The sequence below is a fragment of the Synechocystis salina LEGE 00031 genome (assembly GCF_015207985.1).
Classification (GTDB): domain Bacteria; phylum Cyanobacteriota; class Cyanobacteriia; order Cyanobacteriales; family Microcystaceae; genus Synechocystis; species Synechocystis salina.
The window spans coordinates 1-115343 of sequence record NZ_JADEVV010000004.1; the positions used below are offsets into that span (position 1 = coordinate 1).

General features: G+C 46.9%; 87 protein-coding genes, 1 tRNA gene and 2 pseudogenes (1 of these 90 running past the window's edge). 37 read left to right on the forward strand and 53 right to left on the reverse strand.

Going from position 1 to position 115343, the window contains the following annotated elements; genetic code table 11:
- Window positions 1-60: 60 nt before the first annotated feature.
- From ppk1 to minC, 5 genes are all read right to left on the reverse strand, one after another.
- Window positions 61-2241 (reverse strand): polyphosphate kinase 1, encoded by a 2181-nt coding sequence (gene ppk1 / locus IQ217_RS01935; RefSeq protein WP_194018715.1) that lies wholly within the window; start codon window positions 2239-2241, stop codon window positions 61-63.
- 384 nt (window positions 2242-2625) lie between these two features.
- Window positions 2626-2838, reverse strand: coding sequence for a hypothetical protein (locus tag IQ217_RS01940; RefSeq protein ID WP_228023877.1), 213 nt, complete (start codon window positions 2836-2838; stop codon window positions 2626-2628).
- 9 nt (window positions 2839-2847) lie between these two features.
- On the reverse strand, window positions 2848-3141 hold the full coding sequence (gene minE, locus IQ217_RS01945) for a cell division topological specificity factor MinE (protein ID WP_190598689.1): 294 nt from the start codon (window positions 3139-3141) through the stop codon (window positions 2848-2850).
- Window positions 3142-3198: 57 nt separating this feature from the next.
- Window positions 3199-3999 (reverse strand): septum site-determining protein MinD, encoded by an 801-nt coding sequence (gene minD, locus IQ217_RS01950; protein ID WP_194018716.1) that lies wholly within the window; start codon window positions 3997-3999, stop codon window positions 3199-3201.
- Between the two features lie 65 nt (window positions 4000-4064).
- A complete protein-coding gene (gene minC / locus IQ217_RS01955) occupies window positions 4065-4808 on the reverse strand; it encodes a septum site-determining protein MinC (RefSeq protein ID WP_190598687.1) in 744 nt (247 codons plus the stop codon).
- A gap of 212 nt (window positions 4809-5020) precedes the next feature.
- Between minC and IQ217_RS01960 the strand changes: the two genes are divergently transcribed.
- The 9 genes and pseudogenes from IQ217_RS01960 to IQ217_RS01995 all read left to right on the forward strand — a co-directional run bounded on the left by IQ217_RS01960 (window position 5021) and on the right by IQ217_RS01995 (window position 15870).
- Window positions 5021-5653, forward strand: a complete 633-nt coding sequence (locus IQ217_RS01960; RefSeq protein ID WP_194018717.1) for an FHA domain-containing protein — start codon at window positions 5021-5023, stop codon at window positions 5651-5653.
- A gap of 60 nt (window positions 5654-5713) precedes the next feature.
- The gene (locus IQ217_RS01965) at window positions 5714-6391 is read left to right on the forward strand and encodes a CatA-like O-acetyltransferase (protein WP_194018718.1); all 678 of its coding nucleotides are present in this window, start codon (window positions 5714-5716) and stop codon (window positions 6389-6391) included.
- Between the two features lie 276 nt (window positions 6392-6667).
- Window positions 6668-7996 (forward strand): annotated as a pseudogene (gene ppsA / locus IQ217_RS19350) (phosphoenolpyruvate synthase); the annotation flags it as partial.
- A 1173-nt stretch (window positions 7997-9169) separates the two neighbouring features.
- A pseudogene (ppsA, locus tag IQ217_RS19355) lies at window positions 9170-10309 on the forward strand (phosphoenolpyruvate synthase); the annotation flags it as partial.
- Window positions 10310-10574: 265 nt separating this feature from the next.
- On the forward strand, window positions 10575-11279 hold the full coding sequence (locus IQ217_RS01975; RefSeq protein ID WP_228023878.1) for a TVP38/TMEM64 family protein: 705 nt from the start codon (window positions 10575-10577) through the stop codon (window positions 11277-11279).
- Between the two features lie 49 nt (window positions 11280-11328).
- The gene (gene arsM / locus IQ217_RS01980; RefSeq protein ID WP_194018720.1) at window positions 11329-12297 is read left to right on the forward strand and encodes an arsenosugar biosynthesis arsenite methyltransferase ArsM; all 969 of its coding nucleotides are present in this window, start codon (window positions 11329-11331) and stop codon (window positions 12295-12297) included.
- Window positions 12298-12363: 66 nt separating this feature from the next.
- Window positions 12364-13374, forward strand: coding sequence for an arsenosugar biosynthesis radical SAM (seleno)protein ArsS (gene arsS / locus IQ217_RS01985; RefSeq protein ID WP_194018721.1), 1011 nt, complete (start codon window positions 12364-12366; stop codon window positions 13372-13374).
- 99 nt (window positions 13375-13473) lie between these two features.
- Window positions 13474-14187, forward strand: a complete 714-nt coding sequence (locus IQ217_RS01990) for a TVP38/TMEM64 family protein (RefSeq protein WP_338117486.1) — start codon at window positions 13474-13476, stop codon at window positions 14185-14187.
- Window positions 14188-14313: 126 nt separating this feature from the next.
- On the forward strand, window positions 14314-15870 hold the full coding sequence (locus IQ217_RS01995; RefSeq protein WP_194018722.1) for a mercuric reductase: 1557 nt from the start codon (window positions 14314-14316) through the stop codon (window positions 15868-15870).
- Between the two features lie 66 nt (window positions 15871-15936).
- On the opposite strand, the gene IQ217_RS02000 is transcribed toward IQ217_RS01995, so the two are convergent.
- From IQ217_RS02000 to IQ217_RS02020, 5 genes are all read right to left on the reverse strand, one after another.
- Complete coding sequence (locus IQ217_RS02000) at window positions 15937-16272, reverse strand: hypothetical protein (RefSeq protein WP_190598678.1); 336 nt, start codon at window positions 16270-16272, stop codon at window positions 15937-15939.
- A 110-nt stretch (window positions 16273-16382) separates the two neighbouring features.
- Window positions 16383-18092, reverse strand: coding sequence for an urease subunit alpha (gene ureC / locus IQ217_RS02005; RefSeq protein ID WP_194018723.1), 1710 nt, complete (start codon window positions 18090-18092; stop codon window positions 16383-16385).
- 17 nt (window positions 18093-18109) lie between these two features.
- Window positions 18110-18580: a DUF29 domain-containing protein gene (locus IQ217_RS02010; protein WP_194018724.1), complete on the reverse strand. Its 471-nt coding sequence runs from the start codon at window positions 18578-18580 to the stop codon at window positions 18110-18112.
- A 50-nt stretch (window positions 18581-18630) separates the two neighbouring features.
- On the reverse strand, window positions 18631-18885 hold the full coding sequence (locus tag IQ217_RS02015) for a 2TM domain-containing protein (protein WP_010871713.1): 255 nt from the start codon (window positions 18883-18885) through the stop codon (window positions 18631-18633).
- A gap of 123 nt (window positions 18886-19008) precedes the next feature.
- Entirely contained in the window at window positions 19009-21486 is a 2478-nt protein-coding gene (locus IQ217_RS02020) for a phospholipid carrier-dependent glycosyltransferase (RefSeq protein ID WP_194018725.1), read from the reverse strand.
- A 130-nt stretch (window positions 21487-21616) separates the two neighbouring features.
- Here IQ217_RS02020 and IQ217_RS02025 point away from each other — a divergent pair, with 130 nt between their 5' ends.
- Window positions 21617-22363 (forward strand): DUF561 domain-containing protein, encoded by a 747-nt coding sequence (locus tag IQ217_RS02025; RefSeq protein WP_194018726.1) that lies wholly within the window; start codon window positions 21617-21619, stop codon window positions 22361-22363.
- A 187-nt stretch (window positions 22364-22550) separates the two neighbouring features.
- Here IQ217_RS02025 and dxs read toward each other — a convergent pair whose 3' ends face one another.
- Window positions 22551-24467 (reverse strand): 1-deoxy-D-xylulose-5-phosphate synthase, encoded by a 1917-nt coding sequence (gene dxs / locus IQ217_RS02030; RefSeq protein ID WP_194018727.1) that lies wholly within the window; start codon window positions 24465-24467, stop codon window positions 22551-22553.
- Between the two features lie 235 nt (window positions 24468-24702).
- Here dxs and IQ217_RS02035 point away from each other — a divergent pair, with 235 nt between their 5' ends.
- The 12 genes from IQ217_RS02035 to IQ217_RS02090 all read left to right on the forward strand — a co-directional run bounded on the left by IQ217_RS02035 (window position 24703) and on the right by IQ217_RS02090 (window position 34859).
- Window positions 24703-25050 (forward strand): rubredoxin, encoded by a 348-nt coding sequence (locus IQ217_RS02035; protein WP_190598672.1) that lies wholly within the window; start codon window positions 24703-24705, stop codon window positions 25048-25050.
- Window positions 25051-25105: 55 nt separating this feature from the next.
- Window positions 25106-26134, forward strand: coding sequence for a photosynthesis system II assembly factor Ycf48 (locus IQ217_RS02040; protein WP_190598671.1), 1029 nt, complete (start codon window positions 25106-25108; stop codon window positions 26132-26134).
- 84 nt (window positions 26135-26218) lie between these two features.
- Window positions 26219-26464, forward strand: a complete 246-nt coding sequence (gene psbE, locus IQ217_RS02045; protein WP_010871721.1) for a cytochrome b559 subunit alpha — start codon at window positions 26219-26221, stop codon at window positions 26462-26464.
- A gap of 37 nt (window positions 26465-26501) precedes the next feature.
- Complete coding sequence (gene psbF / locus IQ217_RS02050; protein WP_010871722.1) at window positions 26502-26636, forward strand: cytochrome b559 subunit beta; 135 nt, start codon at window positions 26502-26504, stop codon at window positions 26634-26636.
- A 9-nt stretch (window positions 26637-26645) separates the two neighbouring features.
- Window positions 26646-26765 (forward strand): photosystem II reaction center protein PsbL, encoded by a 120-nt coding sequence (locus IQ217_RS02055; RefSeq protein ID WP_010871723.1) that lies wholly within the window; start codon window positions 26646-26648, stop codon window positions 26763-26765.
- Window positions 26766-26797: 32 nt separating this feature from the next.
- On the forward strand, window positions 26798-26917 hold the full coding sequence (locus IQ217_RS02060) for a photosystem II reaction center protein J (protein ID WP_010871724.1): 120 nt from the start codon (window positions 26798-26800) through the stop codon (window positions 26915-26917).
- Window positions 26918-27002: 85 nt separating this feature from the next.
- Window positions 27003-28130 carry a glutamate 5-kinase gene (gene proB, locus IQ217_RS02065; protein ID WP_194018787.1) on the forward strand — a complete coding sequence of 376 codons (1128 nt, stop codon included), beginning with the start codon at window positions 27003-27005 and terminating at the stop codon, window positions 28128-28130.
- Between the two features lie 6 nt (window positions 28131-28136).
- Window positions 28137-29015 carry a DUF2887 domain-containing protein gene (locus IQ217_RS02070; protein WP_194018728.1) on the forward strand — a complete coding sequence of 293 codons (879 nt, stop codon included), beginning with the start codon at window positions 28137-28139 and terminating at the stop codon, window positions 29013-29015.
- Window positions 29016-29425: 410 nt separating this feature from the next.
- On the forward strand, window positions 29426-31456 hold the full coding sequence (locus tag IQ217_RS02075) for a sensor histidine kinase (protein WP_194018729.1): 2031 nt from the start codon (window positions 29426-29428) through the stop codon (window positions 31454-31456).
- A gap of 35 nt (window positions 31457-31491) precedes the next feature.
- Window positions 31492-32676: a 2'-O-glycosyltransferase CruG gene (cruG, locus tag IQ217_RS02080; protein WP_194018730.1), complete on the forward strand. Its 1185-nt coding sequence runs from the start codon at window positions 31492-31494 to the stop codon at window positions 32674-32676.
- Window positions 32677-32807: 131 nt separating this feature from the next.
- Window positions 32808-33617 (forward strand): nucleoside triphosphate pyrophosphohydrolase, encoded by an 810-nt coding sequence (gene mazG / locus IQ217_RS02085; RefSeq protein WP_194018731.1) that lies wholly within the window; start codon window positions 32808-32810, stop codon window positions 33615-33617.
- Window positions 33618-33779: 162 nt separating this feature from the next.
- Complete coding sequence (locus IQ217_RS02090) at window positions 33780-34859, forward strand: DUF2157 domain-containing protein (RefSeq protein ID WP_228023881.1); 1080 nt, start codon at window positions 33780-33782, stop codon at window positions 34857-34859.
- Between the two features lie 239 nt (window positions 34860-35098).
- Here IQ217_RS02090 and IQ217_RS02095 read toward each other — a convergent pair whose 3' ends face one another.
- The 5 genes from IQ217_RS02095 to ftsH1 form a co-directional block, all read right to left on the reverse strand.
- The gene (locus IQ217_RS02095; RefSeq protein ID WP_194018733.1) at window positions 35099-36187 is read right to left on the reverse strand and encodes a calcium/sodium antiporter; all 1089 of its coding nucleotides are present in this window, start codon (window positions 36185-36187) and stop codon (window positions 35099-35101) included.
- A gap of 379 nt (window positions 36188-36566) precedes the next feature.
- Entirely contained in the window at window positions 36567-38417 is a 1851-nt protein-coding gene (gene feoB, locus IQ217_RS02100) for a ferrous iron transport protein B (protein WP_194018734.1), read from the reverse strand.
- Between the two features lie 7 nt (window positions 38418-38424).
- Window positions 38425-38664 (reverse strand): FeoA family protein, encoded by a 240-nt coding sequence (locus IQ217_RS02105; RefSeq protein ID WP_190598665.1) that lies wholly within the window; start codon window positions 38662-38664, stop codon window positions 38425-38427.
- 244 nt (window positions 38665-38908) lie between these two features.
- On the reverse strand, window positions 38909-39379 hold the full coding sequence (locus IQ217_RS02110) for a hypothetical protein (RefSeq protein WP_194018735.1): 471 nt from the start codon (window positions 39377-39379) through the stop codon (window positions 38909-38911).
- A gap of 14 nt (window positions 39380-39393) precedes the next feature.
- A complete protein-coding gene (gene ftsH1, locus IQ217_RS02115) occupies window positions 39394-41391 on the reverse strand; it encodes an ATP-dependent zinc metalloprotease FtsH1 (RefSeq protein WP_190598662.1) in 1998 nt (665 codons plus the stop codon).
- Between the two features lie 99 nt (window positions 41392-41490).
- On the opposite strand from ftsH1, the gene IQ217_RS02120 reads away from it, so the two are divergent.
- The 9 genes from IQ217_RS02120 to IQ217_RS02160 all read left to right on the forward strand — a co-directional run bounded on the left by IQ217_RS02120 (window position 41491) and on the right by IQ217_RS02160 (window position 53891).
- Window positions 41491-42075 carry a thioredoxin family protein gene (locus tag IQ217_RS02120; protein WP_194018736.1) on the forward strand — a complete coding sequence of 195 codons (585 nt, stop codon included), beginning with the start codon at window positions 41491-41493 and terminating at the stop codon, window positions 42073-42075.
- Window positions 42076-42153: 78 nt separating this feature from the next.
- A complete protein-coding gene (locus tag IQ217_RS02125; protein WP_194018737.1) occupies window positions 42154-44154 on the forward strand; it encodes an RNB domain-containing ribonuclease in 2001 nt (666 codons plus the stop codon).
- 501 nt (window positions 44155-44655) lie between these two features.
- The gene (locus tag IQ217_RS02130; protein WP_190598659.1) at window positions 44656-45870 is read left to right on the forward strand and encodes a response regulator; all 1215 of its coding nucleotides are present in this window, start codon (window positions 44656-44658) and stop codon (window positions 45868-45870) included.
- 153 nt (window positions 45871-46023) lie between these two features.
- Complete coding sequence (locus tag IQ217_RS02135) at window positions 46024-46389, forward strand: response regulator (protein WP_190598658.1); 366 nt, start codon at window positions 46024-46026, stop codon at window positions 46387-46389.
- A gap of 32 nt (window positions 46390-46421) precedes the next feature.
- Complete coding sequence (locus IQ217_RS02140) at window positions 46422-46892, forward strand: CheW domain-containing protein (protein ID WP_194018738.1); 471 nt, start codon at window positions 46422-46424, stop codon at window positions 46890-46892.
- 119 nt (window positions 46893-47011) lie between these two features.
- Window positions 47012-49465 (forward strand): methyl-accepting chemotaxis protein, encoded by a 2454-nt coding sequence (locus tag IQ217_RS02145; protein ID WP_194018739.1) that lies wholly within the window; start codon window positions 47012-47014, stop codon window positions 49463-49465.
- Window positions 49466-49520: 55 nt separating this feature from the next.
- On the forward strand, window positions 49521-52289 hold the full coding sequence (locus IQ217_RS02150; RefSeq protein WP_194018740.1) for a hybrid sensor histidine kinase/response regulator: 2769 nt from the start codon (window positions 49521-49523) through the stop codon (window positions 52287-52289).
- A gap of 302 nt (window positions 52290-52591) precedes the next feature.
- Window positions 52592-52888, forward strand: a complete 297-nt coding sequence (locus IQ217_RS02155; protein ID WP_194018741.1) for a 2Fe-2S iron-sulfur cluster-binding protein — start codon at window positions 52592-52594, stop codon at window positions 52886-52888.
- Window positions 52878-53891, forward strand: coding sequence for an aromatic ring-hydroxylating dioxygenase subunit alpha (locus IQ217_RS02160; protein ID WP_194018742.1), 1014 nt, complete (start codon window positions 52878-52880; stop codon window positions 53889-53891). The genes IQ217_RS02155 and IQ217_RS02160 overlap by 11 nt, the downstream gene beginning before the upstream one ends.
- Before the next feature lie 11 nt (window positions 53892-53902).
- Here IQ217_RS02160 and IQ217_RS02165 read toward each other — a convergent pair whose 3' ends face one another.
- From IQ217_RS02165 to IQ217_RS02270, 22 genes are all read right to left on the reverse strand, one after another.
- On the reverse strand, window positions 53903-54151 hold the full coding sequence (locus IQ217_RS02165) for a hypothetical protein (RefSeq protein WP_194018743.1): 249 nt from the start codon (window positions 54149-54151) through the stop codon (window positions 53903-53905).
- Between the two features lie 173 nt (window positions 54152-54324).
- Entirely contained in the window at window positions 54325-55293 is a 969-nt protein-coding gene (locus IQ217_RS02170; RefSeq protein ID WP_194018744.1) for a GAF domain-containing protein, read from the reverse strand.
- A 134-nt stretch (window positions 55294-55427) separates the two neighbouring features.
- Complete coding sequence (locus tag IQ217_RS02175; RefSeq protein ID WP_265583604.1) at window positions 55428-56612, reverse strand: lipid-A-disaccharide synthase-related protein; 1185 nt, start codon at window positions 56610-56612, stop codon at window positions 55428-55430.
- A 208-nt stretch (window positions 56613-56820) separates the two neighbouring features.
- Entirely contained in the window at window positions 56821-57312 is a 492-nt protein-coding gene (locus IQ217_RS02180) for a type II toxin-antitoxin system VapC family toxin (protein WP_194018746.1), read from the reverse strand.
- Window positions 57313-57329: 17 nt separating this feature from the next.
- Window positions 57330-57467 carry a hypothetical protein gene (locus IQ217_RS02185; RefSeq protein WP_194018789.1) on the reverse strand — a complete coding sequence of 46 codons (138 nt, stop codon included), beginning with the start codon at window positions 57465-57467 and terminating at the stop codon, window positions 57330-57332.
- 24 nt (window positions 57468-57491) lie between these two features.
- Window positions 57492-57713 carry a hypothetical protein gene (locus IQ217_RS02190; protein WP_194018747.1) on the reverse strand — a complete coding sequence of 74 codons (222 nt, stop codon included), beginning with the start codon at window positions 57711-57713 and terminating at the stop codon, window positions 57492-57494.
- Between the two features lie 74 nt (window positions 57714-57787).
- Window positions 57788-59650: a fatty acid biosynthesis serine/threonine-protein kinase SpkG gene (gene spkG / locus IQ217_RS02195; RefSeq protein ID WP_228023882.1), complete on the reverse strand. Its 1863-nt coding sequence runs from the start codon at window positions 59648-59650 to the stop codon at window positions 57788-57790.
- A gap of 120 nt (window positions 59651-59770) precedes the next feature.
- A complete protein-coding gene (locus IQ217_RS02200) occupies window positions 59771-60697 on the reverse strand; it encodes a slr0151 family photosystem II repair protein (RefSeq protein WP_194018748.1) in 927 nt (308 codons plus the stop codon).
- A 120-nt stretch (window positions 60698-60817) separates the two neighbouring features.
- A complete protein-coding gene (locus IQ217_RS02205; protein ID WP_194018749.1) occupies window positions 60818-61129 on the reverse strand; it encodes a 2Fe-2S iron-sulfur cluster-binding protein in 312 nt (103 codons plus the stop codon).
- Between the two features lie 34 nt (window positions 61130-61163).
- The gene (locus tag IQ217_RS02210) at window positions 61164-61634 is read right to left on the reverse strand and encodes a globin family protein (RefSeq protein WP_194018750.1); all 471 of its coding nucleotides are present in this window, start codon (window positions 61632-61634) and stop codon (window positions 61164-61166) included.
- Window positions 61635-61686: 52 nt separating this feature from the next.
- Window positions 61687-62169 (reverse strand): 2Fe-2S iron-sulfur cluster-binding protein, encoded by a 483-nt coding sequence (locus IQ217_RS02215; protein WP_194018751.1) that lies wholly within the window; start codon window positions 62167-62169, stop codon window positions 61687-61689.
- Window positions 62170-62199: 30 nt separating this feature from the next.
- Window positions 62200-62865: a V4R domain-containing protein gene (locus tag IQ217_RS02220; RefSeq protein WP_194018752.1), complete on the reverse strand. Its 666-nt coding sequence runs from the start codon at window positions 62863-62865 to the stop codon at window positions 62200-62202.
- 2 nt (window positions 62866-62867) lie between these two features.
- Complete coding sequence (locus tag IQ217_RS02225; protein WP_194018753.1) at window positions 62868-63380, reverse strand: globin family protein; 513 nt, start codon at window positions 63378-63380, stop codon at window positions 62868-62870.
- A 14-nt stretch (window positions 63381-63394) separates the two neighbouring features.
- Window positions 63395-63820, reverse strand: coding sequence for a hypothetical protein (locus IQ217_RS02230; protein WP_194018754.1), 426 nt, complete (start codon window positions 63818-63820; stop codon window positions 63395-63397).
- Window positions 63817-64605 (reverse strand): V4R domain-containing protein, encoded by a 789-nt coding sequence (locus IQ217_RS02235; protein WP_194018755.1) that lies wholly within the window; start codon window positions 64603-64605, stop codon window positions 63817-63819. The genes IQ217_RS02230 and IQ217_RS02235 overlap by 4 nt, the downstream gene beginning before the upstream one ends.
- Window positions 64606-64935: 330 nt before the next feature.
- The gene (locus IQ217_RS02240) at window positions 64936-68532 is read right to left on the reverse strand and encodes an AAA-like domain-containing protein (RefSeq protein WP_194018756.1); all 3597 of its coding nucleotides are present in this window, start codon (window positions 68530-68532) and stop codon (window positions 64936-64938) included.
- 319 nt (window positions 68533-68851) lie between these two features.
- Window positions 68852-69586 carry a YoaK family protein gene (locus tag IQ217_RS02245; RefSeq protein WP_190598638.1) on the reverse strand — a complete coding sequence of 245 codons (735 nt, stop codon included), beginning with the start codon at window positions 69584-69586 and terminating at the stop codon, window positions 68852-68854.
- Window positions 69587-69824: 238 nt separating this feature from the next.
- Entirely contained in the window at window positions 69825-81014 is an 11190-nt protein-coding gene (locus IQ217_RS02250; RefSeq protein WP_194018757.1) for a Calx-beta domain-containing protein, read from the reverse strand.
- A gap of 454 nt (window positions 81015-81468) precedes the next feature.
- A complete protein-coding gene (locus IQ217_RS02255) occupies window positions 81469-93957 on the reverse strand; it encodes a SwmB domain-containing protein (RefSeq protein WP_194018758.1) in 12489 nt (4162 codons plus the stop codon).
- Between the two features lie 264 nt (window positions 93958-94221).
- Complete coding sequence (locus IQ217_RS02260; protein WP_194018759.1) at window positions 94222-95034, reverse strand: class I SAM-dependent methyltransferase; 813 nt, start codon at window positions 95032-95034, stop codon at window positions 94222-94224.
- 75 nt (window positions 95035-95109) lie between these two features.
- Entirely contained in the window at window positions 95110-96138 is a 1029-nt protein-coding gene (pyrC, locus tag IQ217_RS02265) for a dihydroorotase (protein ID WP_194018760.1), read from the reverse strand.
- 51 nt (window positions 96139-96189) lie between these two features.
- A complete protein-coding gene (locus tag IQ217_RS02270; RefSeq protein ID WP_194018761.1) occupies window positions 96190-96465 on the reverse strand; it encodes a DUF2442 domain-containing protein in 276 nt (91 codons plus the stop codon).
- A gap of 241 nt (window positions 96466-96706) precedes the next feature.
- On the opposite strand from IQ217_RS02270, the gene IQ217_RS19450 reads away from it, so the two are divergent.
- Window positions 96707-96793 (forward strand): DUF433 domain-containing protein, encoded by an 87-nt coding sequence (locus tag IQ217_RS19450; RefSeq protein ID WP_420826661.1) that lies wholly within the window; start codon window positions 96707-96709, stop codon window positions 96791-96793.
- A gap of 14 nt (window positions 96794-96807) precedes the next feature.
- Here the strand turns inward: IQ217_RS19450 and IQ217_RS02280 are convergent, their stop codons facing one another.
- On the reverse strand, window positions 96808-98067 hold the full coding sequence (locus IQ217_RS02280) for a hypothetical protein (RefSeq protein WP_194018762.1): 1260 nt from the start codon (window positions 98065-98067) through the stop codon (window positions 96808-96810).
- A 203-nt stretch (window positions 98068-98270) separates the two neighbouring features.
- Here IQ217_RS02280 and IQ217_RS02285 point away from each other — a divergent pair, with 203 nt between their 5' ends.
- Entirely contained in the window at window positions 98271-100802 is a 2532-nt protein-coding gene (locus IQ217_RS02285) for a dynamin family protein (protein ID WP_194018763.1), read from the forward strand.
- On the opposite strand, the gene IQ217_RS02290 is transcribed toward IQ217_RS02285, so the two are convergent.
- A complete protein-coding gene (locus IQ217_RS02290; RefSeq protein ID WP_194018764.1) occupies window positions 100799-101401 on the reverse strand; it encodes a hypothetical protein in 603 nt (200 codons plus the stop codon). The two genes, IQ217_RS02285 and IQ217_RS02290, sit on opposite strands and share 4 nt — an antisense overlap.
- Before the next feature lie 67 nt (window positions 101402-101468).
- Between IQ217_RS02290 and IQ217_RS02295 the strand changes: the two genes are divergently transcribed.
- Window positions 101469-101825: a hypothetical protein gene (locus IQ217_RS02295; protein WP_194018765.1), complete on the forward strand. Its 357-nt coding sequence runs from the start codon at window positions 101469-101471 to the stop codon at window positions 101823-101825.
- Here IQ217_RS02295 and IQ217_RS02300 read toward each other — a convergent pair.
- Both IQ217_RS02300 and IQ217_RS02305 read right to left on the reverse strand, forming a co-directional pair.
- The gene (locus tag IQ217_RS02300) at window positions 101806-103092 is read right to left on the reverse strand and encodes an FGGY-family carbohydrate kinase (RefSeq protein WP_194018766.1); all 1287 of its coding nucleotides are present in this window, start codon (window positions 103090-103092) and stop codon (window positions 101806-101808) included. The genes IQ217_RS02295 and IQ217_RS02300 overlap by 20 nt on opposite strands.
- Window positions 103079-103522 (reverse strand): SufE family protein, encoded by a 444-nt coding sequence (locus IQ217_RS02305; RefSeq protein ID WP_190599683.1) that lies wholly within the window; start codon window positions 103520-103522, stop codon window positions 103079-103081. Before IQ217_RS02305 ends, IQ217_RS02300 begins: the two co-directional genes overlap by 14 nt.
- 299 nt (window positions 103523-103821) lie before the next feature.
- On the opposite strand from IQ217_RS02305, the gene dmeF reads away from it, so the two are divergent.
- Both dmeF and IQ217_RS02315 read left to right on the forward strand, forming a co-directional pair.
- The gene (gene dmeF / locus IQ217_RS02310; RefSeq protein ID WP_194018767.1) at window positions 103822-104820 is read left to right on the forward strand and encodes a CDF family Co(II)/Ni(II) efflux transporter DmeF; all 999 of its coding nucleotides are present in this window, start codon (window positions 103822-103824) and stop codon (window positions 104818-104820) included.
- 122 nt (window positions 104821-104942) lie between these two features.
- Window positions 104943-107228: an APC family permease gene (locus IQ217_RS02315; RefSeq protein WP_194018768.1), complete on the forward strand. Its 2286-nt coding sequence runs from the start codon at window positions 104943-104945 to the stop codon at window positions 107226-107228.
- 391 nt (window positions 107229-107619) lie between these two features.
- On the opposite strand, the gene IQ217_RS02320 is transcribed toward IQ217_RS02315, so the two are convergent.
- From IQ217_RS02320 to IQ217_RS02350, 7 genes are all read right to left on the reverse strand, one after another.
- Window positions 107620-110166 carry a hypothetical protein gene (locus tag IQ217_RS02320; RefSeq protein ID WP_194018769.1) on the reverse strand — a complete coding sequence of 849 codons (2547 nt, stop codon included), beginning with the start codon at window positions 110164-110166 and terminating at the stop codon, window positions 107620-107622.
- 166 nt (window positions 110167-110332) lie between these two features.
- Window positions 110333-110503, reverse strand: coding sequence for a protein NO VEIN domain-containing protein (locus IQ217_RS19455; protein ID WP_228023883.1), 171 nt, complete (start codon window positions 110501-110503; stop codon window positions 110333-110335).
- A gap of 8 nt (window positions 110504-110511) precedes the next feature.
- Window positions 110512-110694: a hypothetical protein gene (locus IQ217_RS02330; protein ID WP_194018771.1), complete on the reverse strand. Its 183-nt coding sequence runs from the start codon at window positions 110692-110694 to the stop codon at window positions 110512-110514.
- 125 nt (window positions 110695-110819) lie between these two features.
- On the reverse strand, window positions 110820-111038 hold the full coding sequence (locus IQ217_RS02335) for a YgiT-type zinc finger protein (RefSeq protein WP_194018772.1): 219 nt from the start codon (window positions 111036-111038) through the stop codon (window positions 110820-110822).
- Window positions 111039-111318: 280 nt separating this feature from the next.
- Window positions 111319-111678: a HepT-like ribonuclease domain-containing protein gene (locus IQ217_RS02340; protein WP_194018773.1), complete on the reverse strand. Its 360-nt coding sequence runs from the start codon at window positions 111676-111678 to the stop codon at window positions 111319-111321.
- Window positions 111671-111961 (reverse strand): nucleotidyltransferase family protein, encoded by a 291-nt coding sequence (locus IQ217_RS02345; RefSeq protein WP_190599677.1) that lies wholly within the window; start codon window positions 111959-111961, stop codon window positions 111671-111673. The genes IQ217_RS02340 and IQ217_RS02345 overlap by 8 nt, the downstream gene beginning before the upstream one ends.
- A gap of 30 nt (window positions 111962-111991) precedes the next feature.
- Window positions 111992-113470 (reverse strand): leucyl aminopeptidase, encoded by a 1479-nt coding sequence (locus IQ217_RS02350; protein WP_194018774.1) that lies wholly within the window; start codon window positions 113468-113470, stop codon window positions 111992-111994.
- 157 nt (window positions 113471-113627) lie between these two features.
- Between IQ217_RS02350 and IQ217_RS02355 the strand changes: the two genes are divergently transcribed.
- A tRNA-Phe gene (locus tag IQ217_RS02355) sits at window positions 113628-113700 on the forward strand.
- 102 nt (window positions 113701-113802) lie between these two features.
- Here the strand turns inward: IQ217_RS02355 and IQ217_RS02360 are convergent.
- The 4 genes in view from IQ217_RS02360 to IQ217_RS02375 are tightly spaced (at most 2 nt apart) and all read right to left on the reverse strand, a layout consistent with a single transcriptional unit that may run on beyond the window.
- Window positions 113803-113997, reverse strand: coding sequence for a hypothetical protein (locus IQ217_RS02360; RefSeq protein ID WP_194018775.1), 195 nt, complete (start codon window positions 113995-113997; stop codon window positions 113803-113805).
- A complete protein-coding gene (locus IQ217_RS02365; RefSeq protein WP_194018776.1) occupies window positions 113994-114740 on the reverse strand; it encodes a glycoside hydrolase family 19 protein in 747 nt (248 codons plus the stop codon). Before IQ217_RS02365 ends, IQ217_RS02360 begins: the two co-directional genes overlap by 4 nt.
- On the reverse strand, window positions 114737-114952 hold the full coding sequence (locus IQ217_RS02370) for a hypothetical protein (RefSeq protein ID WP_194018777.1): 216 nt from the start codon (window positions 114950-114952) through the stop codon (window positions 114737-114739). The genes IQ217_RS02365 and IQ217_RS02370 overlap by 4 nt, the downstream gene beginning before the upstream one ends.
- 2 nt (window positions 114953-114954) lie before the next feature.
- Window positions 114955-115343, reverse strand: the 3' end of a protein-coding gene (locus tag IQ217_RS02375; protein WP_194018778.1) for a hypothetical protein. Its footprint extends 394 nt past the window's final position; the window shows 389 of its 783 coding nt (coding positions 395-783); its start codon lies off the right edge, out of view — the gene reads right to left on this strand; its stop codon occupies window positions 114955-114957.

Below are 115343 nucleotides of genomic sequence, written 5' to 3' on the forward strand. Positions count from 1 at the left end.
CCCCCCGCTAAGAAAGAAACTCCCCCAGGGCCCCCGGCGGCTCAGAGCAATTAATCATCCCTAACGTATTTCTGGGTCTTCCGTACTTTCGGCGATCGCCTGGGCCGTGAAAATTGCCTGGGCACTCTGGCTTTGCTCCGGGGAAGCGGGACGACGCTGGACGTAGGTGCCATCGGGTTGTAGCTCCCAAGCTTGGCGATTATCGGCCAAAAGAATGCCCAAAATAGACTGTAATTCCTGTTTGAGATCCGGCTGTTCCACGGGCACCACCGCCTCCACCCGTCGAGTTAGATTACGACTCATCCAATCAGCACTACCAATGTAAATTTCTTCTTCACCGCCATTGTGGAAATAGAAAATGCGGGAGTGCTCCAACAAACGACCAATCACACTGATTACCCGAATATTTTCACTGACATTTTCCACCCCTGGTCGCAGGCAACAAATGCCCCGCACAATTAGATCAATCTGCACCCCGGCCTGGGAAGCGGCGTAGAGGGCACGGATAATCTGGGTATCCACCAAGGAATTCATTTTGGCCACAATGCGACCAGTGCCTCCATTTAGACAGTGGTCTGCTTCCCGCTCAATCATGGCCACCATTCTTTCCCGCATATTAACGGGGGCCACCAGTAGTTTTTGGTAATCCTTTTGGCGGGAGTAGCCAGTCAGAAAATTAAACAAATTGGTCAGGTCATTGCCCAATTCTGGACGACAGGTAATTAGCCCCAAATCGGTGTAGAGCTTAGCAGTTTTGGGATTGTAATTACCAGTACCAATGTGAACATAACGACGGATATCGGGGCCTTCTTGGCGCACTACTAGTACTGTCTTAGTGTGGGTTTTTAGCCCCACCAATCCATAAACCACATGGACACCGTACTGTTCTAATTTTCTGGCCCAGTTAATGTTATTTTCTTCGTCAAAGCGGGCCTTTAGTTCCACCAACACCGCCACCTGTTTGCCATTTTCCGCTGCTGCAATGAGAGCATTAACAATGGGAGAATCTCCCGAAGTGCGGTACAGGGTCATTTTAATGGTCAATACATGGGGATCGTAGGCCGCTTGGGTAATAAATTGTTGCACCGAAGCGCTGAAGGATTGATAGGGATGGTGAACTAAAATGTCCCCCTGGCGAATCAGGCTGAAAATATCTACCCCTTCCTGCTGGACTCGGCCATTTTCATCTCCGTCGACCAATTCATAGACATTTTTCAAGCGAGGAGGGATCACGGAAGCCCAGGGTTCATCCTTGAGATGGGGAGCCGGCAGAGAAAGGAAAAAGAACAGATCCTTTAATCCCAACAGGCCGTCAATGTCATAAACGTCAATTTCCTCTAGCCCCAAGTCCGTCATCAGGCGATCGCGAATATTTTTGGGAGTCGAAGCATTAATTTCCAGGCGCACAGCGGATTTACCCACCCTACGTTTCCGTAATTCCTCTTCGATCGCCAAGAGTAGATCGTCAGCCTCATCTTCTTCCACTGCAATATCAGCGTTACGGGTCACCCGAAACAAATGACACTCCTGGATGATCATGCCGGGGAAAAGGGAAGCCAAATTGTGGGCAATGACTTGCTCCAAGGGCACACCAGTCCAGATCCATGGCTTGTTGGGATCGGGCTGGCACACATCCTCCGGCAGGGCCACAAAGCGAGGCAGAGTGGGGGGCACTTTCACCCGAGCAAATAATTCTTCGTCCGTGTCGGGATCCCGTACCACCACGCCTAGATTGAGACTGAGGTTGGAAATGTAGGGAAAAGGATGGCTGGGGTCCACCGCCAAGGGGGTTAAAACCGGGAAAATATGGTCATCGTAAAAGCGGTGCAGATAATGCCGTTCTTCCTGACTAAGGTCCACATAATCATTGAGAAAAATCCCCTCCTCGGTCAATTTTTCCTTGAGCACATATTCAAAGACCTGGTTTTGCTGATACACCAAGGGCCGCAGACTTTTGCTAATTTCCTTCAGCTGTTGAGAAGGGGTACGACCATCCGCCGTCAACTTAGTGACATTCGCTTCTACCTGTTGCTTGAGCCCCGCCACCCTCACCATAAAAAATTCGTCCAGGTTGGAGCAAAAAATCGCCAAAAACTTGAGTCTTTCCAACAGGGGAGTGCGGTCGTCCAAACCTTCATGGAGCACCCGTTGATTAAAGGCTAACCAACTTAATTCCCGATTGAAATAGTAATCAGGATCTTTAAAGTTAACGGTGGAGACAGAGGGCATAGCTTGGATCATGGGGGCAAGATGCCAATGGCAGGGGAGAAGACAATGGGGACAATCAGGTTGATCTTACCCCAGCTTAACCTGGTGAAAATTATGGCCAGTTTAAGGTCAGCAGAAATGCACTCACAGTTTTTACCAATATCGGCGTAGGCTTAGCCGGGGATGAATTAGTTACAAAATACCAATAAATGCCATGACCATCGCTCTTGGAATAGCACTCCTACGACCTCCGGTTACATTCGCTATAATAAATCTCGGAGAAATGAAGGTTCTAATCTAGTAAAAAATCGCCTTAGAAAAGTTTATTGCAGTTATTGTCCAAGGAGATTTTTCTACATTAAGTTCGGAAGTTACTCTACCCTTAATAACTATTTGACTTTGATGAATTGGGAAAAATTATCTTGAAACCTTCTTGAGCAAAATAGCTGCTACCAAAGCGGGAGTACCCCCAATTAAACCGATCGCCAGCCAACGAGGGAAATTGCGGCCTTTCCCATAGGCGATCGCCGTGGCGGTGAGCCCCAGTAAGCAATGGGCAGTGCCAAGAATAATAACCTGGGTGGCAATGGGTAAATTGGTCAAGGCTGTTAGGGCATCAATATTTAGCAAGACTAACCCCTATCCTTCCTGGGCTTCTGACCGGGCCTTGGTTCGACGCACCCGACGCACCGGCAAATTGGCAATTAAAGCGGTCATCCGTTGGTCACTTTCCAAGGAAAACTCCATCTCCCCAGGGTCAATTTCCACATAGCGACTTACCACTTCCACAATTTCCCGTCGCATTTCCTCCATCATTTCTGGACTGAGTCCCGATCGATCATTGGCGATGACCAGTTTGAGCCTCCGACGGGCATCTTCGCCGCTATTTTTGCCACTCCGGCTAAAGAGCCTTTCAATCAATTCCAAAATCATGCTGGTTTTCGCTCACTGGCTGTTGGGTCATAACGGAAAAAGGGCAAATCCATGGGATTAACCCCCCAAGAGACGACGGCGGATACGGTTGAGTAGGCTATTGTGGGCGGCCATGAAATCCAGAAAGGGAATGTCTTGGCCTTCTAGGCGGCGGGCAATATTTTGGAATGCTAGCCCCGGCACGGATAGCTTTTCTTCCATTACTAAAGGTTCCCCTTTGTTGGTGGAAATAATAATTTTTTGATCGTCCGGCAGAATACCGATGAGGGGCACTGCTAGCAGGTCTAAGATATCCTCCACACTGATCATTTGATTAAGCTGTACCATTTCTGGCCGCAGACGGTTGACAATCAAACTAATTTTGCCAATGTCCTCCGCTTCCAAAAGACCGATTACCCGGTCCGCATCTCGCACCGCCGACATTTCTGGAGTAGTGACGATAATTGCCTCCTGGGCTGGAGCCACCGCATTGCGAAAACCAGCTTCAATGCCAGCGGGACAGTCGATGATGATGTAGTCAAATTTGTCCTTGAGTTGTTCCACCAGGGACTGCATTTGTTCGGCGTTGATCGCATCCTTTGACCGGTTTTGGGCGGCGGGGAGGAGGACTAAATTGGGCAAACGTTTATCTTTTACCAGGGCTTTATCGATGGTACATTCATCGGCTAAAACGTCGATGGCGGTGTAAACAATGCGTTGTTCTAACCCCAGCAATAAATCCAGATTTCGCAGGCCAAAGTCCGCATCAATCAGGACAACCTTTTTTCCCAATCGAGCTAGGGCCGCTCCCAAATTGGCGGTGGTGGTGGTTTTTCCGACTCCACCTTTGCCCGAAGTGACAACAATAATCCGATTCATAGTTGGCTGATAACGTGCGGTGATAACTTGGACTCGAAACTGTTAGTGGGCAAGGGGTAAAGATTTTAAAAAAGGGCAGAACGCTGAAACTGACGCACCGGGGTCAGACGGATACCTTCTGAAGTAATATAAGCGATTTCGGGCTCGCGACGATCAACGGCATCGGCCCCCACCCTAGCTAGGCGATCGCCAATGCGGATCTGACAGGCGGCCAACCGCAGGATCATAATAACAGCCTGGTCATTGCCTTTCGCACCAGCATGGGCCATGCCCCGCAAACAGCCCCAAATAAGGATGTCACCGTCGGCCACAATGCTACTGCCAGGGTTAACGTCACCGATAATGACCACATCTCCACTGTGGCGAATTTCCCCCCCAGAACGGAGAGTATGGCGCACCACCAAAGGTTTGGGAGGCAAGGGAACCTCAGATGGGTCTACCAAGGGCTTGTCGGCCATGGTTTGATCCACGGAAAGGCCCGCACTAGCGGCGGCCACAGCGGTTTGACGACGGTTGGTTTCTACCCATTGCAACGTCAGGTTCTGTTCCTTCAGACCAGCGGCGATCGCCTGGAGTTGTCTGGTGTCCAACAGTTGATTATTCACTGCCAACCGCACCAGGGTCTGGTCTTGCCACCGCCCCGCCATAATACGCAGATAATTGGTCAAACTTTGTTGCAGTTGTTGATGGGAAAACACCAAACTGGGGGAATCGGGGGCCGTCGTTACCGTCGGTAGGGTCAGGGATAATCGGATAAGGTTTTCCTGGGGAGCTAATTGCCACTCAGGGTGGGGGGTGTCGTCACTCATCAAAAAAACTCAGAATTTCACCGTAGGATCGCCCTTTACCTTAGCACTTCACTTTCCCCGACCGTCCTCCCCCCACGGGGGCAATTCAGACTATAGTGGCGGTTTTGTTCACCGGGAGCAAGAACGATGGGAAATACAACTTTTTCGCTAGGATTGATAGAGAATCCTGCCATACCTTGCTTTGGCATCTAATCATTAATCCCCAATTATCTATGGCTGTCTGTCCCACCTGTAACCACACCAATCCAGAAGGGGCCATCCAGTGTGAGGCCTGCTTTACGCCCTTGCCCACCCTGATGCCTTGCCCCCATTGTGGTAGCCCCGTGCAAAGTGATGCTACCTTTTGCGGCAACTGTGGACAGACCATTGACCCCCAGCAATTGGCGGTAACGGCCCCGGAGGAGGAAGAGACCCCCACCCCGATCGCCGTGGCTCCGGAAAATAGCGAACCCATTCCGGCCATTCCCGAAGTTTCTTCCACGCCAGCCCCATTCCCCGTGGGCACCCAACTCCAACCCCAGGGTGCTTCTCTTGTCCATGTGCAGACCCAAACCACGTTGGAAATTCCTGTGGGCATGGCTGTTATCCACGTGGGAAAACCCAACGATAAGGTGCCGCCAGATATTGATGTATCGGGTTTTGCTAATTCCGATGTGGTGTCTAGGATCCATGCCGATATCCGTCTGGAAGATAATGAGTATTTCCTGGAAGATGTAGGCAGTGCCAATGGCACCTACGTCAATCACACAGCCCTCCCCCCTGGCAATCGTCATTTACTCCGCCCCGGCGATCGCCTTTCTTTGGGCAAAGGGGATTTGGTCACGTTTATCTTCCAGTTGCATTAGGTTGTACCCAACTTTTTTCAGGAATTAAATCCACCATTAAAATCGCAATCCGCTAGGCGCATGGAAATTCCCGTTCGCTATCAGCCTCGTCTTTTAACTCCCGAGGAAAGGGAAGGTTATCTCGATTGGTCTTTAGATTTTTTCACCGACGATCACCTATTGCAAATTCCCTATATTGACTTGACCCTACAGTTGGATGTGACCAATGCCTATGGGGTTTACCAGCGGCACAAGAGCGGCAGGGGCAGTTTTTTTGCCTTTCTCCTCTGGCATTGGATGCAGTGTTTGCAAAACCATTGGGAATTTCGGCTCCGCTATGACAACCAACAATGGTATGTGCTCGATAATCCGCCGGCCATGGTCAGCGTGGCGATCGGGGGCAAACAACGCTTTTCGGAAATGTTGCTGGAAAATGTAGTGCAACTTAATTACAAGGAGTTTAGCGAACTTTATAGTGAAAAATTAGCCCAAATTCGGGCTGGGCATTACCAGCGGGCTGAATATGACACCTTTTGTTTAGCTTGTATTTTTGGCAACTTGCCCAACTTGAGATTTACGGCCTTGAGCGTGCACTATCGCCGGGAAACAATCCAAGGGCAACCCTGGCTTTACTTCGGGCAACGCTATCAGAACAATGAGCGGTTATTTATTCCTCTTTGTTTTAAAATCCACCACGCCAATACGGATCCCTTGGTACTGGACCAGGCCATCAATCAATTTAAAGCTCGCTTCATTTAACCTATCTAATCCAAACCTTAAACTGTCTCAAATATCTTTGGCGATCGCCTTCTCACTGGAATTGAAAGCCAACTCTGACGTAGAAAAGCTAAAATCAATGACCACAAACAAGCAACTATTATCAGTTTACCGTAGATCTTGCTCTTACAATGATTTTTTAATAATTAATTAACACTATATTTAAGAAACCTATCAATTTATAAATAATTACCAACAAAATAAAGTTTATTATATCAGCCTCGATAAACTGAAGGTATCGATTAGGGGTAAATAGATATGGTAAGTTCAGTCGTCGAAAAAACCTCTGTGGCCCATAAAGAAACTGCTTTAATCCTCTGGTTTGAAGAGGTGGGCACCCATGACGTTGGCTTGGTGGGGGGTAAGAATTCTTCCCTGGGGGAAATGATTCAACAGTTGACCAGCAAGGGAGTAAATGTGCCTTCTGGTTTTGCCACCACTGCCTATGCTTACCGCTATTTTATCCAAGAGGCTGGCTTAGAGCAAAAACTTCGGGATCTCTTTGCCGACCTGGACGTAAATAACATGGTCAATTTGCAGGAGAGGGGTCATCTAGCCCGGCAATTAATATTAGACACACCCTTCCCCCAAAATCTACAAGCGGCGATCGCCGAAGCCTATGGAGTCATGTGTGAGCGCTACGGTTGCAAGGTTGATTGTACTGGAGTGGATGTGGCGGTGCGCTCCAGTGCCACAGCAGAAGATTTACCGGAGGCTAGTTTTGCGGGGCAACAGGAAACCTACCTCAATGTCCACAGTCTTTCCTGTGTTTTGGAATCCTGCCATAAATGCTTTGCTTCCCTGTTCACTGACCGGGCCATTTCCTATCGGCATCACAATGGCTTTGACCATTTTGCGGTGGCTTTATCGGTGGGTGTACAAAAAATGGTGCGCTCTGATCTGGCCACTTCTGGGGTGATGTTTTCCATTGATACGGAAACTGGCTTTAAAAATGCCGCCCTAATTACCGCCGCCTATGGGTTGGGGGAAAATGTAGTCCAGGGCGCGGTGAACCCCGATGAATATTTTGTTTTTAAACCCACTTTGAAGGAAGGTTTTAAGCCAATTTTGGAGAAACGTTTAGGCAGTAAGGCCATTAAAATGGTCTACGATGTGGGCGGTTCTAAACTGACTAAAAATGTGGAAGTGGCGGAACCGGAACGGGAAAAATATTGCATTAATGATGAAGAAATTCTCCAATTAGCCCGTTGGGCCTGCATCATCGAAGACCACTATTCTGAAGTGCGGGGAATTTACACTCCCATGGATATTGAGTGGGCTAAGGATGGACAAACGGGGGAATTATTCATTGTTCAGGCCCGACCAGAAACGGTGCAATCCCAAAAGTCCGCCAATGTGATTAAAACCTACGAGTTAAAGGATCACAGCCAAGTGTTAGCCACGGGGCGCAGTGTGGGGGCGGCGATCGGCCAGGGCAAAGCCCAGGTAATTCGCAATGTTTCTGAAATTAACCAGTTTCGTCCCGGCGAGGTCTTGATCACCAACCGCACCGACCCGGATTGGGAACCGATTATGAAACAGGCTTCGGCGATCGTTACTAATCAGGGGGGCCGAACCTGTTTTGCTGGAGCAACTAATATCCTGACCAATCAAGGCTTTATGAGCTTAAAGCAAATTCATACCCAGGGTTATGATGGTTTATCAACTTTGTCTTTAAATACTGAAACTCAAAAAATGGAATGGAAACCCATTTTAGACAGTATGAAACGTTCTGGAAAAATAATTGGAGTCAGTGTTTCCCAAACCGGCAAAACAGTTAATAACACCCTGCGCCTTACTCCGGATCACAAAATGGTTAATCTCCGTCAGGGGAAATATGTGAAAACTGAAATCCAGGAGATGTTAGAAAAGCGAGAAATGGTCTTGGTATCTCAAAATATACCAATGCTGGGGGATGGAAAAAATAAAGAAGCAGATTTAGCTTATTTCCTCGGCGGCATTATCACCGATGGCTCTATCTACACCAGTCGTACCCATGGTGAAGTGCAGTTTATCCAAAAAGATGTTCCCGAAAAAGAAGCTTTCATTGCAACCATGCAAGAAAAGGCTACGGCCCTCTTTGGTAAATCTTTTACCCCCTATCCCAAAGCGGTGTCCTCTGGCTATATTCGAGGAGAAAAGGTAACAGGACAAGCCACAGCCTATCGTCTTTACTCCAAGGCGATCGCCTATGAAGTGCAAGCAAAAGAGCAAAAGATTAGCCAAATCCTCCTAGAAAATGATGCAGAAGTTGCTTATCAATTTTTAGCAGGGGTAATTGATGGGGATGGATGCTATGGCAATAATCGCATTAACATTTACATCTCTGAAGAAAATTTATTACAGGCAGTAATTATTGCTTGTTTGAAAATTAACACCGTTCCCCAGGTAACTAATAATCGCCATATCCATAACGTCCAAATTGTAGAAAAAATCCCCGAAATTCTTCTCTACACCCGAAGGGTGAAAGGGGAAGTAAAACCTCGCACTATCCAAACTCGTTTCTTTGCCACTAAACAACTGTTTGATGGAGAGGTTAAGGGACAAATTAAACTTCGTAAGGATAACAATTTCCTCATTTCTGATAAACAACTACAGGAAATCGGTCAATTTGAGTCTTTACTCAATAGTGATCTACGGATGCAACGGGTAATACAGATGGAAGATGCCCAAACAGGGGATGTTTATAACATTACGGTTGCGGATCACCATAACTATGTGGTCTTTACCGAAAAATATACCCCAGTGGTGGTTTGCAATTGCCATGCTGCAATTATTGCCAGGGAAATGGGCATTCCGGCGATCGTGGGTTGTGGGGATGCTACCGACAGCATTAAAACCGGCGAAGACGTTACCATCTGTTGCTCTGAGGGAGATGAAGGCTCTGTTTACAGCGGCATTTTGAACTACGAAGTCCACGAAACGGAATTATCTAATATTCCCCGCACCAAAACTCAAATTTTGATGAATGTGGGCAACCCAGAACAGGCCTTTGGTTTTGCCAGTTATCCCGCCGATGGTGTAGGCTTAGCCCGGTTGGAATTTATTATTGCTAATCACATTAAGGCCCATCCCCTCGCCCTGATGAAATTTGACGAGTTGGAAGATCCCGTTGCCAAGGCAGAAATTGCCCAGTTGACCAAACTCTACGCTGGCGATCGCCCGCAGTTCTTTGTCGATAAATTGGCCCATGGCATTGCCATGATTGCAGCGGCGTTCTATCCCAAACCTGTGGTGGTGCGGATGTCAGACTTCAAATCCAATGAGTACGCCAATCTCCTTGGTGGTCGTCAGTTTGAACCGAAGGAAGAAAACCCCATGATCGGCTGGCGGGGGGCCTCCCGTTACTATGACCCCAATTACCGAGAAGCCTACGCGTTGGAATGCCAAGCCCTCAAACGGGTCCGGGACGATATGGGTTTAACCAATGTTATTCCGATGATTCCTTTCTGTCGTACCCCCGACGAAGGTCGCAAAGTCATTGCGGAAATGGCTAAACATGGCTTGAAGCAAGGGGAAAATGGCCTAGAAATTTACGTGATGTGCGAACTACCTAGCAATGTCATTCTCGCCGATGAGTTTAGCCAAGTATTTGATGGGTTCTCCATTGGCTCCAACGATTTAACCCAATTAACCCTGGGTCTGGACCGGGATTCTTCCCTCGTTGCCCATCTATTTGATGAGCGTAATCAGGGGGTTAAACGCATGGTCAAAATGGCGATCGAAACGGCCAAAGCCAACGGTCGTAAGATCGGTATTTGTGGTCAAGCCCCTTCAGATTATCCTGAGTTCGCCGAATTTTTAGTGGAATTGGGCATCGATTCCATCAGTCTTAATCCAGATTCCGTGCTGAAAACCGTTTTACGCATTGCGGAGGTGGAAAAAGCGAAACCTAGTTAATCAACATACCCTGAGTAGGTCTTAAATTGCTCCACTAGGCTATATTTGTACATCCTCAGTTGTTTTCACTCTGATAATTCAAATTGATTATCCTCCCCCATCTCTGATAGTGGGGGATAATTTTTAAAAACAAGGTGTGGTAGGGCTTTCTGGTATCCATTGACGGTTAATTTTTTGGCTAGGGAGTAGACTAATTATCAATCATTAGTTAACATGCAGAACTAATACCAGATGTCGATTGGTAATTCCACAGGAGAACTTAAGTTTGAAATTATTTGTCAAGTTGGCAATTACCACTCTTTTAATTGCTGGATTGATATTTATTGTCCATCATTTTCAGTTAGGAAATGCGCTTAATTTGTTACTAACTAAAATTGAAAACTTAGGTTGGTGGGCTCCTTTAATTTATATCGCTGTCTACAATCTAGCCACAATTTTACTGATACCCGGTTCCTTATTAACCATGAAAGGAGGCTGTTTATTTGGTTGGTGGTGGGGCAGCATTTACACTACCATTGCCGCTATGATTGGAGCGATTATTGCTTTTTTGATTGGCCGCCACCTCTCCAGAAATTGGGTAAGGCAAAAAATAGCAAAATATCCAAAATTTCAATTGCTCAATGTTGCGATTAAAAAAGATGGTTGGAAAATTGTTGCTTTAACTCGTCTTTCCCCCATTTTTCCGTTCAATTTACTTAATTACGCCTTTGGGGTCACTGATGTTTGTATAAGGGATTATATCACTGGTTCTTTCGCTATGATTCCAGCTACAATTATGTACACTTACATTGGCTCATTAGCTACGGATTTAACGACCATTGGTGACAACCTTAATGGTACACCCCAATTAATTCAGTGGTTCATGCGCATTTGTGGCTTGGGGGCAACAATATTTTTGTTTGTTTATCTCAAGCAATGGTCAGACAAAGTTTTCCACCAAAGTCTATCTAACTTAGAATCGAAAAAGTAAGTTAACACATCTAATTCAGTCATCAAGTTTTTGTCAGCTAAAATTAACAATGACCTATCTCCAAACCACTGCTGATTTTTACGCCGAAGTAGCCCAGACTCCAGAAGTGGGACTCTGTTGCGTTCAGAGTAGCCCTCTGCAACTGCCGGGCTTAGTGATTCCCCGCTCCATGCAGGAAATGAACTATGGCTGTGGTAGTACCGTTCATCCCAACGAGCTAGGTAATAATCCCAAAGTACTTTATGTCGGTGTTGGTGGTGGGCTAGAGGCACTACAATTTGCTTACTTTTGCCGTCAGCCAGGGGCCGTAATCGCAGTGGAGCCTGTAGAGGCTATGCGTCAGGCCGCTAATCGAAATTTACGGTTAGCCGCTGAAGAAAATGATTGGTTCAGTATCGATTTTGTGGATATTCGGGCAGGAGATGCCTTTGCGTTGCCGGTGGCGGATAATTCAGTAGACGTAGTTGCGCAAAATTGCTTATTTAATATTTTTGAGCCGGAAGATTTATCCCGAGCTTTGCAAGAAGCATATCGAGTTTTAAAACCCCATGGTCGTTTAATAATGAGTGATCCCATTGCTACTCGGCCTATTCCCCGACATCTGCGTCAGGATGAACGGCTCCGGGCCATGTGTTTATCCGGGGCATTGACCTATGAAGAATACACTCAGCATTTGATTGATGTCGGCTTTGGGCAAATTGAAATTCGGGCCCGTCGTCCCTACCGTTTACTTGATTCTGTTACTTATCAACTAGAGCAAAGTTTGTTGTTAGAAAGTCTTGATTCCGTTTCCTTTAAAGTCCCGATCCCCGATGACGGGGCCTGCATTTTTACTGGCAAAACTGCTATCTACGCTGGTTCAGAACCTCTATTTGATGACCAAGCTGGCCATATTCTTCAGCAGGGAGTTCCTAGTGCGGTATGTGATAAAACAGCCTTAAAATTAGGCTCTACTTATCCAGATAAAATTCTGATCACTGACTCAACTTGGCATTATGATGGCGGTGGTTGTTGTTAAAATTAGTCTAATTGATCTTTGGCGATCGCCAGATTTTGCCCTCTTGTGTAGTCAACTTTGAGTAACATGGTTCAACACCTAGAAATTTCTTCACAAAAATATCCCATAACTCCCTTTGCCTCTAAGCTAACTGCTCCTTTGGATAAGCAAAAAATTTCTACTCTCCAAATCAATTTAGGTAAACGCTGTAATCTAGCCTGTAGCCATTGCCATGTAGAAGCTAGTCCCAAACGTACAGAGGAAATATCAGCGGAAGTTTGCCAACAACTAATTGAAATTATTCAAAAATTCCCCCAAATTAGGGTAGTGGATCTCACCGGGGGAGCCCCGGAAATGCTCTATGGTTTTAAGCCCATTGTGAAAGCGGCTAGAGAGATGGGAAAAGAAGTAATCGTCCGCTCCAATTTGACTATTTATTTTGAAATGGGATTTGCAGATATTCCGGATTATTGTGCCCAGCATCAAGTGAAAATCGTGGCATCATTGCCCTGTTACCTGGAAGATAACGTTGATAAAATGCGTGGCAATGGGGTTTATGAAAAGTCAATTAAAGCTCTGCAATGGTTAAATAAACTTGGCTATGGTAAGGATGCTAATTTAGTTCTTGATTTGGTTTATAATCCTCCTTTGCCAACTTCAGATGAATTTTCTCTGCCCCCTCCTCAGGAGCCCCTTGAACAAGATTACAAAAAATTCCTCAAAGACCATTTTGACATTAGTTTTAATCACTTATTGACCATTACAAATTTACCCATTGGTCGAAGCAAATTCCACCTTGAAAAATATCAATTACATCAAAAATATTTGAATTTTCTGGAAAATAATTTTAATCCAGACACAGTTGACAGTTTAATGTGCCGCAACGAACTTTCCATTGACCATTTAGGCAATGTTTATGATTGTGATTTTAATCAAATGGAAAACATTCCCGCTGAAAATAAATTCAATCAAAAGTTAACTGTTGCTGATCTAGTAAAAGCTGAAAATTTAGACTTAATTCAAAGAGTTAAAACCGCCCAGTATTGTTATGGTTGCACCGCCGGTTCTGGCTCTAGTTGTGGAGGTGCACTAATTTGATCTTAGTTAGCTTTCTCTATTTACTTCCCCCTTGATTATATGTTTATCCATTGGCTAAAAAAACAATTTTTATTTTCCCAAAGGCAGAGTTTTTACTTTTTGGTTATTTCCACTTTTAGCCTTGTCATAATCTTTGTTGCCAGTCCGGCTCTAGCTCAGGAAACAGGCACGGGTGGCTTCAATCCCCAAAATTGGTTGCTTAATGCCCTGCAATGGATTGACGGCTTAGGCACGGCCGGGGCGATCGCCTTTATTTTGCTTTACATAGTCGCAACAGTAGCATTTCTACCAGGATCAATCTTGACCCTAGGGGCTGGGGTTGTGTTCGGAGTAGTGCTCGGTTCGGTCTATGTTTTTGTTGGAGCTACTTTGGGAGCTACGGCAGCTTTCCTGGTGGGACGCTATCTTGCCCGGGGCTGGGTGGCCAAGAAAATTGTCGGTAATCAAAAGTTCAAAGCCATTGATGAAGCGGTGGGTAAAGAAGGCCTAAAAATTGTCATTTTAACCAGACTTTCTCCAGTTTTTCCCTTTAATTTATTAAATTATGGTTATGGCATCACCGGCGTTTCTTTAAAGGATTATGTCATTGGCTCCCTCGGCATGATTCCCGGCACCATTATGTATGTTTACATTGGCTCTTTAGCTGGAAGTTTAGCCACTGTTGGCACAGAAACTAACCAAGCTAATCCCACTTTACAATGGGTAATCCGCATCATTGGCTTTATTGCCACCGTTGTCGTCACTATCTATGTCACTAAAATTGCTAGAAAGGCTTTAGATGAAGCGATTCTAACATCGGAAGTAGTTGAATAACAGTTTGTTTTTGAATTATTGTTCAGGAATCTTTTTCAAATTAAATTGATAATTTAGAAATAATTTTGGTTTTTAATGTGATGTTTATTTCAATTTCAAATAATTTTTTGTTACACAATTATCCCTATGAATAACCGCACTACATCTAGTATTGACATTACCCCCCTAGATGAATATAACCAGCAATTATTAGCCCATGTTCATCCCCCCGATTGGATCAATCCTGCTCCCAAAGCTCAATATGATCTAGTGGTTATTGGTGCAGGAACTGCCGGTTTAGTGGTGGCGGCCGGGGCGGCTGGTTTAGGCATTGGTCTCAAAGTCGCCCTAATTGAAAAGCATTTGATGGGAGGTGATTGCCTCAATGTGGGATGCATTCCATCCAAGGCCTTAATTAGCTCGGCCCGCGTGGTAGGAATAATGAATAATGCCGACAGTTTGGGCGTTAAAAAACCAGACAATATTGAAGTTGATTTTCCGGCCGTGATGGCCAGAATGCGCCAAATTCGGGCTGGTATTAGCCACCATGATTCTGCCCAAAGATTTCGGGATTTAGGCATTGATGTTTTTCTTGGACAAGGACATTTTTTGCGTAACAATAAAATTGAGGTAGGGGAAACTATTCTTAATTACAAAAAAGCTGTAATCGCCACTGGAGCTAGGGCGGTAAAACCTGACATTCCCGGTATAGAAGAAGTCGGATTTTTAACTAATGAAACAGTATTTTCTTTAACGAAATGTCCCGATCGCCTGGCGGTTATTGGCGGTGGCCCCATTGGCTGTGAGCTAGCCCAAGCCTTTCAGCGGTTGGGAGCAAGGGTGACTCTGCTTCATCGAGGTGACCATTTATTAAACAAAGAAGATCCAGAAGCTGCGGAAATTGTTCAACAATCCTTACTTAAAGATGGCATTAAACTAGTTTTAAATGTCAAATTAGAACGGGCAGAGTTCACAGAAAATGGTAAGGTTTTACACTACAGCAATAACGGTGAATTAGGTTCCGTTATCGTCGATGAAATTCTAGTTGGTGCAGGGCGAGCCCCCAATGTGGAGGGATTAAATTTAGAGGCTGTGGGGGTAAAATTCGATCACCGGGGCGTGAAAGTGAACGATTATTTGCAAACCACCAATCCACAAATTTATGCCGCCGGGGATATTTGTATGGACTGGAAATTCACCCATGCCGCCGATGCTGCCGCTCGCATTGTGATTAAAAATACTCTCTTTTCTCCCTTCGGTTTAGGACGTAGTAAATTAAGTCATTTAACCATGCCTTGGGTGACCTACACTGACCCAGAAATTGCCCACGTAGGACTAAATGAAACTACCGCCGATGCTTTAGACCTAGGCTATAAAACTATTAAAATTCCCTTCTCCCAGGTTGACCGGGCGATCGCCGCCGGAGAGACGGAGGGCTTTTTGAAAATTATTCACATAGCCAACAGCGATGAAATTTTAGGCGCCACCATTGTCGCTCCCCACGCAGGGGAAATGATCTCAGAAATAACCACAGCCATGGTCAATAAAATTGGTTTGAGTAAATTGTCTGGTGTTATTCATCCCTACCCTACCCAAGCGGAAGCAATTAAAAAAGCTGCTGATACTTATCGTCGTACTTTGCTCACGAATAATACGAAAAATTTATTAAAAATTCTAGCTAAATTTCCCAGCAAATTATTCTAAAAAGAATAACTAAAAACTCTAAAAATGAGAAAATTAGTTAACAAATTAAATCTGCACTAACCTGTTCTAAGATTGGCCACAACAGGTTTCATAACCTAAACTTTCTAAGATTAGATCGCTGACAGCATTGGCCACCGCAAATTCACTAAAAAAACTTTCCCGAAAATCAAAAGCTTGCATTTCGGTCACAATGGCAATGACCAGGGAGCCCAGGTCATTTTCCCCTTCCAGTCGTTGACGCACAAAAATTTGGGCAGCCCTTTCCGCAATGGTGGCATTAATTCCTTCGGGGATAAATTCTTGGTTAAGCCATTGTTGTAATCCTTGGCGTAACCAATCTCCCTCTTGCACAGGGTCTTGGATGGGGGGCAATGTGATGGGGGGGATGGGGTCAACAGCCATAGTTCCAGGACGCTTTGCTAATAAAATGTTGACGGAATATTGTCAAAAAATGGGCAATTCAAGGCCATCGTAGCAGATTGTTACATGGCCAAAAACAGGTCCAAAAGTTACTAAAATAAGAAATAACGCTGGGCCATGGGCAATACCGTTGCCGGCTCACAGGTGAGTAATTCTCCGTCGGCCCGTACTTCGTAGGTTTCTGGATCTACTTCAATATGGGGCAAATAATCATTCAGTTTCAGATCCCGTTTGGTTAACTGGCGAATATTTTTTACCGCCACCACCGGCTTGCTCAGTCCCAATTTTTCTCCAATATCTTTTTTCGCTGCCTTCTGGGAAACAAAGGTCACACTCGTAGCGGCGATCGCCCCACCATAACTAGCAAACATCGGCTGCATATGCACTGGCTGAGGCGTGGGAATACTAGCATTGGCATCCCCCATTTGGGCGTAGGCAACCATGCCCCCTTTAATCACTAATTCCGGTTTAACCCCAAAGAAGGCGGGACTCCAGAGGCAGAGATCCGCTAACTTACCCACTTCCACTGAACCTATTTCCTCGGAGATGCCATGGGTAATGGCGGGATTGATGGTGTATTTAGCCACATAGCGCTTAGCCCGAAGATTATCATTGTCTCCCCTTTCCCCGGTGAGGGCTCCCCGTTGCACCTTCATTTTGTGGGCTGTTTGCCAAGTGCGACAAATTACTTCCCCTACCCGGCCCATGGCTTGGGAATCGGAAGAAATGATGCTAAAAGCCCCCAGGTCATGGAGAATATCCTCCGCCGCAATGGTTTCTCGACGAATCCGAGACTCTGCAAAAGCCACATCTTCAGGAATATTACGGTGCAGGTGATGGCACACCATTAACATATCTAAATGTTCTTCCAGGGTGTTGATGGTGTAGGGTCGGGTGGGATTAGTGGAGGAAGGGAGGACGTTCAATTCTCCGCAAATTTTGATAATGTCCGGGGCGTGGCCTCCCCCGGCTCCTTCGGTGTGATAGGTGTGAATAACTCGATTTTTGAGGGCGGCAATGGTGGTTTCCACAAACCCCGCTTCGTTGAGGGTGTCGGTGTGGATAGCCACCTGGACGTCGTAATCTTCCGCCACGCTCAAACAGTTGTCGATCGCCGCTGGGGTAGTGCCCCAATCCTCATGGAGTTTCAGCCCGATCGCCCCGGCCTTAATCTGCTCAGCTAAGGCCGCTGGTTGACTGCCATTGCCCTTGCCCAAAAAGCCCAGGTTAATGGGAAAGCCATCGGCCGCCTGTAACATGCGGTGAATATTCCAAGCCCCGGGGGTGCAAGTGGTGGCCTTGGTGCCTGCCGCTGGCCCAGTGCCTCCCCCCACCAGGGTGGTAACGCCCGACGCTAAGGCCGTTTCGATCTGTTGGGGACAAATAAAATGCACATGGGCATCAATGCCCCCCGCCGTTAAAATCATGCCTTCCCCGGCGATCGCCTCGGTGCTGGGGCCGATAATAATAGAAACATTGTCTTGGACATGGGGGTTCCCTGCCTTGCCAATGGTGCAGATACGGCCGTTCTTAATGCCGACATCAGCTTTGACAATGCCCCACCAATCCAAAATCAAGGCATTGGTGATCACCACATCCACTGCCCCTTCGGCTCGGCTTAAAGGGGATTGTCCCATGCCATCCCGCACCACCTTCCCACCGCCAAATTTGACCTCGTCGCCATAGGTGGTATAGTCCTGTTCCACTTCGATAAATAATTCCGTATCCGCCAGCCGCACCTTATCCCCCACTGTGGGACCAAAGGTGTGGGCGTAGCTGTGGCGGTCCATCCGATAACTCATGGTGACTATTTCCTTTGTTAATCAAGGGGAAGGGATTCGAGCAGTTGCGTCAAACTATAGGGACATTTCTGAGGAAAATCCACTGTGTGGCCGGTTTTCTCCTGCACGTAGCCTAGGGCATCTTGATAAATCTGGGGTAATTCTTCCTCCAGATAGTTTTTCAGAGTAGTGGTCAAATGGCGGCGCAATTGGGTACGAAAACCTTGTATTTCAGCTCGCCAATGGTTTTGGTTCCGCCCCCGTTCCTGCTGCCAGTATTGCAAGAGTAGGCAATGGCGTATTAGCTGTTCCAAAAGATGGGCGACTCGATTGCGGTCCCGCTTACCCAAACTTTCCAACTCCTCAATTAAATGAACCCAGTCCACATCCACCAGAGCATTCTGACGCAATAGGCTCACCGTCACCTCAAGCCATTGGGTTGGATCTTGCTCATAAAGTTCGGAGAGAACTTCGCTAGGGGAAATGGGGAATTGCAGTTGAGATTCCATTGCTGAGAAACTAACAGTCCGGAATATTTGGTTCAGTCTAGCCAAAGCCCTTAACTCTTACCAGTGGCAGGGGAATAATCGGCAATAACGGCAATGTATAACAGGTGCAAAAGCAAACCCCCCAGCCAGATGCCGGAAAGGGGCGTCAACCAAGACCAATCGGCCTTGTTCAAGTTATGGACAAACCATAGGCCAGAATTAATCGCTAAAAACACTGCCACATGGACAGCAAAATTCATACGATCGTCTAAACGGCGAAAGGCGGGATCGTTACGGTCGGGTTTACGGGGCCAACGGGGAGGCATAGATTACCAGTCAGGGTCACAATTCATCACTAGCCCCAATTTTAACGGCAATGGTCTGAAATCCCCGCCGACGAAGGGGCAAAATAAACAAAATTTCCGCAGTCCTTCCTGGTTCCGATTTAACTAATTGAGCAATCCAGATTGTTGCACCGTTTGCCAAGCGGGCCAGATTTTTCCTTGCATAAAGAGGGCGATCGCCTGGAGGCCATTAATTTCTGGATTATCGGGAGCTAGGGCCAAGGCGGGTTTGAGGGCCTGTTCCCCCTGGTATCCCTGCCAATCGTAAAGATGAACAAAGGCTAAATAAGCATGGGCGTAGGGATTTTGGGGATCCAGTGTGACTAACGACTGCAAAGCGGCGATCGCCTCGGGCGGATTTTCCTGTAATACCCGGGCCAAAACCTGGGCATAGGTGAGACTGAGGGCATCAACAGGATTTTGGCTCAAACGATAGGTCCAACTAGCATCCCCCTGACGCAGATAATCGTGGCGTGGGTCGTATAAATTAATCCGGTCCACCTGGGCAAAAACCGGTTCTAATCCAGTAATACCCTGCCGTAAATTTTGCGCTAAATGGTACAGTTGGCTGACAAAATCCAATGGTGGTGCAGGTAAAGCCGGAGCGTTGGCATCCAGGGTTAGGGTGATGTCTGGCAAAGACAGAGGTTGGGCCGTCATCGTGCTGGGGTCTAACCATTGCCCTTTTAAGCGGTAATTCCCTGGGGGTAGATCCGCTGGAGGCAACATAGCTGTCCTTTCAACAACTTCAACCCCTTGATCCTCAACAGAAGGAAGCAATTCCCCCAAACCGATGGCATGGTCATGGAACCAAACTTGCCCTGGGTTAGCCGTATTTTCCCAAGTGAGCAAAACAATTCCCTCACTCAGGCGATCGCCGTTGCCCTGCCAATGGTAGGTAATTGGTACAGGTTGACCGGGGGGAGCGCTGGCCGGTAAATCAACTTGGGTCAATTGGGGCAATTCAGTGTTGATGGGACTGGGTTTAACTTCTATCCTGGGTTGACGGCGGTGCCAGAGGCTCAACTCATCACCATTGGGCAAAGACCAGGCTTGCACAGCGGCAAAATCGTCATTCTGGGCAATGGTTTCCCCTAACTCCACTTGTATGGGGTCAGCTAAATAGTTGTCTCCGGTTTTGGTCAAGAACCAGTCGAAATTTTGCTGATCCTGTTGAATAATTTCCCCGTTACGACTCAATTCCCGACCGTAGGCCCGAAAATTTTCTGCTGCGCCATAATAATTCAGCGTATTGGGATTGACCGCTGGGGTGTTGGGAATAACGCCCAAATTAATCCTTTGCTCCGGGGTGGTTGCTATGGCGGTGGTAATGACTTCCGTGTTGGGAGCAGGTAAAACGAAATCGGGACGAAATAATACCGATGGGTTTAGGGCTTGGACAATGCCATTACTACCGGGGATGGGAAATAAGTTACCAAGGGTGATCAAAATGGCGATTGCCAACGTGCCCCAACGCACCCACAGCCAACGACCACACCAACGGGTCAACCCAAAGGCGAGAAAAATAGCCACAATGGGTAGATAGGGCAAAATGTAGCGGTCATCCTTATTTTGAATAGCAGAACAAATTAGATAGGTGCCGCCGTAGTAATATCCCAGCCACAGCAACCCCGGTTTTGCTTCCCGCCAGCTAGGTATCTGCAGCGAAGCAGGAAAACGGTTTAGTAAAGATAAAATTACTCCCACCAAAGGCGGTATCAACCAAACCCAGGACAGGGCATTGGGTAAATCCTGCCAGTAGTAAGTCCAGGCAGCCAGGGTATTAATGGGAGGATCTCCCTCTAAGGTGGCGGGAATGGCATTGGAATTTTGGGCGGTGCTAAACAGGTAAATCCAGTTGGTGCGATACCACGGATACCAGAGGGGAATGCTTGCCAGTAAACCCACTAGCAATTGAGCTAACCGTTGCCATTGCTTCGTCCAAATACTCCACAGCCCCAAGCCCACCAGGGGAAAAAACAGATAGAAGATAATACTTTGTTTGGAGAGCAAACCTAGTCCCAATGACACTCCAGCGGCGATCGCCCAAAGCCATTGGGAACGGCGACCTTTGGCCTCTTTCCAATAGGTCAGACAGGTAAAGCTCAAGAGGGTAAAAGCTAGGAGTGGGCTGTCCAACAGCACAATCAAACGACTATGGATTAAACGAGGAATCAAAACCATGATGGCCACTGCCCACAGGCCAATTTCCCGGCTGAAAAGCTTTTTCCCTAGGCCGTAGACAGAGAGAATTAAAATGCCACTCCAGAGCCAATTACTCAGTAAAGCCAGATCACTGCCTGGGCCATCCAGTCCCTGGAAAGGAGCATTGACAATGTAGGTCAAAGGGGGATATTTGGGGGAAAGCATCCAAAAACTCCGCCACCATTCCCCGCTCAAAAGGTTCGGCGATCGTAGGGCTTGCCAATATTCCAGGCCGTAGGATAGGTGATTACTTTGGTCCCAGGCCGGCACCGTCTGGTCCATGGCCAACCAGAGGCGATCGAGGCCGTTGCTTCCAAGCCACACCAGGGCCAAGAGCAGAGGCACTCCCCAGGATTTCGATAAAATTTGCTTAACCATAGCAGGGGTTGGACGTAAGATGGATAGCAGCAGCCCATCGTTATGATTGGGCAGAAAGTCTTCCTGGCCTGACCCAAACGGTTAGGGTTAGGGGGGCTTACCATTCAGCATTAATCATTTTGGTAATCCTATGAGTGCAAACCTTGCCCAACTCCACCAGGCCCTGGAAAATCGTACCGCCTTAAAGGTAATTAGCGGTTTAAATAACTTCGATAGCGCCAATGTTTTAGCTGTGGCCCAGGCCGCCCAGGCTGGGGGAGCGACTTTTGTGGACATTGCGGCCGATAGCCAATTGATCCAACAGGTACGCCACGCCATTGATTTGCCCATTTGTGTGTCAGCGGTGGAAGCGGAATTGTTAGCGGCAGCAGTGGCCGCGGGGGCTGACTTGGTGGAAATTGGTAACTTTGACAGCTTTTATGCCCAAGGCCGCCGTTTTGAAGGGCCAGAGGTGTTAGCCCTCACCAAAGCAACCCGTCAACTGTTGCCCCATACTTTGCTCTCTGTCACCGTGCCCCACATCTTGGCCTTGGATGAACAGGTGCAATTGGCCGAAGCCTTGGTAGCCGCTGGAGCCGACATTATCCAAACCGAAGGTGGCACCAGTGCCGAACCCCATCACCCCGGAGTTTTAGGGCTGATTGAAAAAGCTGCCCCCACTTTGGCCGCCGCCCATGCCATCAGTCGAGCCGTCACTGTGCCCGTACTCTGTGCCTCTGGTCTGTCCGATGTGACCGTTCCCATGGCGATCGCCGCTGGGGCCAGTGGAGTAGGGGTTGGTTCCGCCATTAACCAATTGAACGACCAAGTGGCTATGGTGGCTGCGGTTCGTCGCTTGGCCGATGCCTTAGTGCCCCAGCCTGTTCGGGTGGCGTAGTCATCAGTTTGAGTTCGACTAAATAGTTTAAAAACCTCTGGCACCCCAGTTTGGGAGGAACTAGATAGAAGTCCCCCAATATTGCCGGAGCTTTAGAGGGCAAACTGAAACTTGGAAAATAAAAACTGAGGGGAGCGTCGGAATAACCGTTGACTCCCCTTGGCGAGTGCATTGCAACTTTTCTTGCCTAACTAACCCCATGGGCCACCGCTGATTCCGCTTTGAAGAGGGAAGCCATAATGTCCGCCGCCATCTGCGCTGGGGTTAAGCCAAGATCCACTGTCGATTGCTCCGGAGTGGCATGGTCCACCAGCATGTCGGGCACCCCTAGACGCTTCAAAGGTACGAGCACATTGTTATCCATCAAGGCCTCCGCCACCGCTGAGCCAAAGCCCCCCATCAAACAACCTTCTTCCATGGTTACCACTTTGCCAATGCGCTGGGCCAAGGGCAAAATTAGTTCCGTATCCATGGGTTTAACAAAGCGGGCATTAACCACCGTCGCTTCAATGCCATGTTCGTGGAGCAATTCTGCTGTTTGCAGAGCCGGATACACCATGGAGCCATAGCCCAGCAATAACACATCGTCCCCAGACCGGAGAATTTCCCCCTTGCCGATTTCCAGCGACTCCCAACCTTCCTCCATCAGGGGCACTCCAATACCATTACCCCGGGGATAACGCATGGCGATCGCCCCATCGGTGTAGTCAACACCCGTGACCAACATTTGCTGTAGCTCTGCCTCATCCTTAGGAGCCATGATCACCAAATTGGGGATGCAGCGGAGATAGGCAATGTCATACATCCCTTGGTGGGTAGGGCCATCGGCCCCCACAATGCCCGCCCGGTCTAGGCAGAAAAACACCGGTAATTTTTGGATGCAAACGTCGTGGATAATCTGGTCATAACCCCGCTGCAAAAAGGTGGAATAGATGGCTACCACCGGACGCATTCCTTCACAGGCCATGCCTGCGGCTAAAGTAACGGCATGTTGTTCGGCAATGCCCACATCCACATACTGTTTGGGGAGCTTGGCCTGGAGTTTATCCAACCCTGTCCCCGTCGCCATGGCCGCCGTGATACCGACAATGTGGGGATTTTCTTTAGCTAGGGTGGTTAACGTGTGGGCAAAAACCTTGGAATAACTGGGGGGTTTAGGCTTGCTGGAGGGGTAGGCCTTCCCAGTGGAAAGATTAAAGGGACTTTGGGCGTGGTAACCCACCTGGTCTTTTTCTGCCAGGTCATAGCCCTTACCTTTAGTGGTGGAAACATGGACAAATACCGGGCCTTGTACTTTTTCCGCTTGCTTAAATGTGTCGATTAATTCCTGCAAATTGTGACCATCAATGGGGCCAAAATATTTGAAGCCCAACTCTTCAATCACCGCCCCCACCTTGGGCACCACTAGCCGCTTCATTCCTTCCTTAACCCGTTCCATTTCTGGGGTGAGGGAATCGCCAAGGAAAGGCAAATGTTTAATTTGTTCCTCCAGATTGTCCGTTAGAAATTGCATCGGACTGCTGAGGCGCACCTTGTTTAAGTAACGGGAAATGGCTCCCACATTGGGGGAAATGGACATTTCGTTATCGTTGAGCACCACCATTAACTTGGTGTGGGGTAAATGCCCCGCATGGTTAATTGCTTCCAGGGCCATGCCTCCGGTCAAAGCGCCGTCGCCAATGATGGAAACTACCTTGAAGTCTTCCCCTTTGGCATCCCGGGCTAGGGCCATGCCCAAGCCAGCAGAAATACTAGTGGAAGCGTGGCCAGCCCCAAAATGGTCAAAACGACTTTCGGAGCGTTTCAGGTAACCAGCCACCCCATCTTTCTGCCGCAGGGTGTGGAAATCGTGGTAACGTCCCGTCAACATTTTGTGGGGATAGGCTTGGTGTCCCACATCCCAAATCACCCGGTCTTTGTCCAAATCCAGAGTGGAGTAAAGCGCCACTGTCAGTTCCACCACTCCTAACCCTGGCCCCAAATGACCACCGCTGGTGGCCACAGTTTGCAAATGCTTTTCTCGGATCTGCCGGGAGACTTCCTCCAGCTCACGGATGGATAAACCCTTTAACTGGTTAGGGTGGGTCAGTTCGCTTATGTGCATGGTGGATTGGGACTAACGATGGCTAGATTGTGGAACTTTTTTCAGACTTCTCACACTTTAACCCATTGGGTGAAGGGAAGTTAGTGGTGAAAACTCCGGTCATGGCCTGGACAAAATATCCAATGAACCAATAATCAATCGCCATTGACAAGGCTGGGGAAAAGGGTAGCGAAGATGTCATAATTTTTAACAAAGATTACTAAAGATTTCCCCCCAGTTCCCTGCGGTAGTAGCCATGAGTGAGCGTCCCCCCGAAAAGACCCTGGCGGAGTTGGCATCCCCAAACCATGAATGCCGGGCCTGCGGCTATGTTTACATTCCCAGCCAAGGGGATCAAAAGACCAATATCTCTCCCGGTACTCCCTTTGAAGCCTTGCCTCTTAATTGGAAATGTCCAGTGTGTGGTGCCCCGCGCAACTACTTTATGAGCACGGGGGAAACCGATGCTCCCTCTGGTTTTGCCGAGAACCTTAACTACGGTTTTGGTTTTAACCGTATGAGCGGTGGCAAAAAGAATTTGCTGATTTTTGGTAGTCTTTTTGTCATTTTCCTATTTTTCCTGAGCCTTTACGGCATGGGATAAGGCTTAAATTTTCCCTCTGAGCCCTTGCTGTACTCCTTGATTATCTCTGTTCACAATGCCTTTTAAATTCCCCAGTTTGAAGTTTGAGCGACTGAAGCAACTTGCCCTAGTGGCGGTCATTGCCGTTTTCTGTGTGAGCTGTAGCCATGTGCCGGATTTGGTATTCAATCCCTGGCAAGAAATTGTTTTAGAAACGGATTCTACCTTTGCGGATATTGCCTTCACGGAGGATGCCAACCATGGCTGGTTGGTGGGCACCAAGGAAACCATTTTCGAGACCACCGATGGCGGTGACACCTGGGAGCAAAAGTTGATTGATCTGGGGGAAGAAAAGGCTAGTTTTTCCGCCGTTAGTTTCTCTGGCAATGAGGGGTGGATCACTGGCAAGCCTTCCATTCTGCTCCACACCACCGATGGTGGCCAAACCTGGGCCCGCATTCCCCTGAGCGAAAAATTGCCCGGCGCTCCCTATAGCATTATTGCCCTGGGGTCCCAAACGGCGGAAATGATTACGGATTTGGGGGCCATCTATAAAACCACCAATGGGGGCAAAAACTGGAAGGCTTTGGTGGAAGGGGCCGTAGGAGTAGCCCGTACCATTCAACGATCGCCTGATGGCCGTTATGTAGCGGTGTCAGCCCGGGGTAATTTTTATTCCACCTGGGCTCCTGGGCAAACGGAATGGACTCCCCATAACCGGAATTCTTCGCGACGCTTGCAGACCATGGGCTATGGCAAGGACGGTCAACTATGGTTGTTAGCCCGGGGGGGACAACTCCAGTTCAGCACCGATCCCGATGCGGAAGAATGGAGTGATGTGATTGCGCCCCAAGATAAGGGTAGTTGGGGTCTGCTCGACTTATCCTTCCGTACCCCCGAAGAAGTGTGGGTGGCGGGGGCTAGCGGTAACCTGTTGATGAGTCAGGACGGCGGACAAACCTGGGCTAAGGACACTGGGGTGGAGGATATTCCCGCCAATCTTTATCGGGTGGTGTTCCTCAGTCCGGAAAAAGGATTTGTGCTGGGACAGGACGGGATTTTGCTCAAATATAACCCCAGCGCCGAGGTGGCTATGGTTCCCTAGGCGGCTCACAAATAGTAGACTAGACTCTAATTGCTTTGCATTTGTCAGTCAATGTTGTTTTGAAAAATTGAAGGAGAACACAAAATGTCAGGGACTACCGGTGAGCGTCCATTTTCCGATATTGTCACCAGCATTCGCTATTGGGTGATCCACAGCATCACCATTCCGATGTTGTTCATTGCTGGTTGGTTGTTTGTCAGCACGGGCTTAGCCTACGATGCTTTCGGCACTCCCCGCCCCGATGAATATTTCACCCAGACCCGTCAAGAGTTGCCCATTCTCCAGGAACGCTACGACATTAATCAGGAAATTCAAGAGTTTAATCAATAAAACATTTAATTGTTCTTTTTTTAGTTGGTAATTAACAATGGCAACCCAAAATCCTAATCAACCGGTTACTTATCCCATTTTTACGGTGCGCTGGCTGGCGGTTCACACCCTGGCGGTGCCCTCTGTCTTCTTTGTCGGGGCGATCGCCGCGATGCAATTTATTCAACGCTAGGAGTTTTCCATGGACAGAAATTCAAACCCAAACCGCCAACCGGTGGAATTGAATCGTACTTCTTTATACCTGGGTCTATTGTTGGTGGCTGTGTTGGGGATTTTATTCTCCAGCTATTTCTTTAACTAAACTTTTTTAATACGCAATTTAGGAGGCATGGTATGTTCGCAGAAGGCAGAATCCCTTTGTGGGTGGTGGGTGTAGTGGCTGGTATTGGAGCCATTGGTGTCCTAGGTTTATTTTTCTACGGAGCCTATGCTGGTTTAGGTTCTTCCATGTAATCGAGGGCTAGCCGCCACACAATATCATGGTTTTTAAGGTGGGCTTGGCCCACTTTTTTTATGGCAATTTTTCCTCCCAAAATAGATAACAATGGCAATGCAACCCCAAACTTTGGTGATTAAAATTGGTACCTCCAGCCTAGCTCGCCCGGAAACGGGCCAGTTGGCCCTGTCCACCATTGCCGCTTTGGTGGAAACTTTATGCAAGTTAATCAACCAAGGTCATCGGGTGGTGCTAGTCTCCTCCGGGGCCGTGGGGGTGGGATGCAGTCGTTTGGGTTTAACGGAAAGACCGAAAAAAATGGCCTTTAAACAGGCGATCGCCGCAGTAGGCCAAGGCAGATTAATGCGGACCTATGATGATCTTTTTAGTAGTCTTCAGCAACCCATTGCCCAAATTTTGCTCACCAGGCGGGAATTAATTGAGCGCACCGCCTACGTCAACGCCTACAACACGTTCCAAGCTCTGTTTGAGTTGGGGATAATTGCCATTGTCAATGAAAACGACACAGTGGCGATCGATGAACTGAAATTTGGTGATAATGATACCCTATCGGCTTTAGTGGCCAGCTTGGTGGAGGCGGATTGGCTATTTTTGCTCACCGACGTTGACCGCCTTTATTCCAGTGATCCCCGCTTAGATCCCCAAGCCTATCCCATTCCCCTGGTGAAAGCGACGGAATTGGCCCAACTGCAAGTCCGCACCGATAGCACTGGTTCTGCCTGGGGGACCGGCGGCATGGCCACCAAAATCACCGCCGCCCGCATTGCCACGGGGTCCGGGGTCCGCACCGTCATTACCCATGGCCAAAAACCTGAGCAAATTCTAGCCATCCTCCAGGGAGCTGATTTAGGTACCCAGTTTGAAGCCCAGCCCCGCTCCGACAATGCCCGCAAACGTTGGATCGCCTATGGTTTAGTGCCCACTGGGAAAATTTTTATTGACGCTGGGGCAGTACAGGCCCTCAAAGCAAGGGGCAAGTCCCTATTGGCGATCGGGGTCATTGCCATGGAAGGAGAATTTAGCGCCACCGATGCCGTGGTGATTTGTGATCCCCAGGGGCAGGAACTGGGAAGAGGGTTAATTAACTACAACTGCAACGAGCTAGAAAAAATCAAAGGACTCCACTCCGAGGCGATCGCCGCAGTGTTGGGTTACATAGGTCCAGAAACAGTGATCCATCGAGATAATTTGGTACTACAAGAAAATTAGAAGAGTATGAAGACAGACAAATGGTTTTACGAATTATTTCTATCTCAACCCGGCATGTTGGCGGAATTAATTCCCGGTATTGAAGCAAGCTGGCAGTTTGCCTACAGTGCACCGGTGATTAAAGAAAGGGAATTTCGCCTGGATGGATTGTTCAAACCCTTGTCCAATAATCCTCTAATACCATTGGTGTTTGCAGAAGCCCAAATGCAGACAGATTTCACCTTTTACGGGCGATATTTTGCTGAAATATTCCTTTACTTGGAGCAATATCAGGTAAAAAATACCTGGCGAGGACTGTTAATTTTACAAAATCGAGAGCAGAAACTTGGTCCAGATTTGCCTTATGAAGATTTGTTAGAACAGCGCATAGCCAAGCTATATCTCAGCGATCTGCAGAATCAACAAGGGTTGCAATCTAATTTCGCCCTGCTACAACTGCTAGTGTTGGACCAAGAAGCAAGCGCAAACGTTGGTAAAAGAATTTTGCACGAAGCGGAGACAGAAGCTGAATTTCAACGCCGACTAACTTTGATCGAGGCTATACTGGCCAATAAATTTCCAGATTTGACCAAGGAAGCCATCATGCAAATATTAGACTTGAAGAAAACGGATATTACCCAGTCCCGCTTTTATCAAGAAATTATCCAAGAAGGACTCCAAGAAGGTCATGAGAAGGGTCGCCAGGAGGGTCGCCAGGAGGGTCGTCAAAATGAAGCCTTGATCCTAGTGTTGCGCCTATTAAACCGTCGTCTGGGTAGACTGCCAGTAGTTCAGGTGGAGCGAATCCAGAAACTATCGATCGCTGAGTTGGAAGATTTGGGGGAAGCATTGTTGGATTTTACGGAGACGACCGACCTAGAAGTGTATTTAGAAAAGTTGGGATAATGCTCAAAAATTGGTGGCGATCAGCTAGAGTAATGAGTTATTGAAATCCTGATGTAGTCTGGCATTGTGCCCATTGGACTGCGGAAGATAAAGTTTTGTAAATCAAGAAAAAGTATCTGGTTTTAACCCTTCCTAAGCAATTAGACTTAAGGAAGAACATGGTTCAGGTATGGAATTTTTTGGTCTAAAAACTGAAGTTTCTAGGAGTGCGATTTAAAAAGCCGTTATCCGACCCAGCTACCCTGGCAAATATTGCGAATTAGTCCCTAACGAGTCTCAAAAAGAACCGTATTTCGCAACTGACAAGCTTTAGGGAATTGCTTTGACCAGATTTAAAACAGTTTTTACTACCTCGAAAAAACCAGTTTCTGCCACTCGAAAATTCTGCCTTAAATTTGGGCGTTAAAACTATGTCCGCTTTTTTGCTCGGTTCTGAACCAGAGGGATTTTTACAGAAAGTGGCCGGAGTAATTCCGGGCTGGTTGTATGGTTTTGTGCAACGTAGCGATGATTCCATTGCCTTCACCTATATCAGCTCCCAAATTGAGGTTGTGCACGAAGTCTCTGCCACTGCCGTGTTGGCCGATGCCGAGATACTCCTGCGGCAGATCCATCCTGACGACTGGCTCCACTACCGCCAAACCCTGGCCTACAGCCGAGCTACCCTAGAACCATTATTTTTAGAATGGCGCATCATTACCCCTTCAGGGAAGCTTAAATATTTACGGACTAACTCTCAACCAGAAAGGTTGCCCAATCAAGATACCTTTTGGTACGGCATGGTCTTGGACATTACAGCAGAAAAGCAGAGCCAAGAAGAATTAATCCAATTAAATAATGATCTCCAAGAAAGCGAACAAAGATTTCGTCTAGCCTTTGAAAATGCTAACGTTGGTGTGTGTTTGGTAAATCTTGAAGGCAACTTAATCAAGGTAAACCAAAAAATGGCGGATATATTTGGCTACACTCCGGAGCAAATGCAATCCATGAATGTCAATGATTTGACAGTTCCGGAAGACAAAAGTTTGAGTACAAAGGTAATGAATGAAGCCATTCACCAACATGTGAATTTTGCTACTTTTAAAAAACGCTATATTCATAGTCAGGGACATATCATTTATGGGGAAGTTTGCACTTCTTTGGTGCGGGATATAAATTGCCAGCCATTATATTTTATTTCCCATGTTCAGGATATTAGTCAACGCATTGAAGATGAGAAAAAAATAACTCAATCTAGGGACGAAATCCAAAAAATTAATCAGCAATTGGAAGAGAGGGTCAAACTTAGAACGATAGAAGTTTATGAACAACAACAACTCCTACAACTTTATTTTGACCAGTCTATTATTGGCATGGCCATAGTATCCGTTGATAAATTTTGCTGTAATGTGAATCAAAAATTTTCGGAAATAGTGGGCTATTCCCCTGAAGAGTTGCGGATCAAAACCTGGGCAGAAATTACTCATCCCGATGACATAGAGTTGGACCTAGGTAATTATCAACGTGTATTAGACGGAGAAATAGATGGTTACCAAATTGATAAGCGCTACATCCATAAAAATGGCCATGCTGTTTACGCTAATCTCGGGGTCCAGGCTCATCGTCGTCCCGATGGTAGTTTGAACTTTTGCGTGGTGATGATCCAAGACATTGGCGATCGTAAGGCTATGGAAAACAGCATCTCTTTGGCTTTGCAGCGGGAAAAGGAGCTAAATGAACTGCGTTCTCAATTCATTACTTCCATCTCTCATCAGTTTCGTACCCCTTTAACAACCATTGCCTGTGCCGCTTCAATTATGGAAAAGTTCCAGGGAAAAATTACCAGGGAAAAACAAGGTCAATATCTACATTCAATTCTCAAAAGCGTTAAATACATTGATGAGTTAATCAATGACATCACCACAATTAACCTTAATACCGAAGAAGTAGAGCCTATGGTGATCGATGGAGACTTAATTGATTTTTGTCACGAGTTAATTGATAAAATTGAATATCTCTATGCACCATACAAAATCAATTTTCATCCTGACTTAGCCATAGGCTCAAATACAGAATGTGAGCAAGTAATAGTGAGATTTGATCCTGTATTACTAGCGCCAATTTTGAATCATTTACTGACTAACGGGATTAAGTATTCCCCCACCAATTTCACCATTGATTTTCATCTGCGAGAATCTCCCCAGGAAATAATTTTTGATGTTTTAGATTATGGCATCGGCATCCCGAAAACAGATTTCGAAAAAATTTTCGAGCCATTTCAGCGGGGTTCCAACGTGGGGCATATTGCCGGCATTGGCATTGGTTTGACGATCGCCAGAAAATTGGTAACCTTCTATGGGGGTAAAATCGAGATCCAAAGTGAGCTAGGGGAGGGCACCAGGGTGTCTTTATCCATTCCTAAATGGCCCTTTACCAATATCCCATGGGACTCTCCAGCCTGACGGTTGTAGAAAAACTATTAATCTTTTCGGAAATAATGCTGATCATTGCCATACTTTGCCTGGGGTTGTTAGTGTCCCAGGGGGTAGCCAGTTTAATTTTGCTCAGTCGTTTGGCCAAAGGAGCACGGCGGCGATCGCCATTGACACCAGTATTTCTGCCGGAAGACGGGGTTCGCAATGTCTCGGTAGTGGTGCCTACGTTGAATGAGGCAGCCCGGGTAACTCCGTGTTTAGTGGGTTTGGCACAACAGGGGCCACCGTTAAGGGAAATTTTAGTGGTGGATAGTCGTTCCACCGATGGCACCCAGGCGGTGGTGCAAGCTAGGCAAAAAGATAATCCCCGTTTGCAACTGCTGACCGATGATCCTTTGCCGGATAACTGGGTGGGGCGACCCTGGGCCTTGAACTATGGTTTTAGGCAGAGTGATGCCGCTAGCGAGTGGATTTTGGGCATTGATGCCGATACCCAACCCCAACCGGGGCTAGTGGCCAGCGTGGTGCAGGCAGCGGAAGAAGAGGGTTACGACATACTTTCCCTGTCGCCTCAATTTATTTTGCAATCCCCTGGGGAATGGTGGCTGCAACCGGCTTTGCTGATGACTTTGCTCTATCGCTTTGAGTCCGCTGGGGTGAGGCAACAGGCACCGGAAACGGTGATGGCCAATGGTCAATGTTTTCTCTGTCGGCGATCGGTGCTGGAGGCCTTGCAGGGTTATGAACTGGCGGCCCGCTCCTTTTGTGATGATGTGACCTTAGCTAGGGCGGCGGCCCAACGGGGTTATCGGGTGGGCTTTTTAGATGGCGCCAATTTAATCCGGGTGAGAATGTACGAAGGGATTGGTGAAACCTGGCGAGAATGGGGGCGATCGCTCGATCTCAAAGATGCCACGGTGCCGGCCCGGTTATGGGCAGAGGTGATTTTTCTGCTATTGGTGCAGGGTTTGCCCATTTTGCTTTTTTCCCTGTTGTTGATGCTCTGGGGAGAAGACTTTGATTTTTTAACCCTCCGCTTGGCGATCGCCGTCAATGGCTTTTTACTCCTAATCCGTTGGGCTATGCTATGGGCAATTTATCCTTCCTATTACCGACCTTCGGGACAGGGGGCCTGGAGTTATTGGCTTTCTCCCCTGGCGGATCCGTTGGCAGTGGCCCGAATTATCATTTCCGCCTCCCAAACCCCCAAACAATGGCGGGGAAGGGTTTACCCCGGTGCGTCCTAGGATGGCTCAACTTCATCGGGAAAAATTGGCATTGCCGCAAACTTTGCCAACCCATGTAAACGTTTTGCCCCAATTAAAAATCATCTTCTGATTCCCCGTTGTACTGGCCAGATTAATTAATTGCTAATTTTATGGATGCCACTGCCCCCATTCTCCAAGCCCTAGAAAAATTAATTGCCGTAGTGGCCCAACTGCGATCGCCAGAGGGGGGATGCCCCTGGGATTTGGCCCAAACCCAACAAAGTTTAATTCCCTACGTGGTGGAAGAAGCCTACGAAGTAGTTCACGCTCTACAAGGCCAAGACCAAACGGCGATCGCCGAAGAGTTGGGGGATTTACTGCTCCAGGTGGTGCTCCAAGCCCAAGTTGCGCAAGATTTAGGCCACTTCAATTTGCAGCAGGTGGCAGAAGGCATTACCGCAAAGCTTATCCGTCGTCATCCCCATGTCTTTGCCGAGGTAACAGTTAGTAATGCCGAGGAAGTGAAAGCCAATTGGCAGGCAATTAAAGCAGAGGAAAAGGGTTTAAGCCCCGACCAACCAGAACTTTTAAGCTCCAAACTGGAACGCTATAACAGTACATTGCCCCCTCTGATGGCCAGTAGTAAAATTTCCCAGAAAGCGGCGGCGGTGGGCTTTGAATGGCCAGATATTGAAGGTGTCTGGGCTAAATTTAACGAAGAATTAACCGAGTTTAAACAGGCTTTGGCCACGACAGACAAAGAACATCAACAGGCAGAATTGGGAGATTTACTATTCACCCTCATTAACCTGGCTCGTTGGTACAAGTTGGACGCTTCCCTCGCCCTCCACGGCACAAATCAAAGATTTATTCAACGGCTGCAATTAATGGAAAAATTTGCCGATCGCCCGTTGGATAAATACAATCTGGAAGCATTGGAAACCCTATGGCAGAGGGCAAAAAAACAACTCAATCAATAAATTCACCCATTGCTCTGAGTTAAATTTTTCTAGTTCATTTCTAAGCAGATCGTTGTCGTTAATTTCTTCCAGTTCCAGAATTGCCCCGTTATCATCCCCTATCCCTGGCGATCGCCTGGTACGGTGAAAGTTCAGTGGCGAGCAATGGAGGAAAATTGGGGCATGAACATCACCAAAACAGACCTGGTCTGGGCGATAGAGCAAGGATACTTATCCGCCGAGCAAGCCGAACAATTATGGCAAGCCTGGACAGAACATAAAGGCCTCCTTGCCATGGAAGAAGAAAGGGAAAACAGTGATTCCCCACCGTTGCGATTCGACTTTGCCAACGTCGCTTTTTACTTTGGCGCCTTGATTGTAATTGTGGCCATGGTTTTCCTCGGTACCATTGTTTGGGATGCCCTGGGGGGATTTGGTCTATTCACCGTGGCGGTGGTGTATGCAGTGGGTTTAACCCTAGTGGGTCAATGGCTTTATTTCCAGCAAAAATTACCCGTTCCCGGCGGTTTATTAATTACCATCGCTGTGTGGATGACCCCCTTGGCCATTTATGGACTGCAACGGGGTTTTGGGTTAATTTCCCTTGATGATCCATCTGTGTACCGCAATTTATCCACCTGGTTAGTCAGCGGCCGTTTTCCCCTGGCCATGGGCACCATTATTGCCAGTTTATTGGCTTTACGCTTCATCCACTTTCCCTTCCTCACCTTTCCCCTCGCCTTTTGCCTCTGGTTCCTCTCCATTGATATTCCCCCCCTCATCTACGGAGAGACAGTCAGTTTCACTACCGCAGCCCACTTGACCCTAGGCTTTGGCATTGTTTGTTTGGCGATCGCCTATGGGGTGGATTTACGTTGGCGACGCAGCCGGGGAGATTACAGCTTTTGGCTCTACCTTTTTGGACTGATTAGTTTTTGGTTTAGTCTCTTAGCCACCGGGCAGGATACGGAATGGTACCGACTACTTTTTTGTCTAATCAATTTAGGTCTGATGGCTTTCTCAATTCTCCTTAAACGGCGACTATTTATGGTGTTTGGCGTCATTGGAGTGTTCGGCTACATCAGTTATCTCGCCTTCCAAGTCTTTGCCGATTCCCTCCTCTTCCCCTTTGCTCTCTCTGCCCTGGGCCTAGCCATCATTGCCGTTGGCGTACTGTACCAAAAACATTACCGTGTGGTGGAAGCCTATTTTGACAATCTACTCCCTCCCCAGTGGCGTAATTTTTTGCCCAGGGAGCGGTAGAGGTATCGCATTACCATCAATACAACCCCTATTATTTGCCTAACTCGGTAACGGGGACCGTCAGTTTTAGACTAGTTTTGATAACTTCTTTCAATAGTGCTCGTACTAACTACACCGTGGTGATCATGAACGAGGATTCGGTTGCCGGCAAAAGGATGTCCCCTTGGGGAATAAGGTGAAACCAATCATTAAAGTCCCGTTTTCTCGTCTCTCATTTCTGATGCCCCACGGGTTCCCCTTTACCCTTTGGAACGGCGCAGCTCTGGCCAGAGGGATAGGACTAGGGCAAAAATCGTTGCGGGCATGACCCCAAAAAGCAAAATCCTATTAAATAGGTCAATATTTGTATTTTGGGTGGCGCCCAACACAATGTAGGCGGTATAGGCAATGTAATAGGCTAAAAATAGGCACCCTTCCCACCGAGAAATTAAGCGACCACTAATGAATACAGGCAAACACACCAGCGCCACTGCACACATAACCGGCAAGTCGAATCGGATCGCTTCCGTCGATACCCGTATCCCTTCCGGTGATATGAGAGCGGAAAAACCCAACACCGCCAAAATATTAAAAATATTACTGCCAATCACATTACCTACTGCGATATCTCGCTCGCCGCGATAACTAGCCACCACCGATGTGGCTAACTCCGGCAAAGAAGTTCCAGCAGAAACCAGGGTTAAGCCAATAACTAACTCACTAATGCCAAAGGTTTTGGCGATCGCCACGGAACTGGACACTAATAATCGAGACCCGAATACCAATAGGCAGATTCCTCCTAGGATATAAACCACCTGGAGGGCGATTTGTTTACCTGTTTTGGGCACCGTCCCCCCAAATTCTTGGAGATATTCTTCTTCAACGGCGGGATTACGTTCCTTTTTGCTCTGGCGAATTAGAAATCCGGTGTACAAAATGGACCCTGTGGCAAAAATGGCCCCATCTACCCGGCTAATCAGCCCATCCAACCCGAACATCATGGCCAAGCCTGACACCCCAATCAAAATGGGTACATCCAAGCGAATCAATTGCTGATCCACGACCAGAGGAGTCACGATGGAACAGATACCCAGAATAAGCAAAACATTAAAAATGTTACTGCCTACCACGTTTCCCAGGGCAATGTCCGCCTGACCAGCAAGGGCCGATTGGAGACTCACCACCATTTCCGGCATACTGGTGCCATAGGCCACAATGGTCAACCCTATAATCAGGGGAGAAAGCCCCACCATTAAGGCGATGCGGGACGCCCCTTTTACTAAAACTTCCGCACCGACAACAAGAACGGTTAATCCGATCGCCAGACTAACCCAAGTTATCCAATTCATGCTGTTGTAGCTCCCGAGGGGTAAAAAAGACGGAAAAAAGGGTTTTGCCTAAAGGAAATGCACCGAGTGCGAAGGATCGGGTAGGAAAAACTTGGAATAGGTTCCCCCAAAGGGGTACAAACCATTATTCCCGAAGAAGGGCCCAATGGTTAAGGAGAATTTAGGCGGTGGCCAGGTTTTCTTTCGCAATGGCGATCTCCCTGAGGATGCTGGTAAGGTCAACGTGTTTGGAAAGTTTTATTCCGCTCCCTAAATCGACCCACTAAAGCTCTGGCAATACTGGGGGACTTTCATTCAGTTTCCCCCCAAATGGGCGGGGAAGGGGGCCTTTAAAACAGGTTCTAACAACGGTTGAGCATAAACATGGCAAAGAAAAAATTTATCCTCCCCAGCCGAGCCAGGAAAATCCTTGGTAGAAAATAAAGCTAAACAGCCAAGCTGTTATCAGGGGAATTACCACGGCAATAATGGTATAGACAAGGGATTTGCTTTCCCCCCAAATAGCGCCAAGGGTAGTAAGGCAAGGAATATAGATCAGACTAAATAGACAATAACTAAATCCCTGGGCAAAGGTCACCGTACTATGGATCTGATCAGAGACAGCGTCGGAATTATTGAGGCCGTAAATAACAGTTAGGGCTGCCACTTGAATTTCTTTGGCCACAAAACCAAAAATCAGGGAAACCGTTAAAAAGGGATTAATGCCCAAGGGATTCATTAACGGCTGGAAAAGACTGCCGATGCGGCCAGCAAAAGTGTCTAAACCCGTACTGCCTTCAGGAAAGCTGGTTAAAAACCAAATCAGGCTACTACCGATAATCATAAATATCGATAAACGGGCAACAAATTCTCGCATCTCTCCCCAGACTCGCAAAAATACTTGCTTGAAGGTGGGCAAGCGGTAGGGGGGTAATTCTAATACGAAGGGGTCCCGGGCTTGGAAGTAATGAAAACGACTTAATACGGAGGCGACGGTAAAGGCAGCCATAAAGCTCATCAAATATAGTAAAAATAGGGCGATCGCCCCTTGGGTACCGGGCATAACGGCGGCCAAGATAAAAACAAATACTTGCAGGCGGGCAGAGCAGAGAGAAAAGGGAATGACCAACATGGCCAGGAGTCGCATTCCCCGGCTACGCATCACCCTAGTACCCATAATGGCAGGGACGTTACAGCCAAACCCCATCATTTGCAAAACAAAGCTCCGACCATCTAGCCCCAATCGCCCCATGAGGGCGTCCATTAGGTAGGCAGCCCGGGAGAGGTAGCCACTGCCCTCTAAAATTCCCATGACCATGAAAAATATGGCCACCAAGGGTACAAAGGAGAGTAGGGCGGCAAACCCGGTCCAAATACCGTCCAAGAGCAGTTCTTGCAGGATAGTGGGTAGAGGGGAAAATAACGGCTCTAAGACATTGCTTTGCAACCAACCAGTGACTACATCCACAGGATCGGCACTGGGCAAACCCACATTCCAAATTACCCAAAACACGCCAAACATGGAGGCGAAGAAGAGGGGCAGACCAAACAAGGGATGGAGCATCACCCCGTCAATGGCATTGGTGAGGGTGCGGGCAGTGGGAGACGGCATCTGCACCACACCAGCCAGGGCCGTTTCCATATCGGCGATCGCCACGGGATGGTGGGAAAGAACATTAACCAGATCGGGAATTTGGTAGGCTTCCGGTTGCTGCGCCACAGCACGACCAATGGCATCCATGGCCCGGGGACAGCCGGTGCCGTATTTCGCACTGATGGGATAGAGGGGCAGACCAAGCCTTTCCTGGAGGGCGGCCACATCAATTTGCACTCCGTAGCGCTTAGCTTCGTCAGCTAGGTTTAAGAGGGCGATCGCCGGAATGCCCAGGGTTTGTACCTGAAGAAGAAGACGGATTTGCCGGTCAATTTGGGCTGCATTCACCACCACCACCACCAAGTTGACAGCATAGTCAACAAGGAAGCGTTGCACCACTCGTTCATCTTCGGAAAAGCCATTGAGGTCATAGATGCCCGGTAGATCGACAAACTCGATGGGTTCCCCCTGTAACGGCACCACCGCCCGGAATAGGTCCACCGTCAATCCTGGCCAGTTGGCGATCGCCGCATTGGCTTTGGTAATCCGGTTGAAGAAAGTGGATTTGCCCGTATTGGGCTGACCAATAAAAGCAATCCTTTTTTTCACACCGGGACGACTGGACTGGACTGACCCCCGCTGGCAATGACTTACCATAATCGCCCTACTCTCCTAAGGTAATCTGCACCAATTGGGCTTCACTGCGGCGCATGGCCACTTCGGTGGTACTGCCAATGCGGAGGTGGAGCGGTCCCCCCAAACCAGCCTTGCGGAGTAATTGAATCGGTTTATCAGGAATAATTCCCATTGCTTCTAGGCGATTAACCAAGCCCTGACCGTGATTTCCCAGTAAAATTTGCTCCACAAAAGCCACCTGGCCCACCGACAAATCCAATAACGTCATGGTTTTCCAAAAACTGCAAATAATTCTCAATTATTAAATTAGCACTGTTTGTTAAGAATAGATCTCAAAAATAATTGTGAGTATAATCACTTACCATTGATTAAACTCGATGCAAAGGATCAAAAAAATTAGGCCCAGGGTAGATGCTTGGGATGGCATTGCTGTGAACTAGAAAAAATATCCCCAACTATTTGGGAATCGAGCCTTGGGCTTTTAGTGGGTTAAGGGAAATCCCCGATGGCAGCTAGGATTCCAGTAAAACAGTACGACCATTTTGATTAGTGCGGTAAACCCAATTTTTTTCTCCCGATTGCACCGTCACCTGCCAACCTGGGGTCATCACTTGGGCGCACATTTGCCCTTCCTGGGCTAAACCAAGGCAACTGTCTGGCCAGGTTTTATTTTCTGAGGACTGGACTTGGAATGCACTGGTTGGTTCACCGGTACGTTGAGCGAGGTCAGCTATGATTTTGTCGGCGATCGCCTGGGGAAGCATGGGAGATGGGGAAGCTAAAGGACTAGGGGAAGGGGGTTGGTTGGCGATGGCGGAGGAGTTTTGCCCTGGGGGGGATAAACCCTGGTCGGCGTAGGCACAACCCTGGACTGGACCAATACTGAGCAAACTAAACAATAATAATGTGCCCAGAAATTTGCCGCCATTGGCAGATTTTCCCGGTTTTCTCGGTTGGGAATAGGTTAGATGGGGGTCGGACATTATGGAGATGGGGGCTACTTACCCGCTAAAGCAGGCTGTTTCTGAGATTTTTGATAACTTTCCACCAGTTGCCGAAAATGCTCTCCTTCAATGGTTTCTTGATCAATCAGGGCGTCCACCAATAAATCCATCAAATTGCGGTTGTCTTCGATGATGCGGGTGGCCCGTTGGTGGGCGGCGGTGACAATGGCTTGGATTTCCCGGTCAATGCGGGCGGCAATATCTTCGGAGTATTCCGATCTTTTACCCCAATCGCCACCGCTGTAATTACGATCGCCCTCTTCCTCTAACGCCACCAAGCCGAGGGAGGACATGCCTAGTTTCGTCACCATTTGTCGGGCTAGGTAGGTGATTTTTTCGATGTCATTACCGGCCCCGGTGGTCACCTCGTCGTCACCAAAAATAACTTCCTCCGCTACCCTGCCCCCCAACAATCCGGCGATGCGGGCAATCATTTGGTTGCGGGTCATGAGGCTTTGGTCTTCATCGGGGGTGAACCAGGTTAAACCTTGGGCTTGACCCCGGGGAATGAGGGTAACTTTTTCCACTGGATCATGGCCAGGACAGAGGGTACCAATTAAGGCATGGCCGACTTCGTGGTAGGCAATTAACCTTTTGCTTTTACTGTCCACCAAAGGAGTCCCTTCCATACCGGCCACTACCCGGTCAATGGCATCATTCACTTCCGCCATGGTGATGGCATCCTTGCGCCGCCGAGCAGTGAAAATGGCCGCTTCATTTAACACATTGGCTAAATCTGCCCCGGTGAATCCTGGAGTCCTGCGGGCGATCGCCGCTAACTGGACTTCTTCGTGCAATTTTTTATTTTGGGCGTGGATTGCCAAAATTAATTCCCTGCCCTGCACATCGGGATAATCCACTGTCACCTGGCGATCGAACCGTCCCGGCCGCAAAAGGGCCAAATCCAACACGTCGGGCCGGTTAGTGGCCGCAATGACAATGATGCCGCTATTACCTTCAAAGCCATCCATTTCCGTCAGCAATTGGTTGAGGGTCTGTTCCCGTTCATCGTTGCCGCCGCCGTAGCCCACGCCCCGTTGCCGACCCACCGCATCAATTTCATCGATAAAGACTAAGCAGGGGGCATTTTCCTTCGCTTTTTTGAATAAATCCCTCACTCGGGAAGCTCCCACCCCCACAAACATTTCCACAAATTCCGAACCGGAAATGCTGAAAAATGGCACCCCCGCCTCCCCGGCGATCGCCTTGGCCAATAAAGTTTTGCCCGTACCGGGAGGGCCGATGAGTAAAACGCCCCGGGGAATTTTGGCCCCAATGGCGGTAAATTTTTCCGGCTGCTTGAGGAAAGTCACCACTTCTTGCAATTCTTCCTTCGCTTCATCAATGCCGGCCACATCGTCAAAACCGACACCGGTTTTTGCTTCCATTTGGAACCGGGCCTTAGATTTGCCGAAACTCATGGCCTGCCCCGACGCATTGGCGGATCGACGCACCACCATCACCACCAAACCGATCAAAATAGCCACCACCAGCAAATTGGTCAATAGACCATACAGGGCCGAATTATCCGGGGTGCGGTTGATGTCTAAATCAATGGTTTCAGAACGACTGCGCAGGAGGTTGAGCAACTCTGGGTTATTGTCTAGCAACTGCACCGTTTGGGGCTTAGACCCTGGGGGCGCATCCTTGAGGGTTACGATCGCCTGGCGGCGGTTAGTGTCCACTTCCACCTTGGCCACCTGATTGGCCTTGATGGCATCGATCAACTGCCCATAGTTCATTTTGGGTTCAGCGGAACGGGAGGAGCCAGAGCCAAACAAGGAGCGGGGCTGAGTTTCTCCATTGCTGGAGCTAGGGGATTGGGGGGCACTAGGACTGGCCTTGGGTTGGGCCCCATCTCCCCCTTCCTGGGCCAGGGTGGATACTGGTAGAACTAGGGTGCCAGCTACCAGTAAACCCATCCCCAAACGGTGCCAAAAGCGGCTAGGGCTGGAGAAAAAATGGCGATCGGAACGGGGACGATGACTCATGGACGTTTTAAACTAAAAAATTCCAGCAGAGGGGAAAAACTCCAACCCCCATGATAGCTTGGGTCTTTGATTAACAAAATGTAACGAACTGCTTTAACTATGGTTTTAACTCCCTCCACCATGCTCACCCTCGGTACCCAAGCACCGGATTTTTCCCTCTGGGACGTGACCACGGAAAAGTCCCTGACCCTAGGGGAAGCCATGGGGGAAAAAGGCCTACTGGTGATGTTCATCTGTTGTCATTGTCCCTTTGTGAAGCATATCCAGGCCCAGTTAAGTCAGTTGGGTAAGGATTACCAAAACTCTGGTTTGGCCATGGTGGCCATCAGCGCTAACGATGCGGCCAAGTACCCCGATGACGCTCCCCCAGGCCTGAAAAAAATGGCCCAGGATTGGGACTATCGCTTCCCGGTGCTGTACGACGAAACCCAGGCGATCGCCAAGGCCTACCGAGCGGCTTGCACCCCCGACTTTTTCCTCTTTGATGCCCAGGGGAAATTAGCTTACCGGGGCCAGTTGGATGATAGTCGTCCTAGCAATGGTTTGCCTGTGACCGGAGTCGACCTGAGACAGGCGATGGATTTAGTGCTGGCAGGTAGCCCTGTGCCAACGGAACAAAAACCCAGCATTGGTTGCAACATTAAGTGGAAACCGGGTAATGAACCCGATTATCAAAGCAATTAGGCGGTGAAAAATCTAAGGGGGAGTAACCCCTGTGCCAAAATAACGGGAGAGTAATTGTGACGGGGCAAAGGCATTCCGGTGGAAAAAGGCAAACTAATTGAATTTCGGCATCAAGGGGAACGGCGGTTGGCGGTGGTCGATCGCCCGGACGGCAAAAAGGATTGGGTGGTTATTGACCACCAGGGCCAGAGCCATAAACTGAAGCCCCAGCGGGTGGAGTACGAAATTCCCGGCGGCCCCTATACCACCGACGATTTGCCCAGTTTTTTGGGGGAGGTGGAACCATACCTCGATCCTTCTAGTTTGGAGGTGGCCTGGGAATTGTTAGTGGAAGATGGGGAAAGCATTACCCCGGCCGATTTAGCCCTCTTGCTGTTTTCTGGCCAGAGCCCCAGCCAATGCTATGCCGCCCATGCCCTGCTAGCGGAAGATAAGCTCTACTTCAAACAAAAAGGCGATCGTTACGAACCCCGCCCCAGTGGTCAAATTGAAGAAATCAAACATCAAATGCGGGTGCAAGCCCAAAAAGAAGAGGAGCAACAGGGTTTTATTGACCGAGTCAACCAAGTCCTGGCCGGAGAAATCGTAACTTGGCAGGGGAGCGATCGCCTACGGCTAGAAGCCCTAGAGAAATTCATCCTTTTCCCGGACCAAAACCATCGCCAAGCCTTGGATATTTTGCAAAGCCTTGATAAACCTGGCCGCACCGACGAAACCCAAAACCTCCTGATAGAATTAGGCATCTGGCAACGCCATGAAAATCTCTTTTTGCGTCGTAGTGCTTATCCCAACCAATTCCCCGCAAAGGTATCTGATGTGGCCCATGCTTACCTAACCAATCCTCCCCCCGACCCCGACCAAGAACGCCTCGATTTGACCGCCCTGAAGACCTACACCATCGACGATGAAAGTACTTCGGAAATTGACGATGGTCTGAGTGTGGAAACCTTGGCGGACGGTGGCCATCGGCTTTGGATTCATGTGGCTGACCCCACCCGACTATTGAGTCCCAACGACGAACTAGATTTAGAAGCCCGTAAGCGCAGCACCAGTCTTTACCTCCCCACGGGCATGATTTCCATGTTTCCGCCGGAATTGGCCACAGGACCCATGAGTTTACTCCAGGGCCAGCGGTGCGTGGCCCTCAGCTTTGGGGTGATTTTAGACGAAGTCGGAGCGGTGACGGATTTTACCATTGCCCCCAGTTGGGTCAAGCCCACCTATCGCCTCACCTATGAGGACGTGGACGAAATGCTGGTGCTGAAAATCCAGGGGGAACCGGAATTACCCTTACTAGCTGAGGCGGCTAAAAAACGGGCCCAATGGCGTAAATCCCAGGGGGCCATCACTATCAAAATGCCGGAAGCCATCATCAAGGTCAACGCTGACGAAGAAGTGCAAATATATCTCCAAGAAACCTCCGTTGCTCGGCAACTGGTGGCGGAAATGATGATCCTGGCTGGAGAAGTGGCGGGGCGTTTCTCTCAAGAGCATGGCATCCCGGTGCCATTTCGAGGCCAGCCCCAACCAGAGTTACCTTCCGATGAAGAATTGCTGTCCCTGCCGCCTGGTCCCGTGCGGGAATGTGCGGTGCGCCGTTGTATGCCCCGTAGTGAAGTGGGCATTACCCCCAGTCGCCATGCCAGTTTGGGGTTAGACCTCTATTCCCAAGCCACTTCCCCCATCCGTCGCTACACCGATTTAATTACCCATTTTCAAATTAAGGCCTATCTGCGGGGGGAACCGTTGCCTTTTTCCGGGGAGCAAGTGCAGGAAATTTTATATAGCGTTATGCCCTCTTCTAAGGAGGCCACCTTGGTGGAACGACAAACTAACCGCTACTGGAGCCTGGAATTTCTGCGGCGCAATATTAATGAGGTGTGGCAGGGGGTGATGCTCCGTTGGTTACGGGAGGATGATGGTCTGGGATTAATTCTCCTGGAAGAGTTGGGACTGGAACTACCCCACCGCTTTGACCGCCCCATTTCCCCTGGCGATCGCCTGAGCTTGAAAGTTAGTAACGCTGATCCACACCGAGACGAAATCCGTTTTCGGGAATTGCTGGCTAACGAAGCCTAGGATAAAGAGTCTGTGTTTTTATAGTCCCACTTGAAAGGCCGTTTTTGGCATTCTATCCAGGTTGGGTATTTGTTTTTATTGTGGTTTACGGTGGATTAGTTCTACAAAAAATATCTATTTATAACAAAAAAAGTCTTCTTGTATAAGTAAAAATTGTGTTTCCACTTAGGTATTTGTGTAAATAAAATTTGAGCCCCCACTTAAGTAGTTGAACACTGAAATTTAATTACAATAAATGTAGCAACAGATACTACTAAGAGAGGACGTTTCCCATAAATTGAGGTGCAAAAAGGATTCGGGGATGTATGCTTGGTGTACAAATTGGGTAGTGCTTGATTTTGGACAGAAGATAGGGTTAGACTCTACTCGTTAATTTTTTTTGTTCTCATTATGAAAAGTTAACTTAGGATTAAAAAATGGTTAACTTACAGAATTAATAAGAATTGACAGGTTTAACTCCGCCCTTGATGGACTTTTTTGCTCAAACGCCATTGTTGTCCTATGCAGTCTCCCCTGTCTCCTTCCCCAGATACGAATCAGACTCTATTGGAGCTGGCCTATCCCCCGCCGCCTCCCCCTAATGTTATGGAAGCCTCAGCGTCGCCGGTTACTGAAAATCCGAACCTCTATCAGATTTTGCAGAGTCTCATCGTTAATGAGAGTTCGGGTAAGCTCATTGTCCATAGTCAGGCTAACCCTGATGTTCAATGGCGCGTTTATCTTGGCAATGGCCGCATACATTATGCAGGGAGTGAGCAGGGGCAACGGGAAAGGCTCAGTTACCTTTTCCAGCGGTATATTCCCACGAAGAACATCCGTCTAGAAGAGCCCATTGCAAGCGACTATCAGTACCTCTGTGAGTTGTGGGATTCCCAGCAGTTTTCCTTTCAAGAAATTCGTTCCATTCTGGCCAAGTTGACCCAGGAAGCATTGGTACAAATCCTTTCCCTATCCCAGCCGGTGTGTGTGTTCGAGGAAACGGTGGGTTTGGATCGTTTGTTGCTCTATCTTGATTTCAAGCAGTTGATGCAGCCCGCCACCCAGGAGATCAAACATTGGCTCAAGGTCCGCACTGTTATCAATTCCCCTTTTCAAAGGGCGATCGCCGACAATGTGGATGCGATTTTGCCTGGGCTATGTAAGCTTGAGCACATCACCAGCGACTTGCTGAACCGCTACCAAAAACTGCCGGAATTGGTGGCACAGGAAACATGTGTGTATGAGATTGCTGAATCCCTAAACACCAGCACCCTCAACGTGGCGATCGTTCTCAAAACCTTAGTGGACCAAGGGATAATCTCCATGGGGCCCTACGAACCCCAGGAGGAGGATAATCGCCCCGTCATTGCCTGTGTGGATGACAGTCCCTCTATCCAAAGGGTAGTGAGCTTTGCTCTGGAGGCCACCGGCTTTAAGGTGATCAATATTAAACAGGCCGCCAGCGCCCTAACCACCTTGATGCATGCCAAACCGGCTCTGATTTTGATGGACATCAATATGCCCGACATTGACGGCTATCAACTGTGCAGTATTTGCAATAAATCTGAAGCACTCAAACATATTCCCATTGTGATGTTGACCGGCCGCAGTGGGGTTTTAGACCGGGTAAAAGCTAAAATGCACGGCTCCGTTGGCTATATTTGCAAGCCCTTCCAACCCCAGGAATTGGTGGAAACAGTGCAGAGCTTTATTTCCGTTAATCCCATGACGGTTTAATCAATTTCACTAACACCATTGACTGCTCAGGGCGGCTCTAAATTGTGGAGTCAAATTTTAAATCTAATGCCTAAACCACACTCAAATTAATCACCAAGATTGCTGTCACTAGTTTATGATTATTATCGTTAAGAATTGTCTAGGGAGATACCAGTGAAAACTGTTTTAGTTGTGGAAGATACCAAATCTGACCAATTATTGGTTCAGGGCCTTTTGAAATCCATGGGCACAGAAACGGTCATTTGCAACAATGCCGACGAGGCTCTGGATTGGCTAGACAAAAACAAGGTGCCGGACTTAATCATGCTGGACATCGTTATGCCAGATGTTAGTGGTTATGATCTATGTCGCAAAATTCGCGGCGAATTAGCTCTGGAAGATGTGCCCATTGTTTTCTGTTCCACCAAGAACGAAGATTATGACCGGTTTTGGGCCCTGCGGCAGGGGGGCAATGCTTACTTAATTAAGCCCTATAGCCCCATTGAGTTGATGAAAACCGTTAAGCCCTATATTTCCTAAAATTTGCCAATGCTGACTATGGTGATGGGGTTATGGTAGAGGACTATTTTTGGATTGACTTAGGTTTGGCCCTAACGGTGGCTATTCCTTTGACGAAAACTAGGGAGGTGTTATCGTTTCCCCTTAATTCCCTTTGTCTGATTCCTGGGGTGAGACCGGAGTTGCTGGGGGTGAGTAATCAACGGGGAAATTTGCTTTGGGTGATGGATTTGCCCCGCCTATTGTCTCCGACCACGGCCAAGCCTCTCAATTACCGGACCTTAAATAATACTAAGGCGGTGGTACTGGTGGGGGAATCGGCCCAGGTTGCGGCGATCGCCGAAGGGTTGAAGGGGATTGTCAGCTTTGAACGGGGGGAAATTAAGCCCCTACGGGAACCTTTTTTATTGGGAGAAGGCAACAAAGATGGGGAAACCATTCTCATTTTGGATGTGGATCAAGTCTTTACCTGGTTTCAAGGAGGGGGGAGTGGTGTTTACCCAGGAGAGAAGGCTGCAAAATAGGAAAAAACGACAATTTACCTGTTTTTTGCGGTCTATTGACAAAACTATTTCCACTCCTTGTTAGTCATTAATATTGCTCCGTTAGTTTTCTATTCATTGTTTATCCATTGGGAACCGCCATGGCCAGCTCCACCACTACCCCCAAGTTTTCCGCAGAGATCCTCGAATTAGAAAAAATTGCCCTGGGAGCTCCGGACGATCTGTTTGCCAACATCGTTTTGGCTGGGGCCCTGCAGGAAGAGGAATTTTGGCAGGAGGCGGCCCACTATTACCAAAAAGCTAGGGCTTTGGACTCCGATGGCATTTATGCCGAAACCATCTCTAAGGCCTTGGCGGAAATTGGTCCCCATTTACCCGAGGAAGAGGAAGAGGAAATCCGTCCCCAGGTTTTGACGGAGGAAGAAAAAAAGCAAGCCTATCCCCCGGAAATTTTGGCCCTCCAGGAAACTGTGCGCGATCGCCCAGATGATTTGGTGGCGCAAATTAGTTTTGCCAGTGCTTTGGAAGCGGGGGGCTTTTTACCTGATGCCCTGGCGGCCTACGAAGATCTAAAAATCCGAGACGAAGAGGGAATCTTCCACACCACCTGTGACCAGGCGATCGCCGGCATTGAAGCCCAATTGGCTGACCCGAAGCGAGTTACCCAGGCCACGGGTTGGACGGGGACCCTGAAATACGCCGCTGCCACCGATGATTTGGCTCTGGATGAGGAGCGCTCTAATTTAACGCTGCAAAAACGCTGGGCCAATCTCCCCATTGCAGCTAAACAGTTCACCGCCTTTGTGGCCTCCAGTGCCCTGACGGTGGTGGGGGTAGTGGGTACGGGTATGGCCATTGCCCTGGTGACGGGGCGGGCCCAACTGGCCAACCAAACCATGGCGGAGTTAGTCATCTCCGAAAATAACTATAACGTCAGCGTCCAAGGCAACATTGTTGATTTTGGCGATCGCTCCCGCAGTGTGGTCCGGGAAACTTTAGAGATTCTCAATGGGGGCTACAATGCCATCTACACCATTAACCCCGCTGGCAATTTGGAATTGTCCGTGTCGGCCCTAGAAACGGAGGATGCCCAGGGTAATGCCCGCATTGCCGACAGTGTGCCCCTAGAAAATTTGACCCTAGTAGAGCAAGCTCGCAGTGGCGGAACGGAAATGGTGGCCGGTCGGGGGGACATCCGTGGTGTGCCCTTTACCATTGCGGTCAAACCCATCAGTGATGGCCAGGGGGAAGTGACTGCTTTTTTGGTGCGGGGTAAACAGGAACAGGCTTTGATGGACTTGCTGGAAACCACTTTCCTCCTGCAGATGGGGGTGGGGGGTCTGGCCCTGGTGGTGGCGGCGATCGTGGCCTATTGGCTGGGAAGAACTTTGACTAAGCCCCTAAAAACTTTACAGACTACCGCCCAAAAGTTGGGGGAGGGGGACACCAGTATGCGGGCAGTGGTGGAATCCAAGGATGAGGTAGGGGAATTGGCCCGCACCTTTAACGCCATGGCAGAACAAATTGAGGCTTCTACCCAATCCCTGCAGGAAACCTCCTTGGAACGGCAACGGGAAGCGGAAAACCAACGGCGCCAAAAAGAAGAACTCCAAGAAGGGGTGGTGCGGTTGTTGACGGATATTGAAGAATCCTCCCGGGGGGATTTGACTGTGCGCAGTTCGGTGGAAGCCGGGGCAGTGGGGGCGATCGCCGATGCCTTCAATGCCACCCTAGCGGGGTTGAGAAAACTGGTTAAACAGGTGGTGGATACGGCGACGGAGGTAAGTGGCCAGGCCCAGGAAGATAGTGAGGAGATCACTAGTTTGTCTGACAATGCGCTGGAACAGGCCCGGGCTCTGGAATCGGCCACGGCTTCGGTGGCGGAAATGGCCCAATCCATTGAATCCGTAGCTAAAAGTGCCCAAACGGCAGCGGCGATCGCCAAACAGGGTAACGAAGCCGCCCAGCAGGGGCAAAACACCATGGACCAAACGGTGGACAGTATCTATAAGGTGCGGGGGCGGGTAGCAGAAATTTCCAAAAAATCGAAGCGATTGGCGGAATCTTCGCTGGAAATCTCTAAAATTGTCGGTATTATCGCTGGTATCTCCGAAAAAACCAACTTGTTGGCTTTTAACGCCTCCATTGAAGCCGCTCGGGCCGGGGAAAATGGCCAGGGCTTCCGGATCGTTGCGGATGAGGTACGTCGTCTAGCGGAAATGGTCACCCTTTCTGCCCAGGAAATTGAACAGGTAATTCTGAGCATCCAAGAAGAAACCTCCCAAATGAGCCAACTAATGGAAGAAAGCACCAACGAGGTGGTAACTGGCACCCAACTAGTGCAAAAAACCAAGGAAACCCTGCAAAATCTGACCCAAATTAGTGAGGAAATTGATGGCCTCCTCGATTCCATCTCCCGTAACACCGAATCCCAACGGTTGGCCTCCCAGACGGTGACGGAAACGGTACAGAACGTAGCCAGTGTGGCAAAATCCACCTCCGATAAATCTCAGCAGGTATCCCAATCCCTCCAGTCCCTGGCTAAAACCGCTGTGGATCTACAAACCGCCGCCGGTAAATTCAAAGTGGAATAGGTCAAAAATTTTTTCATGCCTCGTCCAAACGCCTAACTCTCCATCTGGTCAACGTATGTTTGATGCCGCCACCTTAGCCGCCATTACCGCCGAAGCCCGCCAGGCCTTTCTGGAGGAAGATGCGCCGGAATGTTTAGAACAGTTGACAGTGGGTTTTCAGTCCTTGGAACAGGTGTTGAACTCTGCCGGGGATGCCCAGCAACGCCAGAAATTAATCCAAGATATGGGACGGGCGGCCCATTCCCTGAAGGGGGGAGCGGGCATGTCGGCCCTCACTCCCCTGCAAACCCTTTGCCATCGCCTAGAGGATTTATTTGAAGCCCTGGAACAAGGAAGGGTGGAAGATACCTCCGTGGCAGTGGGTTTGATTGGCATGACCATTGAAGAAACCCAGGCCATGGTGGAGTTAGCTAACAGTGGCCAGTTGCTGGATACGGATGAGCCACCGGAACTAGCCTTGGCCCTAGGAGAATTTCTGGCCACCTGTCAACCCCAGCCTGCCCAGGGGGAAACGGTTAGTGGCAATGTGTCTCAATTTGTGCGGACTTCCCTCTCGGTGGAATTGGAGGCCTGTTTAGATCGGGTGGAACGTCGGTTGGAACGGGGCGGCACGGCCGGGGAATTGCGGGAAAGTTTTAGTCTTTTACTGGAGGAATGTACTCTTCTGGGCCAGGCCCTTAGCTGTGAATGGCTAGAGGAAACCGCCAAGGAATTCCGGGCCCAACTAGCCGAGCCTTCCCTTGATTTGCCCAGCTTTATCCCTCCGGCGATCGCCACGTTGAGATCCCTAAGGGCGCAGTTTCTAGCAGGGGAATTAACGCCCCCAGCAGATCCACCCCCAGTGGCCGTCGTAGAAGCCCCAGTCCCTGTGACCATGGCCCAGACTGAGCCAGTCCCTGTTACCGTTACTGCCTCAGCACCGCTCCCCGTAAAATCGCCTGTCGCAGTTAGGCCGACCACTAGCCGCCAAACTCTCCGTATTCCCCTCGATCGCCTCAATAAACTGAGCAACACAGTCAGCGAACTGCTAATCAACCAGGAGAGGTTATTGGAATACGACAAACAACTGCGCCAGGCCAGTCGTAACTTGAAAAAACGGGGACAACAGTTAATCCCCATGCGGGAACAGGTGGAGTCTCTCTATGACGAACTGTCCTTTAGTGACCAAACCAAAGTCATCCCCGGCAATGGAGGGGAGCCCAGTGAAGGCCAAAGTAGTCTAGGCATAGCTGGGTTAGTGGACTTTGACGCGTTGGAAATGGATAGTTACACCGCTGTCCACGGCATTTTGCAGAGGTTTCAAGAACTGATGGTGCAGGTGCAGGAAATCCAGGAAGACGTGGATTTAGTGGAACGGGATTTACAGGAAACTTTGATTCAAATGAGTCAATCCCTCCATCAGTTGGATAGTGAGTTGACCCAATCCCGTCTGGTGCCCTTTCGGGGTCTTGCCCAATCCTTTGCCCAACCCCTAGAAAAATTAGGCGATCGCCATAAAAAGCCGATACAGTTTGCAGTTGAAGGGGAAACAACCTTGGTGGAGGTGGCCATTCTCGACCAGTTACGCACCCCCCTCACCCATTTAATCCGCAATGCCTTTGACCATGGCCTAGAATTTGTGCCGGAACGCCAGGCCCAGGGCAAACCCCCCCAGGGAACCATCACCCTCAGCGCCAGCACGGCTAATAACCAAGTGCTGATCACCGTAGCCGACGACGGTCGGGGCATTGATCCAGAGAAAATTGCCCGCAAAGCAGTGGAACTGGGTTGGTTAACGGAAGCACAATCAGGGAGCATGGCCGAAGCCCGAATACTTGATTTTCTCTTCCAGCCGGGATTTTCCACCGCGGCGGAGGTTAGCAACCTGTCCGGCCGGGGCCTGGGGCTAGACATTGTCAAGCAGATGATCGAAGCCCTGCGGGGGACATTGACGGTGGAAACTAAACTGGGCCAGGGCAGTCGTTTTCTCATCCGTATTCCCCTCAGCCTTAACATTGTGCCCCTACTGTTGGTGCGCTATCAACAGCGGTTACTGGCGTTTCCTTCCGAAAGTGTGTTGCGTATTTTGCCCCTGGATGATTACCCCGTTAAAAATGGCCGGGTGGAGTGGCAATCCCAAATTATGGAAGCCCGCCCCCTGGATGAGGTGTTACCCCAAATTTATCCCCAGGGTTTTAGTCCTTCCCCTGGTTTACCCCATAAAGTCGGCCTCATGGTCAACCTCGGCGATCGCCCGGCATTGTTAACGGTGGAGCAAATTGTCGATGAACGGCCCCTAGTGGTCAAGGCTTTGGATGCCATCACCCCCATTCCTTCCTATGTGGCGGGTTGCACTGTGTTGGGGACTGGGGATGTGGTGCCTGTATTAATTCCCAACAATTTTGCTGTGCTCTGGCGCATGGAACCCACCCTGACCCAAGCTCCCAGCGTCCTTGGTACTGGCCAAACAACGATTCTGGTCATAGACGACTCCGTCACAGTACGGCGGACTCTACAACGGGTATTGGGGGGCACTTTCCGTTTGATCCAATGTCGGGATGGCAAGGAAGCCTGGGATTTGCTCAACCGGCAGAACCAAGGCATTGATTTAGCCCTGTGTGACATCGAAATGCCCAATATGGACGGCTTTAGCCTCCTGCAATTGGTGCGGGCCCACCGGGTATGGCATAGCTTGACGGTGATTATGCTTACTTCCAGGGAAAATCCCCTCCACCGTAGCCGAGCCCAGGCCTTAGGTGCCAGTGGCTACCTTACCAAACCTTTCCAACCAAACCAACTACTAGATACCATTGACCAATTTTTGGCAGAAACTGCTAGGAATTAAATCAACTAACAAGACTTTTCCAGTCGGCGATCTCCCTTGCATTGCTTCAGGATCTCCATTGAATTGGAAAACTTCTGCAATATCCATCAAATGAGAGTTTGAGAAGTGGCTTGTTGCTTTTTACTTCTATCTGGACAATTTGAGTTACTAGCAAGACCTTGATTTTTGTCCAGAAGGAGTTAGAAAACTTCTTTTTTGAAGCGGACCATATTTTGTGATGCTACTATCCCATTGGAAGTTTAGGCTTTGACACCAGACTTGCCCGTATTGTCATACATAGGCGATCGCCAATTTTGAAAATTATGAATCATTGCATAATTTCCTTCCCTGAAAGTAATTTTTCGCTCCTATCATTACAATTTAATGCTCGTCTAGGGGAATATTTAACCCCAGAGAACTCGCCAATTTTATTCGGTTGTCGCACAGGATTATGTGGTACCTGTCTAGTGCGGGTTGTGGGGGAACTCCCTCCTCCAGAGGCCGAGGAAAGGGAACTGTTGGCTATTTTGGCCCCCGATGACGCCCAAGCTAGATTGGCCTGTCAAATTAAGTTAACGGGAGATATTGCGATTAGAACCTATCAAAGCGATGAAATTTGAAGATTTTTGGTATGTGGCCGCGGAAAGTAGGCATTTAAAGTCTGGCCAAGTTTTGGCTCGGCAAATTTTGGGGCAATGGTTAGCAATTTTTCGAGATCACCATGGCACGGCGATCGCCTTGGAGGATCGTTGTGTCCATCGCCATAGTCGCCTTTCCTGCGGTTCGGTAAAGCAAGGTAATCTTCACTGTCCCTACCACGGTTGGATTTATGATCATCGAGGGCAAGTTATTGGTGTGCCAGCGGAGGGTCGGCAGTTTAAACCAAGGGAAAATTTGCAGACAAAATGTTACCAAACGATGGAGCAGGAAGGCTTTATTTATGTCTGTTTAGGGAACCCCATTCAACCCCCTTTTGCTTTACCCCAGTATGGTGAAAAAGGTTGGCAGAGGATAAGGCTAATCCACCAATTTGCCAATAACGTCACCAACTGCGTTGAGAATTTCATTGACATTCCCCACACAGCTTCGGTGCATCCAGGTATTTTTCGCACTGCCCAACGGCAAGCCATACAAATGACTGTGCATCGCCATCAAGGACAAGTCAAAGCTGAGTATCATAACGAAAATAATAATTTGGGTTGGTGGGGCAAATTCCTCAATTCCCAGGGCAATGAAATTATTCATACTGACCGGTTTATGATGCCGAATACCACGTCTGTGGAATATAAATTTAATGCCCAACGTCATTTATTTATTACTAGCCAATCGGTGCCCGAAACGGAGCAATCTACCCTAGTTTATACAGACGTTGCCTTCAATTATGGCATTTGGAATTTATTTGCCATTCCTTTGGTTTGGGGGACTGCAAAACGGATTATTGCCCAGGACTTAAAAATTCTTGCCATCCAACAGGAAGTAATCGCAAAATACGGCACCAATTTTAATCACACCCCCGCCGATACTATCCATATTTTTGTGGAATCCATCCGCACGGCGATCGCCAAGGGAGAAGATCCGCGACAGTTGCCAGATAAGAGTGTGGAAGTAACTTTCTACGTTTGATGGGTAGGGCTTTATGGATCGTTGGGCTTGGGGCGACGCATTCCTTTGCCCAGATAGGCAATGCAAAAAGTAGTCAGGGCCATCATGGTTAAATTGAAGTTCTGGGTGGTTCCCCAGAGGGTGAGGGGACAGAGGAGAAACACCGCTAAACTGAGGTAGATTTTTGCTCTGCCTGAACCGGACTTTTGTTTAATTTGCTTAGGTTTATTGCCAACCTTGGTAGAGAAAAATAATCGCTTCAACCGCCGGTAACTCTTCATACGTTTCTGTTGTATTGCTCGTGGAATTTATCCTTAAAATTCTAGTTATTCCAGTCATGAAATGGGTCTTGAAGACCTCCCCCGCTCCCCAGTGAAAAAGTAAACTTCAGCCGCAGTGTAACCAAAATGCAGATGGGTATGGAAGGGATAATTCTGAACTTTTACCCACTTTTCTAGGCTGGCAAAAGCATACAAACAACGTGGGCAACCTGGCCATGGTTATCTAGAATGGGGGAAAACCAAGCATCGTAGAACCAAGTGCCATGGTCAACCCGTTCCAATTGCACACTGACGGACTCAATCACATTGTTAGCTAAAGCATGGCTGATCAAACTTTTTAATTCGTTAGCTTCGGGTAACAAATAATAAATCGATTTACCAATGCTTTCTTTGGGGTCAAGGCCAATTTGTGCTAAATATTTTCCCCCACATTTTAGCAATACTCCTTGGTTATCTAAAATGAAAATCACACTGGGAAACCATAAAATAGCCTGGTTTAAGAGGTCATCTTCCTGTTGGATCAGGGTCTCATTTTGTTTATGTTTGGTTTGAATGCGGGCATTGTTCAAGACTAGGGCAATTAATTCCGCCGTTTTTTCCATGGCGATGGCAGAGGCCGGGGTGAAATGGTCCGCTTGGGAATGCATCAGGGTTAAAATCCCCAATAATTCGTCTCCCCAAACAATGGGAACCCCCAGGGCCGACAGGGCATTGTAGGGTTCGTCGGGCAGTTTCAGCCAACGGTAATCCTTAGTGGTGTCGTTAATTAATCCCGTTCTTTTATTTTCCCTGACCCAACCCGCCAGTCCTTTATCCAACACTTGGCCGACAAGATTTTTTTTCTGATTTTGGTCGGTGGCTCCCCTGGCCAAAATACTCTCTGTGACCCGGCCGTCGCCATCTAGTAAGAAAAGACTGCCCAACTGGGCCCCCGTTTGGTGAATGGAGGCTTCCATGGTTTTTTGCAACGTGGCCTTAATCAACATCCGCCCCGCGGAGACGTTGGTGAGGGAAATAAAGCCTTTGAGAATTTTATTTTGGATATCCAGGGTGTTGTTACTGGCTTTGAGGCTGGCCAACTCCTGCTCTAGGGCTTCGATTCTGGCTAGAGACTGATCTGGATTGGGATCGTAGATGCTCATACACGGAGGACGATGAAAATTGGCCTAGACGCTTTTATCCTAATCTTCTTGGGGATTTTCCGGTTGTTAAAGGGAAGACTTTTCCTTGATCTGGTGGGTGAGTTGCAGTAAATGATAGCGATATTGACCGCATTCTACCCCTTGCTGGCCAAAGTTTTGGCAGTTTCGGCAATATAGTTGGCGATCGCCAGGGAACCACCGGGGGGACCAATGCGTTCTTGCCCGTTCTGCCGACAGCTTTGTTGATAATGGTGATCTGCCAAAATTTCCAGGGCTTTCTGACTAGCTTGACTGATTAAATTGGCTGCCTGGGGATTTTGGCCAATGGTGGTGACGGAACGGCCTAATAACCGCATTTGAGCTTCCGCAAAACCATAGGTAAATTGGGGGCCACGGCCAGGAATTTGTAACACTGGCTTACCTAAACCCACGGCCTGTTCCACCGCAGTACCGGCCATGCCTAACACTAAATCCGCCTGCTGGAGAATGTCGGCAAATTGCTGCCAGGAAAGGTGAATGGTGCAGTTCCCCCGTTCCAGGCGATCGCCGTGGTATTGCCAACCATGCTCCACTGCCAAGGTTTGTAGATGCTCCACCGTCACTGCGGGTACGAGGGCGGCCCAAAAATCCAATACTTTTTCCTGGGCAATGGCTCCACAGAGGGGTAATAGTTGGCCCAAATTGTTTAACGCTTCCGGCACCCGGCTACCGGGTAAAAGGGCAATGAGGGTGTTGCTGTGCCGTTGCAATGGCTGTCCCGTCGGTTGGAGAGCGTCCATGATCGGATAGCCCAAACAACGAATATTAATGCCCCGTTGTCCTAAATCCTCCGCTGTTAAATGGTCTTTGGCGATCGCCCCGAGACAATGGCGAGATTTTAAACACCAGGCCACAGTAAAGGGCAAGGGTAACCGGCCTTCGTAATAACTGGAATTGGCCACCAAAAAACTCAGGTAGGGCTTACCACTGAGACGGGCAAAGGCCAAGGGCACAATGTCACCGATCGCCACAATGAGGTCAAATTGATGTTTTTGTTTGAGTAGGGCTTTAATTTGCTTAATGGTCAGGCCCACTAAACCACCAACAATGTCTTGCCACCAAGTCAAAAAGCCAGTGTAAATTAGCCCCCCGGAGGGCAGAGGTTGGGTCGGGGCAATGATACTAATCCCCCTCTGTTGATAAGCTTTGCCTTCCCCTACCAAGGGCAGGGCAAACAGATCAAATTCCGGCGATCGCCCTTGTAGGGCATCGATAATCAGGCCGGCGTTGAGGTCTTCTCCGTGGCCGTTACTAATGAAAAGGATCTTCACTGGGGTCATGCGAATAGAGCCACTTTGGTCATTCTGACTCTTGATTGTGATGATTTAGGGAAGACAAAAGTTTGGGTTGAAGCATCTCGGTTCTTTGGCCTGTAAGGGGAAACCTTGTTCTTGCCAATGCTTGAGATCCGCCACAATCGCGTGGATGTTGTAGCCATGTTTGGCCGCATACTCATCTCGCAAGCGTCGTGTTTCTTCAACTATATGATCATTCCACATCAGAATTAACTCCGAGCAGTTCCTCGGGAGTGCAAAGGATAGGGGACTCAAAGCCAAATTCTCGGCAGGCACGTTCAATAAGGTAACGTTTAACTGCGTTGGCAATGTGTTTACAATTCCAGGTAAGCAAAAAATCAAGTTGGTGATAAGTCGCTATTGCAATATGTAATGCGTCCGCCACTGCGTTCTGGGGGAGGGCCTCTCTTTGAATAAGATATTCGGAAAGAGCTTCAGCTTCTTGGGTAATAGCAATAACGGGAATGTCCCGCAACCATTCTAAACGGGCCGATGCGGCCTCTGGGTTTCTGTTACTGGCTTCCCGAAGCACCAGGGCGGAAGTGTAGAGAGAAAAATTGATGCGCTCTGTGGCCCACCATTCGTAGCTGATCTGTTGATGCCCTGCGGCAACCACATCCCGGCTGGGACGGGCTGCGAGGTAGCTAATCACACTTGTTTCGACGTAAACCGTACTTTTTTTCATGGTTTAGACCAAAGTGTCTATTCATAGGCTTTCCCTATCCCCACCAAGGGCAGAACAAACAGATCAAATTCCGGCGATCGCCGTTGTAGGGCATCGATAATCAGGCCGGCGTTGAGGTCTTCTCCGTGGCCGTTACTAATGAAAAGGATCTTCACTGGGGTAATTAGAACCAAACTGCTTCAGTCATCTTTATCGTTGTCATCATTGTCATTATCTTCCTCGTTATTATCATTGTGGTCATCATTGGCATGATTGTCGTTATCCCCGGCCCTATCTTCTTGCTGTTCCATGTTCTGTTGATTTTGTCTACCTTCCTCTTCCCGATTACCACCGCCGCAACCACTGACCAATAACAAACACCCCACAACAAGCAAAGACAAAAGTAAGCCAGGTTTAAACATTGTCCTCAATTCCCTTAGATTGCAAAAAAATGACGGTGGTTACCCTTAGGTAACAACAGTTACAGTTTGCGATCTTAACGTTTTTCTTGGCGTTGGCGGATAATGTTTTCCACCTGGGAGCCCAAATCCAGCAGACGTAAATTTCCCCCATTGCCCTGCCACGTGGCAAACAAGCAGAGATAACGACCCATGGGGGCGATCGCCGTGATAGTTTCCCCTAGGGAAAAATTGCCAAATAGAAAACCCTCATAATCCAACAGAGCCACTTCCCCATGGCGATCAGCCAGTAAATAGCCCCAGGGAAAAGGCTGAACGAATTGGGGCTGGACATTTAAAGCAATGCGATTGACTTTTAGGGGTTGTAGGCGAACCAAAATACCGGTTTGGGGGGCATCATCGGCCAAGCCAAACAGATGGTTACGGGAGTAGCGGTTAACCACCAATTGAGACACTAAAAAAGAAAGACGAAATGCCGGAAACACAGACCCCCGCCGATTAAATAGGAAAAAAACAGTCTGACGGTGACTCGCAGTTGATGGTGACTGCACTAACAGGCCATGGTTTTGATCTAGGGTGAGCAGTTGGCAAGGACATCGAGTTGGCAACGCCGGGGCCACCGCTAAGCAGAGGTCAGTCCGCCATACCTGAAAGTAACCTTTAGCACTGCTTTGATCCCCCACCACCACTGCCAGGGTTTTGCCCCCGGGGCTCAGGTTAGCCAACAGACGATCTGCTTGCAAATTGATGCAGGGCTTGGGTAGGCAAAGATTGCTAAGTAGGGTTTCTTGCCATTGGTAAAATTGCCATTCTCCTGGTTCCCCCCCCTGGATTAACAGGTTAATTTGGTCTTGGTTTACCTCCAGGTTAGCCATGGTTCCCGGTAAACCCAAAGACCATCGGGGCAAGGGATGGTGCTCGAAATTGCCGTCGCCATATTGCCATAGGTACAGTTCAGTCCCATTGCCCAGATACAACCAAAGTCCTGCCCTGGTTAGATGGTTGACGGGAAATAGCAAAGGGGTACTGTGTTTCACCGTGGCCGTAAAAGTCAGCGAGGCCGGGGCAAGGTGATGGTAAAGATAGCCGTTAGCCTGGGGGAGACTCTGTTCCAATGCTTGTTTTTGGGCCGTTGCCAAAGCACTGGCCATGGCTGCGGCACTGGAAAATCGCCGTTGGGGCAATTTCTCCAAAGCTCGTTGGACGATGGAACCAAGCAAGGGGGGAAATTCCGGCGGTAAAGTTAGGCGGGTATTGAGATGGGCCGTCTGTAAAGCTTTAGGAAATCCTGAAAATGGGCGATCGCCGACAATGAGCTCGTACAGTAAAATGCCCACTGCATAAATGTCGGAAGCCACAGAAAATTTGCCGTAGAAGCGTTCCGGGGCCATATAGGCGGGGGAACCAGTATAACCTTTGCCGAAGTTAGGATTGCCCGTTTTTGCCGTCAGGCGAGCAATGCCAAAATCTGATACTTTCACCTGCCACCCCTCTCCCCGCGGAATTAACAGGATATTTTCTGGTTTGAGGTCACAGTGGACAATGTCATGCTGATGGGCCTGGGCCAAACCCAGCAATATCTGTCGTACTAGGTCTATTTTTCCCACCACACATAAATCTCCATCCCCATCGATAATGTCCCGTAGAGTTCCCCCCTCACAGTAATCCATCACCAAATAGCGCCCCCCAGGATGGTATTCCAAGCCATGGCAAGCCACAATGTTGGGATGGCGTAGGGTCAGCAGATAGGACAGTTCCCGCAGAAATTTGTTGGTGGGAAATACCCGGTGCTCCAAATCCTTGAGGGCAAACATTCTACCCGTAAGCCGGTGGATAGCACAGTAAACCCGTCCGAACTGTCCCTGTCCAATTTGTCCAATAATTCTATATTGGGAACGGGGAAACAGTGGCATAACCGCCACATTGGCAGTCTTCACCATAAAAAACACGCCTAGGACAGGGAGTGACTCTATCTTACCTTTGTCCCAGGCGATTATTGCTGTTGTTGTTGTCTTGGAGGCAATGGGGGAAGTCTTGGCCAACGGGCTGAAACCGCAGCTTTAACCAAACAAGTTGGCCGCCGTGGTGTCGCTTTCTTCCGTCAACAGGGGTTTAATTTCCCGGTCTGGATCGGCAATGTAAGCTTCATGGTCAACACCATCCGCTGGGGCCATTGCCGGGGTGGCTTCCACTTCTAGCTCCAGATCTTCCACTGGCCCTTCATAGTAGTGCTTATGGAGAGCCCTGGCCACTTCATAATTGTCCAAATCCCCTTGGTCAAAATAGAGCTTGTAGGCCTGACGTAAATCGTCCGTGGCTTGCTTGCGGTTATCTAGGCGGGCGTAGGCCATGCCCCGATGGTGAAAAGCACCGGCCAAATCGCCCCTGAGACGAATGGCTTCCGTGCAATCCCGCACTGCTTCGGTCCAATCTTCCAAGCGGAAATGGCTCAAGCCCCTTTGGTAATAAGCCTCAGCATGGGGATAGGCGGCAATGCTTTGGGTGCAGGTTTCCATAGTGCGTAACTCCTGAACCACAGCAACTAGGTCTTGATGTTGGTGGTCTAGGATTTCATGGGTCTGTGCAGCGGTTGCCCGGAAAGCTTTGGTCAAATTTGCTTGGTTAGCGGCGATCGCCTGTTGCTGTTGACCGAGGGAAGTTTGAACATCCCCTTGGAATTTTTGTAGATATTCCTGCAGATGGGCTTGGTTTTGGTTCACCAACTGGACAATCTGGGCCGCTGTGGCCTGTTGATTGGCCAACAAATGCTGTTCCAATTGCTTACGGTTAAATAAATGGAGTCCGACCCCGGCCGCCACTGGAATTACCCCGGCCGCTGGGTTAGCAGGCAAAACCACACTGGCGATCGCCCCACCGATTAACGCTACCACCGACAAGCCATCCCAGAGCCCGGATTTGTAGCCCGTGGTTGGGGCCCCGTTTCCCTGGGAAGTTACCGTTTGTTCATTAACTTGATTTTCCATCATAATCCTGATTCCTTTGCCGACAATGGATAGAACACAGATTGCTAGAGCTCAGAAAAGCCCATCAACAGAGTTTGAACATGCTGGGCATCCTATGGAAGATGGGAGAACCCCGCTGGAGATTTAACCAAATAAAGCTTCCTCTTGGTGAGTAAGAATTTTGCAATTGGCAGTGGCATAGGCCGCACAGAGCAACACACAACCCGCCGCCAATTCCTCCGGCTTGAGGAAATCAGACCCCTTATCCGTATGCTCAACGGTCCCCTCCAGTAATTGACCTGCACAGGCCACACAGGACGCCGCCCGACAGGAATAGGGCAAATCCAATCCCTGATTTTCCGCCGCTTCGAGAATTAACTCATCCGCTGCCACCTGGATGGTGACATCACTGCCCGTGGCCGGATTGACCAAATTAACGGAATAAAGCGTACCCATGAATGATCCAAACAATTGATTCAAAATTAGCCCATTAGCTACTGAGAATGGTGTGGTCCAACTTCAGCGCTGGCAACACCATTGCCACCTCATCAGGTTCCAGAAATTCCTTAATGGTTTCCTGGATCACTTTATAACTAATCTTGGCGTACTCAGTATAGTTGTAAGCACGCACAATAGTTTGGTACCAAATCAATAAACCCTCCCGCAGGCGGTCTAAATCCCCAAATAAAATGGCCGTAATTGAACAACGGAACACATTGGTCATATCCCGCCGACAAATCTCAGTCACATCCCGATCGCCCATGTGGAAAGTATCCTGGGGCAGGTTCCGTTTTTCCGCTTCCCAGCGGTTAATAATTTGTTCTTCGTTGTCCCGGATTTTTTCATAGGCACTAATACGAATTTCCGCCGTATCCAACAAATCCTGCAAAAACTGCAACTCTTGATCCGTGGCGTAACGGCCATCGGCATCAATGGTCAAACGAGTTAGGGATTTAAACATCAATCACATACCTCATAAAAATAAAAATCAAACTGCCCCCATGGGCCGGTGCCTACTCATCCACATCCTTGGCAATTTGGATTTTGGCTGCCTGTAACTGATCTGCTAATTGACTAATCATCGAACGGGTAATTAATTTACCTTTTTCCACCAGGATGCCCCCATCCCGAGGATTTAAAATGTTTTCCTCCGCCCGACGGCCAATCAGTTCCTCGATGTCCTCGATTTCACTGACGTACATCCCAGCGGGCAACTCCACCACCACCCCTTCGTCCAACACCCGGGCCTGGCAGGCCAAGCGAGAATAGCGACTATGGGTAGTAATCACCTCTAGGGTGCGCTGTTCCCGACGGTTGAGGGGGGAAAGACTTTCCATCCCAGCGGTGACGTAAACGTGACAAGTGGCACACATCCCCCGACCACCACACTCCTTCATAATTCGCAAATCTTGACTAAGTAATCCTGAAAGCAGATTATCGTTAGTCTCAATGGCGACTTTTAAATTGATGGGGTCGAGTCTAATGGTTTTAGCCACACAATCCTCCTTAGTGCTGTAATACTGATATTAGCCCTGTTGGCGACAGAGCAATTCCATAATGGTGGCATGGTCATGGCCTTCTGTTAACCAAGCAGAAACTGGTTTAAGGCGCTCCTTCAGGCCGAGGATGAAAAGATTTTTTTCCGCCCCCAGGGACTCACAGACGGTTTGCTCACAATGGAGCTTTTCACCGGTTAACTGTGAGAAAAAGGCGGCCAGCATGCCCGCTTCCAGGAAACCCATGGGGCTTTTGCCCTGGGGAGCACAGGCCACAAAAGGGGAATTAATCACCTCGGCCACAATGAAGCCGTTTTGGTAGTATTTCAAGTCGATATCCACCAGGCCGTAACCGTGGGATTTCCAACATTGTTTAAAGGTCTGCAGGAATTCCACCATGGCCATGGCCTGGATTGGCTTGCCATAGTATTCCTGCAGTTCGTCGGCAAAGCGCTTATAGAAAGCACTGCCCCAGGTTTTGCCACAGGCGGTGAGAGCCACCCCAGCCCCAATGCCTAGTTCGGAATCTAGGGCGGTGAATAGACCCTTGATGAGGGTATCGGGCAGGGCAATCAGACGGGCTCCACTGCGATTTTCCAACAGGCCAAACTCGTTATCCCCTTGGAGATAAACGTCCGGGGCAAAGTAGTTACCTTTGGGGGGTTGGGCATTAATCAGAGCATTTACGTCAATCATCGTTACTCTCCTAGGGTCATCATTTCTGCTTCTTCCTCTGGGGCGGGCGCAGGGGCCTGGCCGAGGATGGTTTGGTCTGCCTGGGCTAAAAAGGGTTCTAGGAGATGGTATTGGAGGGGCTCCAACAGGGACTGTAACTGTTCTTTTAGTAATTCCGATACCCTGGTTTCCATGGCCACCATTTCATGGGCCTGTACCACTCCCTCTAGCCACTCCAACAAACGGTATTGTAGGTATTCGGGATTACTCAGGAGCATGGCCATGGCTCCGTAGCGCAAAATGCTAATCCAATGCAGGAGAGCTTGGTGCAGTTGGGCCACCGGTGCATCGTTAAATTCCATTTCCAATTGGTCGGCGATCGCCTGGAAAAGAATAGTTTCCCCATCCCGCAGGAGGCGGTAGGTGTTTAACCGTTCTTGCATTAAGCCTAAATTTTTGCGGAAGGAAATAATTTCCAGAGGATGGAGATAATGGTCTTCCGCCCGATGAAAGAGCCGTTCAAAATCCTTTTGCATAATTTTATGGACCCCTAAAATAAATCGGAAAGATCTTCCAAACCAATGGCCGGTTCTACCTTGGTCACCGGCGCTTTTTGTTCTAGTTGTTCTAGCTTGGCAGGGCGAGAACTGGCGATCGCCAATGGTTGAGGCAATGGCTGACCTTGCCACTGAATACCCCGACAAAAATCCGCCACCGAGGCTGTGAGGGAAAGGGGTCGGGGAGGGGCTTTGGGACGATGCAACGTCGGTAAGTTTTCCCCCCCAGGGCGGGATTGTTGCCCAGTCCAATTTCCCTGGGAAAAGAAGTCCGCCACCGACAAACAAACCAAAGAGGGCAAGTTATCTAGGCTTTCCTCCGTCACCGAAGACTCCAACACCCGGGGGGAGCCCTGCCAGTTGTAACCCCGGAAAAAATCCCCCACTTTCATCTGGGCCCATTGGGCTGGATGGATCATTTGAGGTACTCTCCCTTAACCAGCTTGGTGGCAATGTCATTGGCATTGGCCCCTTCGTTTTGCCAGAAGGTGGCCGCATCAATGCGGTCCTGTTTGCCGATTAGAAACTTGCAATAGGTTTCCCCCATGGCGTAGCACTGAATTTCAATGCAGTTGAGGGACTTTTTCACCAGGCGACTGAAGAACCCTGCCAACAGGCCAGCGTAAATATGACAGACTGGTTTACCCACATCTCCCAAGGTGCGGGCCACGGCGGAGTCGAAAATGTCCACAAACAGAAAACCGTTTTTTTGCTCACTGAGGTCAATGGCCCAGTTCCCCCAGCCCTGGGCAGTGAAGGGCCACCACCAACCTTCCAGCACATAGTTAAGATTGAGCTCGCTCAAAGAACTGGTGTAACCAAATTCGGCCAGGAACCATTGATTAAAAAACTCAGCATCGTAATGACCCCACTCTTTCCCGATGTTGTACATGACCACACTGGAGGCGTTGCCCACTTCCTCTTGCAAACCGTCAATTAAGCCAACTATAAAATCTTCGCTGGTAAGAACGTTACGGCAATTATTCCAGTCCACAATGGAACCAGAATTCATTTGAAAACAAAAGAAGTCCTCCACTTGATAGTGGTGGTGTTTGTTGGGATGAACCTTTCTTAAACTATGTTCCAACAAGTTAGATCCTTTGACCTGGGCCGGAGTGTTTGATGTACTAATGGAAGTTAAAACCATGGACGACATCCCCTTGGGTATGGTGAAAAAATCAGTTTGGCTTGGCAGGCAACCCATCTATGGGTTAGAAAAGGATTCAGGATAAAACGGGTAAATGCGGTGAAAAACAAGAGCCTTGCCCTGGGTTCACGGTGTTGAGTAATTCTGAATAACCACTGGCTATTTTCCTAAATGGGGAAAATTCAACCAACGGCTGACCCACTTTGTAGCCAGTACAAAGCTTAATCAGTGTTACTCTAAAAATCCCAACTAATTCTAATTTTTACATGGCTTTTGTAGGCAGGATAAATCTCCGTTACAAAACGTTGTCAAAGTAGAAAAGACAACTAAACATTTCTCCATTAATTATTGTTAAGTTTGTATTTCTTCTGTTGACAAAACTGCCCTTCAATTTTCCGTTGACTGGCAAAATTCCAGGGAATAGGTCTGGGCTGGTTGTTTCTGGGTGGCCAGATAATCCCTCAACCAGCCACAACCCTGCTCCACTAGTTGGCGGAGCCGCTCCTTCTCCGGAGTTACGGGCCAACTTTGCAGATCACCGTTTTGGGCCACGGCCAGTAACCATTGGCCTTCCAGATTAAAGCCTAGCCCTAATAATGATCCCGATGTACTGGTAAATTCCCCTCGGAGGTTACCCTGCTGGTCCCAAAGTCTGACCATGCCATCACTGGCAGCGGTGGCGATCCATTGGCTGTCGGGACTGATGGCAATCTGATCAATGGGTAGGGGGTCACTTTTTAGGGTGTGTAACAATTCCCCCTCCACACTCCAAATTTTGGCGGTGCCTTCCCGACCAGCACTTAATAGGTATTTACCGTTGGGGCTGTATTGCAGTTGATTGAGGCGATCGCCGTGGGCCACAATGCTTTTAATTAGGGTGCCATCAAAATTCCAGAGGGTGAGATTACCCTGCTCATCCCCGGCGGCCAGTTGGGGTAAGGTCGGGTGGAGGCTAACACTGCGGATGGGTTCTTTTCGTTGCATGGGGTTGCCCAGGGCCAGGGCAATGGGGCCATGCAATTCAATGGCATTACTGGGGTTGCTATTGCTATCCCCTTGGGCGTGGTTCCCACTAGGATTTTTGTTGTTTGCCCCCTGCCAGAGTTGCACTTCTCCGCTACCGGTGGCCACGGCGATCGCCCATTGGGGGGATGTGGGGGTGGTGCGTAGGTCCACATCGTAAACACGGCCAATATCCGCCGTCCAGGCTTTGGCCAATTGAGGCTTGGCCTGGAGTTGCCACAGTTGCCATTGCCGACCCCGTTGCCCCAGCAACCATTGGCCATCAACACTGAACTGGAGGCGATTAACATTTTTGCTAGTATTTGGTAAAGTCCGGCGGCTTTGGTCTGCCGTATTGAATAACATTAAGGGTTCATTTTCCATTGCCAACACAATAGTATTGGTATTGGCATTCTCCGCCACAGCCCCGAGTACACCAGGCAAATTGAGGCTAACCAAATCGGGCTTTGGGGTCATATCCCAGACCTTAACCAAGTTATTTTCCAAGCCGATCGCCAATAGGGCACCATTGGTGGCTAGGGCTAAACCAAAAATTGCCTCTGGGTAACCTTGGTACTTTTTCAGCATTTTGCCGCTGGTGGACCAGTGAATGATGCTGCCGTTACTGCTGCTAGAAAATAATTCTTTACCATCGGGGCTGAAGACCACCCTGGTGACAAATTCATCGTGGCCCAATAGGGTGGCTTTAATTTCCCCCTGGAGATTCCAAAGTCTCACAGTGCCATCGTCCGCCGCCACAGCCAGTAGGTTGCCATCGGGGTGCCAATTAACCCCAAAAAAGGCCACCTCCGGCAAGCCAAACTGACGGATGAGATTACCCTGCAAATCCCAGAGGCGAATTTGCCCATCCCGGCAGACGCTGACCAGGGTTTGGCCATCGGGACTAAATTGGGCATCATCCACGGATTTCGTGTGCCCCTCCAACACAGCTAGGGTTTTACCCGATCGCCAATGCCAAATACGCACAGTGCGGTCCCGGGAGGTGGAAGCCAGGGTTTCTCCATCGGGGCTGAAACTGACGCTATAAACGGAATCTTGATGGCCCTTTAGGGTCTGCAAAACGTTGCCTTCCAGATCCCAAATTTTGACCATCTGATCCTGGCCGGCGGTGGCGATCACTTTACCGTTGGGGGAGAAATCCACCCGATAGATACTGTCTTTATGGCCAGTCAGTTCCCGCAAAAATCGGCCCTGGGGAGTCCAAAGGCGCACTGTTGCATCCCGGGAAGCAGAAGCAATTAAATTGTTGTCGGGACTAATGGCCACACTGGTCACTCCGTCCCTATGGCCCGTGAGAATATTTTTTTCGGCAATTTGGCTGAGAATTTGTTGCAAACTTACCAATGGACTGGTGGCGGGATATTGACTGAGGGTTTCATTCGCTTTGACTAGGTGGTGGAGTTGTTGCCCTGCCTCCAAAGCTGTCACCAAACCCGGAATTTGATCAAAGGTGAATTGCCGTTGGGCGCTAGTACCTAAGCGTTGTAGTTCTGTGCCCTGTTGACTCCGTTGTTGCTTGAGGGTGGCAAAGTAAGCCTGGCTTAAGGCGATCGCCGATCCCCCCAGGGACATCATCAGCACCACAATACCGAAGCTGATCATCCGTTTAGCCTTGACATTGGCCTGGGTCAAAATTTGGTTGGCGGCCAGGGAAGCTTCCTGTTCCTGATTTTGACTGGCGTTGAGGTAACGGTAATCCACCCCACTGAGGTTTTTACTGCTGGCCCAGGCCAAGGCTTCCCGTAGAGCTTCCCCCCGTAGTAATCGAGAAGAGTCTTGGTAATTGGAATTGATCCAAGCCTGGAGGTTAGTGCTGTAGGGTCGGAGTTTATTGAGCTCTTTACTAACCCATTGGGCATTAAAAATTGCTTGGTAAATGGGGTTATAGGGACGCAATTGCCCTTCCACTTTGACCACCAGCCCCGTTAGCCGCAACACCGTTTGTTCGACGCTATCGTCCGCGGGAATGGCACCTTTATGCAGAATTTCTTGGTACAGTCCCAACAGTTGCCCACTGCGGGCCTCGTCCTTCAAAAGGCGATCGCCAATGGTGCGAAAATGTACCGGTTCGTCATTGGATTCCCAGTGGTGAATGATTTTATCTTCGATCACCTGGGCGATGGCGGTGGGAATGGTGTCAGCTTGGCAATGCAACTCCCCCCCTTGCAGAGCTTGGGCCACTAGTTCGCAGACCTTCTGGGTTAAAAAGGGTTGTCCCCCTGTCCAGGCTAAAATTTCCCTGAGAATTGCCTGGGCGCTCCCTTCATCCACCGCAAAACCAGCGCTGAGGGGCAGGGCTTCTGTGAGGGTAAACCCAGTCAGGGCAATGGCTTGGCCAATGTTAAAGGGAGTTTGGGTTTTATTATCAATTAAATCCGAGGGGGTAGCTACCCCAAAGAGGGCAAAGCTGAGGCGATTATATTCCCTATCATCCGCCCGTTGGTTGTAGCAAAAACGAATGTAGGAAAAAAAGTCATCCAGGGAAAAGGGCAGGCTCAGCACCTTATCAATTTCATCAATAAAAATGACAATCTGGCGATCGCCAATGGTTTGAAGAATGACCGATTCAACAAATTCCCGTAACTTTTGAATGGGACTGAGTTGTTCCCGCTCCCGTAACCAGGGTTTGAGGGCCACTTTGCCCGCCAAAGATAGACCAAGGTAAAGCTGGGTAATAATGCCGTTATACCATTTTTGTGGGTCAGCTTCAGTGCCCAAACTGGTGATGTCAATGGAAACACACACCACCCCATCTTGCTGTAGTTGATGCATGGTACGTACCCGTAGGCTAGATTTGCCCATCTGCCGACAGTTGAACACATAGCAAAATTTCCCTCCTCGCAACTGGGCCAAAAGTTCCCGGTCTGCCTCCCGTTGGCTATAACTGGGATGGTTAGCGGCCAAACTTCCCCCTACCTGGTAGGGACTCGATTGCAATAAATTTAGGGACATGGAGGACATTGTTATTTAGTTATGTCTTTGACTATCCCGCCAAAGGGCAAGTAACGGTTTGCAATAGTGCATCGACTCTTTGAGGGGAGCTATGGTTTCCGCCTCTGACTTTCATTATACGCAGATAGCAAACCACCTTAAAACTAAGACAAAAGTGCATTTATAAGGCTGTTATTACCATCTGAATTTGGGAATAAAATAGACAAAAAACTTAGCCGTCGTAAATCCTAATTGAGTTGACTTAATAAGCAAGATTAGACCGAAAAAAAATTGGAAAAGATTTATTAATTAAAAACTTTGATCACGCTTAAGCAGGTTGAATCAGATTTTATTTTAACCCAGCATTCATATCAGTATGGCGGAAAATCAGTTCAGCTTTTAATGACAACCACAGCATCAACACCAAAGGTAAGCATAATGAAGATAAACCCAATTTAGCCGTCAAAACTCCACCGAAAATAGCACCGACACTAAATCCTAGCAATGCACTGCCAAATTTTATTAGTCTTGTGCGGCAAGCATCAAGATCCTGGCAGGATGCCCTTGGGCGAAGGGTGTCTTGTAGTCCACTAATTAATGCTAGATCCATGGTGAATTGGGTCAAATTATTGGTCATGGCGGTGGTAGGGGCAATATGTCCGAGGGATTCCCGCATTAACGCATTTTGCATTCCCATGGAAAATACTCCTAGGGAGCCAGTCAAAAATAACGGCAAATTATTGGCTGATTTATGGTGGGCTGGAGCCAAAATAATTGCAGTTATGGTAAATAACAGTAAAACTAAAGTTTCCATACTAATCAAATGGCTGAGCTTTAGTTGATGGCGGCGAGCCAGGACAGTGGTAAGGATAACGGCAAACATAAAAACGGGAATGACTGCAAGTCTAACCCACAGGGCTTGTCCCCCCACGCCAATTATTTCCGTTGCCGCTATGACCAGATTGCCAGTAATGTGAGAGGTGAATAAACCATTCAACCCTAGAAAGCTAGCTGCATCGACAAAGCCGGCTACCCAACTGAATAAAACACCGACAATAAACTGCTCATTTAATAATAGTTTCATCGTCTATGGTTACATGGCAAAGTTATGTTAGAGCGTGTCTCAAAAATCTGACAATTGTGGTTAATTACCCCCTCCTCTGCTTTTCTGACAATGCTAGTTAGTCTCCCCCTAGCGCTCCTGATTAAGGAGGATAAACTTGGAAGAGTTCCTCATTTTAGCAAGGATTCTTTACTGACAAGGCAATTTTTTAAGTCCATTCTTAGCTTGACCATGCGCGTAAAGTAACACTGAATAAATTCTAATTTACGGTGTTAGAAGTTGGAAAACTAAATTGCAAAATCACATCATTGTAATCCTGATCACCGCCCCCAACTATATCTTCAAAGCCAAAAAGGTTACTACCAAGACGGGACATTTGACTAATACCACCGGGGTTAGCCTCATTAAAAGAGAAAAGAGCAACGGGGCCAAGATTGGGATCATTACCGGGATTTTGGTTCAGCACCTCTGCAATGGTGGCGTTGGGAATAATCACCATGCCATACATATTGTTGCCTAATAGGTTAATGGTTTGTTTTGTTGTGCCAAAGAAACTATCCGGTGCAGTTAAACTTACTCCGGTGAGGGGATTTTGGGCTCGATTTAAAGCGGCCTGGAGGTAACCTATTTCACCTGGCTTGAGATCAATTTGGCGATCGCCATTAATGTCTAATCCCCCAGTTAAGCTATCCACTTGGTAGAGGGCAATGGCATTGTCATAGGCTCCAGCACGACTAATGGAGGCTTCGACGGCAACGGTTTGATTTAAAATCCCTGGTACAACCAAAGTTTTGGAGCTAATTTCAGCAGTGATGCCATCAAAGCTCAATTGATGATAACCCCGACTATCGGTTTCGACGGTGGGGGAAGTATTAATGGAAAAAGTTGTTTTGCCTCCCTGTTGGCTGTAGAGCATATAGTAACGATTAGCTTCTAGGTTTGAGTTTTCCAAACTTCCAAAAAATTGCTCTTCGGTTTTGGCCAGCTCTATGGGATTGGTAAAACTTTCCTGGGCCAGGGTACGGGTAAGGGAGTTATTAGATGAACTATCTTGATCCTGAAAAATAATTTGCTTACGAGCGAGGGCCGCAGTTTCATAGCCTGGATCGTTAGGTTGCAAACCATTGATTGTGCCGTTTTGATCATCAACCACAATCCAGCCCAGTTCATAGTTTTGGTCAGAACTGCTAATTAACCTTAGTTGTACCTGGCCATCGGCATTGGTGGGAGCCCAGAAAACCCGATTATTGTTGGTAATTAAACCTGGAATGGTACGACCCAAATAACCTTTTGTTTCCACCAGGCCATTGCTTACGCCGTCGGCATCTCCCCGATCGCCATCGAGAAGCTCAAGCTTGACTCCATGGGGACTACTTTCACCATCTAGATAACTAAATTTGGCCCCGGTCACATTGTTAGACATTAGGGATTCATAACTTCTCGTGAGGGGATTGTAATTAAAAAAGTCGTTAAATTCGCCGATGCCACCGACAGTGACATCAGCTTGGGTTTGGCCGCCATTAGTGGTGGTGGAAAAATTGACTATGCCTCCCATTAAGCTATTTTCCAACTCCCCTGCCAGATAATTCCAACGGCGGATCTGGGAACCATTGCCATCAGCAGCTAGGGCAAACTCCTGCCCCCAGTTTCCTAACCTTAAACCTTCGTCTAACAAAGAAACTAATAATCCAAACTGGCGATCGCCGGTGTAAATACCATCATTAGGAATTTGAACTGTGACTGTTTTACTGGTTTCCCCTGGGTTAAAGATTAGCTGTCCCGCCACTGGTAAATAGCGATTACCCGCTTTACCATCACCATCTTGGCTGAGATAACTAACTAAAACATACTTGTCCAGATCCCCCGTCCGCTCAATAACAAAATCTACCTCTCCTATTGCCTCTGAAATTTTGGGATTGGAAACAAGCAGTTTAGTCGGGGCATTGGGATTTGAAACTGGAACTTTATTTTGAGAATTGATAGTTAAGTCACTTAATAAACCGTTGTTGATTTCTGTATTAGAAGTCGGTAAAATTGGTGCTGGAATATTGGTGCTTACGGCAGTGTAAGTGGGTGCTTTGGCTTGGTTAACCAAAACTGTCGCCGCTGAGAGGTCAGACGTGTATTGATAATATTTATCGCCATATTGATAAGTAGTTCCCGCCGCACTAAAATCGCTACTTAACACGAGACTATCGACACTATCCATCAGCACAACAACTGTGTTGTTACTCGACAAATTAGTAACGGTTAAAGCATTGAGGGTTAACGTATTCGCACCATAATCGAGAATACTAATTACTTCAAAGTTTTTAAGCCTTACCCCTGGTGCCAAGGTGGTAATATCCCAATTCTGTCCGTTATAACCTTGTAATTCCAACACATCTAACCCTGTCCCGCCATCTAGGCGACGGAAGTAGGTATCAGCGACGGAAACAAAGTCATCCCCTGGTCCTGCATAAACTACGTCTAAACCTCCATTAGTATAGATTTGGTCATCACCCTGCCCTGCCACAAAGCTTTCCCCAGTGGGGGTGCCGAGCATAACATCATCGCCTATAGTTCCTGTTTGATTCACCGTTTGGTTAAAGTCGCTACCAAAGAGGACAAAACTGAGGTTGTCGTTATTCCCTGGCGCACCAATAATGAGGTCATCAAAACCATCCCCATTCACATCCCCGCCGCCGCCAAGAGAAACTCCAGCAAGGGAATTAGGCAATCCGGTGACCGAAAATCCTTGCTCTGGTGTGAGGTCTTTTAACGTCAAGAATTTGCCATTGTTTGCAGATAAAGCCGCCCCAAAAACCACATAGCCCGTTCCTTGTTGTTGATTGGTCCCCGGAACCCCAATCCACAAATCATCAAAACCATCTCCATTCACATCCCCCGCTGGGGCAAAGCTAGTCAATTGAGCTGGTAGACTGGTATCGGTATTGATGTCAATGGTGGAGAGCAAAATGTCAGGCTGTGAATTGCTGTTTAAACCACTTAAACTGCCGTAGTAGATCGCAACAAAATTAAGTTTGGATTTGTTATTCTCTACGAAAGCCGTCAAAATATAGCCGAAATCGTCAATTCCATCCCCATTTACATCCCCGATATCCTGTAAGTCACTAGCGTTAGGGTCTCGGAGTAACCCGCCCACTGTCGGCAACGCGACTGAGATGGGAGATAAACCGGAGGAAGAATAAAGGGAAAAACTATTGCTAGGAATATTAACCGCTAACTCTCGATCGCCATCGCCATTAATATCTATAATATCTATTCCTGTGGCAGAGGCTATCGCTGTGGGAGGAAGATTAGTTGAATCAAAATTCGTTAGTTTCCCAAGCTGATTTCCCAAGGAAATTAAATTTTTTCCATCACTAGCAGAGAACAACATGTCGCTATAGCCATCATTATTATAATCTGCGATGGCAAAGGCATTAGAGATTCCGGCTAATTGTAGAGAGGAGTTAGCATCAGCAACTAGGGTTATTTGTTTCTGATTACCAAAGTCAATATTGCCCAACAATAAATAAAAGTTATTGTTGCTATCTATGATGCCAAAATCTGATAATCCATCGCCGTTATAATCCCCAATATCCACCACATCTTGAATGTCGGCACTCTGAATATTTATAGTTAAGGCATCATTGCCACTGGCGGCGGTCAATAAGTCTTTGGTGCTGTCTCCAAAAATAATTACTCCGGCATTATCTCCGCCCGAATAAACATCGGCAAAACCATCCCCGTTAATATCGCCTAACATACGGACAATACTACCGTTGTTAGAAATAGAAAACGGTGGTAGAGACGTTTCTAAAACCTGATAACCGTTGCCGGCAGTAGAGTTGACTAAGTAGAGTTGATTATTGACAATCACCGGAGATGGAGCATAGTTACTAGTCCCCGAAATTTTGCTGGTTGTCCAAACTGTGCCATTAGTTGAAGTGCTTAAGTAAATTAGTTGATCTTCGTCTACACGGCTTTGGGTGCTCGTTAGATAGATGGTGGTACCATCTGTGGTCAGCCCTGGGGTTTGGCTAGTATTAACGCCCGGTACCGAAGCTAAAGACCACGATAAGTTATTAAGATCCGTGCCTGTCGTCGAGGTAATATCAATACCGTTGCCAGGGCTACCTTTTGTTCCTGTTTGATAAGCAAGGTACAGTGTTTCATTTAAAACTGTGGCGCTGACAGCGTTGGGACTAGTTTGAGGAGCACTACCATTGTCATAGGTCACCTCAAATAATCCTGACCATGAGTTACTAAACTGGGGATTGTCGGAATAGATATAAAGTATGCGGCTACTCGGATCGTTAGAGATAAATAAGGCCAGTAATTTATCTTGGTATGTGACAAGGGTGGGGGCATTGGAGGAGGTTTGCCCAATGACAGACTGTGAACTCCAACTTTGTCCTTCATTGGTACTGTAAAGAATATTGAGTTGGGGATCTAAGCCCGTATAGGCTAAATACAATACATCATTATAAACCGCTAAAGAGGGAGAAAAGTTAGTGGCATTTTTGATCGCCACAATTGCGTTACTCCAAGTTTTTCCGCCATCTGAACTGATCGTAATGTAAATATCTTGCCCACTCCCATCTCCCTTGTAAGCCATGTACAATTTCCCCTGATAGCTCACCAAGGATGGCATTACACTCGTTGTCTGGTCGAAAATCTCTGGATTGGCAACCTTGAAGGTGCTAAAGCTATTGCCATCGATGACAAAGCCATTATCAGAGCTGACATTGGCTAACTTAATACTGCCATCGTCCTCCAAGTAAGATTGGCCATAAACTGCATAGGCTTGCTGGGCATTGGGGGCCGTTAATAGCAAACTATCAACTTTTCCGTTGCTTCCCGTTTTCCCGGTAATATTTCCCAACCCAGTGGCCGCCGTACCTGCTAGTTGATAGGGGAGGCTCCCATTCAATAAAAAGGTTTTATCCTGACTGGTCGCGCCCAGATCAAAGATTGTTCCAACCTGACTCAGATCCAAGGGGCCAAAGAGGAGATAACTTTGACCAGTGCCATTACTGGCTTGGGGAGCGGTAATAAGAAAATCCTGATAACCGTCCCCATTGAGATCTCCAGGCACAGTGACAACGGTTCCCGCCTGACCATTAGCTAGAGAACCGTTAATGATGAGATTGCTGACTGTGCTTAAAGCTTGGGGCGATGTTGAGGAGGAGGACGGTTGATGGCCCTGAATCACATACACTGCCCCTGCATTGGCATTAATCCCTGTTGCTGAAATGACCAGGTCTTGTTGTCCATCCCCATCTAGGTCTGTAAAGTCTCCAGAGGCGATCGCCGCTCCGGCCAGATAGTTAGTGGCAACTCCATTGGGGGCTGGAATATCAGGGCCTGTATAGGTTCCCCAGGGAGTTAATCCTTGACTACTAGTGGAAAAAACATGAACGGCTCCCACCGCAATTTGTGCCGAGTCTGGATAGAGGGATTGACTGCCAGAAGGTAGTCCTCCTTTCCCTTTCCATTGATTGTTAACTTCCACTTGATAGGCGGGCGCACCGATAAAAAGGTCATCGCTCGTACTACTACCGGTGAATGTGGTGGGATTCCCAGGTGAATAATGGGAAGCTCCTAAAGAAAATCCCGCCCGCTCACCCACCTGATTCAACGAAGTCCCTTGGTAAACTTCTGTGAATGATGTACTGCCGTTGTAAGCAATATAGACAGCCCCGCCGTTGCCTACTCCAGGGGCACCGAAAGCAATGTCATTGCGGGTATGGCTGCTATCTCCGTCAAAATTACCCATAACAACGGAAAATCCGGCTTGGGCAGAGGAAATTGCTGGGTTAATTACATAGCCCATGGCAGAAGTTAAACTACCAACATCTATGATGCTCCCAGGGTTACTGGTGAGGTAACTGCCATAAATGACATAAATTACGCCATCCCCACCATTGGCGTTAGCATCCCCAATTACTAAATCGTCTATGCCATCACCATTAATATCCCCCGTGGCTAGGCTCATGGACACACCACCGTTGACAACACCACCATCAGCAATGCCTGTGATTAAAACTCCCCCCGGATTGCCTGATAAATCCGTTGTCGTGAGGGGATTACTCTCCGTCCCACTCAAAACACTGCCACCGGCCAATAGAATCTGAATGGTGCCGCCACTGACCGGATTGCCGGCGCTGTCCGTGTAGCCCCGATTCCCCACTGCCACATAAGCTAAACTGCCATCGGCCTTAAAACCACTGGCAAGCTCAACGGCGATCGCCGCATTATTGGTGTTAATGACAAAGCCGCTATCAATATTGGCTAAGGAGGCATCGTTGGCTTCTGTAACCGTGGCAATGCCCAAAACTTCCGTCCCTAAATCATTAACACCCTTAGCAGGAACCTTTCCCCCTTGATTGGCGATGGAGGTAACCTGGGGTGTAACGCTACTAACATCCTTAAAATATACCGTCACCGTCGGCGTTGCGGAAAAGGTATTGCCGGTTTCATCAATAAACAAACTGAGGGTCTCTGTTTCCCCCATCACTCGATGGTTTAATCCCAAAAGGGCCGGGTCGAGACTATTGAGCAGAATCGTCCCATCAGCAAATGTGAGCTGACCATTATTGGGGACGGTCTCGCCTAAAATCACCCCGACTTGGAAACCACCGATGGCATTGCCATCACCATTTTGACCAACCCCCCACAAAAGATTTGTTCCGGGAACTGTAACTGCTATCCCTGTAATTTCTCGCCCTTGTTCGCCGGTCAGATTAATTTGGAAAATGCTATCCGCTTTACCATTGGGAAAAATTTCTTTGCCTTTTGGGGACTCCGTGGCCGCAACGATATCCCAAATCGGGAAATTGGCATCACTCAGGATGGTGGGAACAATAGTGGGAATCGGTTCGATTTGGCCACTTAATTGCCAACTGTTTGTAGTAGGATTCCAAACACTGTAGTAGGCTTCTGGCCCGGCCGGCACTGGGTCAACATATTGAGCATTGAAGCGATCGCCAATTTCGTTAGTGCCTAAAGCTCCATCAAGAAACTGGTTCCCCGTAAAATCAGTGACGTTAGAGGCAGTTAAACCAGTACTACTGGGAACATAGGAAAGGACGGAATTATAAAAAGCAACTTCATCGACATAAACCGATCCCTCCTGGCCCACCACCGCCAGCGTCCCGGATTGGGGTAAATTGCTAAAACTAACATTGTCCAAACTTCCCACTAACTCACCATTTAGGTACAGAGAGAGGATGTCTTGGGAACCGTCATAGGTGCCGACCACATAGTACCAAGTGTCGGTATTAAGGGGGGGCGTTGTCGCAATAGTTGAATTGCCAGTATTGTCTAGGCTGAACTTTAACTGCGTATCGTTGACAGTAAAGAGAAAAACATCCGCCATAGACACTAAGTTAGGAATGGCGTTGATGCTGGGTAATTTAAACCAGAATTCCACCGAAAATCCCTGAATGGAAACTGGAATCGCCGCGTCAAGGGTCACGCCGCCGCCATTGAACAAGACCGCAGGATTGGGATCACCAGAATTGTTTGTGGTGTCTTCCAGGGCCCCAATTTGATTAAGGGTGAAATTGCCACTGTAGTTACCGTTAAAACTAGGCCCAGATTGCCCTTCATTAATTGCCGTTGTGCCACTTAGTTCCCCTAGGCGTAGATAAACAATGGGATCTTGCTCCACTACGAGATTGCTGTAGGAAGCAGGTTGGCTTTCTGTCCAAAAAATGGCAGGTTGGCCATCAATGGTGCTGATATTCAATTCCGTAAAGGCATCTGGGGAAATTTCCGAGAGGAGTGTCTGGGGAGTAGTCCAGGTGGTGCCATTAAAGCTTGACCAGTAAATGGTGGTTGAAGTATTGCCATTACTCTGCTGTTGGGTATTTAACCAAGCGGCGAGCAATTCCCCATTGGGCCCCGCTCCCAACGTCACTTTTTGATCCTGGCCAGTTTGCACTGCGGCGATCGGTTGGGCCAAACTCCATTGATTATCTGGGCCTAAGATTGAATAGTAAATATCAGATTGACTAATTGCCGCATTGATTTTTTCAGCTTGTTCACTGCTATAGTTTTGCCCTGGTATTTGTTGAATAGTTAAATCATCGTTGTCAACCTGAACCCAAGCCAGGACATTAATTTGGTTAGTCTGATTTGTGGTTGGATCAGTGTAGGTGTAGAGAGTAGAAGCTACGTCAAAATTTAAGCCACTGGTGCCGGGAATCGTTGTAATTTCGGAAATGCCGCTGTCTCCAAAGGGGGAAAAAGCTGTTTTGATCACTGTACCGGAATTGGTGGGAGTGGTAAGAATGTTACTAGTGGAAAAAGATGCAACAACTTGATTATTAACTCCCTTTAGTGGGTTGTCAGGATCTGATGTATAAGCTACTGAAACAAGATTTCCTTGACCAATTTGAAGGGAATTATCTAAGGTCAGGACAACCGATGTTTCATTGATAATTGCCTGGACAACGCCAACAGCTTTGCCATTGACTAATACGTTGAAATCGTTACTGGGGAGTTGATCATTTTCCGAAGTAAACGATAGTTCTTGATCGAAGGCAATAACAATAGTTTGATTAGAGCCATAGCCATTATAAATATCACCGTTAATGTCTAAATCTAATACCGTTGGTGCGCTGGCATCATTAATTAGATCAACTGATAAATCAGTAAACTTCTCCAACCAAAACGTTGTCCCAGTTGGATCAATATAAACTAAATTGCTACTGTTACTTCCGTCCGATGCCACCAAGTTATAGCTAACAGAAACGGTTGTTGCGTTACCTGAAATCGGTTGGGCCAAGGTTAAAACCAGTGTGTTCCCTTCCACATTTGGAAGCTCGTTCTGATTTAACGATTGAGTAATACCATCAATGATGACCACAAACTGATCTGCCTCAGGATTCAGATAGTTCCCCTGATTGTTGGCTAAGTTTTCCCCAAAGGTCAGATAAATATTACTTCCTTGGGCTAAGGCAGAAATGGGTAATAAATTAGGGGCATCGCTACTCCAACTGAGCAGAATATCTCCTTCACTAGTGAGGGATAAAGCCGGAGAGCTATCTTGGGTAAAGTCATTATCTATCTTGCTCAGAACCTGATTAATATTCTCTGTGCTGATAAAGGTATTGTTGACATTTCCTGCTGTGGTAGAAGGGCTAGAATTGCTAACGATAAAAGAAGCAATGTCTTGATTACTTGCACTTTCTAGATTATTGCTTCCTCCTTCAGTCGGCGTATATTGTACGGTATAGTTTTCTCCCTGGGGAATGGTCTGAGTTAAGGTTAGAACAACACTATTTTGATTAACGTAAACAGGTTGTTGACCGTTTTGATTAGGAGCAATTAGATTGATGGTGCTTCCATCACTGTCTTTTACGATAAATTGGCTCGCATCGGGAACAATATCGGTGTTTAACGGTGTATTAAAGGCGATGGTTATTTGTTGATTGGTATTGGTATAATTATTACCATTGCCACTGGTTGGGTCGTAGGTATAAACCAAAGTTTGGGCGGAGTTATTGATAACCGTACTTTTTGTAAAGTCATTGAGCTGATTACCGCTATAGCTCACGGTAATATTGTCCGTTAAGGGTTGATCGTTCAGGGTGGCGTAGGGAATTGCACTTTCTAAACGCAGAATAACTGCATTTTCTTGGACAATGACGTCAAAAACTGGAACAGTCGAAACACTCTTATTGGCATTGGTCACCTGAACGGTAAAATCTTCAGGATTGAGACTTAAATTTGGGCTTAAGGGAGTAGCAAAGGGGATAGTTAGTAAGGATCCCTGAACACTGGGTTCCGTTTCGGATGTCGATGGCGTTAATGAAGAATTGGCAGTTAGAATTTGAGAAGAAGATTCCGGCCAAGTCCAGGTAGGAATACCGGCGATTTTAGCATTGAGCAATCCCAGAGCCTGAACTTCCAGGCTATAGGGAAGTCCGAGGGTAAATGTATCTTTGGGAAAGTCCGATGATCCCTTGACGAGAAAGGTTCCGTCTAGAAATATCCCCACCGAACCAGTTAATTTGAAAATAAAGGGAATATCAACGATTAATTCGACACCACCTTCTATGGGGATGCCAATGAGTAATGATTCCAAGGATAGTGGGCCGTTGTCATCAATTGACTCAAAAGCAGAAATTAAATTGGAAAGAATGGCCTCAAGTGCAACAACTTGAGAAAATACTGGAATAGCAGTTCCAAATGAATCGGCAATTAATAATCCTTTTTCACTTGAATTAGAATCAATAAAGGGAAATAAAATATTTCGATAGGTATCAGAATCCTTGGGTTTTAACTGCCACTGAAGGGCAATTCCGGCATCTATAAAGGCATTGAGGTTAAAAAGATTTGTTTTATTTTCACCAAAATTGGCACCTACAATTGGGAAGGTGAAACCAAAGGATAGGGCGAAACTACCTGTTTCAAGCTCAAGGGGATACTGCCCACTCGAAGCTTGCGTATTGCCAAAACTATACAGAGAAGATAAAACAATCGAAAAGTCAAATTCATTAGTTTGTGCTTCTGTTGTCTTCTTTTTCTGGAATGGGGTTTTCTTTTCCGTAGCTTTTGCAAAACTAACAGCTGCAACTGCATTGAGCAGGAGCTTACCATCGGTGGAGACCCCACCGCCAAATAGAGACCAGGTAGGGTTATCACCGCTTGACCCCTGTAAGGCAATATTGACTGATACCCCACCAAATCCATTTTCAACCGCCTTTTTTACCTTAGCATTTTCACTCTTAGCAATAATAAATTTCAATAGGCTGTCGCTAAAGCCACTTGATGCATTCCAATTTAAGCCTTGCCCATTAAAGGCTTTTTTTGCTAAGAATTCTGCTTCAGAATCACTTAAAACAGAGTAGGAAGCGGCAACGGCAGAATTTTGACCCGAATAACTCGACGAAATTCCTGATAGGGTTTTATTAACTGATGAAGAGGGAGAACTTGGTGTCGTTGTGAATTGACTACTATTAACCCTAAAGGATTGGTAGTATAAGTCCGTATCTTCCCGAATACCTTGGTTTTGAGCATTTTCAGTATCAACTTTTTGCCCCACCACAAACACGGTGCCGTCATCTTTGGCGATCGCCCTGGGTTCTAGATCCCCCACTTGATCAGCAGTTAGGGCCTGGGGCTTATCCAACCATTGCGTTTTACCACTGGCATTGTATTGGGCTGCCGTGTAGAAAATATTGCTTTCATTTTCGCTCCCCTGCTGGTAAACCACCGCTAATCCTGGTAGCCCTGTGCCGGAATCATCAATGAGCTTATCGTTGGCAATTAAGTTTAAACTGACGATTTTTTGAGAGCCGACATTGGCGATCGCCGTTTCATTGATCCAGGTTGCAGAATTGTCGTTGTAAGTTGCGTGAAAGAGCGTGGCATCTTCCACCCAGACAATATGGGTTACCCCCGCCGAATCCGTAGTGATCGCAGAAAGTCGATTTGAGAAGTTAATGGCCATGAAAAAAAAAGACGAAGTTAAACGGCATTTTTGGACAATAATTTGCAGAATTCCATGTTGGTGTTTTGCAATAAATGACTGAAAAACCTAAGCCCTCACCTGATTGGGTTGAAAGCCGTGCTTAAGTAATAATTCAGTTTTTTAGTTTAAATTTCTTCTTGTCCTGGCCAGGATCTCAGATGGCGTTTGATACTTCCTTAACTCCCAATATTGCCAAGTTTAAAGAGAAATTGCAGAATTTCCAGACGCCGTTCTACCCGCCCGACAAGCAGAATTAAGAGCCGTTTTCCCGTGCCGTGATCATAGCACTAATACCTCAGGATAATTACCTAGGCTAATTCACTGACGTTAAATTCTCTCCCTTGCGACATAAAACTTAAGATTTTACTAATAAACTAGTTCGTAGGTTTTTCAAGCCAAAAATTGAACGGCGATCAAATTTTCTATTGAAATTCTAATTCATGGCTATAGAAGTTGGAAAACTAAATTGCAAAATCACATCATTGTAGTCCTGATCACCGCCCCCAACTATATCTTCAAAGCCAAAAAGGTTACTACCAAGACGGGACATTTGACTAATACCACCGGGGTTAGCCTCATTAAAAGAGAAAAGAGCAACGGGGCCAAGATTGGGATCATTACCGGGATTTTGGTTCAGCACCTCTGCAATGGTGGCGTTGGGAATAATCACCATGCCATACATATTGTTGCCTAATAGGTTAATGGTTTGTTTTGTTGTGCCAAAGAAACTATCCGGCGCAGTTAAATTTACTCCGGTGAGGGGATTTTGGGCTCGATTTAAAGCGGCCTGGAGGTAACCTATTTCACCTGGCTTGAGATCAATTTGGCGATCGCCGTTTACATCTAATCCCCCGGTTAAGCTATCCACTTGGTAGAGGGCAATGGCATTGTCATAGACTCCAGCACGACTAATGGAGGCTTCGACAGTAACGGTTTGATTTAAAATTCCTGGTACAACCAAAGTTTTGGAGCTAATTTCAGCAGTGACGCCCCCAAAATTGAATTGATGATAACCCCGACTATCAGTTTCAACGGTGGGGGAAGTATTAATGGAAAAAGTTGTTTTGCCTCCCTGTTGGCTGTAGAGCATATAGTAACGATTAGCTTCTAGGTTTGAGTTTTCCAAACTTCCAAAAAATTGCTCTTCGGTTTTGGCCAGCTCTAAGGGATTGGTAAAACTTTCCTGGGCCAGGGTACGGGTAAGGGAGTGATTAGATGAACTATCTTGATCCTGAAAAATAACTTGCTTACGAGCGAGGGCCGCAGTTTCATAGCCTGGATCGTTAGGTTGCAAGCCATTGATTGTGCCGTTTTGATCATCAACCACAATCCAGCCCAGTTCATAGTTTTGGTCAGAACTGCTAATTAACCTTAGTTGTACCTGGCCATCGGCATTGGTGGGAGCCCAGAAAACCCGATTATTGTTGGTAATTAAACCTGGAATTGTACGACCTAAATAACCCTTCGTTTCCACCAGACCATTGCTTACTCCATCGGCATCTCCCCGATCGCCGTCTAAAAGGGTAAGCTTGACTCCATGGGGACTGTTTTCACCATCTAGATAACTAAATTTAGCCCCAGTCACATTGTTAGACATTAGGGATTCATAATTTCCTGTAAGGGGGTTATAGCTGAAAAAGTCGTTAAATTCTTCGAGGCCACCGACATTTATCTCGGTTTGGCTTTGGCCGCCCTTAGTGGTGGTGGAAAAGTTGACTATGCCCTCCATTAAACTATTTTCTAACTCCCCCGCCAGATAATTCCAACGGCGGATCTGGGAACCATTGCCATCACCGGCTAGGGAAAACTCTTGGCTCCAGTTTCCTAACTCTAAACCTTCGTCCAACAAAGAAACTAATAATCCAAATTGGCGATCGCCTGTGTAAATGCCATCATTGGGAATTTCAACTGTGACTGTTTTACTGGTTTCCCCTGGGCTAAATATTAGTTGCCCCGCCACTGGCAAATAGCGATTACCGGCCTTGCCATCCATATCTTGAGTCAGGTAACTAACTAAAACATATTTGTCTAGATTTCCCGTCCGTTCAATAACAAAATCCACTGCTTCCCTAACTTCGGTAGCGAGGGGACTAGAAACAAATAATTTGGTGAGAAGATTGGGGTCAGAAAAATTTGTTAAACCTTGATTGCCGTTAGTCAAATTATTACCATTGCCCACCCCAGCACCACTGGGTAAAATGGGTTGCGGTTGATTGTGGCTTGGAGCAGTAAAACTAGGGGTTGTTGGTTGATTGACTAATACAACAGCCGCTGAATTATTAGATTTATACTGATAAAATCTTTGCCCATATTGATAAATCGTTCCATCGGCACTAAAATCACTGCTCAATTGCAAACTATCACCGCTTTCATCCATCAAAACAACGAGGGTATTATTGCTGGATAAATTAGTTACCGTTAGGGAATTAAGGGTTAACTGATTCGCTCCATAATCCCGAATATCAATGGTTTCAAAATTCTGTAATCGCAGTCCAGGGGAAAGGGTAGTAATATCCCAATTCTGGCCGTTGTAACCCTGCAAAGCCAAAATATCAAACCCCGTGCCCCCATCCAGCCGCCGGAAATAGGTATCACTCACGGCAACCCAATCATCGCCGGGGCCGGCATAAACTACATCTAAACCACCCTTGGTGTAAATCTGATCATCCCCTTGCCCAGCCAGAAAACTTTCCCCAGTGGGACTGCCCAGCATCACATCATCGCCGATGGTTCCCGTCTGATTAACCGTGTCGTTAAAATCACTGCCAAACAGGACATAACTCAAATTGTCGCCATTGCCAGAATTAACGAAGGTCTCGCTCCAGAGGCTAGTCAATTGGTTAATGGCTGTCCCTACACCAGCAATGCCATTTTGATCCCAACCTGAACCGTTATAGGGTAAGGCGATCGCCACTCCGTTTTTTAAACCCACCACAATATCGGGTTGCCCATCCCTTCCCCATTGCACTGACATCTGGGTGACAGGAGAACTCCAGCCAGGATTGTTATCCGCAACGGTGATCCAACTTGAGCCGTTGTAATATTCAACCCCTCCCTTATCCCCAAAAGCGATCACCACTTGGGGCGTACCGTCACTATTCCATTGCACCGCCATTTGGCTAATAGGGGGCCCACCCACGGAGCGGAGGTTGGAAAAACCTTGGCCGTCGTAGTAGAAAACTGCGCCATTTTTAAGACTAACTAAGACCTGGGGCTGTCCCTCAGTGCTCCATTGCACCGATAGTTGGGTGACAGGAGAACTCCAGCCTGGCTTGGGATTTTCCAGGTATGTCCAGCTTGAGCCGTTATAGTAGCGAACACCGCCATCATCGCCAACGGCGGTAACAATCTGAGGATTGCCATTGGCCTGCCATAGCACCGCCATATGGGTTATGGGATAAGCAGGGTCATTTGAATCACTTCCGTTGTTGTATTCTAGGGTCTGCAAGGACGAATTGGCGCCGTTGTAATATTGCACTTGACTTTGGGGCCCTTCAGTTCCTGGCCCCTGCCCCACGACAATTTGGGGTTGCACATTCCGATCAGGATTCCACTGCACCGCTAATTGACTGATGAGGGGTTCATCAAAGTCTACTGAAATTAGCGGGTTCGATAACCAATTTGTTCCATCGTAGTAATAACAGCCATAGGAACCGCAGATCACCACCTGGGGGGGGTTATTACCATTCCACTGCACCGCCATTTGAATCACTGGCCAAGGCCCATCGGTCAGGGGGGAGATGCCCAATTGTGACCAACTCGAGCCGTTGTACCACCACACTTCGCCGTTGACTAACCCCACCACAACTTGGGGCACACCACTGGCATTCTCTTGCACAACCATCGAAATCACGGCAGGATCGCTATTCCCGCTATTGATTTGTTGACCGTTGTACCAAATTCGCCCTTTGTCATCCCCAATGACAGTGTTTTGGGAAAGTTGAGTTTCATAATTGCCCGGAGCGCCTATCACCACATCGTCAAAGCCATCCCCATTCACATCACTGCCGCCACTAATGGCAAAACCGGCCTGGGCATCGGGTAAACCATTGACTAGAAAACCATAGAAGCTACTACTTTGATTTTGATTAGCGCCGAGTTGCCCTAAATCAAAGGGCTGATTGCTCCAATTATTGCCGCCGAATACAACGAACACACTGCCCTGATCATCATTGGCCGTCACTGTAAAGGGGGAACTAATTAACAGATCATCAAAGCCATCCCCATTCACATCTCCAGCTTGGGCAATTTCAGATAAGAAAAAGGGACTTTGTTGGTTACTCACCGTTGTGAACGGCGCCGCGAGGATGACATCGGGTTGGGAACTGTTAGTTAACCCCTGAAGTGAGCCGTAATAAATGAAAACACCTCCTTGATTGCCAGCCTGGTCTAAACGGGTCGGATCGCCAAGGGTTGCAGCGTAGTAGTTGGAAGCTAGTACAGCCAAGTCGGCGATGCCATCACCGTTAAAGTCACCAATATTCACCAATTGATTAGCCCCGGCCAGGGTATCAATCACCGAAGCGGTGGTGGGGTTGGGCAACAGAGAAAAAGTGCCAGCAGTGGAAATTTGTCCCGCTATTTTTCTCTGGTCACTGCCAATGGCAATTTCTGGGATTCCATCACCATTGAGATCAACCCCTGTAGCTGAGGTTGGCGCTTCGGTATAATCAATCTTGGTAAAATTGTTTAGACTACCAGGGGCGTTACCCCAGGCTACCTGATTGCCGTTATCTCCCCACAACAGGACATCATCATAACCATCGCCGTTGTAGTCGCCAATGGCCATGGATTTGGTTACGCCCCCCACCTGGCTGATAACCACAGGCGCGGTACTAGAGGTAATACTTAATGTTTTTAAATCTCCCAGATTAGTATTGCCTAGAACAACATAGAAATTACCGTTATTAGCGAGAATTCCGACATCATGGAAACCATCACCGTTGAAATCTCCCAAGCTAATCACTTCTTCCAGATTGGCATCGGGAACCGAAATGACTAAGTCGTCACTACCACTGGCTGCTGTGAGTAAATCCTGGGTGCTATTGCCAAAAATAATTGCTCCGGCATTATTCCCCCCAGAAAAAATATCTGCAAAGCCATCACCGTTTATATCCCCTAAAAACTGAACCAAGCGACCGTTATCAACAATGCTATCCACATAGGGAAGGGGAGACTCGGTTACATAAACGCCTTGGCTTTCTCCGGCATAGGCAAAATAAAGTTGGTTAGCCGCTGTAGCTAAAACGGGAAGAATTTGACGAGGTAAACCGACGATCGTCTGGGAAGGAGTCCAATTATTGGAATTGTTTCCATCCGTGGAGGTGATTACATTGATGTTGCCATCACTATCATTTGTATAGCTTAAATAGAGAGTTTTGCCATCAGTGGTTAAACCTGGTGTTTGGTTAGCGGGACTGATATTGTCAACTTTATAATCACTCCAAGTTAGATTGGCTAAATCATTACCAGTACCAGAAACAATATAGATAGAGGGAGGATTGGTCGGATTACCAATTTGTCCTCCAGTAAGTGCCAAATAGAGCGTATTATCTAAGACCGTGGCGCTCATATCGCTACTAGTTGAGTAGTTACCGCCAACGATTTGATTGCTATAGATCCAATCTGCTGATGTCAGAGGATTTTGGGCATTAGAATTAGAGTTATCGGAGTAAAAGTAAAGGATACTAGAAGTAGAGTTATCTGCCGTAAAAAAGAAAAACAGACTATCTTGGTACACCACTAAGGTGGGAGCGGTTGAAGAGAGTCCACCTAGCTGATAGGGACTATTCCAGGTTTCGCCATTATCTGTGCTACTGGCGACGTATAACCCCTTAGCGGCATCGACATAGGCCAAGTACAAAACATCGTTATAAAAAGCGATTGACGGCGTAAATGCGGTTTGTACATTACTAGGTAACGACACGGCTTGACCCCAAGTTTGGCCATCATTGGTGCTACTGGTGAAATGAATCTGTCCGCTACTGTCGGTATAAGCCAAATAGAGCGTGCCATTATTTGCAATGAGTGCAGGTGATGTTTTCGATGGGGAATTATCGAGGGAATTGCTAAAACGATTGGTTAAGGGACTATTAATCAGATTGCCATCAATAACAAAGCCGTTATCAGAGGCAATATCTGAGAGTTTGATACTGCCATCATCTGCCAGCCAAGACTGACCGAAAACCACATAAAACTGTTGGGCGTTGGGGGCACTGATTAAAAAGCTATCAATGGGAGTGTTATTGGGCCCAGTTTTTCCTGTGATATTGCCTAAGCTAACTACTGCTGTCCCCGCCAGTTGATTGGGCAGACTGCCATTGAGCAAGAAAATATTTTTGCTGTCAGTACCCGTCACACTGAGGTTAAATTGTTGCCCCACTTCGGACAAATCCAAGGGGCCAAACAATAAATAACTCTGGCCTGTGCCGTTGCCGGACTGGGGAGCGGTAATTAAAAAATCCTGGTAACCATCGCCGTTCACATCCCCTGGAGTCATGATGGTCATCCCGGCTTTCCCCCCAGCAATGCCACCATTGATGGTCAGATGACTGACTTCGTTGAGGGCTTGGTCAGAGCTGGATGCCACAGCCTTGCCCCCACTGAGCACATAGACCGCACCGGCACTGCCATTAACTCCTAAGGCTGAAATAGCTAGATCCTGTTGACCGTCCCCATCCAAGTCCGTAAAGTCCCCCAGGGCGATCGCCGCTCCGGCCAAATAGTTGGCCCCTACTCCATTAGCGGCGGGAACATTGGGCCCGGTGTAGGTAGCAACTTTGCCAAAGGATTGACCACTGGGTTGGGAAAAAACATGGACTGCCCCAGCGGCGATCGTGGTGGTGTCGGGATAATTGCCTTGATTGCCGGCCGGTAAAGCACTTTTGCCCACCCATTGGTTATTGATGGTTACCCCGTAGGTAGAAGAACCAATAAACAAATCGTCGTTGGCATTGTTAGTAAAAGTAAGGGGCCCGCCAGTCGTACGGCGAGAAACTCCCAGGCTATAACCCGCCGTTTCCCCAACGGTGACGGTTTGGGCTGGATTTTGGGGATTGGTCAGGCTAAAGCTTGAGCCAATGTGAATCGGCGGAGACAGTTGGCTGGGATTGCTGGAGAAAACGAGATAGACCTTACCCACTGCGACTCCGCTACTGTTTTGGGCAAAGGGAGCACCAAAGGCAATTTGGGGGCCATTACCAGTGAAATTGCCGATCGCCACGGAAAAACCGGCCCCGCCCCCGGTATCAATGCCATCAATGACAAAACCTTGATCGCTAGTCCACTGACTGGCATTACTCAGATCAATAATTTGCTTTTGATTGTTGAGACTTGTGAGATAACTTCCCTTAATCACATAAATGCGTCCCGTTCCCCCATTGGCATTGGCATCACCAATCACCAAATCGTCAATGTTATCTCCATCCACATCCCCTGTTACCAAAGCCATGGGTACATCGTTGTTAATGTCCCCTGTATCGTTAATGCCCGTAATTAGTACCCCGTCAGGATTACCGGATAAATCAGTGGTGGTTAGCGCATTGGTGGTTTTCTGGCCTAAAACATCACCCCCGGCAAATAAAATTTGGATTGATCCTTTGACCGAGTTACCCTGGCTGGTGTAACCCCGATTGCCCACCGCCACATAGGCCAAAGCACCATTACTAAAACCACTGGCTATAACTGCGGCGATCGCCGGATTGTTGGTATTAACCACAAAACCACTATCCACCAGGGAAAGGGAGGCATCATTGGCTTCTTTTACCGTGGCGATGCCCAACACCTGATTGCCCAAATAATCCAGAGCGTTGGCAGAGACAGGGCCCCCCTGATTGGGTATAGGGGCCAGGGAAGTAAATTGAACTGGGTTATTTTCTCCTTTTAGGTAAACATTTACTGTGGCAGGGGAGGTGAGGGGACTACCCTCCGTATCCACAAAAATAGTGAAGGTTTCCGTTGCTCCCATAACCCGATGGGAAAAAGTTACCCCAGGATTCAGGCTATTGAGTAAATTGTCCCCAGAAACAAACTCCAACCCAAGCTTTGCACTATCTGTGCTCTCCGCCAGAATTACTCCCACCTGCCAACCCCCTAGGGTTTGACCATTACCATTAGTCCCCAGACTCCAAAGTTGACCATCGGACGTAGTCACGGAAAAACCAACAATTTGACTTCCCTGTTGCCCGGTTAAATTAACTTGAAAAATGGTATCAGGATTACCGTTGGGGGTGATTTGGGCATTATTGTTAGAACCAGGCTTCGCAGAAACAATATCCCAAATTGGATTGTTAGCCGCCGCTAAAATGGTGGGAACGACTTCATCAACGGGGTTAATGCTAACGGGACTTTGCCAACTATTACTACTGCTGTCCCAGACGCTATAGTTAGTTTCTGGACCTGCTGTCACCGGGTCGAAAAAGCGGGCTTGGTAGCGGGAACCAATTTCATTAACCCCCAAAACCCCGTCAATGAGTTGGGAACCAGTTAAATTAAGAAAATTTTCGCCCAGTGAACTTGGACTAGAACCATTGTCAGTGTGGGAAAGAATCGAATTATAAAAAGCAAATTCATCCAGGTAAACAGGCCCTCCATTCCCCGCCAAAGTTAGGGTTCCCGACGGGGGCAAATTGGCAAAAGCAATATTCTCCAGACTATCCACCAATTGCCCATCGACGTAAAGGGCAAGAATTTGTTTAACAGGGTCATAGGTTCCCACCACATAATGCCAATGGTTGGCCGTAATGGCTTCGGTAATCTGGGTATTGCTACCATTATTCAAAGCAAAAATTAAGCTGTCCCCGTTTAAACTCAGGTCAAATACCCCGGCGAAGTTAGCTAAGCCCACCACTCCCCCGGTAGTTGGCAATTTGAACCAAAATTCCACCGAAAAACCCTGCACAGAAACAGGTACTGGGGAGTTGATCGTGACTCCACCGCCGTTGAACAATACTGCTGGATTAAAATCACCCGTATTAGTATTCGTATTTTCCAGGGCTCCCACCTGGTCGAGGGTATAGCCGCTGGCACTATACGTTCCGTTCCCCTGCAAAGATAATTGACCCTGGTTAATGGCCGTAGTACCACTTAGTTCCCCTAACCTTAGATAAAGCAAAGGATTTTGCTCCGAAACCAAGTTGCTGTAGGAAGGGGGCGGGCTTTCCGTCCAGAAAATGACCGGTTGCCCATTCAGAGAACTAATGCTTAATTCACTAAAACTGTTGGGATTGATGCTAGGATTTGCCCCGCCCAAGGTTGTTGGAGCAGTCCAGCTTGTGCCGTTAAAAGTTGCAAACTGAATGGTGGTATGGGGATCACCGTTGCTGTTCAGTTGGGTATTTAACCAAGCCGCCAGTAAACTGTCATCGGGGCCGACTCCCAAGGTTACTTTTTGGTCTTGCCCTGGCTGACTAGGAAAAATCGGAGCGGCCAAACTCCACTGATTGTCGGGCCCCAAGACCGCATAGTAAATATCTGATTGCTGGGCAGCGGAGGTTATTAAAGCTACTTCATTGGGACCATAGTTTTGACCAGGAATAGCCTGGACAGATAAAGCTGAAGTATCGACGTTGACCCAAGCCACAACATTTTGGACTGTTTGAGTGCTGGGGTTGGTATAAAGTATGGCGGCTACATCGGAATTAACGCCGCTAGTCCCAGGAATCGTGGTGATGGAGGAAATGCCACTGTCCCCAAAGGGAGAAAATGCCGTTTTAATAACGGTGCTGGAACTGGATGCAGTGGTTAAAAAGTTATTAGTGCTGAATTGGGCAACAGTTTGGGGAGTGCTGGCATTGCTGACTAAATTGTTGTCACCATTGGAGTTGGGAGTATAGGTGACGGTGACCAATTGGCCTTGACCAATAATCTGATTTAAAACCAGGGTGACGGAAGTATCGTTAACAGTAACGCTAGTAATATTAATTGGACTATTGACATTGCCATTAACCGTTACCTTAAACTGATCACTGTTGGGAATTTGATTGACGTTTAGGGTCTGATTAAAGGGAATGGTGAGTAGGTTGGAAAGTATTGATCCTGGCAACGTGGTGGGCGCGGTATTGGATTCACTAGCCAGTTGGATATTATTGCTAAAATCGGGAATCCAAAAGCTCGTATTGGTGGCATCAGTCAAAGATAAATTAGAGCTAAAATTAATCCCACTTAAACTGTAAGCAACTGCAACAACCTGACTAGCATTAACAGAGTTATTCAGGGTCAGGGTAACGGTATTTTGAGCTAGGGAAACATTGGTGGGATTAATGCTATTGCCATCGCTGGTTTTAATGACAAATTGGGAGTTACTGGGGGGATTAGCTGAGTCATTTTTGAGATTATCGGCAAAAACAAGGTAGATATAATCTCCTTCTGCCAAAACGGAAATGGGAGTAATGGGAGGGCTGTCGCTACTCCAAGCCAGTAGGATATCCCCTTGACTAGTTAACGCCAGGGCAGGGGAAGTGTCCTGGGCAAAGTCACTGGTTAAATTACTGAGAACAGGTTGGGTTTGAACGTTGGCAGCGCTGACAAAGGTGCCATTAACCAAACCTCTGGCAGTGGGGGCAGTGCCATTACTGACGGTAAATGCTGTAACAGTATCTTGATTGGCGGTTTTAAGTTGTTGCTCACCACTGGCATCTGGATTGTACTGGACAGTGTAAATTTCACCAGGGTTAATGACGGTATTGGAAGCAAGGGTTAAAACAATTCTGCTTTGATTAACTGCTACATCGGTGATGGCAATGGATTGATTACTACTGTTGGTGACCGTAAACCACTGGAGCAATTGATTTTTAAAAGCTAGAATATCTGGATCTAAAGGGGCATTAAACGCAATGGTAATCTGTTGATTGTTTTGGGTATAGTCATTGCCTGTGCCACTGGTGGGGTTATAGGTATAAATTATTGTGTCGGAGGATATAATCGCCACCGCACTGTCTGTAAATGTTCCCAGTTGATTACCAGTGTATTTAACAACAACATTGGCAAAGGGCTGGTCGTTGAGGCTAGTGTAGGGAATTTCCTGGTTTAATCGTAAAATAACCTCACTAGTGTTACTTTGATTATCAGTTTGAACCACCACACCAAACACAGGAATAGTAGAAATTTGCCCATTGGCATTGGTAACAGTGACGGTAAAATCTGTGGGGTTAAGATTAAGATTAGGATCTAGGGATTGAGCAAGGTTAATGGTGAGCAAAAAGCCATCAACACTGGCAATATTGTTGGTTTCTGTGGCAGTATTGGTTTGATTATCTTGAGATGAAGAGGACGGAAACGTTTGTGTCCAAGTGGGGAACCCTGCATATCTGGCACTGATAATGCCCAGTAAATTAACGTTGATGTTGTAAGGAGCGCCAATGGTAATAGATGAAGGGGTATCCCCTTTGATAGTAAAAGTACCGTCGGCAAAAAAGCCAATGGAACCAAAAAGCTTAAAAATGTAGGGAATTTCAATACTGCCTTCAAAGCCTAATGTAACGGGAATTCCCACCAGTAAAGATTCCAGTTCCACAGAGCTATTTTGATCAATGGAAGCAAATGCCGCTTCCAAATTGGAGAGTAAAGCTAAAATTGCTGTGTCTTGGGAAAAACCAGGCACGAAGGAGAAAGAATCGGTAATAAATAAACGGTCTGTATTGCCGCTCAGATCAAGGTATGGTGCTAGGACGGGAAAATAGGAGGCTGGATCCTTGGGGGCAACCTGCCATTGCAAAGCTACACCGGCATTAAAAAATAAACCGAAATTGGCGCTTAAGCCAACATTTAAAATATTGTCAAAACCAAATAAAGGAATGGACCCCGCTAAACTAGCTAATGCCCCTCCAGTTTCCAAATAGAGGGGAAATTTACCGTCAGAATTAGCATTACTGTTGCCATAACTATATAAAGAAGACAAAGTAAAAGATACATCAAAACCATCTTGAGCGCTTTCCCCTAAGGCTCCCCTACCTTGCCTTCTCCATCGATCAAAACGATTACTATCATCACTATTGCCGATGTTTCGCCTTTGTTTTCTACCCAAAGTTGCCAGGGCATTAAGTAACAATCTGCCATCGGTAGACTCGCCACCGCCAAACAAACTCCATTCAGGATTTTGTCCCGATGAACCTTGGAGAGAAATAGACAAGATGAGGGGGCCAAAGATTCTTTCTAGAACCTTGTCTGGTTGCTCGCCTAACTTTTTGGCAATTAACAATGACAAGCCATTGAGATTGAAATCGCTGGAGGCATTCCAGTTGGCCCCTAGGCCTTGATACTTAGGTTTATTGCCCAGAAATTCCGTTTCTCCTGCACTAAGAATTTCATAATTGGCGGCAGGGGCATCAAGATTACGCCCCAGATAATTGTATGAATTTTTTTGGTTAGTTGGACGAATAAAAGCAGAGGTGTTGCCATTAATAAACTGATTTTGATTAACCGTAAAACTCTGGTAATAAAGATCGGTATCCTCTCGGATAGCTTGGTTTTTAGCTTGCTCTGCATCAACTTTTTGCCCTACTACAAACACAGTGCCGTCATCTTTGGCGATCGCCCTGGGGGCCAAATCTCCCACAGCATCAGCAGTTAAGGCCTGGGGAGTTGCTAACCATTCGGTTCTGCCCCCGGAGTTATAGCGGGCGGCGGTGTAAAAAAGATTGCTGTCATTGCCACTGCCCTGCTGGTAAACCACCACGAGCCCCGGCGCTGGGGCGGTACTACTTTCTCCGCTGGTGGGTTGGATTAACTTATCATTGGCAATCAAGTTCAGACTGGTGAGGGATTGATTGCCCACATTGGCGATCGCCTGGGCGTTCTCCCAAGTACCAGAATTAACGTTATAGACAGCGTGCCAGAGTGAGGTATTTTCCACCCAAACAACATGGGTAGTTCCTGCTGAATCGGTGGTAATGGCAGAAAGGCGATCGGCCAAATTGATAGTCATAAATCGAGTTAATAGCTGGAACAACAGACAAGGCCAATGACTTTGATCTGGCTTGGCCACTCAATACTGAGATATTGTGTCGATATTTTGCCGATTTCCCTTTTGCTCTTTGTCATTGTATCTAAGCAACCGGGAAACCAACCAATTTTTGAGTTAGAAAAGTTGAAAAAACGACCATACTCAGTAATATTACTTAACAATCAATGAACACAGTCAGACGGTCAGACAGGAATAGAAACTTTGATCTTAAATATTTTTAGATAATTATGGCTTTTTGCCACTGACTAAAAATGCGGTAAAAGCACAGAAAAAGTCTCCAGCTTGATCACATTGATTAATTGTCATGAGCCAAAGAGTAAGATCATTTTGACTTATAAATCCCTGTTCGCTAATTTTTTCCACCGTCCGAGATAGGTCTAAAATTTTATCGGCTAATTCAAACTCAGTCAGGCAAATGGTAATGGGTTCCACAGTGATGTCAGTTAAGCCTGCCTGCCGGAAATACTTAAAGAGATAGCGACCCACCCAGCCGGAAGGAAAGTTATCACACCAAAAATTAACCAATGCACGGGTTGTGGTTCGTTGCTCGGAGCCAATTACCAATGTTTCCCAATCCGGCTCAAAAGCCACTACCCAACCATTGGATTGCACAACTCTGGCCATTTCGGCGATCGCCTTTTGGGGCTGGGCAACATGTTGTAGGGTGCGGTCAACTCTAGCCGCAGTGAAATTAGCATCGGGAAAGGGTAATTGCTCTGTGTTAGCTAGGATAAATTCAAACTTAGTGGAGGATTTTTTTGCCCGTTCCTTTGCCTGGTTGAGCATAAATTGACTGCGGTCCACCGCTGTAACTTTACCAGTTTCTCCCACATAATTGGCCAATAAAAGGGCGTCATTACCCGTGCCGCATCCCACTTCTAGCACTGAATCACCAGGCTTTAATTGCATTTTTTCAAACGTCTTTTGTTTGTAATATTTATACAAGTCTAGTGACTGTTGCAATTCCAGACAGCGGATGAAGTTTTCGATATTTCCAGAGTTGTCTAAATCTTGAAAGTCGCTGGCAAAGTAGGTCATAATTGCGGCTCAGTGAAAAAAAGCAAATCTATCTAATTACTATTAATAATTTTCACTGCACTTTAGCTGTTTAGATCACACCATTTGCCAGGTGATTTCTTCCCCCGCCCGTAACGGCACCAGCCCAGATTCTGGAAAGGGCAATTCAGCGGGAATGCGCCACGGTGTTTTGGTCAATGTAATTTGTTCTGTATTGCGGGGCAGTTGATAAAAGTCCGGGCCATAAAAGCTGGCAAAGGCTTCCAGTTTATCCAGGGCATTAGCTCCTTCAAAGACTTCCGCATACAATTCCAGGGCGTGGAGAGCGGAATAGCAACCGGCACAACCACAGGAGCTTTCTTTACTATTGCGGGCGTGGGGAGCGCTGTCCGTACCCAAGAAAAACTTCGGATTGCCGGATGTGGCCGCCTGCAGCAGGGCCAAACGGTGTTCTTCCCGCTTCAAAATTGGCAGGCAATAATAATGGGGACAAATGCCACCTTGAAACAAAATATTACGGCTAAATAATAAATGTTGGGGCGTAATGGTAGCGGCAATATTATTGGTCGATAAAACAAACTCCACCGCATCGCTGGTGGTGATATGTTCCAACACAATCCGCAGTTGGGGGAATTTTTCTCTGAGGGGAATTAGATATTTTTCAATGAATACTTTTTCCCGGTCAAAAATATCAACCTGGCGATCGGTCACTTCCCCGTGGAGTAGGAGGGGCAGGTCTACCTGTCCCATGGCTGCAAGCACGGCATCACACCGACTGATATCTGTCACGCCAAAGTCTGAGTTGGTGGTGGCTCCAGCGGGATAATATTTCACTGCTTTGACAAACTGGGATGCCTTGGCCGCAATAACCTCTTCGGGACTAGTGTTGTCCGTCAGATAAAGGGTCATCAGCGGCTCAAACTGGCTCCTCGCAGGAACAGCCGCAAGAATCCGCTCTCGATAGGCGGCGGCATCGGCCACGGAACGCACTGGAGGCTTCAAGTTGGGCATGACGATCGCCCTGGCAAATTGATGGGCTGTGTGGGGCAAAACTGCCTTGAGGGCCTCTCCATCCCGTAAGTGCAGATGCCAGTCGTCAGGTCTGGTGATGGTAAGCTTTTCCATTACTTAATCATAGGCTGGTTGAGGCTGAGTTAAAAGCTTTTTTCTCCTTTCTTAAACTTCAAAATTTAAGGGGCTTGGAGACGGCGATCGGGCAATTATTTCGTAGAGCACATCAGGGTCTAAATCAGCTCCATTGGGCCATTGAATAGTTCCAAGTTCCGGATTGACTTTGACTTGAGCAAAATATTCAAGGTCTTTAAGTGGCTCAAATACACCTGTAAATTCAACTTGTTTTTGAATGTCAACTATCCCGTCTTGATTGTCTTCAAAGCGCAAGTAAAGCTTGTAGTTTTTGAGTGGGTTAACAGCGACGATATCTTGTAGCATAGCTTATTCCAATGGTTGAATTTTCTCCTTGACGACAGAACTTAATAAATGCTTACCTGTTACCCTAGGCGATCGCCTACAATAATGGTAAGTAATAGCCACAGGTCTGTTCAAATTATATTTCGCCATGGATTATCGCAACCACACACATTACAGTCGATCCCAATAAGCGAGGGAGTAAGCCCTGAGTGCGGGATTACGTATTACGGTCTACGAAGTCCTTGAATATCCTACCTCTGATATGACAGAAGTAGAAACTCTCGAAGACTTTCCCGATCTAACTAGAGAAGACCTTAAGGCTTGCCTAGCTAGAAAATATCAAGACTGAGAACATCAACCATTTTAATCTGTAGTCTTTTCTTCTACTTCTCTTGAACGGAAATACCAAAACATATTTGCCAAAGAAACTTCTGATGATAGAGAAAGATTTTTCACATTTAAGCTGTAGTATTTCATCGCTTCTGCTTGTTGAATAATGTAATCTTGAATTTCCCGTTTAATACTTTTATTGATCAAAATTCTTAGATAAGTATCTAGTGCATAAGGATGAGATTTGCTTAAAAAATCATCATAAAATAGTTGCTCTACTGGTTTTTTAAATGAAATGATAGAGGTATTTTTTGTCTGCTCCATTTGGGCTGAAAAGTCTGCGCTTTGAAGTTGTTTCAGTTCCGATTCTGGCAATGTTTCGAGCCAGTTAAGACTATTCTTCCAGTTCTCTAAAAGTAACAAATCATGATTGTTAATCCGAACTATTTCAGGAAAAATGAATTCCAAATCTTCTATACTTTCAGACGCGTCAATAACATTTACTAGATTGTGTTTGATTTCACTTTGCAGGGCTTCGGTTCGGTGTCCTGAAACTACAAACTCTTCTTGTAATTGATAAGTTGCAATAATAGTTTGCTCGATTATCCAAGCACATTCAAAACGTCGAAGCTTAGCTGGAGCAGAGACTTCTTCCATTAATTGGTGGTTTGCATAATCTGCATGAGCTTGATAAAGCATTCCCCTTACGGCATCAATTTCTGCATTCCTTCTTACTAAATCTTGAATTTTAACTGCAGAAGCTAATCTATTGATAGCCTGAGTAAATAGCCCGTAAGCTCTAACCAAGACAACCCTATGTTGCTCAAAGTTAATATCATATATTGCTCTTTCGACGGCCGTAATAATTTCTTCTCCCTGAGCGTCTAAAGCCTGTCTAATATCTAAAAATCCTTGGTCAACTTTAATATCTAACTGCTCAACTGCTTTGCGTAACTTTAAAGTTTGGTAAAGATTAACGGCAGATAAAATCGTAGTTGCCGCTACCCCGACACCAATGATCGCCGTCGTAGTTTGCAATACGCTTATGCTAGCTTGCAATGACTGGAAACCTTGATTCATTTGATAAATTTGGAATCCTCCCATAGCCAAGTTGACAGGTACTGTTAGTGGACTTAGGGAAGCGCCATTGTTAATTACGCCAACCGCAGGCCCGATAAAACGACCTGTGGCAACATCCCTAGCGATACCCAAGGGAGTTCCATTGGAGAACACCGGCGCAAATTTGCCCGCTTCTATACCGGCTTGAATAAGGGGGGGGAATTGGAAGAGCATGCTGATTCCTCGTTTATGGTCTAAATAAAAAGTTTTGTTACAGATTTAATCGCTATGCTTGTAAATTAGATTTGTTTTAAGTATAAGAGTATAAAGTTAAAAAATATTCTAAAAACTTTAGAACTCATAGAGATTATGACATATTGTCATTAAATCTTGATAATTGAGACACCATTCAAGCTTAACTAGTTTTCATTACGATTATGAATGATTCTCCTCAATCCGCTCCAGTTGTAAATCTTATCTCCAAAATTATTGGGCAGCCATTGACACAACAAGAGGTTAGCCCTCCTGTAATCTTTATTACATCTGTCTTGTATGTATTGAATGGGGTAATTTTTGCAGATCAGTCAGTAGATGCAGAAGAAAAAGCTCGGCTAGAAAAAACTATTGCTGACCTTTGTCCTGAAGGTAGTCAAGCTCGTGATTTAGCCTATCTTATCAACGAAAATGTTGAACAACAAGGACTTTATCACAACATGAATAATCTGGATATATTGACACAGGATTTTTCTGAATCAGATAAATTGTTATTGTTGAGTCTAGGCTATGAAATGTCTATGGCTGATGGAAATTTAGATAAAACGGAAAAAAGACATCTAAAAACTATTGGAACTTTTTTAGAAGTTGATGATCAATTTTATCCATTTCTTGAGTCACTATTTACAGATCCAGAGCAGTTAGATACTGAAATTCTCAAGGAATTCAAAAACCTACTTGATCCTGCCAGATTCCATCACTTAGATGAAATTTTTGTTGTTGCAGCGAATCAAATACTTGATCAAATTCCCGGACATAAAAAAACAAGAGAAGCTAAACCACTACCAAGAAATTTAGTTGATTCCTTTGAAGAATTGGAAAAGTTCAAAATTAAGTCTTACTCAATTAAAGGCACTTTTGAGAGAATAAAGTCAATTTTAGATTCTGCCTATCAAGATAGTTTGATTTCCAATGCGTGTATGAATAATGCTGAAAATATTTCGCAAGACATTCAAAGATTACAAGAATTCAGGATTGCCGTTGTTGGAGATTTCAGCCAAGGTAAATCGACATTACTTAACGTATTGTTAGGTGAAGAAATTCAGCCTGTTCGTTCTATTCCTTGCAGTGGCACAATTACATCTTTGAAATATGGTCCCGAAAAGAAAGTAATATGTTTTTACAAAGATGGGACATCAGAAACAATACCATTCTCTGATTATCAAAGTAAAGCATCAATGGATAAAGAAGCTGCATTAGATAATGCAAGTCAAGGGTTAGCTGAACAGACAATTGAAAAAATTGTAGTTGAACATCCTAATTTGCACCTTTGTAAGCAAGGTATTGAAATTCTTGATTCTCCTGGTTTAAATGAACATCCAGAAAGAAGTATAATAACCCAGCAACTATTGAATGAGGTAGATGGCGCAATATTTTTAACAGATGCATCTCGTCCTATGACTCAATCAGAAAGAGAGGTAGTTAACGATGTAATTAGTATGTTAAATATTGGTAGCAATCAAAATTCAGCTAACAATCTTTTTGTTGTTGTCAACAAATGGGATTTACTCCGCAAAGAAAGTGATCGGGAAGAAGTCAAAAAGAGAATTAATAATATTTTCATTAATAATCAGCTTATTTTTGGAGAAAATCGCATACACTATCTTTCAGCCCAAGAGACTTTAGATGCTATTTTAGAAGATAAAGACAATGAATATTTGTCCTTATTTACTAATTTTGTTAATGCATTAGAAGGTTTTCTTGGAAACGAAAGAGGCGACATCAAAATCAAAAGAATTTCTGATAAAATTTATTCCTTAATAAATTTAGCAATTGCTTCTTTAGATGATTTAGCTAATATTTTAAATAATCAATCTCAGAATATAGGAAGTGAAAAAGAAGAACTTATTAACCAGATTGGAGAAATCACTGGGCGTGATACAAAAATTCGACTTATGGCAAATGAAATACGAGATGAAGTCATTGAGGAAATCAATGATTCCTATAATGAATGGTTAGAACTTTTACCAGATAAAATGATAACTCGTGCTCAAAACTGGTCATCAGAATATGGAGCATTTATGAATCGTGATAAACTTATTGCTGATTACGCACGTCAATTTAATCAAGATTTATCGCATGAATTTAATAATTGGATTAATAAAAGCTTGAAAGACCGCATACTCAAAAGAGCAATTCGCGAGTTCAGGAAAAATGTTCAAGATGAATTAAAGGCTTTAGAACAAGAATCGATTCGTTTAGGGCAATCTAGCGGTAACTTATTTGAATCATTTAATTACTCTTTTAATAATTATAATTTAGATGATGTGGGGGTAGGATTTGGCCTACTTATGACAGGTTTAGGTGCAGCCCTATTTGTTCCTGCAATGATATTTGCTGGCCCTATTTTGGCTATCATTGGAATGGGAGCCGGTGGTGCTTTAGCAGGGATGGGAATTGGGGACATATTTGGTATGGATGATAATATTCGGCAAAAAGTTTTTGAAGTTGGAATGGAACACTTTCTTAATACTTCTGAAGATATTGACAAAGTAAACGAAATTGGATATGAGATTTTTGATAATGAAATCCTTACAGTTCAAGAATTTCTAAATAGTCTAATCTCACAATGTGATTCTCGTATCAAAGCTATTGACAAAAAAGCTGAGCAAGATCAAGAACAAAACAATAATTTAATTAAAAACATAAATCAAATAATTAGTGATTTACAACAAATAAGTTTTTCACTTGACTAAATAGGCTTGAACATCTTGATTAAGTCTTGCATATTTAGATCGCTCCAATTAATTGCAACATTTGCAGTCGCAATTAACTCCCCTGCTAATAAATTTAAATCTAAACAGGAGCCATCTTTGATAGAGCTAAAAAGTAAATTGACTAATTTTAACTGGCTTTTAGGAAAAGAATAGAAAATATTTTTGCCCTCAATTCTTACTCCTTCCGGTAACTTATCATTGGGAATATAACCACCCAAGAATACTTTCCAGCCTGCAATCAAAGAACGATAAACCCATGAATTAGTTTCAAATTTGGGATCTTCCAAAAGCCTTAGTTGACCTTCCACCAGATCTCCCTTGATAGTTAGATTATCCGGTGTAAATTTAACCTTGACTGTCACCTTATCATGGACAACTGTAGCAATTAATCCCTCAGTGGAGTCAGGCTCTAGATTGGTTAATTGTTCTACCTTGTCCGTTGCTTTTTGGCAGAGAAATGACACTATCTTCGGTTTTAGAATCACCTGCTTATCAGCGGTGTTTAGGGTTACATAATCTTCCGCATACTTCTGCAAAGATCCTTTTGCCGCCTGTCCCAGTCTATTTATTAAACCCATGATTCTCTCTTTATTACTAAAAAATCACCATTAATTGTAATTTACCCTAATACCCACTTAAGCTTATATGAAAGAAAAATTAACATGGATAGCCCTTCCCTCTATAGTTTTAATCAGTATTGGTATTCTCGCTTTTTGCTTTCCTGAATTTTTCAAACATGAAGGTGGCTATGCTGGTTATGGAGGAAACAGTGGCTTTATTGTGTTTATTTATAGAGTTTTGCTATACATTTTCTGGGGCAAATTCCTAGGAATTATCCTAATTGTTCTTGGCGCAATTGGTTTTGTTTATTTTGTCAAAGAAATTTTCAAAAAAGAAGAACCAGTTCCTTTAGATATACAAGTAAAGCAAGAAATTACCACAACAGTTTTTTCTGAAGCATTCAAACTAGCCAAAAAGCAAATTAAGAAAAACCAGCAGTAACAATACCGCTTCTGGCCAGGCAAGCAGAACCATAGGCCGCCTCCGACTGAATAGATTTTTGCACCGGAACCTGGAGCAAATTTTGCCGAATAGTTTGCCAAATTAAATTTTCTGCCCCACCCCCAGCCGTCAATACCTTTGTTAGTGGCGTTGCCCCCAAGGCTTGTAACTTGGCATATCCCCGGGCTTCAATGCGGGTCAAACCTTCCAATAAACCTTGTAGAAAGGTAACATCATCACCCGGCCTAGGCTCCAATCGGGGTAATAAATTAGGGTCATTAATGGGAAATCTTTCCCCCGGTTGCAAAAGCGGATAGTAATCTAAACCACTGGGTTGATGGGGGTCAATTTTTGGGCTTAATTCCCTTAACTGCTCCAGGGAAAAAAAGTGTTGCAACACCGCTCCCCCAGCATTGGAAGCTCCTCCTGTTAACCACAAATTGCCCAAACGATGGCTATAAACACCGCTGGCCAAATCCGTCACTGGTTTGGCGCTCAACAACTTCAGCACCAAAGTGGAACCTAGGGAAGTGACCGCTTCTCCTGGTTGTGTTGCGCCACTGGCTAAAAAAGCCGCAATACTGTCCGTGGTGCCACTGCAAACCTGACAAGTGGGGGGAAATTTGTAGGAATTAACCACAGAAGATGACAAAGAGGCGATCGCCGTGCCGGGAATGGTAACTGGGGGCAATAGGGAAAACCAAGGGGCATTTTTTAACCAATCAGGATAGGTTAAAGTTTCGGGGTCGTAGCCCAGTTTGAGGGCATTGTGATAATCGCTAATCGGTCTGCCACCGTGGAGCAAACTTGCTAGCCAATCCGCCTGGTGACAAAAGTAACGAGCTTGCTGAAATTCCGATTGTTGGCCATACCAAAGCAATTTGGCCAGGCTAGAAGTGGCACTTTGCACCAAATGATCCGCCGGGGCCATGGCTGACAGTAAATGCTTAACCTCCCGGCCCCGGTCATCGTTATACAAAAGCGGTTCCATTAAAACCTTGCCCTGGCCATCCAACAGTAAAACAGTGGAAGAGGTGCCATCAATGGCGATCGCCTGGATTTGACTTCTTAGTTCAGTGGGAATTTGTTCAAGAAGGGAAAATAAACTTTGCCGCCAGACGGTGGGTAATTGTGGGCCGGGAACCTGTGGGAACTGGGCTTTTTCCTGCCAAATTAACTCTTGCTTGGCATCAATCACTGCCGCCCTGGCCCCGGACGTACCAAAGTCTATACCTAAGAAAAATTGCGGTGCCTCAACTTTCCCCATAGGACTGACCCAACTGAAAGGCGATCGCCTTAGTTTGCATCATCTTAAAAATGTTGTAAAAACCATTGGCCCGACTGGGGGTAAGGCTCACCTGTAAGCCCGTTGCTTCGATGAAATCCGGGGTTAACTCGACAATTTCCTGGGGGCTTAAACCGTTCAAACCTTGGATCAGTAACGCCACCAAACCCTTGACCAATTGGGCATCGGAATCCCCCTGGTAGATTACTTTGCCATCTTCGAGATCAGCGGTGATAAAAACTTGGGACACACAGCCCTGCACCTTATTGGCGGGAATTTTTGCTTCCTCCGGCATGGGTTCCAACTTCTTGCCGTACCACAACAACTGCTCGTAACGTTTTTTGGGTTCAGTGTGCCGTTGAAAACGTTCGACAATCTTTGCAAGGTTGGGGGGTAAAGTAGCGTTGGCCATGGAAAAATTAGGAAAAATAATTGAGAACCGCTTGGCAAAGTCTGATGCTGGCTCCGAGATCAACCCACCCAAGCTCCGGCAACGATGGGCGTGATGTAGCATTCCTCCAGGGTTGGGGAAACCGGGGACCAGTCAAACCCACTCTGGGCTCGTATCCATTGTATCTATTGCTGAGCAAGGCTCGATAATGCTGTTTTTTTCTCTCCCTCGGCAGAGAATAGGACATTTTTATTGATCGCTAAATTCTCGTTTTTTTCCATGGCATAATCAGACTTGACCTTGAACCAGGTTGATTAACTATGCATTTCCACAGCCTAGAGTCTTGGCAACATTCTCATAATTTTGCCAACCAACACCAAAGTCCCGCCGAAAAAAACACCAAAATTGTTATGGTGCTCACCGCTGTCACCATGGTGGCGGAAATCATTGCGGGCACTGTGTTTGGTTCCATGGCCCTATTGGCGGACGGTTGGCACATGGCCACCCATGTTGCGGCCTTTGGTATCACTTTGTTCGCCTATCAATATGCCCGTCGCCATGCCAGTAATCCCCAATATACCTATGGCACCGGCAAAGTTAGTGTCTTAGGAGGATTCGCCAGTGCGGTGGCCCTAGGGGTAGTGGCTTTTATGATGGCATTTGAGTCCGTTGGTCGTTTTTTTGACCCCCATGGCATTCAATTTTCCGAGGCGATCGCCGTGGCCATTTTGGGACTGTTGGTTAATCTGGCTAGCGCCTGGCTGTTACAAGACCATGACGACCATCACCACCATGGGCACCACCACGATGCTCATCACCATGGCCATGGACACCAAGACCATAATCTCCGGGCGGCCTATTTCCATGTGCTGGCCGATGCCCTAACTTCCGTCCTGGCCATCATTGCCCTAGTGGCCGGTAAGTTTTGGGGTTGGATTTGGCTAGATGCGGCCATGGGACTAGTGGGAGCGGCGGTGATTGTCAGATGGGCCTATGGCTTAGTGCAGGACACCAGTGCCATTCTCCTGGATGGTTCAGTGGATAAAAAAATTCAATTAGAAATTCTCACCGCCCTGGAAACTGACAGCGATAACCGGGTTACGGATCTCCATGTTTGGTATCTGAATGAGAATTATCTAGCGGCCACCATTGCTTTAGTCACTCACTTTCCCCAAAGCCCGGAATACTATAAACAACAACTAAGTCATATTTCTGCGTTAGCCCATGTAATCGTGGAAGTAAATCCCTGCGCGGGAGAGTCTTGTTCCGCCGAGTCATCCACCGTTGGCGCCACAGCATCTAGGCCACTGACTCTATAATTGTCACTTTTAGCAAAAACCTAATTACAAAGGTTCAGGCAAAGGGCGATCGCCGATCCCAACTGTTTTGCCGTCTATGGTCAAATCCCAAAATTAGGTTAAATCTGCTTTAGCGGTAATGAATGTCACAACACACTTCTCTATCGGGTTCCAGCGTCGATAACAAATCCAGTCTTACCAAAACTGGTTTGGGTACTTTTGGTGGGGTTTTTACCCCGTCGATTTTGACCATCCTCGGCGTGATCATGTATTTACGCTTTGGTTGGGTGCTGGGCCAGGTGGGTCTATGGCAAACTTTGCTCATTGTTACCCTGTCCACCGCCATTACCTTTTTAACAGGGCTGTCCATTGCGGTGATCGCCACCGATCAAGTGGTTAAGGCAGGGGGGGCTTACTACATGATCAGTCGCTCCCTCGGCATTGAAACCGGTGGAGCGGTGGGGGTTCCCCTCTATTTTGCCCAAGCTTTTTCCGTGGCTTTATACACTTTAGGTTTTGCGGAAAGTGTAGTGCGGGTGATGCCGGGTTGGAATTTAACCCTAGTGGCCGCCATTACCACCATCGGGGTGACCCTACTAGCTTTAAAATCTGCTCAGATTGCGATCCGGGCCCAATATGTGATCATGGCGGCGATCGCCATATCGCTAATGTGTTTAGTTTTTGGCCATCCGGCGGCGCCTTATACAGGAACCGTGGAGATTGAACCCCACAGTGCTGGATTTTGGGCCGTCTTAGCAGTCTTTTTTCCGGCGGTCACGGGCATTATGGCCGGGGTCAATATGTCGGGGGACTTGCGAGATCCCCAAAAATCAATTCCCTGGGGCACATTGGCGGCGATCGCCACGGGGTACGGCATTTATTTAATTATTCCCGTCATTCTTTATTTCCGGGCTGATCCGATCACGTTATTAAACGATCCCTTAGTGATGCGGCGCATTGCCCTCTGGGGAGACAGTGTTTTACTGGGGGTTTGGGGCGCAACCCTCTCCAGTGCCATCGGCAGTATTATGGGCGCTCCCCGTATTCTCCAGGCCCTGGCCCGGGACAGTATTCTTCCCTCTCCCCTACGGTGGTTGGGCCGGGGGGAAGGAGCGGAGGATGAACCCCGCCTCGGAACCCTATTTACGTTGGGCATTGCCTTGGCCGCCGTGGGCATTGGGGATTTGAATCTCCTGGCCCCCATTCTGACCATGTTTTTCTTGACCACTTACATGGTGTTAAACATTGCCGCCGGGGTCGAGGGCTTCTTACAAAGTCCTTCTTTCCGCCCTAGTTTTAAAGTCCATTGGGGCTTTTCCCTAGCAGGAGCAGTGGGCTGTATTGGGGTCATGTTTTTAATTAATATCACCGCCACTATTTTGGCCGCCGTGGTTGTTCTGGGAGTTTATTTATGGCTAGAACGGCAGGAACTGGCCTGTACCTGGGGAGATGTGCGCCAAGGTATGTGGATGACGTTGGTGCGGAGTGGGCTGATGAATATGACCACCATCCCCGATCCCAAAAACTGGCGACCTCACCTGTTGGTATTTGCAGGTAATCATCTTAAACGCTGGCATTTAGTTGAATTGGCGGCGGCATTAACCCATAACCGTGGCTTGGTCTCAATTTTTAATATTTTGCCCCTTGATGTTAGCAATCCCCAACGCCAGGATAACCTGACGGCGATCGCCCAAGCAGACCTAGACCAGGCCAATATCCAAGCATTTTTTCGGGTTAAAACTGCCCCCGACCTCTATGAAGGCATGGAACAATTGGTGGAAACCTATGGCCTTGGCCCCCTGATTCCTAATACCGTACTAATTGGCCATCCCAATGAATTACAAATAGACCGCTATTGTCAATTTTTAACCTTCTGTCATCAGAGTCAGCGCAACGTGATTATTTTGCGGGACGGAACAAACCATCGGCGATCGGAAAAATTTCCCCTAGAAAGTGTCCTAGTTACCCCCGACAAACTTCACGCGCCCAAACGGATCGATGTCTGGTGGGGCGGATTGCAATCAAATGGTGGCTTAATGCTGATTTTGGCCTATCTCCTCCGCAATAGTTGGCAGTGGCATAACACAGAAATTTGCCTGAAGCTAGTCGTACCGAATCTCAATGCCATGCAGTCAGCCGAGTCCAACTTGGTTGCCTTGGTTCAACGTTTACGCATCGGAGCCACACCTCAAATTATCAACGCTGAGGGTAAGCCCTTTGCTGACATTCTCTTGGAATCTTCCCAGGATGCAGACTTTGTTTTACTTGGATTAGCTAAACCCGATGACCCAATGTTTGCTGATTCTTCTGATAGTTCCTACGCAAACTATTATCAGCAACTCCATGGGCGTACCCAGCACCTTCCCCCAACTCTCTTTGTTCTCGCATCAGAGGATTTGAACTTTGCCCAGTTACTCGAAAAAACTTAGGTTCGATAGCATCTGGGCCACTAATCTTAGCAATCGATAGTTTTAGCGAATGCCTAATTACAGAAATTCAGGCAAAAGGCGATCGGCAACCATCAGCGTACTGCGGACAGGTTAACGGTGGCGTAAATATCGGCTAGGGAGAGGGTTAAATCCCAGGGGCTACGCATCTAATTTACAAAAGGCAGACTAGACAAGGTTTTCAGAGATTACCGTAATTTTATACGAAATCTCAGAACCCATGCCAAATAAAGGTTTGAGAATTTAGATGCGTAGCCTCTGCATTCTGCCCCTTAAATTAACTCAGTAAAGCTTCGGCAACAATGGATATTATCCAATTTCCTCCCAGGGCTGTGAAAACCGGAGGCACGTCAATCACAGTCTGAAAATTGTTTCAAAGTGAATCAAGATTTTGTCGATGTTTTCTTTTGCGATTAATTGCTTCGTCACAAAGAATTTTATTATACCAATCTTTATAAGAGCAAAATCCACAATAATTATCATTAGTCCCAGGACAGATTAATTTTTTACAAACAGAACATGTCCGTTCTCTACCTAAAATTAAAGGGGATTTTCCACAAGCACCCTTCCCTTCTATTTCTCCTCCACAGTAAGCTAATATTGTTGTTTCTTTCAAGTCTGAATCAGAACATTTTCCAGAAAGAAGACCTTTTCCATTAAATTTGAAAATTTTAAAATCTGATAAACGAGCTTCTTGACGATTATTCCATACAATATCTAGTGTTTGGCAAAAGTCATTAATTATGCCTAAAGGATCGTATATTTTTATAGGATTATTTCGATCTCCTAGCAAACATGAAATTTTCGCTGGGTTATAATTGTTTTCAGAAGAAGAAAGCATCATCAAAAAATGTTTAAGAATTGACAAATAAACTTGGGGCAATTTCAATAAACTATTATCTTGACGATATAGTAATTTCAAAAATTGTCTTGCCCACAAAGGAATTCTTTTCTGCCATGTTAAAGGAATACCCTTATTGGCATAGATAAACAATGAAATACAAGTATAGAGGCTTTTATTAAGAATTTTTATATCTTCATAAGAAGGAATTTTATCATCTAGTAAGTTTTTTAACTTATTAGCAGTATTAATTTGTTCTTTGTAAAATTTAGCATTGTAATCAAAAAGCCAAGGCGCTAAATAACTTTTAGGATCAAATCCTCTTGTCATATCTAATCTAACAACACTGTCACTAAAAGTTTTAGTAAGACTTTGTAATTGAGAATAATTTAATTCTCCTAAGTATTTAGGGTTGTCTATGCGAAAATTGGCACCATTATTATTCATAAATTTTAATTGAAGATAGGGAGATAAAACTCCTGCAATCACAACATTTTGACCTCGTTCCTCCTTAAATTTAGGAATACAAAATTCCGAATAAACGCTGGAGTTAACATTCTGGCGAGCGTTTTTTACATCAATCAATATTTGTGAATTACCGTCATCAATAAAAATATCGGCTTGTCGCCAAAGCTCGCTTTTACTATCTATTTGATGGGCAGCAATATCTTCTACGTTAGATCCTAAATTTTGATAGAAATATTGAACTAATTTTTCTGCTCCTCTAGCAGAGAGCATTTTAGCTTTCATAAAGTCACTATTTGTACTATTTCCCCATTTTTTTGCTAATTCTTGATCATTGTTATCAAAATTATATAGCTCTTTATAATTTTTACTAATATATTGACTGTAGGGATAGCTAGAATTTTTGAATTCTTCTACCAGAGCAAAAAATTCAGCATATTTTTTCCTAATCACTTTCTGCTTATATTCTAGGGGGGCAATATCCCAGAGGTAGCCATGATATTCTAAGCTATTTTCTAGATAAGAAATTGTACGCCAAATAAGAGCTTGCTCTGATTCAGAACAGTTAGATAAAAATTCGATCAAATCTCGGATTGTACTTTGATGTAACGATTGATTATTCAGCTCTAAGATTTGTTTAATAATTTTCAAATACTGACTAAAATTATACTCTCTTAAATAAGAATGTAAGATTTGACTTTCCAGAAATACTTTTTTATTATACTTAAATGACTTATCAAGAAATTCTTTAATCTTGCTCTGTTCTAAAATCGCTATTTTATCCACAATGAATTTAATAGCATCTTGGGTTTCAACATTACTCAAATAAAATTGAAGAAGCTCAAAAATAACACTAGACTCATCTGAAAAATGAATTATATCTACAAACTCTGCCCATAGCTTACTTTGAGTGTCTTCATCAAAAGACCATAAATTCTTTTCAATCAACTGAGTATATCTTGCAAGACTTAACTCTTTAAGTTTTTGTCGAAGCTCATCAGAAATCAGAAAGAGGTGTTGATAATCTGTATAAATCAACGTAAAAATCTCTAAAGTTTCTTGGGTATTTAAAACATTGATTTTATTGAGAACATATTTAGCGGCATCTACATCAGTAACCATTGAGAAATAATGACTGATGAAATTTTTTACAACCTGGTAGTTAGTACTGTCACAAAATGCCCTAATGATTTCTTTAGGAATTTCATCACTATTTACTTTTTTTAAAATATTTACATCATCATCTTTTGTAAGAAATTGAACAATTTTCCCTTTATTAGATGTCTCTATTTTCTTTATAGTGTAATGAATATTATCTTGCGAAATAATTTCTGTTAGAGAAACGAAAAAACCAAATTTAGAAATGGATTTAACATTAACCGCTTTTTTCTTTAATTTTTTTCCTTCTCTGAAATCTTGAATATCAAATTCAACAGGATATCCCTTCCCTTTTTTCCTATCTTTTTTAAAGATATCTTGTAATTCAACAGGAACATCGTCTCTAAAAACTTTTACGTCTTCTTCTTGATTATCAACAGAAATATAACCAAAGTCATTGACTTGGCCTGTCTTACCATTTTTTCCACCAAACCATAGGATTTTACCAGTAGCCATTAATCAATCCTCCCTATTATTGCTATAATTCGGCTGACCTTTGCAAAGTTTCCCCATCAATCACATAGCGAGTTACTTGCTTGACCTCCTTACCCAAATTACGAGCCAAATTTTGAATGGTAATCAACTTAAGATTCCCAGTATTACAGCTCTAAACTACGTAAAGCTAATAGGACTCTGTCAATTGTTTAGTCCTCTGCCATTCATTCTTCGTTAGGGAAACCGACTTCCCCACCGAGGACTGCCTTTTCACCTCAATCCGTCTGACAAGGTTTATCTGAGATGCATTATCCATTGGGCTCACACTGCGAATATCAAAGTCGCTGCCGTCCTGCAACTTTCACATCATCCGGTATCCAGCCCCGCTGTCGCTCGTAGTCCATCACATACGCTATGCCCGATCGCCGGCTCATCAAGGCATTCTGCCAGAAAGACTGCGCCAAAGCCCCCAGTGTCTAGCAAGGTCTGTAGGACATAGCTTCTGTCCAGACATTTTCCTTCTAAACTCTTCCAGGACGACAAAAACATAGGCTTTCACAGAAAACAGGCAAAGGTACTAAACAAACCATGCCCTCCTGGGAACCATCATAGGTTCACTCACCAAAGGCGAATATAAAGATTAGTAAAGAAAATTTACGTCTAACTCCAACAGACTATCGGGACGACTGACCGACTAACATGGTTGTCTCTCGATCCAAATTAGCTAATGCCTCTTGGATTAAATCAACTTCCCGTGCTTCAAACAAAACCTCACCGCACTGGTCGCAAACCCAGGCAGGAATATTGTCCCAAGACACACGGTAACCATTTCGTTCAACAAAAAAAGGTGCAGTTCCCCGCCGCATTTTGGCTCTACAACACCAGCATTTCATTGTTGAATCCTCCTTCTTAATCCATCACTTATATTCAAGAACAGAGACCATCAGTAGGAGTTAGGCATGATGCAACATATAGCTATGGCTTCTTGACGGCCATCATAGATTCGCTGGCCAAATGCAAATATAAAGATTAGTAAAGAAAATTTACGCCTAACTCCAACCTAACTCCAACATCAATTCCAAGACTATCGGGACGACTGGCCGACTAACATGGTTGTCTCCCGATCCAAACCCACCAATGCTGATTGGCTTAGGTCAACCTCCCGTGTTCAATTTAGCAATTATCGATTTCTGTCTGAATTGTTTCAAGCTGGGATAACAATTTGGGAATATTGTCCCGAATAATGCTCCAGACGGTGTCGTTATCAATGCCCAAATAACCGTGAATAAGACGATTGCGGGTGGCAATGATCTGTCGCCAGGGGACCTCTGGGTGTGTGGCTTGTATCTCGTTAGGAATATGGGTGGCCGCCTCGCCAATTAGTTCTAGATTTCGTAGAGTAGCATCATAGTTCATTTCACTGGCGATAAAGGTTTCCTGGTCTATTTCTGTGGTGTAGGCCAGCACCTTTCTAGCAAAGCAAATCATGTCATCAATGTAGAAATGCCATTCCCGGTTAGGAAATTTAGACATCTATTTTTTCCTGTTCGATGTAGGGGCGTAATTCTGGTCTGAGGGCCTTTTCTGTTACCAAGTCCACGGCACAACCTAATAAGTCTTCTAGATAAAACTGGACTCCGAAATACCGGTGGGATGTGGCAGGCCCATCAAAGCTGACGAGAATATCTACATCACTGTGGAGACCAGCTTCATCCCTTGCAGTGGAACCAAACAGTGCCAACTGGGTAACACCAAAACGAGATTGTAAATCTGGCTTACTTTGATTCAGTAATTGCAGGACAGATTGGCGTTTCATTGTACATAGATAACTTGACCCACTGAGGGACTATTCCACTAATCCCAATACCCATTGCACCAGGGTCCGCACCGGATAACCCGTGGCACCGGCATTATGTACCCCATTTTGTTTATCCGTCCATACCGGGCCCGCAATGTCCAAATGGGCCCAGGGGGTTTCCTTGATGAACTGTTGCAAAAATAGCGCCGCCGTAATGGAACCACCAGCCCGAGGCCCCGTATTTTTCATATCAGCAATGGGGGATTTGAGACCTTCAAAATATTTGGCTTCCATGGGCATTTGCCAGAACTTTTCCCCCGCCTTATCCGCCGCCGTTTTCAGTTGATCGGCCAACTCTTGGTTGGGACTCCACAGACCGCCAATGTCATCCCCCAGGGCCACAATGCAAGCCCCGGTTAAGGTGGCCAGATCAACGATCGCCTCTACGCCTAATTTTTCTGCAAATACCAGGGCATCGGCCAGGGTGAGACGACCTTCCGCATCGGTGTTATTCACCTCAATGGTTTTGCCGTTGGACGCAGTGAGAATATCCCCTGGGTGCATCGCCTTACCGCTGATCATATTTTCCGTGGCCGCACAGATGAAATGTACTTCCACATTGGGCTTTAACTGGGCGATCGCCTTGGCCGCCCCCAGGGTAGCACCGCCGCCCCCCATATCCATTTTCATCGTTTCAATACCACTGCCGGCCCCTTTAATGTTCAAGCCGCCAGAGTCAAAGGTCAGACTTTTCCCGACAATGGCCAGCTTTTTAGTCGGGTTAGCAGGGCGATAGGTGAGGTGGATAAATTGGGGCGGTAAATCGGAGGCTTTTGCTACCCCCAGAAATGCCCCCATGCCCAGGGCTTCGCATTCCGACTGCCCCAGCACTTCCAACTCCAAGCCATAGGTTTGGGCTAACTCCGTGGCAATTGTCGTAAAGGTAAGGGGGGTGACTTCATTGGCCGGCGCCGCCACCATTTCCCGGGCCAGAATGACCCCAGAGACAATTTTTTCCGCCTTGCTAATGGCCGTTGCCTGCTCCCCTAGCCCTAACAATTCCACTGTGGTGAGCTTAATTTCCTTATCTTCAGGATCGGATTTGAAACGATTGTCCTGATGCAGAGCCAACAAAATTCCTTCCGTTAAAATAGCCGCTGTGGCCGCTGGATCATGCTCCCGTTGGGGCAAACTAATCCCCAGGGTTTTAACCTTTTCCGTCTTTGCTAACCGGGCGATCGCCGCCGCCCCATCTGCTAAAACCTGGCTGTTAAATTTTTCGATTTCCCCCAGTCCCACCAGGATTAGCTTTTTAACTGGGGTTTTACTGCCCACCCGGGCCACTAACTTTTGTCCCGCTTTACCTTTGAACTCCTTTTCCTCTATTAATTCCCGCAACACTCCCTCCAGGCGATCGTCCAATTGGGCCAGATCACCGCTGATTTCCGTCGCATTTTCAAAAAATCCTAGGGCCAGGGCATCCCCCTGCCAAGTCAAAGCTGTGTAGTCGGTTCCACGGATCTGCATCACTGTTTGTTTCTCTGTTGAGGGATTGTCCGCCCTCTATTTTGCCACACTCCCATAACGGCTGGCGATCGGGGTAGTCAATACCACGGCGAGGGGATTTAACCAAAGAGCTTGTCAAGGGTGATACTTCTTGGTATGTTGTTAATGCACTAAAAAAGCCGGGATAGCTCAGTTGGTAGAGCAGTGGACTGAAAATCCTCGTGTCGGCGGTTCAAGTCCGCCTCCTGGCATATCAAAACCCCTTATATGGTGGGCGTTTCAGCCCCTAAACACCATGGGTGGATTATGGCAAAACTGACATATGACATAAACTGCCATAAAACTGCCATAAATTAGTCTTCCCTGCCATCACGGTAATGGGATTCAATGGCGGTTCCTAGTCCCCTGGCCCCCATTCCGGCCAAAAAATTGGCCATGCCCATCAAAGCTTCTGATCGCTCAATGGGTAAAAACACAGTGGCCACCGCTAAGACAACCCCAATGCCAATCATGGCCAGACTGGCCCATTCTGGATCTAAATCTCTCACAGGTATTGCCTCGCTAATTGGGCGATCGCCCCAGCCCTGTCCATACCGTTCACCACCCGACGGGCATTATAGAAATCCGATTTAGTGGCGTTAACAAACTCTGGCAAACTGCGGCCGGTGAATTTGCCGTGTCTCATTCCATGAACCAGGATGAACAACGCAACATTAGGTTCACATGCCAGCTCTGGTTTATTGACCAAATCGATACCCAGGATTTTTCCATAGCGGGCATAGTTGCTTTTCCAGGTGAGCTGTACAAATCCTCTGCCGTAGTAAGTTTTGCCGGTCTGGGGGTCGGGCCTGCCGTAGCTCCTTCCTTTGCCCTTGCCGTACTCCTCCAAAGGGCGAAAAGTTGAAGCTGTTTCATGCTGAGTAGTTGCCAGGACATAAGCTTGTTGGTTGCGGTGGATAAGCCCGTGCTGGTTACATTCCCAGCGAATAGCGTCAATAACGCCTTGTTTAGTGCTGAAATCGTGGTATCTGCCCTCTTCTTGCTTTTTAACCGCCGCTTTCAGGGCTGAATAACTGCTGGGGCCAATCAAATCAATTTGGTCGGGGTCGTGAAGATGCACCGATTCTTTAAACTGTGCCCAAGCTTCTATCGTCCGTGGGCCCAGATCTCCATCCAACGGCCCTGGGGAAAATTTTGCCGCCAATAGCCATTTCTGTAATTGGAGCAAATCTGATTGGGTTAGCTTGTCCAGGCTGACGGGGTGAACCACCGGGAAAATGGAGTTAATCATTTAACGTTTTGTTTCACCTCCGCCATATCCTCTAAAAGGCTTTGGAGCTTGACTTCTACCGTAGTCTGTCTCTGCTCGTACGCCCTGGTGAGGTTATTGATCTGAATACTGAAGCCGATTACCCCAATTACGACGGTGACCACAGTGGCGATCAACGAAGTCTTGACCCACTCATCGCTTTGGCGGTGGTGTTCTTGCTGTTTTTCATCCATGGCTAGGTCGTGGCGATGTTTACTTCAAAGGTTTGAGTGTCAGGATTAACCAAAACTTCGTACTCAATGGAATAGGTTTCTCTAATTAATCGGAGAAAAGGCAGATCAGAACTGGTTATTCCTGCGGTGGGATTCCCAGCGTCGTAATATTCCTGGGGAACGCTTAGTCCCGTCGGTCTAACTGCCAAAGGATCTGTTCTTCTGGTTATGGCACTGGCGGTGGAAGCGGTTCTAATCCCAATGCGATGGATTAGAAACACAATCAAAGCGGCTACCCATTCCCGGGCATCGTCAGAAACAGTGCTGGGAACAGTCCCCCCATAGCTGGTGATTACACTATTGGGAATAATCACCCCAGGATTAGCAACTGCTCCTTCACTGGCTACTAAGG

Coding starts and splice junctions, on each gene's coding strand:
- ppk1 (WP_194018715.1), bottom strand. CDS start 2,241: ATGATCCAAGCTATGCCCTCTGTCTCCACCGTTAACTTTAAAGATCCT.
- minE (WP_190598689.1), bottom strand. CDS start 3,141: ATGATTTTGGAATTGATTGAAAGGCTCTTTAGCCGGAGTGGCAAAAAT.
- minD (WP_194018716.1), bottom strand. CDS start 3,999: ATGAATCGGATTATTGTTGTCACTTCGGGCAAAGGTGGAGTCGGAAAA.
- minC (WP_190598687.1), bottom strand. CDS start 4,808: ATGAGTGACGACACCCCCCACCCTGAGTGGCAATTAGCTCCCCAGGAA.
- IQ217_RS01960 (WP_194018717.1), top strand. CDS start 5,021: ATGGCTGTCTGTCCCACCTGTAACCACACCAATCCAGAAGGGGCCATC.
- IQ217_RS01965 (WP_194018718.1), top strand. CDS start 5,714: ATGGAAATTCCCGTTCGCTATCAGCCTCGTCTTTTAACTCCCGAGGAA.
- arsM (WP_194018720.1), top strand. CDS start 11,329: ATGACCTATCTCCAAACCACTGCTGATTTTTACGCCGAAGTAGCCCAG.
- arsS (WP_194018721.1), top strand. CDS start 12,364: ATGGTTCAACACCTAGAAATTTCTTCACAAAAATATCCCATAACTCCC.
- IQ217_RS01995 (WP_194018722.1), top strand. CDS start 14,314: ATGAATAACCGCACTACATCTAGTATTGACATTACCCCCCTAGATGAA.
- IQ217_RS02000 (WP_190598678.1), bottom strand. CDS start 16,272: ATGGCTGTTGACCCCATCCCCCCCATCACATTGCCCCCCATCCAAGAC.
- ureC (WP_194018723.1), bottom strand. CDS start 18,092: ATGAGTTATCGGATGGACCGCCACAGCTACGCCCACACCTTTGGTCCC.
- IQ217_RS02010 (WP_194018724.1), bottom strand. CDS start 18,580: ATGGAATCTCAACTGCAATTCCCCATTTCCCCTAGCGAAGTTCTCTCC.
- IQ217_RS02015 (WP_010871713.1), bottom strand. CDS start 18,885: ATGCCTCCCCGTTGGCCCCGTAAACCCGACCGTAACGATCCCGCCTTT.
- IQ217_RS02020 (WP_194018725.1), bottom strand. CDS start 21,486: ATGGTTAAGCAAATTTTATCGAAATCCTGGGGAGTGCCTCTGCTCTTG.
- IQ217_RS02025 (WP_194018726.1), top strand. CDS start 21,617: ATGAGTGCAAACCTTGCCCAACTCCACCAGGCCCTGGAAAATCGTACC.
- dxs (WP_194018727.1), bottom strand. CDS start 24,467: ATGCACATAAGCGAACTGACCCACCCTAACCAGTTAAAGGGTTTATCC.
- IQ217_RS02035 (WP_190598672.1), top strand. CDS start 24,703: ATGAGTGAGCGTCCCCCCGAAAAGACCCTGGCGGAGTTGGCATCCCCA.
- IQ217_RS02040 (WP_190598671.1), top strand. CDS start 25,106: ATGCCTTTTAAATTCCCCAGTTTGAAGTTTGAGCGACTGAAGCAACTT.
- psbE (WP_010871721.1), top strand. CDS start 26,219: ATGTCAGGGACTACCGGTGAGCGTCCATTTTCCGATATTGTCACCAGC.
- psbF (WP_010871722.1), top strand. CDS start 26,502: ATGGCAACCCAAAATCCTAATCAACCGGTTACTTATCCCATTTTTACG.
- IQ217_RS02055 (WP_010871723.1), top strand. CDS start 26,646: ATGGACAGAAATTCAAACCCAAACCGCCAACCGGTGGAATTGAATCGT.
- IQ217_RS02060 (WP_010871724.1), top strand. CDS start 26,798: ATGTTCGCAGAAGGCAGAATCCCTTTGTGGGTGGTGGGTGTAGTGGCT.
- IQ217_RS02070 (WP_194018728.1), top strand. CDS start 28,137: ATGAAGACAGACAAATGGTTTTACGAATTATTTCTATCTCAACCCGGC.
- IQ217_RS02075 (WP_194018729.1), top strand. CDS start 29,426: ATGTCCGCTTTTTTGCTCGGTTCTGAACCAGAGGGATTTTTACAGAAA.
- cruG (WP_194018730.1), top strand. CDS start 31,492: ATGCTGATCATTGCCATACTTTGCCTGGGGTTGTTAGTGTCCCAGGGG.
- mazG (WP_194018731.1), top strand. CDS start 32,808: ATGGATGCCACTGCCCCCATTCTCCAAGCCCTAGAAAAATTAATTGCC.
- IQ217_RS02090 (WP_228023881.1), top strand. CDS start 33,780: ATGAACATCACCAAAACAGACCTGGTCTGGGCGATAGAGCAAGGATAC.
- IQ217_RS02095 (WP_194018733.1), bottom strand. CDS start 36,187: ATGAATTGGATAACTTGGGTTAGTCTGGCGATCGGATTAACCGTTCTT.
- feoB (WP_194018734.1), bottom strand. CDS start 38,417: ATGGTAAGTCATTGCCAGCGGGGGTCAGTCCAGTCCAGTCGTCCCGGT.
- IQ217_RS02105 (WP_190598665.1), bottom strand. CDS start 38,664: ATGACGTTATTGGATTTGTCGGTGGGCCAGGTGGCTTTTGTGGAGCAA.
- IQ217_RS02110 (WP_194018735.1), bottom strand. CDS start 39,379: ATGTCCGACCCCCATCTAACCTATTCCCAACCGAGAAAACCGGGAAAA.
- ftsH1 (WP_190598662.1), bottom strand. CDS start 41,391: ATGAGTCATCGTCCCCGTTCCGATCGCCATTTTTTCTCCAGCCCTAGC.
- IQ217_RS02120 (WP_194018736.1), top strand. CDS start 41,491: ATGGTTTTAACTCCCTCCACCATGCTCACCCTCGGTACCCAAGCACCG.
- IQ217_RS02130 (WP_190598659.1), top strand. CDS start 44,656: ATGCAGTCTCCCCTGTCTCCTTCCCCAGATACGAATCAGACTCTATTG.
- IQ217_RS02140 (WP_194018738.1), top strand. CDS start 46,422: ATGGTAGAGGACTATTTTTGGATTGACTTAGGTTTGGCCCTAACGGTG.
- IQ217_RS02145 (WP_194018739.1), top strand. CDS start 47,012: ATGGCCAGCTCCACCACTACCCCCAAGTTTTCCGCAGAGATCCTCGAA.
- IQ217_RS02150 (WP_194018740.1), top strand. CDS start 49,521: ATGTTTGATGCCGCCACCTTAGCCGCCATTACCGCCGAAGCCCGCCAG.
- IQ217_RS02155 (WP_194018741.1), top strand. CDS start 52,592: ATGAATCATTGCATAATTTCCTTCCCTGAAAGTAATTTTTCGCTCCTA.
- IQ217_RS02160 (WP_194018742.1), top strand. CDS start 52,878: ATGAAATTTGAAGATTTTTGGTATGTGGCCGCGGAAAGTAGGCATTTA.
- IQ217_RS02165 (WP_194018743.1), bottom strand. CDS start 54,151: ATGAAGAGTTACCGGCGGTTGAAGCGATTATTTTTCTCTACCAAGGTT.
- IQ217_RS02170 (WP_194018744.1), bottom strand. CDS start 55,293: ATGAGCATCTACGATCCCAATCCAGATCAGTCTCTAGCCAGAATCGAA.
- IQ217_RS02175 (WP_265583604.1), bottom strand. CDS start 56,612: ATGACCCCAGTGAAGATCCTTTTCATTAGTAACGGCCACGGAGAAGAC.
- IQ217_RS02180 (WP_194018746.1), bottom strand. CDS start 57,312: ATGAAAAAAAGTACGGTTTACGTCGAAACAAGTGTGATTAGCTACCTC.
- IQ217_RS02190 (WP_194018747.1), bottom strand. CDS start 57,713: ATGTTTAAACCTGGCTTACTTTTGTCTTTGCTTGTTGTGGGGTGTTTG.
- spkG (WP_228023882.1), bottom strand. CDS start 59,650: ATGGTGAAGACTGCCAATGTGGCGGTTATGCCACTGTTTCCCCGTTCC.
- IQ217_RS02200 (WP_194018748.1), bottom strand. CDS start 60,697: ATGATGGAAAATCAAGTTAATGAACAAACGGTAACTTCCCAGGGAAAC.
- IQ217_RS02205 (WP_194018749.1), bottom strand. CDS start 61,129: ATGGGTACGCTTTATTCCGTTAATTTGGTCAATCCGGCCACGGGCAGT.
- IQ217_RS02210 (WP_194018750.1), bottom strand. CDS start 61,634: ATGTTTAAATCCCTAACTCGTTTGACCATTGATGCCGATGGCCGTTAC.
- IQ217_RS02220 (WP_194018752.1), bottom strand. CDS start 62,865: ATGATTGACGTAAATGCTCTGATTAATGCCCAACCCCCCAAAGGTAAC.
- IQ217_RS02225 (WP_194018753.1), bottom strand. CDS start 63,380: ATGCAAAAGGATTTTGAACGGCTCTTTCATCGGGCGGAAGACCATTAT.
- IQ217_RS02230 (WP_194018754.1), bottom strand. CDS start 63,820: ATGATCCATCCAGCCCAATGGGCCCAGATGAAAGTGGGGGATTTTTTC.
- IQ217_RS02235 (WP_194018755.1), bottom strand. CDS start 64,605: ATGGGTTGCCTGCCAAGCCAAACTGATTTTTTCACCATACCCAAGGGG.
- IQ217_RS02240 (WP_194018756.1), bottom strand. CDS start 68,532: ATGTCCTCCATGTCCCTAAATTTATTGCAATCGAGTCCCTACCAGGTA.
- IQ217_RS02245 (WP_190598638.1), bottom strand. CDS start 69,586: ATGAAACTATTATTAAATGAGCAGTTTATTGTCGGTGTTTTATTCAGT.
- IQ217_RS02250 (WP_194018757.1), bottom strand. CDS start 81,014: ATGGCCATTAACTTCTCAAATCGACTTTCTGCGATCACTACGGATTCG.
- IQ217_RS02255 (WP_194018758.1), bottom strand. CDS start 93,957: ATGACTATCAATTTGGCCGATCGCCTTTCTGCCATTACCACCGATTCA.
- IQ217_RS02260 (WP_194018759.1), bottom strand. CDS start 95,034: ATGACCTACTTTGCCAGCGACTTTCAAGATTTAGACAACTCTGGAAAT.
- pyrC (WP_194018760.1), bottom strand. CDS start 96,138: ATGGAAAAGCTTACCATCACCAGACCTGACGACTGGCATCTGCACTTA.
- IQ217_RS02270 (WP_194018761.1), bottom strand. CDS start 96,465: ATGCTACAAGATATCGTCGCTGTTAACCCACTCAAAAACTACAAGCTT.
- IQ217_RS19450 (WP_420826661.1), top strand. CDS start 96,707: ATGACAGAAGTAGAAACTCTCGAAGACTTTCCCGATCTAACTAGAGAA.
- IQ217_RS02280 (WP_194018762.1), bottom strand. CDS start 98,067: ATGCTCTTCCAATTCCCCCCCCTTATTCAAGCCGGTATAGAAGCGGGC.
- IQ217_RS02285 (WP_194018763.1), top strand. CDS start 98,271: ATGAATGATTCTCCTCAATCCGCTCCAGTTGTAAATCTTATCTCCAAA.
- IQ217_RS02290 (WP_194018764.1), bottom strand. CDS start 101,401: ATGGGTTTAATAAATAGACTGGGACAGGCGGCAAAAGGATCTTTGCAG.
- IQ217_RS02295 (WP_194018765.1), top strand. CDS start 101,469: ATGAAAGAAAAATTAACATGGATAGCCCTTCCCTCTATAGTTTTAATC.
- IQ217_RS02300 (WP_194018766.1), bottom strand. CDS start 103,092: ATGGGGAAAGTTGAGGCACCGCAATTTTTCTTAGGTATAGACTTTGGT.
- IQ217_RS02305 (WP_190599683.1), bottom strand. CDS start 103,522: ATGGCCAACGCTACTTTACCCCCCAACCTTGCAAAGATTGTCGAACGT.
- dmeF (WP_194018767.1), top strand. CDS start 103,822: ATGCATTTCCACAGCCTAGAGTCTTGGCAACATTCTCATAATTTTGCC.
- IQ217_RS02315 (WP_194018768.1), top strand. CDS start 104,943: ATGTCACAACACACTTCTCTATCGGGTTCCAGCGTCGATAACAAATCC.
- IQ217_RS02320 (WP_194018769.1), bottom strand. CDS start 110,166: ATGGCTACTGGTAAAATCCTATGGTTTGGTGGAAAAAATGGTAAGACA.
- IQ217_RS02330 (WP_194018771.1), bottom strand. CDS start 110,694: ATGTTTTTGTCGTCCTGGAAGAGTTTAGAAGGAAAATGTCTGGACAGA.
- IQ217_RS02335 (WP_194018772.1), bottom strand. CDS start 111,038: ATGAAATGCTGGTGTTGTAGAGCCAAAATGCGGCGGGGAACTGCACCT.
- IQ217_RS02340 (WP_194018773.1), bottom strand. CDS start 111,678: ATGTCTAAATTTCCTAACCGGGAATGGCATTTCTACATTGATGACATG.
- IQ217_RS02345 (WP_190599677.1), bottom strand. CDS start 111,961: ATGAAACGCCAATCTGTCCTGCAATTACTGAATCAAAGTAAGCCAGAT.
- IQ217_RS02350 (WP_194018774.1), bottom strand. CDS start 113,470: ATGCAGATCCGTGGAACCGACTACACAGCTTTGACTTGGCAGGGGGAT.
- IQ217_RS02365 (WP_194018776.1), bottom strand. CDS start 114,740: ATGATTAACTCCATTTTCCCGGTGGTTCACCCCGTCAGCCTGGACAAG.
- IQ217_RS02370 (WP_194018777.1), bottom strand. CDS start 114,952: ATGGATGAAAAACAGCAAGAACACCACCGCCAAAGCGATGAGTGGGTC.